The 101,909-nt window shown below is 71.8% G+C and carries 92 protein-coding genes, 1 pseudogene and 2 riboswitches; of the genes and pseudogenes, 39 read left to right on the top strand and 54 right to left on the bottom strand.

The genetic code is table 11. The features are described 5' to 3' along the window. Positions 1 to 233: 233 nt before the first annotated feature. The 3 genes from ACFWPQ_RS40240 to ACFWPQ_RS40250 form a co-directional block, all read right to left on the bottom strand. Positions 234 to 623, bottom strand: coding sequence for a DUF3040 domain-containing protein (locus tag ACFWPQ_RS40240; protein ID WP_361283556.1), 390 nt, complete (start codon positions 621 to 623; stop codon positions 234 to 236). 277 nt (positions 624 to 900) lie between these two features. Next, positions 901 to 1,671 carry a methyltransferase gene (locus ACFWPQ_RS40245; protein WP_361283553.1) on the bottom strand — a complete coding sequence of 257 codons (771 nt, stop codon included), beginning with the start codon at positions 1,669 to 1,671 and terminating at the stop codon, positions 901 to 903. A gap of 198 nt (positions 1,672 to 1,869) precedes the next feature. Next, positions 1,870 to 2,433, bottom strand: coding sequence for an SAV_6107 family HEPN domain-containing protein (locus ACFWPQ_RS40250; RefSeq protein WP_384046501.1), 564 nt, complete (start codon positions 2,431 to 2,433; stop codon positions 1,870 to 1,872). Positions 2,434 to 2,607: 174 nt separating this feature from the next. Here ACFWPQ_RS40250 and ACFWPQ_RS40255 point away from each other — a divergent pair, with 174 nt between their 5' ends. The 5 genes from ACFWPQ_RS40255 to ACFWPQ_RS40275 all read left to right on the top strand — a co-directional run bounded on the left by ACFWPQ_RS40255 (position 2,608) and on the right by ACFWPQ_RS40275 (position 8,824). After that, positions 2,608 to 3,441 carry an ATP-binding cassette domain-containing protein gene (locus ACFWPQ_RS40255; RefSeq protein WP_384046504.1) on the top strand — a complete coding sequence of 278 codons (834 nt, stop codon included), beginning with the start codon at positions 2,608 to 2,610 and terminating at the stop codon, positions 3,439 to 3,441. Continuing rightward, positions 3,413 to 5,497 (top strand): YhgE/Pip family protein, encoded by a 2,085-nt coding sequence (locus tag ACFWPQ_RS40260; protein ID WP_384046507.1) that lies wholly within the window; start codon positions 3,413 to 3,415, stop codon positions 5,495 to 5,497. The genes ACFWPQ_RS40255 and ACFWPQ_RS40260 overlap by 29 nt, the downstream gene beginning before the upstream one ends. Positions 5,498 to 5,570: 73 nt before the next feature. Further along, positions 5,571 to 6,197, top strand: a complete 627-nt coding sequence (locus ACFWPQ_RS40265; protein WP_361283541.1) for a TetR/AcrR family transcriptional regulator — start codon at positions 5,571 to 5,573, stop codon at positions 6,195 to 6,197. Between the two features lie 436 nt (positions 6,198 to 6,633). After that, entirely contained in the window at positions 6,634 to 7,248 is a 615-nt protein-coding gene (locus ACFWPQ_RS40270; protein ID WP_384046510.1) for a DUF4126 domain-containing protein, read from the top strand. Between the two features lie 61 nt (positions 7,249 to 7,309). Continuing rightward, positions 7,310 to 8,824, top strand: coding sequence for a phytoene desaturase family protein (locus ACFWPQ_RS40275; protein WP_384046514.1), 1,515 nt, complete (start codon positions 7,310 to 7,312; stop codon positions 8,822 to 8,824). A gap of 27 nt (positions 8,825 to 8,851) precedes the next feature. Here ACFWPQ_RS40275 and ACFWPQ_RS40280 read toward each other — a convergent pair whose 3' ends face one another. The 5 genes from ACFWPQ_RS40280 to ACFWPQ_RS40300 all read right to left on the bottom strand — a co-directional run bounded on the left by ACFWPQ_RS40280 (position 8,852) and on the right by ACFWPQ_RS40300 (position 13,390). Continuing rightward, positions 8,852 to 9,877, bottom strand: a complete 1,026-nt coding sequence (locus ACFWPQ_RS40280; protein ID WP_384046517.1) for a hypothetical protein — start codon at positions 9,875 to 9,877, stop codon at positions 8,852 to 8,854. A gap of 56 nt (positions 9,878 to 9,933) precedes the next feature. Further along, positions 9,934 to 10,857: a methylenetetrahydrofolate reductase [NAD(P)H] gene (gene metF, locus ACFWPQ_RS40285; RefSeq protein WP_384046520.1), complete on the bottom strand. Its 924-nt coding sequence runs from the start codon at positions 10,855 to 10,857 to the stop codon at positions 9,934 to 9,936. Between the two features lie 133 nt (positions 10,858 to 10,990). After that, a complete protein-coding gene (thiE, locus tag ACFWPQ_RS40290; protein ID WP_361283526.1) occupies positions 10,991 to 11,638 on the bottom strand; it encodes a thiamine phosphate synthase in 648 nt (215 codons plus the stop codon). Positions 11,639 to 11,670: 32 nt separating this feature from the next. Then, positions 11,671 to 12,036 (bottom strand): Rv2175c family DNA-binding protein, encoded by a 366-nt coding sequence (locus ACFWPQ_RS40295; protein WP_384046523.1) that lies wholly within the window; start codon positions 12,034 to 12,036, stop codon positions 11,671 to 11,673. Positions 12,037 to 12,157: 121 nt separating this feature from the next. After that, on the bottom strand, positions 12,158 to 13,390 hold the full coding sequence (locus ACFWPQ_RS40300) for an NAD(P)/FAD-dependent oxidoreductase (protein WP_384046526.1): 1,233 nt from the start codon (positions 13,388 to 13,390) through the stop codon (positions 12,158 to 12,160). 153 nt (positions 13,391 to 13,543) lie between these two features. After that, a riboswitch (TPP riboswitch) is annotated at positions 13,544 to 13,655 on the top strand. On the opposite strand from ACFWPQ_RS40300, the gene thiO reads away from it, so the two are divergent. From thiO to ACFWPQ_RS40325, 5 genes are all read left to right on the top strand, one after another. Beyond that, positions 13,653 to 14,822: a glycine oxidase ThiO gene (gene thiO, locus ACFWPQ_RS40305; protein ID WP_384046529.1), complete on the top strand. Its 1,170-nt coding sequence runs from the start codon at positions 13,653 to 13,655 to the stop codon at positions 14,820 to 14,822. (Overlaps the previous riboswitch by 3 nt.) After that, positions 14,819 to 15,031: a sulfur carrier protein ThiS gene (gene thiS, locus ACFWPQ_RS40310; RefSeq protein WP_384046532.1), complete on the top strand. Its 213-nt coding sequence runs from the start codon at positions 14,819 to 14,821 to the stop codon at positions 15,029 to 15,031. The genes thiO and thiS overlap by 4 nt, the downstream gene beginning before the upstream one ends. Positions 15,032 to 15,036: 5 nt before the next feature. Then, the gene (locus tag ACFWPQ_RS40315) at positions 15,037 to 15,831 is read left to right on the top strand and encodes a thiazole synthase (RefSeq protein ID WP_361283518.1); all 795 of its coding nucleotides are present in this window, start codon (positions 15,037 to 15,039) and stop codon (positions 15,829 to 15,831) included. A gap of 250 nt (positions 15,832 to 16,081) precedes the next feature. Beyond that, on the top strand, positions 16,082 to 18,013 hold the full coding sequence (gene pknB / locus ACFWPQ_RS40320; RefSeq protein ID WP_384046535.1) for a Stk1 family PASTA domain-containing Ser/Thr kinase: 1,932 nt from the start codon (positions 16,082 to 16,084) through the stop codon (positions 18,011 to 18,013). Positions 18,014 to 18,047: 34 nt separating this feature from the next. Then, positions 18,048 to 18,926, top strand: a complete 879-nt coding sequence (locus ACFWPQ_RS40325; protein WP_361283514.1) for a deoxyribonuclease IV — start codon at positions 18,048 to 18,050, stop codon at positions 18,924 to 18,926. Positions 18,927 to 18,952: 26 nt separating this feature from the next. Here the strand turns inward: ACFWPQ_RS40325 and ACFWPQ_RS40330 are convergent, their stop codons facing one another. From ACFWPQ_RS40330 to ACFWPQ_RS40350, 5 genes are all read right to left on the bottom strand, one after another. After that, positions 18,953 to 19,444 (bottom strand): Pycsar system effector family protein, encoded by a 492-nt coding sequence (locus tag ACFWPQ_RS40330; protein WP_361283512.1) that lies wholly within the window; start codon positions 19,442 to 19,444, stop codon positions 18,953 to 18,955. Then, a complete protein-coding gene (locus ACFWPQ_RS40335) occupies positions 19,441 to 20,529 on the bottom strand; it encodes a hypothetical protein (RefSeq protein ID WP_384046540.1) in 1,089 nt (362 codons plus the stop codon). Before ACFWPQ_RS40335 ends, ACFWPQ_RS40330 begins: the two co-directional genes overlap by 4 nt. Then, on the bottom strand, positions 20,526 to 22,733 hold the full coding sequence (locus ACFWPQ_RS40340; RefSeq protein WP_384046543.1) for a hypothetical protein: 2,208 nt from the start codon (positions 22,731 to 22,733) through the stop codon (positions 20,526 to 20,528). The genes ACFWPQ_RS40335 and ACFWPQ_RS40340 overlap by 4 nt, the downstream gene beginning before the upstream one ends. Continuing rightward, a complete protein-coding gene (locus ACFWPQ_RS40345; protein ID WP_384046546.1) occupies positions 22,730 to 23,530 on the bottom strand; it encodes a hypothetical protein in 801 nt (266 codons plus the stop codon). The genes ACFWPQ_RS40340 and ACFWPQ_RS40345 overlap by 4 nt, the downstream gene beginning before the upstream one ends. A 110-nt stretch (positions 23,531 to 23,640) precedes the next feature. Then, the gene (locus tag ACFWPQ_RS40350; RefSeq protein WP_384046549.1) at positions 23,641 to 24,309 is read right to left on the bottom strand and encodes a Crp/Fnr family transcriptional regulator; all 669 of its coding nucleotides are present in this window, start codon (positions 24,307 to 24,309) and stop codon (positions 23,641 to 23,643) included. Between the two features lie 264 nt (positions 24,310 to 24,573). On the opposite strand from ACFWPQ_RS40350, the gene ACFWPQ_RS40355 reads away from it, so the two are divergent. After that, entirely contained in the window at positions 24,574 to 25,101 is a 528-nt protein-coding gene (locus ACFWPQ_RS40355; RefSeq protein ID WP_384046552.1) for a DUF4396 domain-containing protein, read from the top strand. A gap of 33 nt (positions 25,102 to 25,134) precedes the next feature. Here the strand turns inward: ACFWPQ_RS40355 and ACFWPQ_RS40360 are convergent, their stop codons facing one another. Next, the gene (locus ACFWPQ_RS40360; protein ID WP_384046555.1) at positions 25,135 to 25,767 is read right to left on the bottom strand and encodes a sulfite oxidase-like oxidoreductase; all 633 of its coding nucleotides are present in this window, start codon (positions 25,765 to 25,767) and stop codon (positions 25,135 to 25,137) included. A 182-nt stretch (positions 25,768 to 25,949) separates the two neighbouring features. On the opposite strand from ACFWPQ_RS40360, the gene bfr reads away from it, so the two are divergent. After that, the gene (gene bfr, locus ACFWPQ_RS40365; RefSeq protein ID WP_384046558.1) at positions 25,950 to 26,429 is read left to right on the top strand and encodes a bacterioferritin; all 480 of its coding nucleotides are present in this window, start codon (positions 25,950 to 25,952) and stop codon (positions 26,427 to 26,429) included. Positions 26,430 to 26,444: 15 nt separating this feature from the next. Here bfr and ACFWPQ_RS40370 read toward each other — a convergent pair whose 3' ends face one another. Beyond that, positions 26,445 to 26,690, bottom strand: a complete 246-nt coding sequence (locus ACFWPQ_RS40370) for a bacterioferritin-associated ferredoxin (protein ID WP_384046561.1) — start codon at positions 26,688 to 26,690, stop codon at positions 26,445 to 26,447. Positions 26,691 to 26,812: 122 nt separating this feature from the next. After that, positions 26,813 to 28,165 carry a class II 3-deoxy-7-phosphoheptulonate synthase gene (locus ACFWPQ_RS40375; RefSeq protein WP_384046564.1) on the bottom strand — a complete coding sequence of 451 codons (1,353 nt, stop codon included), beginning with the start codon at positions 28,163 to 28,165 and terminating at the stop codon, positions 26,813 to 26,815. 106 nt (positions 28,166 to 28,271) lie between these two features. On the opposite strand from ACFWPQ_RS40375, the gene ACFWPQ_RS40380 reads away from it, so the two are divergent. Together ACFWPQ_RS40380 and ACFWPQ_RS40385 are read left to right on the top strand one after the other, a co-directional pair. Further along, positions 28,272 to 28,328 (top strand): trp operon leader peptide, encoded by a 57-nt coding sequence (locus ACFWPQ_RS40380; RefSeq protein ID WP_384046725.1) that lies wholly within the window; start codon positions 28,272 to 28,274, stop codon positions 28,326 to 28,328. A gap of 118 nt (positions 28,329 to 28,446) precedes the next feature. Continuing rightward, on the top strand, positions 28,447 to 30,312 hold the full coding sequence (locus ACFWPQ_RS40385) for an anthranilate synthase family protein (RefSeq protein WP_384046567.1): 1,866 nt from the start codon (positions 28,447 to 28,449) through the stop codon (positions 30,310 to 30,312). A gap of 104 nt (positions 30,313 to 30,416) precedes the next feature. Here ACFWPQ_RS40385 and ACFWPQ_RS40390 read toward each other — a convergent pair whose 3' ends face one another. From ACFWPQ_RS40390 to ACFWPQ_RS40405, 4 genes are all read right to left on the bottom strand, one after another. Then, positions 30,417 to 31,445, bottom strand: coding sequence for a 6-phosphofructokinase (locus ACFWPQ_RS40390; protein ID WP_384046570.1), 1,029 nt, complete (start codon positions 31,443 to 31,445; stop codon positions 30,417 to 30,419). Between the two features lie 171 nt (positions 31,446 to 31,616). Then, a complete protein-coding gene (locus tag ACFWPQ_RS40395; protein ID WP_383714583.1) occupies positions 31,617 to 32,279 on the bottom strand; it encodes a response regulator in 663 nt (220 codons plus the stop codon). Next, a complete protein-coding gene (gene macS / locus ACFWPQ_RS40400) occupies positions 32,276 to 33,490 on the bottom strand; it encodes a MacS family sensor histidine kinase (RefSeq protein WP_384046575.1) in 1,215 nt (404 codons plus the stop codon). The genes ACFWPQ_RS40395 and macS overlap by 4 nt, the downstream gene beginning before the upstream one ends. A gap of 52 nt (positions 33,491 to 33,542) precedes the next feature. After that, positions 33,543 to 34,280 (bottom strand): lysophospholipid acyltransferase family protein, encoded by a 738-nt coding sequence (locus tag ACFWPQ_RS40405; protein ID WP_384046578.1) that lies wholly within the window; start codon positions 34,278 to 34,280, stop codon positions 33,543 to 33,545. Positions 34,281 to 34,446: 166 nt separating this feature from the next. On the opposite strand from ACFWPQ_RS40405, the gene ACFWPQ_RS40410 reads away from it, so the two are divergent. Beyond that, positions 34,447 to 35,226, top strand: a complete 780-nt coding sequence (locus ACFWPQ_RS40410) for an alpha/beta fold hydrolase (protein ID WP_361283480.1) — start codon at positions 34,447 to 34,449, stop codon at positions 35,224 to 35,226. Further along, a complete protein-coding gene (locus ACFWPQ_RS40415; protein ID WP_384046581.1) occupies positions 35,219 to 35,812 on the top strand; it encodes a hypothetical protein in 594 nt (197 codons plus the stop codon). The genes ACFWPQ_RS40410 and ACFWPQ_RS40415 overlap by 8 nt, the downstream gene beginning before the upstream one ends. Positions 35,813 to 35,900: 88 nt before the next feature. Here the strand turns inward: ACFWPQ_RS40415 and ACFWPQ_RS40420 are convergent, their stop codons facing one another. From ACFWPQ_RS40420 to ACFWPQ_RS40445, 6 genes are all read right to left on the bottom strand, one after another. Further along, positions 35,901 to 36,647 carry an endonuclease/exonuclease/phosphatase family protein gene (locus tag ACFWPQ_RS40420; RefSeq protein ID WP_384046584.1) on the bottom strand — a complete coding sequence of 249 codons (747 nt, stop codon included), beginning with the start codon at positions 36,645 to 36,647 and terminating at the stop codon, positions 35,901 to 35,903. Positions 36,648 to 36,788: 141 nt separating this feature from the next. Then, positions 36,789 to 37,742 (bottom strand): ROK family glucokinase, encoded by a 954-nt coding sequence (locus ACFWPQ_RS40425; RefSeq protein WP_089101131.1) that lies wholly within the window; start codon positions 37,740 to 37,742, stop codon positions 36,789 to 36,791. 134 nt (positions 37,743 to 37,876) lie between these two features. Further along, positions 37,877 to 38,338, bottom strand: coding sequence for a DUF5304 domain-containing protein (locus tag ACFWPQ_RS40430; RefSeq protein WP_384046588.1), 462 nt, complete (start codon positions 38,336 to 38,338; stop codon positions 37,877 to 37,879). A gap of 63 nt (positions 38,339 to 38,401) precedes the next feature. Beyond that, complete coding sequence (locus ACFWPQ_RS40435) at positions 38,402 to 39,556, bottom strand: ArsA family ATPase (protein ID WP_384046591.1); 1,155 nt, start codon at positions 39,554 to 39,556, stop codon at positions 38,402 to 38,404. Between the two features lie 252 nt (positions 39,557 to 39,808). Then, positions 39,809 to 40,252 (bottom strand): SRPBCC family protein, encoded by a 444-nt coding sequence (locus tag ACFWPQ_RS40440; protein ID WP_384046594.1) that lies wholly within the window; start codon positions 40,250 to 40,252, stop codon positions 39,809 to 39,811. Positions 40,253 to 40,392: 140 nt separating this feature from the next. Continuing rightward, positions 40,393 to 41,190, bottom strand: coding sequence for a metallophosphoesterase (locus ACFWPQ_RS40445; protein ID WP_384046597.1), 798 nt, complete (start codon positions 41,188 to 41,190; stop codon positions 40,393 to 40,395). 316 nt (positions 41,191 to 41,506) lie between these two features. Between ACFWPQ_RS40445 and ACFWPQ_RS40450 the strand changes: the two genes are divergently transcribed. Beyond that, entirely contained in the window at positions 41,507 to 43,303 is a 1,797-nt protein-coding gene (locus ACFWPQ_RS40450; protein WP_384046600.1) for an AMP-dependent synthetase/ligase, read from the top strand. A gap of 19 nt (positions 43,304 to 43,322) precedes the next feature. Here the strand turns inward: ACFWPQ_RS40450 and ACFWPQ_RS40455 are convergent, their stop codons facing one another. Further along, positions 43,323 to 44,906: a GMC oxidoreductase gene (locus tag ACFWPQ_RS40455; protein ID WP_384046728.1), complete on the bottom strand. Its 1,584-nt coding sequence runs from the start codon at positions 44,904 to 44,906 to the stop codon at positions 43,323 to 43,325. 210 nt (positions 44,907 to 45,116) lie between these two features. Next, the gene (locus ACFWPQ_RS40460) at positions 45,117 to 46,259 is read right to left on the bottom strand and encodes a glycosyltransferase family 4 protein (protein ID WP_384046603.1); all 1,143 of its coding nucleotides are present in this window, start codon (positions 46,257 to 46,259) and stop codon (positions 45,117 to 45,119) included. A 114-nt stretch (positions 46,260 to 46,373) separates the two neighbouring features. Between ACFWPQ_RS40460 and ACFWPQ_RS40465 the strand changes: the two genes are divergently transcribed. Continuing rightward, positions 46,374 to 47,609 carry a glycosyltransferase 87 family protein gene (locus ACFWPQ_RS40465; protein ID WP_384046607.1) on the top strand — a complete coding sequence of 412 codons (1,236 nt, stop codon included), beginning with the start codon at positions 46,374 to 46,376 and terminating at the stop codon, positions 47,607 to 47,609. 17 nt (positions 47,610 to 47,626) lie between these two features. Here the strand turns inward: ACFWPQ_RS40465 and ACFWPQ_RS40470 are convergent, their stop codons facing one another. From ACFWPQ_RS40470 to ACFWPQ_RS40490, 5 genes are all read right to left on the bottom strand, one after another. Next, complete coding sequence (locus ACFWPQ_RS40470; protein ID WP_384046610.1) at positions 47,627 to 48,823, bottom strand: hypothetical protein; 1,197 nt, start codon at positions 48,821 to 48,823, stop codon at positions 47,627 to 47,629. A gap of 30 nt (positions 48,824 to 48,853) precedes the next feature. Further along, positions 48,854 to 49,873: an NlpC/P60 family protein gene (locus ACFWPQ_RS40475; protein WP_384046613.1), complete on the bottom strand. Its 1,020-nt coding sequence runs from the start codon at positions 49,871 to 49,873 to the stop codon at positions 48,854 to 48,856. Positions 49,874 to 50,140: 267 nt separating this feature from the next. Further along, a complete protein-coding gene (locus tag ACFWPQ_RS40480) occupies positions 50,141 to 51,175 on the bottom strand; it encodes an NlpC/P60 family protein (protein ID WP_384046616.1) in 1,035 nt (344 codons plus the stop codon). Between the two features lie 210 nt (positions 51,176 to 51,385). After that, positions 51,386 to 52,729: an NYN domain-containing protein gene (locus tag ACFWPQ_RS40485; RefSeq protein ID WP_384046619.1), complete on the bottom strand. Its 1,344-nt coding sequence runs from the start codon at positions 52,727 to 52,729 to the stop codon at positions 51,386 to 51,388. A gap of 39 nt (positions 52,730 to 52,768) precedes the next feature. After that, positions 52,769 to 53,008 (bottom strand): hypothetical protein, encoded by a 240-nt coding sequence (locus ACFWPQ_RS40490; protein ID WP_189947664.1) that lies wholly within the window; start codon positions 53,006 to 53,008, stop codon positions 52,769 to 52,771. Between the two features lie 153 nt (positions 53,009 to 53,161). Here ACFWPQ_RS40490 and ACFWPQ_RS40495 point away from each other — a divergent pair, with 153 nt between their 5' ends. The 3 genes from ACFWPQ_RS40495 to ACFWPQ_RS40505 are packed head-to-tail and all read left to right on the top strand — an operon-like array spanning position 53,162 to position 54,437. Then, positions 53,162 to 53,905 (top strand): rhomboid family intramembrane serine protease, encoded by a 744-nt coding sequence (locus ACFWPQ_RS40495; protein ID WP_384046731.1) that lies wholly within the window; start codon positions 53,162 to 53,164, stop codon positions 53,903 to 53,905. Beyond that, positions 53,902 to 54,183, top strand: coding sequence for an Lrp/AsnC family transcriptional regulator (locus ACFWPQ_RS40500; protein WP_089101146.1), 282 nt, complete (start codon positions 53,902 to 53,904; stop codon positions 54,181 to 54,183). The genes ACFWPQ_RS40495 and ACFWPQ_RS40500 overlap by 4 nt, the downstream gene beginning before the upstream one ends. 23 nt (positions 54,184 to 54,206) lie before the next feature. Further along, the gene (locus ACFWPQ_RS40505; RefSeq protein WP_384046622.1) at positions 54,207 to 54,437 is read left to right on the top strand and encodes a hypothetical protein; all 231 of its coding nucleotides are present in this window, start codon (positions 54,207 to 54,209) and stop codon (positions 54,435 to 54,437) included. Between the two features lie 126 nt (positions 54,438 to 54,563). Here ACFWPQ_RS40505 and ACFWPQ_RS40510 read toward each other — a convergent pair whose 3' ends face one another. The 6 genes from ACFWPQ_RS40510 to ACFWPQ_RS40535 form a co-directional block, all read right to left on the bottom strand. After that, complete coding sequence (locus tag ACFWPQ_RS40510; RefSeq protein ID WP_384046625.1) at positions 54,564 to 55,943, bottom strand: aminotransferase class V-fold PLP-dependent enzyme; 1,380 nt, start codon at positions 55,941 to 55,943, stop codon at positions 54,564 to 54,566. Between the two features lie 171 nt (positions 55,944 to 56,114). Continuing rightward, a riboswitch (SAM riboswitch) is annotated at positions 56,115 to 56,231 on the bottom strand. Between the two features lie 170 nt (positions 56,232 to 56,401). Then, the gene (trpD, locus tag ACFWPQ_RS40515; protein ID WP_384046627.1) at positions 56,402 to 57,466 is read right to left on the bottom strand and encodes an anthranilate phosphoribosyltransferase; all 1,065 of its coding nucleotides are present in this window, start codon (positions 57,464 to 57,466) and stop codon (positions 56,402 to 56,404) included. Between the two features lie 132 nt (positions 57,467 to 57,598). Beyond that, positions 57,599 to 59,236 (bottom strand): cytochrome bc complex cytochrome b subunit, encoded by a 1,638-nt coding sequence (locus ACFWPQ_RS40520; RefSeq protein ID WP_384046630.1) that lies wholly within the window; start codon positions 59,234 to 59,236, stop codon positions 57,599 to 57,601. Then, complete coding sequence (locus tag ACFWPQ_RS40525; protein WP_384046634.1) at positions 59,233 to 60,294, bottom strand: Rieske 2Fe-2S domain-containing protein; 1,062 nt, start codon at positions 60,292 to 60,294, stop codon at positions 59,233 to 59,235. Before ACFWPQ_RS40525 ends, ACFWPQ_RS40520 begins: the two co-directional genes overlap by 4 nt. Continuing rightward, positions 60,291 to 61,103 carry a c-type cytochrome gene (locus ACFWPQ_RS40530; protein ID WP_384046640.1) on the bottom strand — a complete coding sequence of 271 codons (813 nt, stop codon included), beginning with the start codon at positions 61,101 to 61,103 and terminating at the stop codon, positions 60,291 to 60,293. Before ACFWPQ_RS40530 ends, ACFWPQ_RS40525 begins: the two co-directional genes overlap by 4 nt. A 77-nt stretch (positions 61,104 to 61,180) precedes the next feature. Beyond that, complete coding sequence (locus tag ACFWPQ_RS40535; protein WP_361283442.1) at positions 61,181 to 61,801, bottom strand: heme-copper oxidase subunit III; 621 nt, start codon at positions 61,799 to 61,801, stop codon at positions 61,181 to 61,183. Positions 61,802 to 61,979: 178 nt separating this feature from the next. Between ACFWPQ_RS40535 and ACFWPQ_RS40540 the strand changes: the two genes are divergently transcribed. After that, positions 61,980 to 62,381, top strand: a complete 402-nt coding sequence (locus ACFWPQ_RS40540) for a hypothetical protein (protein WP_384046644.1) — start codon at positions 61,980 to 61,982, stop codon at positions 62,379 to 62,381. Between the two features lie 125 nt (positions 62,382 to 62,506). Here the strand turns inward: ACFWPQ_RS40540 and ACFWPQ_RS40545 are convergent, their stop codons facing one another. The 4 genes from ACFWPQ_RS40545 to coxB all read right to left on the bottom strand — a co-directional run bounded on the left by ACFWPQ_RS40545 (position 62,507) and on the right by coxB (position 67,020). Beyond that, positions 62,507 to 63,769 (bottom strand): Ig-like domain-containing protein, encoded by a 1,263-nt coding sequence (locus ACFWPQ_RS40545; protein ID WP_384046647.1) that lies wholly within the window; start codon positions 63,767 to 63,769, stop codon positions 62,507 to 62,509. Positions 63,770 to 63,932: 163 nt separating this feature from the next. Next, entirely contained in the window at positions 63,933 to 64,331 is a 399-nt protein-coding gene (locus ACFWPQ_RS40550) for a cytochrome c oxidase subunit 4 (protein WP_384046650.1), read from the bottom strand. Further along, complete coding sequence (gene ctaD, locus ACFWPQ_RS40555) at positions 64,328 to 66,061, bottom strand: cytochrome c oxidase subunit I (RefSeq protein ID WP_384046653.1); 1,734 nt, start codon at positions 66,059 to 66,061, stop codon at positions 64,328 to 64,330. The genes ACFWPQ_RS40550 and ctaD overlap by 4 nt, the downstream gene beginning before the upstream one ends. Further along, positions 66,058 to 67,020, bottom strand: coding sequence for a cytochrome c oxidase subunit II (gene coxB, locus ACFWPQ_RS40560; RefSeq protein ID WP_384046656.1), 963 nt, complete (start codon positions 67,018 to 67,020; stop codon positions 66,058 to 66,060). Before coxB ends, ctaD begins: the two co-directional genes overlap by 4 nt. 325 nt (positions 67,021 to 67,345) lie before the next feature. Between coxB and ACFWPQ_RS40565 the strand changes: the two genes are divergently transcribed. Further along, positions 67,346 to 68,722 (top strand): cysteine desulfurase/sulfurtransferase TusA family protein, encoded by a 1,377-nt coding sequence (locus tag ACFWPQ_RS40565; protein WP_384046659.1) that lies wholly within the window; start codon positions 67,346 to 67,348, stop codon positions 68,720 to 68,722. A 57-nt stretch (positions 68,723 to 68,779) separates the two neighbouring features. Here the strand turns inward: ACFWPQ_RS40565 and ACFWPQ_RS40570 are convergent, their stop codons facing one another. Then, a complete protein-coding gene (locus tag ACFWPQ_RS40570; RefSeq protein ID WP_384046662.1) occupies positions 68,780 to 69,754 on the bottom strand; it encodes a carbohydrate kinase family protein in 975 nt (324 codons plus the stop codon). A 133-nt stretch (positions 69,755 to 69,887) separates the two neighbouring features. Between ACFWPQ_RS40570 and ACFWPQ_RS40575 the strand changes: the two genes are divergently transcribed. Continuing rightward, positions 69,888 to 70,097, top strand: coding sequence for a hypothetical protein (locus tag ACFWPQ_RS40575; protein ID WP_361283426.1), 210 nt, complete (start codon positions 69,888 to 69,890; stop codon positions 70,095 to 70,097). 105 nt (positions 70,098 to 70,202) lie between these two features. After that, complete coding sequence (locus ACFWPQ_RS40580) at positions 70,203 to 72,086, top strand: hypothetical protein (protein WP_384046665.1); 1,884 nt, start codon at positions 70,203 to 70,205, stop codon at positions 72,084 to 72,086. A gap of 68 nt (positions 72,087 to 72,154) precedes the next feature. On the opposite strand, the gene ACFWPQ_RS40585 is transcribed toward ACFWPQ_RS40580, so the two are convergent. Continuing rightward, on the bottom strand, positions 72,155 to 72,511 hold the full coding sequence (locus ACFWPQ_RS40585; protein ID WP_030951236.1) for an iron-sulfur cluster assembly accessory protein: 357 nt from the start codon (positions 72,509 to 72,511) through the stop codon (positions 72,155 to 72,157). A 323-nt stretch (positions 72,512 to 72,834) separates the two neighbouring features. On the opposite strand from ACFWPQ_RS40585, the gene nadA reads away from it, so the two are divergent. Beyond that, the gene (nadA, locus tag ACFWPQ_RS40590; protein ID WP_384046668.1) at positions 72,835 to 74,031 is read left to right on the top strand and encodes a quinolinate synthase NadA; all 1,197 of its coding nucleotides are present in this window, start codon (positions 72,835 to 72,837) and stop codon (positions 74,029 to 74,031) included. A 16-nt stretch (positions 74,032 to 74,047) separates the two neighbouring features. Here the strand turns inward: nadA and ACFWPQ_RS40595 are convergent, their stop codons facing one another. From ACFWPQ_RS40595 to ACFWPQ_RS40615, 5 genes are all read right to left on the bottom strand, one after another. Beyond that, complete coding sequence (locus tag ACFWPQ_RS40595; RefSeq protein WP_384046671.1) at positions 74,048 to 76,297, bottom strand: PQQ-binding-like beta-propeller repeat protein; 2,250 nt, start codon at positions 76,295 to 76,297, stop codon at positions 74,048 to 74,050. Positions 76,298 to 76,462: 165 nt separating this feature from the next. Next, a complete protein-coding gene (locus ACFWPQ_RS40600; RefSeq protein ID WP_384046674.1) occupies positions 76,463 to 77,146 on the bottom strand; it encodes a response regulator in 684 nt (227 codons plus the stop codon). Further along, entirely contained in the window at positions 77,143 to 78,411 is a 1,269-nt protein-coding gene (locus tag ACFWPQ_RS40605; RefSeq protein ID WP_384046677.1) for a sensor histidine kinase, read from the bottom strand. The genes ACFWPQ_RS40600 and ACFWPQ_RS40605 overlap by 4 nt, the downstream gene beginning before the upstream one ends. Positions 78,412 to 78,553: 142 nt before the next feature. Next, entirely contained in the window at positions 78,554 to 78,832 is a 279-nt protein-coding gene (locus ACFWPQ_RS40610) for a hypothetical protein (protein WP_384046734.1), read from the bottom strand. Between the two features lie 28 nt (positions 78,833 to 78,860). Beyond that, positions 78,861 to 79,652: a PspA/IM30 family protein gene (locus tag ACFWPQ_RS40615; RefSeq protein ID WP_361283413.1), complete on the bottom strand. Its 792-nt coding sequence runs from the start codon at positions 79,650 to 79,652 to the stop codon at positions 78,861 to 78,863. Between the two features lie 200 nt (positions 79,653 to 79,852). Here ACFWPQ_RS40615 and ACFWPQ_RS40620 point away from each other — a divergent pair, with 200 nt between their 5' ends. The 3 genes from ACFWPQ_RS40620 (at position 79,853) to ACFWPQ_RS40630 (ending at position 82,467) form a co-directional block, all read left to right on the top strand. Then, positions 79,853 to 80,527 (top strand): DUF3043 domain-containing protein, encoded by a 675-nt coding sequence (locus tag ACFWPQ_RS40620; protein ID WP_384046680.1) that lies wholly within the window; start codon positions 79,853 to 79,855, stop codon positions 80,525 to 80,527. 83 nt (positions 80,528 to 80,610) lie between these two features. Further along, on the top strand, positions 80,611 to 81,312 hold the full coding sequence (locus tag ACFWPQ_RS40625; protein WP_384046683.1) for a class I SAM-dependent methyltransferase: 702 nt from the start codon (positions 80,611 to 80,613) through the stop codon (positions 81,310 to 81,312). Positions 81,313 to 81,387: 75 nt separating this feature from the next. Then, positions 81,388 to 82,467 carry a S1C family serine protease gene (locus ACFWPQ_RS40630; protein WP_384046686.1) on the top strand — a complete coding sequence of 360 codons (1,080 nt, stop codon included), beginning with the start codon at positions 81,388 to 81,390 and terminating at the stop codon, positions 82,465 to 82,467. Between the two features lie 46 nt (positions 82,468 to 82,513). Here the strand turns inward: ACFWPQ_RS40630 and ACFWPQ_RS40635 are convergent, their stop codons facing one another. Then, complete coding sequence (locus tag ACFWPQ_RS40635) at positions 82,514 to 82,726, bottom strand: hypothetical protein (protein ID WP_384046689.1); 213 nt, start codon at positions 82,724 to 82,726, stop codon at positions 82,514 to 82,516. Positions 82,727 to 82,930: 204 nt separating this feature from the next. Between ACFWPQ_RS40635 and ACFWPQ_RS40640 the strand changes: the two genes are divergently transcribed. After that, entirely contained in the window at positions 82,931 to 84,130 is a 1,200-nt protein-coding gene (locus ACFWPQ_RS40640; protein WP_384046692.1) for a bifunctional adenosylcobinamide kinase/adenosylcobinamide-phosphate guanylyltransferase, read from the top strand. A gap of 192 nt (positions 84,131 to 84,322) precedes the next feature. Here the strand turns inward: ACFWPQ_RS40640 and ACFWPQ_RS40645 are convergent, their stop codons facing one another. After that, a complete protein-coding gene (locus ACFWPQ_RS40645) occupies positions 84,323 to 85,300 on the bottom strand; it encodes a class I SAM-dependent methyltransferase (RefSeq protein ID WP_384046695.1) in 978 nt (325 codons plus the stop codon). 150 nt (positions 85,301 to 85,450) lie between these two features. Between ACFWPQ_RS40645 and cobT the strand changes: the two genes are divergently transcribed. The 3 genes and pseudogenes from cobT to ACFWPQ_RS40660 all read left to right on the top strand — a co-directional run. Then, the gene (gene cobT, locus ACFWPQ_RS40650; RefSeq protein WP_384046698.1) at positions 85,451 to 86,548 is read left to right on the top strand and encodes a nicotinate-nucleotide--dimethylbenzimidazole phosphoribosyltransferase; all 1,098 of its coding nucleotides are present in this window, start codon (positions 85,451 to 85,453) and stop codon (positions 86,546 to 86,548) included. A 428-nt stretch (positions 86,549 to 86,976) separates the two neighbouring features. Then, positions 86,977 to 88,803 (top strand): phosphatidylglycerol lysyltransferase domain-containing protein, encoded by a 1,827-nt coding sequence (locus tag ACFWPQ_RS40655; protein WP_384046701.1) that lies wholly within the window; start codon positions 86,977 to 86,979, stop codon positions 88,801 to 88,803. Positions 88,804 to 88,813: 10 nt separating this feature from the next. Beyond that, positions 88,814 to 89,509, top strand: a pseudogene (locus ACFWPQ_RS40660) (hypothetical protein); the annotation flags it as partial. Here the strand turns inward: ACFWPQ_RS40660 and ACFWPQ_RS40665 are convergent. Continuing rightward, positions 89,476 to 90,315, bottom strand: coding sequence for a hypothetical protein (locus ACFWPQ_RS40665; RefSeq protein ID WP_384046704.1), 840 nt, complete (start codon positions 90,313 to 90,315; stop codon positions 89,476 to 89,478). The pseudogene ACFWPQ_RS40660 and the gene ACFWPQ_RS40665 overlap by 34 nt on opposite strands. Before the next feature lie 132 nt (positions 90,316 to 90,447). Here ACFWPQ_RS40665 and ACFWPQ_RS40670 point away from each other — a divergent pair, with 132 nt between their 5' ends. Beyond that, complete coding sequence (locus ACFWPQ_RS40670; protein WP_384046707.1) at positions 90,448 to 91,242, top strand: adenosylcobinamide-GDP ribazoletransferase; 795 nt, start codon at positions 90,448 to 90,450, stop codon at positions 91,240 to 91,242. 111 nt (positions 91,243 to 91,353) lie between these two features. On the opposite strand, the gene ACFWPQ_RS40675 is transcribed toward ACFWPQ_RS40670, so the two are convergent. Continuing rightward, positions 91,354 to 92,127, bottom strand: a complete 774-nt coding sequence (locus tag ACFWPQ_RS40675; RefSeq protein WP_384046711.1) for an endo alpha-1,4 polygalactosaminidase — start codon at positions 92,125 to 92,127, stop codon at positions 91,354 to 91,356. Positions 92,128 to 92,567: 440 nt separating this feature from the next. Here ACFWPQ_RS40675 and ACFWPQ_RS40680 point away from each other — a divergent pair, with 440 nt between their 5' ends. The 5 genes from ACFWPQ_RS40680 (at position 92,568) to aceE (ending at position 101,860) form a co-directional block, all read left to right on the top strand. Further along, positions 92,568 to 94,118, top strand: a complete 1,551-nt coding sequence (locus tag ACFWPQ_RS40680; RefSeq protein ID WP_384046714.1) for a leucyl aminopeptidase — start codon at positions 92,568 to 92,570, stop codon at positions 94,116 to 94,118. Positions 94,119 to 94,575: 457 nt separating this feature from the next. Then, positions 94,576 to 95,964: a dihydrolipoyl dehydrogenase gene (lpdA, locus tag ACFWPQ_RS40685; RefSeq protein WP_350790338.1), complete on the top strand. Its 1,389-nt coding sequence runs from the start codon at positions 94,576 to 94,578 to the stop codon at positions 95,962 to 95,964. A 60-nt stretch (positions 95,965 to 96,024) separates the two neighbouring features. Continuing rightward, positions 96,025 to 97,821, top strand: a complete 1,797-nt coding sequence (gene sucB / locus ACFWPQ_RS40690) for a 2-oxoglutarate dehydrogenase, E2 component, dihydrolipoamide succinyltransferase (protein ID WP_384046717.1) — start codon at positions 96,025 to 96,027, stop codon at positions 97,819 to 97,821. Positions 97,822 to 97,993: 172 nt separating this feature from the next. Then, complete coding sequence (locus ACFWPQ_RS40695; protein ID WP_384046719.1) at positions 97,994 to 98,617, top strand: GntR family transcriptional regulator; 624 nt, start codon at positions 97,994 to 97,996, stop codon at positions 98,615 to 98,617. Positions 98,618 to 99,157: 540 nt separating this feature from the next. Further along, positions 99,158 to 101,860, top strand: coding sequence for a pyruvate dehydrogenase (acetyl-transferring), homodimeric type (gene aceE, locus ACFWPQ_RS40700; RefSeq protein WP_384046722.1), 2,703 nt, complete (start codon positions 99,158 to 99,160; stop codon positions 101,858 to 101,860). Positions 101,861 to 101,909 lie beyond the last annotated feature (49 nt).

Below are 101,909 nucleotides of genomic sequence, written 5' to 3' on the forward strand. Positions count from 1 at the left end.
GCTGGCGTTCCTGGCCAAGTAGTCGCGCGGCCCGGCTGCCGCCCGGGGCCCCGCCCCGGGTGGGGCGCGGGGCCGCGGCGGCCGGCGCCCACCCCACCCCGCGCCGGGCGCCCCCCCCCCCCCCCGCCCCGCTGGGGCACCGGCCCCGCTGCTTGGTTTCCCCCCGAGTGGGGGGGGCCCGCCGGGGGGCGGCCACCCCTCAGTCACGCTCTGTCGGCCAGCGAGGCGAAGCCTCAGTGGCCCTGTTCGTCTCGCCGGCGCTGCCAGCGCTCCTCGATGCGGTCCATCATCGAACGTTTCGGCCGACCCTGGCGGCGGGCCTGCGGCCCTGCCGCGGGCTGCTCGCCGGGCTTGGGGGCCTTGCGCCAGCCGGTGACGGCGAGGACCGCGCAGCCCAGCATGACGAGGAAGCCCACCACGCTGACCCAGATCTGCTGTGCGACCATTCCGGCCATGAGGAGAGCGATACCCACGAGGAAGCCTGCGACCGCCTGGTAGACCCGGCGCCGGGTGAACGTCCGCAGCCCGTTTCCCTCAAGCGCTGTCGCGAACTTGGGGTCTTCGGCGTACAGCGCTCGCTCCATCTGCTCAAGCATTCGCTGCTCGTGCTCCGAGAGCGGCACGGCGTCCTCCTCATCGTGCAGTCGCCGGGGCGACCCGGGGGGTCCCTTCAGGATAGGCAGGGAATCGCCCCCGTGAAACCCGCCCCTCTAGGCCAATTGGCCAACCGGAAACCGCCATGACGGTTCTGGCTCGCTGAGGCTTCCATTCCCCAGCGGCCGACCCGTCATGCCGGGCGATCTCCCTCGATCATACGGCGCAAACCCCTCGATCGGGGGGCCTGTGGCGTACTCCATCCGCTGCCGAGCCCCTGATCAGCGGGCTCGTCCCAGGAGAATCTCAGACCTCGGTGGCACCCGGTGTCTCGCCGAGCACATGCAACTGGGTCGCGACGGCGTGGAAGGCGGGGAGTTCCGCCGCGGCGGCCTCCAGCTTGAGCAGGGCGTCGAGGGCGCCGGGCTCGGTGTCCACCAGGACGCCGGGGACCAGGTCGGCGAAGACCCGCACGCCGTGCACGGCGGCGACGGCCAGGCCCGCGCCCTCGACCAGGGCGGTGAGCTGGTCGGCGGTGAACCGGCGGGGCATCGGGTCGCCGCTGCCCCAGCGGCCGTCGGGATCCTCCAGGGCCTGCTTGGCCTCCTTGAAGTGGCCGGCGAGGGCGCGGGCGACCACGGCCCCGCCGAGCCCGGCGGCGAGCAGGCTGAGGACGCCCTCGGAGCGCAGCGCGGCCACCGTGTTGCGCACGCCCTCGGCCGGGTCGTCGACGTACTCCAGGACACCGTGGCACAGCACCACGTCGTGGCCGCCGCGCTCGACCACGTCGAACAGGCCGAGGACGTCGCCCTGGACGCCCTTGACCCGGTCGGCCACGCCGGCCTCGGCGGCGCGGCGCTCCAACGCGAACAGCGCGTTGGGGCTGGGGTCGACGACGGTGACGCGGTGGCCGAGACGGGCCAGGGGGACGGCGAAGTTGCCGCTGCCGCCGCCGGTGTCCAGGACGTCCAGCGCGTCCCGGCCGGTGGCCTTGACCCGGCGGTCGAGGGCGTCCTGGAGGACCTCCCAGACCACGGCGGTACGGAGAGAGGCGCGGGGTCGAGTGGGGTCCGGCACGGCAGTTGACTCCTCGGCGCGGCACCGCCTGTTGCCCGGCGGCGCGAACTCGGTGCCTCCCCGGCCCGAGGTGCGGGAGGAAGGAAGGCTTCAGGCGCTCTCCACCCTATTGCCTCCGCCGCCTCGTCCCCTATTGCCTCCGCCGCCTCGCCCGGTCGTCCCGCGTCGGCGGCTCCCGTACCGGTCATCCCGTACCGGTCATCCCGCGTCGGGCAGTTCCCTCCCCCGAGCGCCGGCCGGCCGCTCCGCGTCCTCCCGTCGCGCCTGTGGCAGCACCGGCTGGAGGACGAGCATCCGCTCGACGATGCGGAGAAACATCGCCACGTCGCGTATGAGGTCGTCGGCGTCCCGGCGACTGGCCGCGCCCTGGATGCCGGCCTCGGCGCGGGCCCGGCGGCCGGCGCCGGAGGCGAAGAGGGCGCTCCACTCGGTGAGCTCGGGAGCGACCTCGGGGAGCACCTCCCAGGCGCTGCGGATCCGGGCCCGGCGCCGGGGCGAGGTCTCGGGGCGGGCGCGGGCGGCGAGCACGGCGGCCGCGGTGCGCAGGGCGGCCAGGTGGGCGGTCGCGTAGCGCTCGTTGGGGGTGTCGAGCAGTTCGGCCTCGTCGAGGGCGGCGCGGGCCTGGGTGAGCAGGTCGAGGGCGGCGGGCGGGGCCGTGGCCCGGCGGAGCACGGGGTGCACGTCGCTCGCCGGGCCGGTCAGTGAGGGGGCAGGGCCGGTGGCGCGGCGCCGGTGGGCGGCGGCCGCTGACGAGTTGGCCATGACGAACCTCCTGTCGTCTGAGTGACGGCGCCCTCACACGGGGTGCCGTATGTGCCCATCGTGAGGTACGGCACTGACAATCCGTTCTGACCTGGACTTTTGCTTCGATCGTAGGTTCGGAGTAGTTTTTGCACTGACCAGTCAGTTCAAAAACAACGCCACAGGGGGGAACCTGTGCACGGCGTACCTGTCACGGCCGAGGGCCTCGGGCTCAAGGGGCCGCGCGGCTGGGCGTTCCGGGGGATCTCCCTGGACGCCGGGCCCGGCGCGCTGATCGCGGTGGAGGGCCCGTCCGGCTCCGGCCGCACCTGTCTGCTGCTCGCGCTCACCGGCCGGATGAGGACCACCGAGGGCATCGCGACCGTCGGCGAGGCCCGGCTGCCCAGACAGCTCGCGGCGGCGCGGCGGATCAGCGCGGTGGCCAACGTGGCCGGGGTCACCGACCTCGAACCCGCCCTGACCGTCGGCGAGCACCTGCGCGAACGGGCCCTGCTGCAGCGCCGGTTCGGCGACTCCCTGCGCGCGCTGCTGCGCCCGCGCGCCATGGGGGTCCCCCCGCTCGAGCGAAGCCGAGAGTGGGGGAGCGGGGCGCGGGCACAGCAGCGCGTCGACGACGCCCTGGCCGCCGCCGGGCTCGACCTGGAGTCACTGCCGAAGGGCGCCCGGACCGCCGTACGGGACCTGGAGCGGATCGAGGCGCTGCGGCTGTCCGTGGCGCTGGCGCTGGTCGGAAGGCCGCGGCTGCTGGCCGTGGACGACGCGGACCTGAAGCTGTCGGAGTCCGAACGGGCCGAGGTGCGGGCGCTGTTGGCGTCGATCGCGGAGGCCGGGACGACGGTCGTGGCGGTGTGCGGCCAGGCGATGGCGGGGGCCGTCGTCGTGCGCACCGGGACCACGGAACCCGTCGAAGCCGGGACGGCCACGGAGGCCACCGAGAACGGGACGGCCGCGGAGGCCACGGAGAAGAAGGAGGCCAGCGATGCGCTCGCCGCGACTGGCCGCGCTTGAGCTCAGGCGCTTCGGGCGGGGCAGGCTGCCGCGCGCGGCCCTGGTGGCCCTGCTGGTGCTGCCGCTGCTGTACGGCGCGCTGTACCTGTGGTCGTTCTGGGATCCGTACGGCCGCCTCGACCGCGTTCCCGTGGCACTCGTGAACGACGACAAGGGGGCGACGGCGAGCGGCGAGCGGCTCACCGCGGGCGACGACATCGTCGCCGGGCTCAAGGACAGCAGGACCTTCGACTGGCACGAGGTGAGCGCCGCCGAGGCGCGCCGGGGCGTCGAGAACGGCACGTACTACCTGTCGCTGACCATGCCCGCCGACTTCAGCGCGCGCATCGCCTCCAGCGCGGGTGACACCCCGGAGACCGGCGCGCTCCAGGTGCGTACGAACGACGCGAACAACTACATCGTCGGGCAGATCTCGCGCACGGTCTTCAACGAGGTGCGCTCGGCCGCGTCCACCAAGGCGTCCCGGTCGTTCCTGGACCGGATCTTCATCTCGTTCGCCGACATCCACGGGCAGACAGTGAAGGCCGCCGAGGGCGCCGACACGCTCACCGGTGGCATCGGGAAGGCCGAGAAGGGGTCCAAGGACCTCGCGGACGGTCTGAAGGACGCCAAGACCGGCAGCGGCAAACTCGCCAAGGGGATCAAGAAGCTCGACACGGGCGCCGGGACGCTGGCGGAGGGCTCCCAGCAGGTCGCGGACGGCACCCAGACCCTGGCGGACCAGGTCGACGGGGTCTACGCCGAGGTCGGCCCGTACCTGGCGAAGAACGAGAAGACCATCGGTGACACGGCGCGGTTGGTCGCCGACTCGGCCCAGACGGTCCGGGACAACCTGGGCGTCCTGGTGAAGACCGCTCCGGCCGCCGCGAAGACCGCCCACGCCGCCGCCGGCACGCTGGACGAGGTCTATGCGGCGCGCTGCTCGGCGGAGCCGCTGACGGACCCGGTCTGCCCCGACCTGAAGAAGGCCGGGGACGCGGCCGACGACGTGGCCGCGGTCGCCGACGACCTGAACACGCTGATCGCCGACCAGAACGGCGACCTCAAGACGCTCGACGCGAACCTCGGGACGCTCCAGACCCAGGCGCAGGCCCTCGCCGACCGCGCCCCGCGCCTCTCCGAGGACGTCGCCGACGCCGTCGCGAAGATCGACAAGCTGAACGAGGGCGCGGCCCGGGTGGCTGCGGGCGCCGCGAAGCTGCACACCGGGCTCGGTACGGCCACCACCGGCGCCACGAGCCTCGACGCGGGCATCGGCAGGCTGAAGACCGGCGCCTACGACCTCAGCGGCGGGATGTACAAGCTCGCCGACGGCTCCAGCACGCTCGCCGGCGGCCTGCACGACGGCGCGGCGAAGATCCCCGACTACGACGAGCAGGACCGTGATCAGCGCACCGGGGTGATGTCCGACCCGGTCCAGCTCGCCTCGCAGGACCTGCACAAGGCGCCCAACTACGGCACCGGGTTCGCCCCGTACTTCATCCCGCTGTCCCTGTGGGTCGGCGCGATGGTGGCCTACATGCTGATCCAGCCGCTCAACCGGCGTGCCCTGGCGGCCGGTTCGGCGGCCTGGCGGATCGCGCTGGCGGGCTGGCTGCCGGTGGTCGCGGTCGGCGTGCTGCAGACGGCCGCCCTGATGGCCGTACTGCACTGGGCGATCGGGCTCCAGATGGTCCACGCGGCCGGGACGGTCGGGTTCCTGTTCCTGGTGGCGGCCTGCTTCGCGGCGATCGTGCAGTGGCTGAACGCGCGCTTCGGAGCGGCGGGGCGGATCCTGGTCCTCGCCCTGCTGATGCTCCAGCTGACGTCGGCGGGCGGCACGTATCCCGTGCAGACCAGCCCGGGCTTCTTCGACGCGATCCACCCGTTCCTGCCGATGAGCTATGTCGTGGCGGCGCTGCGCCGGCTGATCACGGGCGGCGGCCTCGGACCGGTGTGGCAGGCCTGCGCCGTCCTGGTGGCGTTCACGGCGGGTGCCCTGGCGCTCACCGCGGTGTCGGCCCGGCGCCGCCAGGTGTGGACGCTGGACCGCCTGCATCCCGAGCTGAGTCTGTGAGGCCACCATGACCTCCTCCATGACCTCCTCTTCCGTACCCGCGGAGCCCTCCGTTGCTGTGAGAATCGGGACCATGGAAAGCAGCAGCACCACGGGCGGCAGCACACGCCGTGAGGCCACCCGGCAGAAGCTCTACGAAGCCGCCGTCACGCTCATCGCCGAGCAGGGCTTCTCGGCCACCACGGTGGACGAGATCGCCGAGCGGGCCGGCGTCGCGAAGGGCACCGTCTACTACAACTTCGCGAGCAAGTCGGTCCTCTTCGAGGAGCTGCTGCGGCACGGCGTGGGCCTGCTCACGGCATCCCTGCGGGACGCCGCCGAGCAGACCGCGCGGGAGGGCGGCAGCAAGGTCGACGCCCTGGACGCGATGGTCCGCGCGGGTCTCGTCTTCATCGACCGCTATCCGGCCTTCACCCAGCTCTACGTGGCGGAGCTGTGGCGCACCAACCGGGCCTGGCAGTCGACGCTGATGGTGGTCAGGCAGCAGGCCGTCGCGGTCGTCGAGGGTGTGCTGCGCGAGGGCGTGGAGGGCGGCGAGTTCAGCGACGAGATCGATGTGCAGCTGACGGCGGCCGCGCTGGTCGGGATGGTGCTGGTGGCGGCGCTGGACTGGAAGTCCTTCCAGCCGGAGCGCTCCCTGGACGACGTCCACGCGGCGCTGTCCCGGCTGCTGCAGGGGCGGGTGAGCGGGAAGGGCTGAGCCCTTCCGGGACCGGAATCGGGACCGGCACGCGCGCGTGGCCGCGAGAAGGCCGCACGCGCGCGTGCACGGACGAAAGCGCCGGTCCGTGGCGGCCGCGTCCCCCGCGGGCCGCCGTCGGACCGGCGCCTTCCGTACTCCCCCGTGTTCCCCCGTGTTCCCCCGGTTTCCCGCTGTTCCCCCGGGTCCCCTCTCCCCCGTGTCTCGCTTCCGCCGACGCGAATCGGCGGAAGGAGCGGTCGAGGGCGCCGGCGCCGTTCCGCCGCCCCGTGTCGGCGGTACCGGACCTCGCGCCCCTTTCCGTGTCTCCACTCTCCCGTTCACGCAGGTCGCGGCCCATCCGCGCGCGTACTCAACTCGTCCCCTAGGTACACGTACTCAGGTGTGCGCACGCAGGCCCAGGACGTGCGGCCGCCGACTGGTTACGATCGCGTCCGTGTCGGTACTCCCCTTGGTCTTCACCAGCGGCTGGGCCAGCGGAATCAACGCCTATGCGGTGGTGCTGCTGCTCGGCCTCTTCGGCGCGACGGGCCTGAGCGACGACGTCCCCGAGACGCTGCAGCGCCCCGAGGTGCTGATCGTCGCGGGCGTGCTGTTCCTGTGCGAGGCTGTCGCCGACAAGATCCCGTACGTCGACTCGGTGTGGGACTCCGCGCACACGGTGATCCGGCCGGTGGCGGGCGCCTGGGTCGGGGCGCTGCTCGCCGGGCACAGCGGCTCGCTCTCGGACGTGGCGGCCGGGCTGGTCGGCGGTTCCACGGCCCTCGCCAGCCACACCGTGAAGGCCGGTACCCGGATGGCGATCAACACCTCGCCGGAGCCGTTCAGCAACATCGCGGTGAGCCTGGCGGAGGATCTCGGGGTCGCCGGGATCGTGACGTTCGCGATGTTCCATCCGCTCCCGGCGGCGATCATCGCGGGTGTGCTGCTGGCCACCGGTCTGATCGTGCTGGTGTTCCTGATCTCCCGGATCCGGCGGTTCTGGCGCCGCCGCGCCCAGCGCCGGGAGGAACGGCGGCTCGCGGCGCAGGTGGGACCGCCGCCCGGCTGACAGCCCGCCGGACCGGACTCGCCGGACCGGGCTGTCAGTGGCGGTCGATAAAGTCGCGGGCATGGGACGGATTGCGGTGATCGGCGCCGGGATGGGCGCCATGGCGGCGGCCGCCCGGCTGGCCGTGGCGGGCCACCGGGTGACGGTGTACGAGCGGACGGACACGTACGGCGGCGGGGTGGGCCGGTTCGAGCGGGACGGGTTCGCCTTCGACACCGGACCGGGGCTGCTGACGCTGCCCGCCGTGTACCGCGACCTGTTCGTCAAGACCGGCAAGGAGCCGCTGGAGGACTGCGTCGAGCTGGTCCAGGTGGACCCGTCGGCCCGGCACGTCTTCGCCGACGGCACCGAGGTGTCCCTGCCGAACGCGTCCCGCGCGGGCGTCGTGACCGCCCTGGACGAGGCGCTCGGGGCCGGCGCCGGGCAGCGCTGGGGCGACTTCCTGGTGCGGGCCCGGGAGGCCTGGGACCGCACCCGGCGCCCCCTCCTGGAGGAGCCGCTGTGGCCGAACTGGCAGGTGCTGGCCGAGCGCGAGCCGTATCCGTCGGTGCCGCACAAGAAGCTGCTGCGCACCCGCCGGGCGGCCACGCTCGCCGAGATCGGCGCCTGGGAGCTGCGCGACGAGCGGCTCGCCGCCCTCCTGAACAGCCACGCGCTCGCCCATGGCCTCAACCCCCGGGACACGCCGGCGAGCGCGGCCGTGCTGCCGTATCTGGAGCATGCCTTCGGGACCTGGTATGTGCGCGGTGGCACCAGGGAGTTGGCGCGTGCGGTGTACGAGCGGTGCGTGCGCCGGAGAGTGGAGTTCGTGTTCGGCGCCGAGGTCACGGCGGTGCTGGCGAAGGACGGCCGCGCGGCGGGGGTGGAGCTGGCCGACGGCGGTGTGATCGACGTGGACCAGGTGGTGGCCGGGGTGGATCCGGTGCGGCTAGACGCCCTCACCCGGCGCACGGGGTGCCCGCTGGACGCCGACGGCGATGTCCGGGCCGACCTGCGGTCTCCTCGTCCGGGCCGCTTCACCGTGCTGCTCGCGCTGCGTGGCGGGCCCGAGGCCGGTGCCGCGCACCGCACGGTCGTGCACGCCCCGGACGAGGAGACCGAGCTGGACCTGCTGGCCTCGCCCGGCGGCGACCTGCCGGTGCGCCCCACCGTGACGGTGCTGCGCCCCGACGACCCTGCGCTCAGACCGGACGACGGCCACGAGTCCGTGGTGCTGTCCGCGGTGCTGTCGGCCGAGGCCGGCTGGGAGCGGGAGAGCACCGCCCGGGCCTGCACGGACTTCCTCCTGGAAGCCGCCGAGGCCGCCGTCCCGGGGCTGCGGGAGCGCCTGCTCTGGCACGAGACACGGCAGCCGGAACCGGGCACGGAGACCGCCGGGTCCGGGGGGATCTCCGCTCCCGCCCTCGCCGCCGGCCGGGGCCGTTTCCTGCACCCGGCCAACTCCACCCGGCTGCCGGGCCTTTACCGGGTGGGCGGCTGGTCGCACCCCGGCGGCGGGCTGCCGCACGCGGGCATGTCGGGCGCGCTGGTGGCGGGACTGATCGTGGAGGGACCGGAGTTCCGCGGCTCGCAGTGAGCCGGGTGCTCCGGGAGCGGGAGCGCCTCAGAAACGGTACTGCTGCTCGTCGTACCCGTTGCCCTGCTGGCCCTGCTGCTGCCCCTGCCCGTCGCCCTGGCCCTGGCCCTGGCCCTGGCCCTGGTAGGGGTACTGCTGCTCCTGCGGGAGTTCGCCACCGTAGGTCTCGTCGCCGCGCTGCTGCGGGACCCAGACACCGCCCGCAGGGGTCTCGCCGTAGCCGCCGGTGCCGTTGTCGTACTGGCCCTGGGCGTAGCCCTGCTGGTCGTACTGCTGGGTGCCGTACGACGACTGGTCGTACCCGGCGCCGCCGTAGGTCTGGTTGTTGCCGATGTACGGGTCGGAGTAGTTCGCGTACTGCTGCTGGGCGCCCGTGTCGTAGCCGTACTGCTGCTGGCCGTAGCCGGAGTAGTCGTAGGCGTAGTTCTGGTCGGTGCCCTGGGCGGCGTAGGCCTGGTCCTGGCCGGCGGTCGCGTAGGCGGCCTGCTGGTCGCCGGTGGCGGCGTAGCCGGAGTCGCGGTAGACGCCGTAGGAGCCGGTGTCCTCGGGCATCGGCTGCGGCTCGTACACCGCGGTGGACTCGGCCGCGCCGGGCTCCATGGTGCGGGCCGCCGGGGTGAAGACGTCGTCACGCTCGTAGTCGTCACCGCCGTAGGACGGCATACTGCCCGTGGCGTAGGCGCCCTGCTGCTCGGCGTAGGCGGCGTCGGCCGCGTCCGGGTCGGTGGCCTCCAGGCCCGGGTCCTCGTCCGGCTCGCCGCGGCGGCGCTTGGTCAGGCCGCCGTCACCGTCCGTGCCGGGGCGCTTGACCGCCCAGCCGGCCTCGAAGCCGCGGCGGAACGACAGCGTGACGTACGTCTGGCCGACCGCGAACGCGATCGCACCCACACCGATCACGATGACCGACGGGATCAGGACGCCGAAGACGACCCCGAGGAAGCCGACGAAGGCGAGCAGCCGCCAGCGCAGCCGCGCCTTGTACTGCAGCAGTACCTCGCCGAGCAACCACAGCGCGACGATGCCGAACGCTACGTAGAGGACCGTCCAGCCCATGTACGCCCCTCCTCCTGTGACCGCTACGCAGTGTGTCGTACTCCGGTGCGGCCGGTCTAGGCCCGCGGGGGATGGTGCAGGCCCAGGTTCTCGTAGATTTCCAGCGTGGCCGTGGAGCTGTTGAGCGTGATGAAGTGCAGTCCTGGCACTCCCTCGGCCAGCAGCCGGGCGCAGAACTCCGTGGCGTATTCGATACCGATGGAGCGTACCGCCGCCGGATCGTCTTTGGCTGTGAGGATCCGCTCTTTCAGGGCGTCCGGGAACGCGGCGTTGCTGAGTTTGGGCAGCCGTTCCAGCATCTTCACACTGGTGACAGGCAGGATTTCCGGAATGACCGGGGTCTCGCAGCCGGCCGCGACGACCCGGTCACGAAGGCGAAGGTACGACTCGGCCTGGAAGAACATCTGCGTGATGGCGTAGTCGGCGCCCGCGCGGCACTTGTCGACGAAGTGCCGGACGTCGGTGTCCCAGTCACTGGAGCGCGGGTGCATCTCCGGGAAGGCGGCGACGCCCACGCAGAAGTCTCCCGACTCCTTGATGAGCCGGACGAGTTCGGCCGCGTAGGTCAGGCCCTGCGGGTGCGCCACCCAGTCGCCCATCGGGTCGCCGGGCGGGTCGCCGCGCACCGCGAGCATGTTGCGGATCCCGGCGTCCGCGTACTGGCCGATGATGTTGCGCAGTTCGGCCAGCGAGTGGTCGACCGCGGTGAGGTGGGCGACCGGGGTGAGCGTGGTGTCGGCGACGATCTGCTCGGTCTCCTTGACCGTGCCCGCGCGGGTGGAACCGCCGGCGCCGTAGGTGACGGAGACGAAGTCGGGGGCGACCGCCTCGACCCTCCGGAGCGCGCTCCACAGGTTCCGCTCACCCTTGGGGGTCTTCGGCGCCGAGAACTCGAACGAGTACGTGGTCTTGCCGGTGGCGAGCATGTCGCGCACGGTGCGCGCGCGGTCAGTCCTGGTCGATGCGGTTCCGAGGGCCATACCCGCAGGTTAGCCAGGGGCGGACGGTCACCCAACCGAACTCGGGATATTTGCCCGAATTGTCGAGCTCGCGTCCGGATACTGGACAAGTTTCCGGACAGCCGGACGAGCGGGGAGCCTGACAGGCAGACGGTTACGCCGACCGCAGCCGCTTGGCGAACTCGGCCGCCGCCGCGCCCGGGTCGTCGGCCGCGGTGAGCGCGCGGACCACGACCACGCGACGGGCCCCCGCGTCCAGCACCTGGTCGAGATTGCCGAGGTCGATGCCGCCGATGGCGAACCAGGGGCGGTCGGTGCCGAGCGCGGCGGTGTACCGCACCAGGCCGAGGCCGGGCGCGGGGCGGCCGGGCTTGGTGGGGGTGGGCCAACAGGGGCCGGTGCAGAAGTAGTCCACGCCGTCCTGGACGGCGGCCGCGGCGGCCTCGGACTCGGCGTGCGTGGAACGGCCGATCAGGACGTCCGGGCCGAGGATCGCGCGGGCCGCCGGGACCGGCAGGTCGCCCTGGCCGAGGTGGAGCACGTCGGCGCCGGCCGCGTGGGCCACGTCGGCGCGGTCGTTGACCGCGAGCAGCTTGCCGTGCCGGGCGCAGGCGTCGGCGAACACCGCGAGGTGCTCCAGCTCCTCGGCGGCCTCCATGCCCTTGTCGCGCAGTTGCACGACGTCGACACCGCCCGCCAGGACCGCGTCCAGGAACTCCGCGAGGTCGCCCTGCTCCTTACGGGCGTCCGTGCACAGGTAGAGCCGGGCGTCGGCCAGCTGGGCGCGGGCGGTGTCGGTCATCGGTGTCCCCCGTCGATTCGGTACTGGTTGCCTCAGACGGCGAGCGCCTGGGCGCGACGCTTCACCTCCGTGCCGCGATTCTCGCTGAGCGCCTGTGCGGGGGTGCCCGGCAGGGTCTCGTCGGGAGTGAAGAGCCACTCCAGCATCTCTTCGTCCGTGAAGCCGTCGTCCCGCAGGAGCGTCAGGGTACCGGTCAGGCCCTTGACGACCTTGTCACCGTCGATGAAGGCGGCGGGGACGTGCAGTGCCTTGTTCTCACCGCGGCGGACGGCGATGAGCTGGCCCTCCTTGACCAGTTGCCGCACGCGCGTCACCTCGACGTCCATCATCTCTGCGATGTCGGGGAGGGTGAGCCAGGCGGGGACGAGAGCATCGGTCTTGGTGTCAATCTCGGTCACGGAACAAGGGTAGGCGTTCTGGCGGGTGGGCCGCGATGGGTGGTTGTTCGGGTGCGGCGCCGTGGGGGCTGGTCGCGCAGTTCCCCGCGCCCCTTTGGGGCGCGTTTCCCTCAGGGCGCTTTCAACCAGTCGTGGCGTTCTTGAGCGGATTGCCCGGGTCGGACAGGGCCTCCGGGTCCATCTGGCGGCCCGCCTCGATCAGGCGGCGGCCCTGGGCCAGGTCGCGTGGGCGGCCTACCGCCAGGAGAGCGACCAGGCGGTCCTCGCGGAGCCAGCAGACGCTCCAGGACGGGCCCGACGGGTCGCCGCGCCACACCAGGCGGTCGGCGGCGGCGTGGTGGCCCGCGTACTGGACGAAGCGGCCGAACTGTTCCGACCAGAAGTACGGGACCGGATCGTAGACCGCGTCGGACTCGCCGAGGATGTTGGCGGCGACCGTGCGCGGGCCCTGGAGGGCGTTGTCCCAGTGGTGGACCAGCAGGCGCTCGCCGTAGCGGCCGGACGGGAAGGAGGCGCAGTCGCCGACCGCGTAGACGTCCGGGGCGCTGGTGCGCAGACGGTCGTCGGCCAGCACGTCGCCGCGGGTGCCCAGCTCGATGCCGGAGCCGGTCAGCCAGGCGGTGGCGGGACGGGCGCCGATGCCGACCACGACGGCGCCGGCGGGCAGCCGCGAGCCGTCGTCGAGCAGCACCGCGCCGGGCTCGACGCCGGCCACGCGCGCGTGGGTGCGCAGTTCGGTGCCGCTGTCCGCGTACCAGGCGGTCATCGGCGCGGCGACCTCGGCCGGGAGCGCTCCCGCGAGCGGGCGGTCGGCGGCCTCCACGACCGTCACCGCGCAGCCGGCCTCGCGGGCCGCGGTGGCGAACTCGGCGCCGATCCAGCCCGCGCCGACGACCACGATGTCGTGCTGCCGGGCGAGCACCGGACGCAGCCGCTCAGCGTCGTCCAGGGTGCGCAGCAGATGGACGCCGGGCACGCCCTCGGTGCCGGGCAGCGTGATCGGCTCGGCGCCGGTGGCGAGGACCAGGACGTCGTACGGCACCGGTCCGGCCTCGGTGTCCAGCTCGTGGTCGGCGGCGCGCACGCCCAGCGCGTCGCGCCCGAGCGCCAGCTCGATGCCGAGCGCCTCGAAGTCGACCTCGAAGGCGGAGCCCTCCGACTTGCCGAGCAGCACGGCCTTGGAGAGCGGCGGCCGGTCGTACGGCTGGTGCGGCTCGGCGCCGATCAGCGTGATGGTTCCGGTGAACCCCCGCTCGCGCAGGGCGACGGCGGTCTGCACCCCGGCCATCCCCGCGCCCACGACGACCACGCGCCGCGTCTGTGACGTGCCCCGTCGCTGCGTCTGCTCGCTCACGTGATCACCATAGACAAGAACGATAGACAACTGACAAAGAGTCAGTCAGCGGTCGTGGCGAGTGACCTGTTCCACAGCGCCGTCCGAGGCATCGTCCCCAGCGCCGGCCGAGGCCGTCTTACAAGGGCGGAGCTCCGCGGGCTAGGGTGGCGGGGAAGCACACGCGGGAGCCCGGACGCACCGGGCTGAGAGGGAGGCTGGCGGCCTCCGACCGTACGAACCTGATCCGGGTCATGCCGGCGAAGGGAGGGGCTGGACGCCCATGTCCTCACGTACGTCAGACGTCCTCGTCATCGGGGGCGGAATCATCGGCCTGGTCACGGCCTGGCGAGCGGCTCAGCGCGGGCTCGACGTCACCGTGGTCGACCCGGCGCCCGGTGGCGGGGCCGCGCAGGTCGCGGCCGGGATGCTGGCCGCGGTCACCGAGCTGCACTACGGCGAGCAGACCCTGCTGGGGCTCAACCTGGCCTCCGCGCGCCGCTATCCCGGCTTCGCCGCCGAGCTGACCGAGCTCACCGGCCACGACCTCGGGTACCGGCGCTGCGGCACGCTCGCGGTCGCGCTGGACGCCGACGACCGCGCCCATCTGCGCGAGCTGCACGCCCTCCAGCAGCAGTCGGGCCTGGAGTCCGAATGGCTGTCCGGGCGGGAGTGCCGGCGCCTGGAGCCGATGCTCGCGCCGGGTGTGCGCGGCGGGCTGCGGGTCGACGGCGACCACCAGATCGACCCGCGCCGGCTGGCGGCCGCGCTGGTGGCCGCGTGCGAGCGGGCCGGGGTGGCCTTCCACCGCGACTGGGCCGAGCGCCTGGAGGTGGTACGGGGGCGGGCCGCCGGAGTCGTCACCCGGACGGGTGCGGCCCTGGGCGCCGGGCAGGTGGTGCTCGCGGGCGGCAGCCTGAGCGGGCGGCTGGCGGGCGTGCCGGACGACGTGCTGCCGCCGGTGCGGCCGGTGAAGGGGCAGGTGCTGCGGCTGACCGTGCCCGCGCGGTACGCGCCGTTCCTCAGCCGGACCGTACGGGCCGTGGTGCGCGGCGGGAACGTCTACCTGGTGCCCCGGGAGAACGGCGAGCTGGTCGTCGGCGCGACCAGCGAGGAGCTCGGCTGGGACACGACGGTCACCGCGGGCGGCGTGTACGAGCTGCTGCGCGACGCGCACGAGCTGGTCCCGGGGATCACCGAGCTGCCCCTGACCGAGACCCGGGCCGGACTGCGCCCCTGCTCCCCCGACAACGCGCCGCTGCTCGGGCCGACCCTCCTCGACGGGCTGCTGCTGGCCACCGGGCACTACCGCAACGGGGTGCTCCTCACGCCGGTCACCGGAGACGTGATGGCGGAGCTGCTGGCCGGCGGCGAGCCGCCGGAGGAGGCCCGTCCGTTCACGCCGAGGCGATTCGGCACCGTTCCCGGCGTCCTTGTGGAGCAGACCGCATGACCATCTCCGTCACCATCTCCGTCAACGGGGAGCACCGGGAGATCGCCCCGGGCACCGCTCTCGACACGCTCGTGCGGTCCCTCACCGCCGCGCCCTCCGGGGTGGCCGCGGCCGTCAACGAGACCGTCGTACCGCGCGGGCAGTGGGCGACGACCGGGCTCGCCGACGGTGACCGCGTGGAAGTCCTGACCGCCGTGCAGGGAGGCTGAGCGCCGTGGCCGACGATCCCTTCGTCCTCGGGGGTACGACGTTCTCCTCCCGGTTGATCATGGGTACCGGGGGTGCGCCCAGCCTGGAGGTGCTGGAGCGGGCGCTCGTCGCGTCCGGGACCGAGCTGACCACGGTCGCGATGCGGCGGGTGGACCCGGGGGTACGGGGCTCCGTGCTGTCGGTCCTCGACCGGCTCGGGATCCGGGTGCTGCCGAACACGGCGGGGTGCTACACCGCCGGGGAGGCCGTGCTGACGGCCCGGCTGGCGCGGGAGGCGCTGGGCACCTCGCTGATCAAGCTGGAGGTCATCGCCGACGAGCGGACCTTGCTCCCCGATCCGGTCGAGCTCCTTGACGCGGCGGAGACGCTGGTGGACGACGGGTTCACGGTGCTGCCGTACACGAACGACGATCCCGTGCTGGCCCGGAAGCTGGAGGACGTGGGGTGCGCCGCGGTGATGCCGCTGGGGTCGCCGATCGGGTCCGGGCTCGGGATCCGCAACCCGCACAACTTCCAGCTGATCGTCGAGCACGCGCGCGTGCCGGTGATCCTGGACGCGGGAGCCGGTACGGCGTCGGACGTGGCGCTGGCGATGGAGCTGGGGTGTGCCGGGGTGATGCTGGCGTCGGCGGTGACGCGGGCGCAGGATCCCGAGCGGATGGCTCACGCCATGCGGGCCGGGGTGGAGGCGGGACGGCTGGCCCGGCTGGCGGGGCGGATTCCGCGTCGGTACCTCGCCGAGGCGTCCTCTCCTGCGGAGGGCCTGGCCGTGCTGGACCCCGAGCGCCCTGCGTTCTGACCGCCGGCCCGCTCCCGTCTGCTCTCCCACCCGCGCACCACCCGTGACTGTTTGCCGAGAAGCGGGACTCTCCCGTGGGGGCCGAGCGCCGTCGGCGTCCGCGGGTCGTGGGGGGATCGGCTCCGGCGGGGGTCGCGGGTGGGTAGGTGCATATTTCAGCCAGGTGCGAAGCGTCACAGGTGCGCTGCAGTCCGCCGGGGAAAGCGGTCTCACCTGTGGGGGTGTCAGCCGGTGCTCGTACACTCGGCGGGTGGATACGACCCTTCAGGACCCCCTCGTCGGGCAGGTGCTCGACGGCCGGTATCGCGTCGACGCGCGGATCGCCGTCGGCGGGATGGCCACGGTCTACCGGGCGCTGGACGTCCGGCTGGACCGCGTGCTCGCGCTGAAGGTGATGCACCCGGCGCTCGCCGCCGACGTGTCCTTCGTGGAGCGGTTCATCCGGGAGGCCAAGTCGGTCGCCCGATTGGCCCACCCGAACGTCGTCCAGGTCTACGACCAGGGGGCCGACCGGTCGTACGTGTATCTCGCCATGGAGTACATCGCCGGCTGCACCCTGCGTGACGTGCTGCGCGAGCGCGGCGCGCTGCAGCCGCGGGCCGCACTGGACATCCTGGAGCCGGTGCTGGCCGCGCTGGGCGCCGCGCACCGCGCCGGGTTCGTGCACCGGGACATGAAGCCCGAGAACGTGTTGATAGGGGACGACGGGCGGGTCAAGGTCGCGGACTTCGGGCTGGTGCGGTCCGTGGGCAGCTCCACCAACACGACGGGGGCCGTGCTCGGGACCGTGGCCTATCTCGCGCCCGAGCAGGTCGAGAGCGGGGCCGCCGATCCGCGCGTCGACGTGTACGCGTGCGGGGTCGTGCTCTACGAGATGCTCACCGGGGAGAAGCCGCACGACGGGGACTCGCCCGCGATCATCCTGTACAAGCATCTCCACGAGGACGTGCCGGCGCCCTCCGCCGTCGTGCCGGGGCTCGCCTACGAGCTGGACGAGCTGGTCGCCCGCGGGACCGCCCGGGATCCCGGGGTGCGGCCGTACGACGCCGTCGCGCTGCTCGCCCTGCTGCGGCAGGCGCGGAGCACGCTCGGCGCCGAGCAGCTGGACGCCGTGCCGCCGCAGGCGCTGGCGCAGGCGCACGACATCGGCGAGGACCGGACCAGTGTCATACCCCGGTCGTTGACGGTGCCCCGGCCGCTGCCCGTCAACGAGGAGGACGAGCGGGCCGAGGCAGTGCTGCGGACCAGCCGGTTCGAGGCGGCGCCGGTGCCGGACCGGCGGCGCGGGGGCCGTCGGTCCCGGCGCGGGCTGCTGACGCTGGTCGTCGCCGTACTGATCGTCCTCGGCGCGGGCGCCGGCGTCTGGTACATCAACTCCGGGCAGTTCACGAAGGTCCCGCCGCTGCTGTCGAAGACCGAGACCCAGGCCACCGCACGCCTGAAGGAGGCCGGGCTGGACGTCGGGTCGGTCGAGCACGCCTACAGCGACACGGTGAAGCGGGGCACGGTGATCAGCACCGACCCGGCGGCCGGCCACCGGATCCGCAGCAACGACTCGGTGAAGCTGACCATCTCGGACGGCCCCGAGACGGTGAACGTGCCGGACGTGCAGGGGCGGACGCTGGCCAGGGCCAGGTTGCTGCTCACGGCGGACGGGCTCGCACCGGGCATGGTGACCCGGGAGTTCAGCGAGGACGTGCCCAAGGGGTCGGTCATTTCGAGCGATCCGGGGGCGGGAAGCAAGCGGCACGCGGGGACCGCGATCGCGCTCGTCGTCAGCAAGGGCGCCCCGGTCGACGTCCCGGATGTCACCGGCGACGACCTGGACGACGCCCGGCAGGAGCTGCAGGAGGCCGGGCTGAAGGTGACGGTGTCCGCCACCGAGATCAACTCCGAGTACGACCAGGGGCAGGTCGCCCAGCAGACCCCGGCGGGCGACGCGCAGGCCGCCGAGGGCGACACCGTGACGCTGACGCTGTCCAAGGGCCCGGAGCTGGTCGAGGTGCCGGACGTGGTCGGGGCCACCGTGGAGGACGCGACCAAGCTGCTGGAGCAGTCCGGTTTCCAGGTCAAGGAGAACCGCGGACTGCTGGGGCTGTTCGGCGACACCGTGAAGAAGCAGTCGGTGGACGCCGGGGAGCAGGCGCCCAAGGGGTCGACGATCACGATCACCATCCGGTGACGGGGGCCGGGCCGCGGCGTGACACCCTGGACGGGTGAAGAGCGAGCAGTCAGGGCCCTCCCGCAACCCCGTCGGCGGCCATGTCCCGGTGGCCGGCGGTCTGCACTCCGTGGGGCTCTCGTACGCCCGTGAGCTGAAGGCCGAGACCGTGCAGGTCTTCGTCGCCAACCCGCGCGGCTGGGCCACCCCGGCGGGCAGCCCGAAGCAGGACGAGGCGTTCCGCGCGGCCTGCGCGGAGGGGTCGGTCCCGGCGTACGTGCACGCCCCGTACCTGATCAACTTCGGCTCGCACACCGAGGCGACCGTGGAGAAGTCGGTGGAGTCGCTGCGGCACTCGCTGCGGCGCGGCCGGGAGATCGGGGCGCTCGGGGTGGTCGTGCACACCGGGAGCGCGACCGGCGGGCGGGCCCGGGACGTGGCGCTGAAGCAGGTACGGACGCATCTGCTGCCGCTCCTCGACGAGCTGACCCACGACGACGACCCGTTCCTGCTCCTGGAGTCCACCGCCGGACAGGGCGCCTCGCTCTGCTCGCGGACCTGGGACTTCGGCCCGTACTTCGAGGCCCTGGACGCCCACCCGAAGCTGGGCGTCTGCCTGGACACCTGTCACATCTTCGCCGCCGGGCACGACCTGACCGGGCCGAGCGGGATGCACCGGACGCTGGACCTGCTGGTGGACACCGTCGGCGAGGGGCGGCTGAAGCTGATCCACGCCAACGACTCCAAGGACGTCGTCGGCGCGCACAAGGACCGGCACGAGAACATCGGCTCCGGTCACATCGGCGAGGACCCGTTCCGGGCGCTGATGACCCACCCCGCCACCGCGGGCGTACCGCTGATCATCGAGACGCCCGGCGGCAAGGAGGGGCACGCCGCCGACGTCGAGCGCCTCAAGCGGCTCCGGGACGGCTGACACCCCTCTCCGGACCTCCGGACGCGTCACCCCACCGCCAGCGGCACCGCCGCCAGCAGCAGCCCCGCGCCGAGCAGCGCCATCGACCGGCGCAGCCAGCGGTACTTCGCCGACAGGATCACGCTGACGTCCTGGAGCTGGGTGAGCAGCCAGCCCACCTGGTCCGCCCCGGCGTCGGCGGCGGCGCGGCGCAGCGCCTCCGGGTCGATGCCGTGCAGGGCGTCGGCGTAGAAGGTCGGGCCGGGTGCCGAGCGGACCGTACGGGTGCGGGGCACGATCACCGCGAGCAGCAGCAGGCTGCCGGCCGCCCAGAGTGCCCCGCCCACCGCCAGGAAGGCCAGGGCGACGCCCGACGTGCCGGACGGCGCCCCCCTGCCGAGCACCAGCGCCGGTACCGCGACGGCGCCCGAGAGCAGGACGGACGCCTTCACGTCCGCCCTGCCCAGGTCCTCGCGAACGGTCCCCAGCAGCCGTTCGGCGACGTAGTACGCGGCGGCGTCGGGGTCGCCCGGGGTCATCGGCGCGCCTCCGGGCTGGAGTCGTCCTCCACCCCCGTCCCCTGCCCGGGGATGGCGTCCGCGGGCGGGAGCGGCGGAACCGGCGGGGGCGCGTCGGCCGGGAGCAGCGGAGGTGCGGGCGGCATCGGGGGCATGGGCGGCACCGGCAGCGAGGTCGGGGCCTGCGGCAGCGCGCCGTTCGGGAAGACGCCGGTGGAGACCGTGCGGCTGTAGTCGATGAGCGCCTGCACCTGGTCGTCGATCTGGTGGCGCTGGACGACGCCCTGGCTGATCAGGTTGGTCAGGTAGTCCAGGGCGCCCTGGCGCTGGTCGCGGGCCTGCTGCTGGAGCACGCCGAGGATCTCGGCCGCCCGGCCCGGGTCCGAGGCGAGCAGGTGGGCGTACTGGACGGTCTCGCCGGCCGTGATCAGCTTCTGGGCGTCGTCCATGTTGGCCGCGATCCGCGCCTTGGTGACGTTGTCCATGGCCTCCTGGACCACGCCGCCCTTCTCCACCGCGACCATCTGGGCCTGGTGGTCGGCGGCGGCCTGTCCGAGGTCGATGCGGACGAACACCTGGGTGGCGAGGCCCAGTTCGGCACCGAAGTCGTTCCACCGGCCGCTGGCCAGCTCGTCCTGGATGGCCTCGTCGACCTGCTGGGCCGAGTCCAGGCTGTAGCGGCGGCTGAGTCCGCGTAACCGGGCTTCCAGGGACGGGCGCAGCATCCGCTCCACGTCGACGACGCGCTTCTCGGCGGCGGTGTAGAAGTCGCGGACCTCCCAGTTGACGTCCGCTCCCGCCCTGAACTGGGCCCGGTCGCCGAGGGTGGGCAGGGCCAGCTGGAAGGAGACCTGGTGCTGGCCGCGCGCGATCCAGCACACCGAGGTCGGCCTGCCCATCAGCGGCTTGTTGAAGTGCTCGGCGCCGCGGACGGTGATGATGCTGTGCCCGCCGTTCTTGTAGTAGAGCACCGACGCCACCTGGCTGTTGCGGTGCCGGTAGGCGGCCTGCGGGGCGAACTCGCGGACGAAGGGGCCTCTGAGGTCGTGCGGCAGGACGAACTCCTCGTCCTGGGGCGGCCACGGCTGCCACTGGTTGTGCGTCATGGTGTACTCGCTCCCTCTCCCTGGGCCGCGCCCCACAGGCGGCGGACCTGCTGTTCGTTCAGTGGTTGATCGGGGTCTTCGGTGAGTTCCGTGATGAGGGCCAGCAGCCGGTTGCGGTCGTCCTGGCTGTGCACGAGAAGCGGCAGGAACCGCTCCAGCCGGTCGGCCCAGGGCTGGTCGGCCGAGCCGCGCAGCCAGTCGGACAGGGTCTCGATCGCGGCCTCGTAGGACCGCGGGGTCTGCAGCGCGGTCCACAGGAGCCCGGCGAGTTCCGGCGCGAGGGCGGGCCGGACGGCGGCCAGGGCCAGCATCAGCGGCCAGTCGCCGTAGCCCTCCAGGTCCTCGTGCTGGTTCCAGAGGTCGGTGACGGGGACGGAGGCGAGGTAGACCGTGGACTGCAGGCCGAGGTCCTGCTGGGGCCGGCGAGCGTCGGAGAGCCAGGCGCGGATCCGGCGCAGGGTCTGGGCCTCGGGGCGGGCGCCGGCGAAGTGGGCGACCTGGACCGCCGCGCCGGATCGCAGCTTGCCCTCGTCCCAGACGCCGATCCCGCCGAGCAGGTCGAGGGTCTCGCGGACGGTGTCGGTGGCCCGGCCCCGGCCGAGCACTGCCCCCGCAGTCCAGCGCAGGTGCTCGTCGCCGTAGCGGGCCCAGGAGCCGATCAGGGCGCGGATCGCGGTGCCGACCTCCGGGGAGCGCAGCGCCACGTCGAGGACGGTCGCGGCGAACAGCCGGCGGCGGGCCCGCTCGGCCTGGGCCATCGACTGGACCAGTTCGTGCACGGTGTGCGAGAGGTCGAGGCGGCACAGCTGGCCGGCCGCCACCGCGGCCCGCACCCAGACCTGGGGCCGGTCGTCCTCGCAGAGTCCGGCCAGCCAGCGCAGCACGGGTCCGCGCGCGTTGTGCCGGTGCTGCCAGAGGTGGCCGAGGACGGCCGGGGCGAGGGCCTCGCCGCCGAACCGCACGGTGCGCACCGGGACCTCCTCGGTGCCGACCTCCTCGGTGCCGAGTTCGGCGACCGCGCGGGCGGAGACCAGCCGGGCGTCGACGCCGTCGCTGAACAGCGGGCGGCCGGGGGTGGCCTCGGGGTCGACGGTGACGGCCAGTTCCCAGGCGAGCACCTCGGCGGCCTCGGCGACGGCGCTGAGCGAGGCTCCGTCGAGGACGGCGACGGCGATCCGGTAGGCCGCGTCCCGCAGCCGCTCCGGGGTCTCGGAGCGGACCCCGCCGGCGAACCACTCGGCGGCCTGGTTCTCGGCGAACTTCCGGCATTCGGCGAGGAGTTCGTCGTGGGTGAGTTCGTCCCTGGTGTGCCGGGCGAGGAGCCGCGCGTAGTGGGCGGCCTCCGCGGGCCGCAGTTCGTCGAGTCCGCGTGCCTCCAGGACGTCGGGGTCCAGGGCGGTGGCCCGGGCCCGCTCGTACAGCTCGGGGGCCTTGTCGGCCAGTTCGACGGCGAGGTGGCCCTCGAGTACGGCGGTCTGGGGGGCCGGGGTGTGGGCGCGGTAGTAGCGGCCGCTGCGGGAGAGCACGTCTCCGGGTTCGGGGGCGGCCAGCAGGACCGCGTACGCGTCCTTCTCGCCGAGCAGTTGGCAGAGCCGGTCGAGGCCGGTCTCGTCCGGTAACCCGGTGGCGCTCGGCTCCAGGGCGTAGCCGTGGCCGTCGCTGATCTGGTCGTCGTCGAGTCGGTCCAGGTCGGTGCGCGGGTCGAGCCGCGAGACCCGGCCGCCGGTCAGGCCGTCCAGCAGGGACAGGGCGGTGTAGGCGCGGCCGGTGCCGGGCTGGCCGTAGAGCACCAGGAGGCGTCCGTCGCGCAGTTGCTCGCGGTGTTCGGCGTAGTCCGCCGGTTCCTGGAAGACCTGGCGCAGTCTGCGCAGCTGGTCCTCCGGGAGCGGGCCGGCGAGGACGCGTTCGGCCGCCTGCCGGCTGTAGAAGTTCATGGTGCCGACGGATCCGGAGCTGATGAGGGTGCCGGTGCCGTGCTGGCTCACGGTCGAGCGGTAGATCCGGGAGGCGGCGGCCGCCGCGCCGGGCAGCGCCTCCTCGCCGAGCGGGTCGGCGTTCGAGCCGCCGATGACGTCGGCCTTCTCCGGCTCGGGCGCGCCGCCGGGCTCGGCGCCCTGCGGCTTGTCCGGCTCGGCCTTCTGCTGCGGCTGCGGTTGCTGCGGCGGTTTCGGGCCGCCCGGGGGCGGTGGGTTCTGGGCGTTCACCGGCCACCGCCGCGGCGGTCGATGTTGAGGGTCTCGATGCGTTCGGCGGCGATGACCTCTCCGTCGCCGTGCTGGTGGATGTTCTGGACGAAGCGGCCCATGGTGTCGGTGGCGGCCGGCGGCCGCGGCGGGGTGCCCGCCTTCGTGTCTTCCGCACCGGCCGGCGCGGTCGCCTCGGCCGGCTCGGGCGCCGCCGCCTCTGCCGACTCTGGCGGCTCGGGTGGCGCGGGCCGGCCGGGGACCCTGAACCAGGCGGTGGTGCGGCCCTCCTTGAGGTCCACGTCGTGCCGGCGGTAGTGCTCGGGGTCCACCCAGCGCCCGCCGGGCAGCACGAAGTCCTCGTGCACGCGGTCGGAGACGGCCACCACCAGGGGCGCGTCGGCCGCGGCCGCGAGGATCGCCTTCGTGGTGCCGCAGTCGCACAGCCGGCAGGCCAGGTCGACGGCGCGCCCGGAGCGGCCGTAGGCGTCGGGCGTGACCCGGCCGATGTGCAGTCCCACCCGCAGCCGCAGCGGCTTCCTGAGGTCCCGGTTGCTCTCCCGGAGGTTCTGGTGGAGCTGCTCCACCCACTCCCCCACGATCCGGGCGGGCGGCACGTCGGGCGCCAGCACGCTGAGGATGCCGTCGCCGCGGTCCTCCTGGTAGAGGCGCGGCGGGCGGATGCCCGCCTGTTCGAAGGCGGTGCCCGTGACGTCGTAGAGTCTGCGCCGCATCTCGGGTTTCTCGGTGTCGGACAGCAGGCCCGAGCCCTGCGCGTCCACGTTGACGATGAAGCCGTACGCGGCTTCCCCCTCCATCGTTCTCTCCTCCCTGCCGTCCCGCCGGACCGTCGGCCCCTCGACTGCGATGGTCGCGGAGCCGGACGGTCGCCGCTGTAGCCGTTTACACAGCGCGGGACGCGTGCTTGTCAGGTCTCCGTGCCGTGTGGTTGTCCGGCGGCGAGCAGGCGGAGCGGGTCCAGGTCGGCCACGGCCAGGGTGCCGGGGCCGGTGCGGACCAGGCCCTGTTCCCGTAACAGGCGCAGGGCCTTGGCGACGGCCTCGCGGGTGGAGCCCACGGACGCGGCCAGTTCGTGCTGCGCGAGCGGCAGCCGTATGGTCACGGCCTCGTTCTCCGGCCGGCCGGTGCGGTCGGCCAGTTCGACCAGGCGCTCGGCGAGCCGTTGCAGCACGGTCATGGAGGCCAGGGCCCGGCGCTCGTGGTCCGCGCTGCGCAGCCGCTCGGTGAGCTGGTTCATCATCAGCGCGTTGGCGTGCGGCCGGGAGGCGAGGAACCGCCGGAACCGCTCGCCGGGCACGACCAGTCCGGTCACCTGGCCGAGGGTGCTCACCGAGGCGCTGCGCGGGCGGCCGTCGAGCGCCGCCATGTCGCCGACGACCTCGCCGGCCCGGCGCAGCGCCAGGATCAGCCGGCCACCGCGCTCGGTCGGCGTCCACACCGTGCACCAGCCGCTGAGCAGGACCACCGCGAACGTGGTGCGGTCGCCTTCCGCGACGACCGTCTCGTACGGCGGGTACTCGTGCCGGGTGCCGAGTCCCGCCAGTGCCTCCCGGTCCCCCGAACCGAGGCCACCCATGAAGGTATGCCGCTCTCCGAACAGCCCCACCGTCGTCCCCCGACCGCTCGCCCCCGAACCGGATCACAAGCGGAACCCCAAGGGCCCCTCGGATCCGTCTCCGCCCGGCGCGTCTCCCGCCAGGCAAGAATCTCAGCGTAGCGCTCTGGGCACGGAATGTGCGCGCCGTTACCGGAACGAGCCCGGACCCTTCCCCGGAATACCCCTGGGGGGTATATATGTTGGCGTCACAGAAGGATCCGCACCTGACACCGGGGGTCGGCCATGGACCACGAGCACACCGTCCACGAGCACACCGAACACGCGCACGCACCGCACACACCCCACGCACCCCACGAGGCACCCGGCGCCGCCGGCGCCTCCTGGGCCATGGCCGCCCAGGCCACCCTGCACTGCCTCACCGGCTGCGCGATCGGCGAGGTGCTCGGCATGGTCGTGGGCACGGCGTTCGGCTGGGGGAACCTGCCGACCACACTGCTGGCGATCGTGCTGGCGTTCTTCTTCGGCTACGCGCTCACCATGCGCGGGGTCCTGAAGGCGGGCGTCGACCTGCGCACCGCCCTGCGGGTGGCGCTGGCCGCGGACACCCTCTCCATCGCCGTGATGGAGCTGATCGACAACGGCACGATCCTGGTCTGGCCGGCCGCGATGGACGCCCAGCTGGGCGACGCGCTGTTCTGGGTCTCGCTGGCCGTCTCGCTCGTGCTCGCGTTCGTGGTGACCGCGCCGGTCAACAAGTGGACGATCGGGCGGGGCAAGGGGCACGCGGTGGTGCACCGCTACCACCACTGAACGGCGGGACCTCCACCACCGGGCGGCTGGACCTCAGAGCTCCGGACCGTCTCCCGGCCCCTCCTGGTAGGAGTAGCGCTGCTCCTTCCAGGGGTCGCCGATGTTGTGGTAGCCGCGCTCCTCCCAGAAGCCGCGGCGGTCGGCGGTCATGTACTCGATACCGCGGACCCACTTGGGACCCTTCCAGGCATACAGGTGCGGGACGACCAGGCGGACCGGGAAACCGTGCTCGGCGGTGAGGAGTTCGCCGTCCTTGTGGGTGGCGAAGAGGGTGCGCTCGGCGGCGAAGTCCGCGAGGCGCAGGTTGGAGCTGAAGCCGTACTCCGCCCAGACCATCACATGGGTGACCTCGGGGGCGGGCGGCGCCAGCTCCAGGACGGTCCGCGCCGGGATCCCGCCCCACTCCGCGCCGAGCATGCTGAACTTCGTCACGCAGTGCAGGTCGGCGACCACGGTGGCGTAGGGCAGGGCCGTGAACCGCTCGTGGTTCCAGACCTGCGCGCCCCCGTCGGCGGTGGCGCCGAAGACCCGGAACTCCCAGCGCTCGGGCCGGAACTTGGGCACCGGGCCGTAGTGCGTGACCGGCCAGCCGCGCTGCAGTCGCTGCCCCGGCGGAAGCTCGGCTCCCGCGGCTTCCCGAGACGCGTGCTCCACCGGATGACCCATGCCTTCCATCCTGACAGACCACGGGCGGTGCACCTGACCAGGCAGACCGCTCACCGATCATCAAATCGGTCAACTTCCACCAAGTGCGGACTTACTTACTAAGTCAGCACTTACTGGACGATCTTCTACGCCGGTGCAATCATGCGCCGCAGACACCCCAGTCCGTGGAAGGAGCCTCTGCGATGCAGGGCGACCCCGAGGTCATCGAATTCCTCAACGAGCAGCTCACCGGCGAGCTCACCGCGATCAACCAGTACTTCCTGCACGCGAAGATGCAGGAGAACTTCGGCTGGTACAAGCTCGCGAAGTACACCCGGCACGAGTCGTTCGACGAGATGAAGCACGCCGAGGTGCTCACCGACCGGATCCTGTTCCTGGAGGGGCTGCCCAACTACCAGCGGCTGTTCCACGTCCGTGTGGGGCAGACCGTGAAGGAGATGTTCGAGGCCGACCGGCAGATCGAGGTGGAGGCGATCGACCGGCTCAAGCGCGGGATCAAGGTGATGCGCGAGAAGGGCGACATCACGTCCGCGAACATCTTCGAGGACATCCTCAAGGACGAGGAGCACCACATCGACTACCTCGACACCCAGCTGGAGCTGGTGGAGAAGCTCGGTGAGGCGCTCTACCTCGCACAGTTGATCGAGCAGCCGGAGAGCTGACCCGGGCGGCTCGACCTAGGCGGCTTCGCCCAGCCCGTCGAGCCCGCCGTCGATCTCGGAGAGCACCGGGCGCCCCTGGTCGGCCAGCTCGCGGCGGGGGCAGGCGCCCCGGCCGAGGATCGCCTGGATGCGGCGGACGCACGAACCGCAGTCCGTGCCCGCCTTGCAGGCGGACGCTATCTGGCGAGGAGTGGCGGCGCCGTCCTCCGCGTGCCGCTTGACCTGCGCCTCGGTCACCCCGAAACAGCTGCAGACGTACACGCGGATTCACCTCCCGCCGGGGTCGATAAGGTCAACCTAACCTTACCCGGCGTCCCGGGCCCGCAAAAGTCCGAAGGGGCGCGGATCGCATGTGATCCGCGCCCCACGGCAGGTCCGGGTGGTTACTGGTCCCGGTACATCTCCGCGACGAGGAACGCCAGGTCCAGGGACTGGCTGCGGTTCAGGCGGGGGTCGCAGGCCGTCTCGTAGCGCTGGTGCAGGTCGTCGACGAAGATCTCGTCGCCGCCGCCCACGCACTCGGTGACGTCGTCACCGGTGAGCTCGACATGGATGCCACCCGGGTGGGTGCCAAGCCCCTTGTGGACCTCGAAGAAGCCCTTGACCTCGTCGAGCACGTCGTCGAAGCGGCGGGTCTTGTGGCCCGAGGCCGCCTCGAAGGTGTTGCCGTGCATCGGGTCGGTCACCCAGGCCACGGTGGCACCCGAGGCGGTGACCTTCTCGACCAGCTCCGGGAGCTTGTCCCGGACCTTGTCCGCGCCCATCCGGACGACGAAGGTCAGCCGGCCCGGCTCGCGGTCCGGGTCGAGGCGGTCGATGTACCGCAGCGCCTCCTCGGCCGTCGTCGTCGGGCCGAGCTTGAGGCCGATCGGGTTGCGGATCTTCGAGGCGAACTCGATGTGCGCCCCGTCCAGCTGCCGGGTGCGCTCACCGATCCACACCATGTGCGCCGAGACGTCGTAGAGCTTGCCGGTGCGCGAGTCGACCCTGGTCAGGGCGGACTCGTAGTCAAGGAGCAGCGCCTCGTGCGAGGAGAAGAACTCGACCGTCTTGAACTCCTCGGGCTCCGCGCCGCAGGCCCGCATGAAGTTCAGCGCGTTGTCGATCTCGCGGGCGAGCTGCTCGTAGCGCTGGCCCGACGGGGAGGACTTCACGAAGTCCTGGTTCCAGGCGTGCACCTGGCGCAGGTCCGCGTAACCGCCGGTGGTGAAGGCACGCACCAGGTTCAGCGTCGAGGCGGACGCGTTGTACATCCGCTTCAGCCGCTCGGGGTCCGGGATGCGCGCCTTCTCGTCGAAGTCGAAGCCGTTGACCGAGTCGCCGCGGTACGTCGGCAGGGTCACGCCGTCGCGGGTCTCGGTCCCCTTGGAGCGCGGCTTGCTGTACTGGCCGGCGATCCGCCCCACCTTCACCACGGGCACCGACGCGGCGTACGTCAGCACGGCACCCATCTGGAGGAGGGTCTTGAGCTTGTTGCGGATGTGGTCGGCGGACACCGCGTCGAAGGCCTCGGCGCAGTCGCCGCCCTGGAGGAGGAACGCCTCTCCCTTGGCGACGGACGCCATCCGGGCGCGCAGCTGGTCGCACTCGCCCGCGAAGACGAGCGGCGGATACGACTCCAGCTCCGCAACGACTGCGCGCAGAGCCTCGGGGTCGGGGTACTCGGGCTGCTGCGCCGCGGGCAGGTTTCGCCAGGTGTTGCCAGCGCTCAGGCTGGTCTTAGCGTTCACGGTCACCTCGTAAACATTACGGGGTCGTGTCGCCATGTTTTCCTCCGGCTCGACTGGTGAGACAGAGCGATTGTCCTGTGGACAGGGGGTGGGCTGCGGTAAGGTTTGCCGCATGTTCGTGCATTCGATCCAGAACTGGTGGTGGACCGCTTCTCCGGCGGCCCACTGACTGCGCGTACGCAAGACTTCGCGAAGGCCGCCCGGAGGGGCGGCCTTCGGCGTTCCCGGGGTCGTTCCTCTCCCAGCTGTCTCACCTGTCTCATCCGACAAAGGACCGCAGAGGAACCATGGACCTGAACCAGTTGCTCCACGACGACCGCCCCTTCGCCCTGCTCCGCCGCCGCACCCCCGGCCACGACGAGAGCACGGTGGAGCTCCTGGTCGGCCCGGTCACCGCCCACGACCGGCTCGCCGACCTGCCCGAGGAGGGGCTCGCCCTGGTTCCGTACCGGCAGATCCGGGAGCGGGGGTTCGACGTGCGGGACGACGGGACGCCGCTGCTGGTACTGACCCCGACAGTGGTATGTCACATTCCACTCGACGAGGCCCTCGCCGCCCTCCCCTCCCACGACGTCCAGGTCGAATCCGGCGCCTTCGACGTCGACGACGACACGTACGCGCAGATCGTCGGCCGCGTGCTGCGCGAGGAGATCGGCCGGGGCGAGGGCGCGAACTTCGTGATCCGGCGGACGTACCAGGGAGAGATCCCGGGCTTCGGGCGCGCCGACGCGCTGGCGCTGTTCCGGCGGCTCCTGGAGGGCGAGCGGGGCGCGTACTGGACGTTCGTCGTGCACACCGGGGACCGGACGCTGGTCGGCGCGAGCCCCGAGGTGCACGTGCGGATGTCCGGCGGCACGGTGGTCATGAACCCGATCAGCGGCACGTACCGCTACCCCGCCGAGGGCCCCACCCCCGAGCACCTGCTCGGCTTCCTCGCCGACGGCAAGGAGATCGAGGAGCTGTCGATGGTCGTCGACGAGGAGCTCAAGATGATGTGCACGGTGGGCGACATGGGCGGGGTGGTCGTCGGGCCGCGGCTGAAGGAGATGGCGCACCTCGCGCACACCGAGTACGAGCTGCGCGGCCGGTCCTCGCTGGACGTGCGGGAGGTCCTGAGGGAGACCATGTTCGCGGCGACCGTGACCGGGTCCCCGGTGCAGAACGCCTGCCGGGTGATCGAGCGGCACGAGGTCGGCGGGCGGGGTTACTACGCCGGGGCACTGGCCCTGCTCGGCCGGGACTCCGGCGGCGCCCAGACGCTCGACTCGCCCATCCTCATCCGTACCGCCGACATCGACGCGGACGGGAGGCTGCGGGTCCCCGTCGGCGCCACCCTGGTGCGCGGCTCGGACCCGGTGAGCGAGGTCGCGGAGACGCACGCGAAGGCAGCCGGAGTGCTGGCGGCCCTCGGGGTACGGCCGTCCCGCCCGCGTTCCGAGTCGGCACGCCCCCGGCTGGCCGACGACCCCCGGGTGCGGGCGGCGCTGGACGGGCGGCGGGCGTCACTGGCGCCGTTCTGGCTGCGGATGCAGGAGCGGTCCGGGGAACTGACCGGGCACGCTCTCGTGGTGGACGCCGAGGACACGTTCACGGCGATGCTGGCGCACGTCCTGCGGTCCGGCGGGCTGGACGTCACCGTCCGGCGGTACGACGAGCCCGGGCTGCGGGCGGCCGTGCTCGCGCACGAGGGGCCGGTCGTGCTCGGCCCGGGGCCCGGTGACCCGTCCGACCTGGACGATCCGAAGATGCGGTTCCTGCGGGAGCTGACCGCGACCGTGCTCCGGGAGCACCGGGACGGGGTGCTGGGCGTCTGCCTCGGGCACGAGCTGATCGCGGCGGAGCTGGGGCTGGACATCGTCCGCAAGGAGGTCCCCTACCAGGGGGCGCAGGCGACCGTGGACCTGTTCGGGCGCCCGGAGACGGTCGGTTTCTACAACAGCTTCGTGGCCCGCTGCGACGACGAGGCGGCGCGGGAGCTGGCCGCGCACGGCATCGAGGTGAGCCGGGCGGAGAACGGCGAGGTGCACGCCGTCCGGGGCCCCGGTTTTGCGGGGGCGCAGTTCCACCCGGAGTCGGTCCTCACGCTGAACGGGGCCGCCGTGGTGAGGGAGTTGGTAGGACAACTGCGCGGCACCGGCACCGTTCAGGCCTGAGTTTCGGGTGCGGGTCCGTGGGGGCTGGTCGCGCCCCTCAGGAACCTCCGCGCGCCGTCACGGTGACCGTGACGGCGCGTGGGCCGAGCGGGGGAAGCAGGCTGTCAGCCGAAGAACACCCCGACCTCCTCGTACAGCTTCAGGTCGACGGTCTTCAGCTTCGCGGTGGCCTCCGCGATCGGGACCCGGACGATGTCGGTGCCGCGCAGCGCGACCATCTTGCCGAAGTCCCCGTCGCGGACGGCGTCGACGGCGTGCAGGCCGAAGCGGGTGGCCAGCCAGCGGTCGAAGGCGCTGGGCGTGCCGCCGCGCTGGATGTGCCCGAGGACGGTGGTCCGGGCCTCCTTGCCGGTGCGCGTCTCGATCTCCTTGGCCAGCCACTCGCCGACCCCGGAGAGCCGGACGTGCCCGAAGGAGTCCAGGGATCCGTCCTTGAGGACGGCCTCGCCGTCCTTCGGCATGGCGCCCTCGGCGACGACCACGATCGGGGCGTACGACGCCTTGAAGCGGGAGGTGACCCAGGCGCACACCTGGTCCACGTCGAAGCGCTGCTCCGGGATGAGGATGACGTTGGCGCCGCCGGCGAGCCCGGAGTGGATGGCGATCCAGCCGGCGTGCCGGCCCATCACCTCGCAGACCAGGACCCGCATGTGGGACTCGGCGGTGGTGTGCAGCCGGTCGATTGCCTCGGTGGCGATGCCGACCGCGGTGTCGAAGCCGAAGGTGTAGTCGGTGGCGGACAGGTCGTTGTCGATGGTCTTCGGCACGCCGACGACGGGTACGCCGTACTCGTCGGTGAGCCGGGCGGCGACGCCGAGGGTGTCCTCGCCGCCGATCGCGATCAGCGCGTCGACCTCCAGCTTGGCGAGGTTGTCCTTGATCCGGCGGATGCCGTTCTCCTGCTTGAGCGGATTGGTCCGCGAGGAGCCGAGGATGGTGCCGCCGCGGGGCAGGATGCCGCGTACCGCGGGGATGTCGAGGCGGACGGTGTCGCCTTCGAGGGGTCCGCGCCAGCCGTCCCGGAAGCCGACGAAGTCGTAGCCGTACTCCTGCACGCCCTTGCGGACGATGCCCCGGATGACGGCGTTGAGCCCGGGGCAGTCGCCGCCTCCGGTCAGTACTCCGACCCGCATGGAAATGTCCCTTCGCCGCGGTTGCCTGGTGGGACTCACGCTAATGGTGATCCAGCTCACACAGGGATGGGCGCGGAAGGGCAATTCCGGTGAATTGTCGGGCGGTTGGTTTACGCGTCGCCCGAAGATCAGATCAGATCAGTCGTCGTCTCGATCGTCTCGGTCGCCGGCTCAGTCGTCGTCGAGGCCGGCCTCTATCGCGTAGCGCACCAGCTCCACCCGGTTGTGCAGCTGGAGCTTGCCGAGGGTGTTCTGCACATGGTTCTGGACCGTGCGGTGGGAGATGACCAGGCGTTCGGCGATCTGCTTGTAGCTCAGGCCCTTGGCGACCAGCCGCAGCACCTCGGTCTCGCGGTCGGTGAGCCGGGGCGCGTCGGGCCGGTCGGCGTCCGCGGCCGGGGCGGGCTCGGAGGCCAGCCGGCGGTACTCGCCGAGGACGAGACCGGCGAGGCCGGGGGTGAAGACCGGGTCGCCGACGGCGGTACGGCGGACCGCGTCGAGGAGTTCCTCGGTGGACGCCGACTTCAGCAGGTAGCCGGTCGCGCCGGACTTCACCGCCTCCAGGACGTCGGCGTGCTCCCCGCTCGCCGAGAGGACCAGGACCCGCAACGCCGGGTTGTGGCCGACGAGTTCCTTGCAGACCTGGACCCCCGGCTTGGCCGGCAGGTTGAGGTCCAGGACGAGGACGTCGGGCGCGGCGGCCTTGGCGCGGCGCACCGCCTGGTCGCCGTCCCCGGCGGTGGCGACCACCTCGAACCCGGACTCGGCCAGGTCCCGGGCGACCGCGTCGCGCCACATGGGGTGGTCGTCGACCACCATGACCTTGATACTCATCGCCGCTCCGCCTTCCCCGGGGAGACCTTCGGTACCTTCAGCTCGACTTCCGTGCCCTGCCCGGGAACCGAGACCAGCTCGGCACTGCCCCCGAGGTCGCGCAGCCGCCCCCGGATGGACTGGGCCACCCCGAGCCGCCCCTCCCCCTCGGCCTGGGCGAGCCTGCCCTCCGGGATGCCGGGGCCGTCGTCCCGTACGGTGACCACGACCTCGCCGGGCTCGTCCTCGACGAGGATCCAGGCCCGCGCCCCGTCCCCCGCGTGCCCGCGCACATTGTCCAGGGCGGCGCCGACGGCCGCGGCCAGCTCGCGTGCGGCGCCCGGCGGCAGCTCCACCGGCGCACCGGGCTCGGCAAGGCTGACCCGGGATCCGGCGTACCGCGCGAGCAGCGTGCGCAGGTCGACCGGGCCGCTGTCGTCCGGCTCCTCGACGAGGCGTACGACCGCGCCCTGGGCCTCGTCCTCCGAGACCCGGGAGAGCGGCACCAGGCCGCCGGAGACCAGCGTCCGCAGCGCCACCTCCTGCTCGCCCGCCAGCCGGCCCAGTTCGGCCGCGTCGCCGCCGAGGACGGTGCCGCGCCGCTGCACCATGGCGAGCACCTGGAGCACGCCGTCGTGGATGTCCCGGGCGAGCCGCTCCCGTTCCCGGGTCGCCGCCTCGATCTCCAGGGCGCGGGCGAGGGTGCGCTCGGAGGCGCGGGCGACCTCGACGACGTACCCGATGGCGATGGAGGCGACCCAGACCAGGACCACGCTGTGGACGGTGTCGCGGGCCGGGTGGCCGCGCTCGACCAGGTTGGCGACGGCGACCGGGGTGGAGGCGAACGCGGCCCACCGCCAGCCGCCCTTGAGTGCGTAGGCGAGGACCGAGCCGGCGGTCCAGATCGACGGCAGGGTCGGGCCGCCCCGGTCGATGTGGCCCTGGGTGACCACCCAGGGGGTCAGCAGGATGCCGGTGAGCGCGACGGCGAGGTCGACGGCGAGGAAGCGCTTGGTGCAGGCCGCCGCGTTCTGTACGCGGGGCAGGGTCGCGAGGGTCCAGACGGTCAGGACGGCGTAGTAGGCGATGGCGACGCCCGCGCGGTCGTAGTCGTCGTAGGCGGAGGCGAACAGGCCGATGGCGTAGAGCAGGGTCAGTACGCGGTAGCCGGTGAGGGCACGCCACAGGGGCTGCTCGACCGACATCCGTATGACGCGTTCCCGCTTGCTCATGTCCCCCCAGTCCCCTGCCAGTCCCCCGGCTGCCGGTCCCCCTGCCGCCGGTCTAGGACTCGGCGGCCTTCTTCTCGGCTCTCCGTGCCGCGTCCTTCCCGGCCTTCGCGGCCTCCGCGATCTGCCGCTTGGCGGCCGTCGCGTAGATGTCCACGTACTCCTGGCCGGAAAGCTTCATGATCTCGTACATGACCTCGTCGGTCACCGCGCGCAGCACGAACCGGTCGTGCTCCATGCCCTGGTAACGGCTGAAGTCCAGCGGCCTGCCGATCCGGATGCCCGGCCGCATCAGCTTGGGCATCACCTGCCCCGGCGGCTGGATCTTCTCCGTGTCGATCATGGCGACGGGGAGGACCGGGGCGCCGGTCGCGAGGGCCACGCGTGCGAGGCCGCCGGGCTTGCCCCGGTACAGGCGGCCGTCGGGCGAGCGGGTGCCCTCCGGGTAGATGCCGAACAGCTCGCCGCGCTCCAGCACGTCTATGCCGCTCTGCACCGCGGCCTCGCCTGCGCCGCGCGCCCCGGAGCGGTCCACCGGCAGCTGGCCGACGCCCTTGAAGAAGGCGGCCGTGAGGCGGCCCTTGACGCCGGGCGTGGTGAAGTACTCGGCCTTCGCGATGAAGGTGACCTTGCGGTCCAGCACCGCGGGCAGGAAGAACGAGTCCGAGAAGGACAGGTGGTTACTCGCCAGGATCGCCGGGCCCTCGGCCGGGACGTTCTCCAGGCCCTCCACCCAGGGCCTGAAGGTGACCTTCAGCGGTCCCCCGATGGCGACCTTCATCGCGCCGTACAACAACCCAGTGCCTCCTGTTTCCGTCGATCAGACCTTAACCCGGAGCGCCGGGAATGGGCCCGACGACCCTGGTCGGTGTCAGTGCCGTCGCGTACGGTGAAGCACAACTGGAGTCGTCGTTCGTACCCCTCGCAGTTCCGCCCTCTCTCAGAATTGGAGACCGAAGGTGCCGGTTCTCCCCGGAGCCGAGCCGTACCGCCATGACGGCGGGGAGGTCGGCGTCCTCCTCTGCCACGGTTTCACCGGCTCGCCCCAGTCGCTGCGCCCCTGGGCGGAACACCATGCGGCACACGGCCTGAGCGTGTCCGTGCCCCTGCTGCCGGGGCACGGCACGCGCTGGGAGGACATGCAGGTCACCGGCTGGCAGGACTGGTACGCGGAGGTGGACCGCGAGCTGCGGCTGCTGCGCGAGCGCTGCTCCCAGGTGTTCGTGGCGGGCCTGTCCATGGGCGGCACGCTGGCGCTCCGGCTGGCCGCCAGGAACGGTACGGGTGTGGACGGCGTGGTGATCGTCAACCCGGCGAACAAGGTGCACGGCCTGTCCGCGTACGCCCTTCCGGTGGCCCGGCATCTCGTCCGCACGACGAAGGGCATCGCCAGCGACATCGCCAAGCCGGGCGCCGCGGAGACGGGGTACGACCGGGTGCCGCTGCACTGCGCGCACTCGCTGCGGAACTTCTTCCGCCAGGTGGACAAGGAGCTGCCGCAGGTGACCCAGCCGCTGCTGCTCCTGCGCAGCACCCGGGACCATGTGGTTCCGGCGGTGGATTCCGCCCGGATCCTGAGCCGGGTGTCGTCCACGGACGTAACGGAGGTCGTGCTGGAACAGAGTTACCACGTGGCGACGTTGGACCATGACGCGGACCGGATCTTCGAGGAGAGCCTCGCCTTCATCGGCCGGCTCGCACCCAGTGTCGGCAAGGAAGGGACGGCCGCAGTTGGCTGAGCACGACTCCGACCGCGAGGACCGCGAGCCGGACGAGACGGGGGTGCCCTTCGACGAGGCGGCCGCCTGGGCGGCGATCGTCGCGGGGTACGGCGATGAACCGCCGGACCCGCCGGGCACGAAGCCCTACAAGCCGGTGCAGGATCTCGCGCTGCCTGCGACCGACGAGGACGAGACAGAGAAGGGCGCCGAGACCGCGGGGACCGCGGCCGGGGCGGCGGCCGAGGAGCCACGGCCCGTGCAGCCGCTGGGGGGTTCCGTCTCCTTCGCGCCCGGGGTGGGCCCGCGTGACTACACGGCGCCGGAGGCGTCCGAGGACGACTTCGACGATGACGACGACGGGCACTTCGTGCCGCCCGAGCCGCCGCCGCTGCCGGAGGCCGACGCGACGGCCAAGTTCGCCTGGCTGGGCGTGGTGGGCGGGCCGGTCCTGCTGCTGCTCGCCGTGCTGCTGGGCTGGGACATGACCTGGTGGCTGGCGACGCTGGGCATCGGCGGCTTCCTCGGCGGCTTCGTCACGCTGGTGACCCGTATGAAGACCGACGACGACGAGGACGGCGACCCCGGGCGGGGAGCCGTCGTCTGACCGGTCCACGCCCGCCCGAGGGCCCGTCCGGAGCTGCTCCGGACGGGCCCTCGTGTTTCCCGTCCGATTCCCGTCCGACGGCTCGGGTTCAGGCCGAGGGCACCCGGAGCGCGGCCAGCACGGGCAGGTGGTCGGTCGCCCGCGTGAGATCGGCTTCGGTCACGCCGGGCTGGTCCAGGGGGACGCCGCAGCCGAGCACCTCGATGCCCTTCGTCGCGAAGACGGCGTCGATGCGCTGGTGGGGGTCGGTGGACCAGGAGGTGAACTCGCCGCCCCAGGGGGCGGTGGTACGGCAGTCCTGGAAGGCGTCGGCCAGGCGGCGGAAGGTGCGGCCGTCGGGGCGGTCGTTGAGGTCGCCGCCGGCGACGGCGTGCTCCACGCCCATGCCGGCGACCCGGTCGAGGAGCAGGCCGCCCTGCTCGTAGCGCTCGTCCTGCTGGAGGCTGAGGTGGAAGCTGGTGACGCCGAGGCGGGCGCCGCCGAACCGGACGACGGCGGTCGCGAGGCCGCGGCGGTGCAGGCCGGGGGTGAGCGGGAGGAGGACGTCCTCGGTGCGCTCCACGGTGGCGCGGAGGTCGCAGAGGATCGCCGGGCCGGCCGCGGTGCCGCCCCCGGTGAGGATCACCAGGTCGGAGGCGGAGGCCAGGCGGGCGAGCTTCTTGCGCCAGCGGAAGAAGCGGGGGGCCTCCTGGATCAGGACCAGGTCGGGGGCGCAGGCCCTGATGACGCGGGCGAGGGCGTCGGTGTCGTCCCGCATGGAGCGGATGTTGTAGCTGAGGACGCGGATGACGGCGGAACCGTCGGGCTCTGTGTGGGAGTTGGGGAGCGGCGCCATGTGGATCAATGTACGCGGTGAGAGGGGGCCGTGCGCCTAGGGGGGTGGGGCGCGAGGTGGGTGTGCGACTGCCGGTTCGTTGTGGCTGGTCGCGCAGTTCCCCGCGCCCCCGAGAAAGCAGGTGGGACCCGTGGGCGGTGATTACATGATCGGGTCGGGCTCCCGGGCCAGGTCGGCCGCGCCCACCAGGCCGGCCTCGTTGCCGAGCTGGGCCGCGATGACCTCGGCCACCGGGCGCCAGTTGCCGCCCACCAGCCAGCGCTTGTAGGACTTGCGGATCGGGTCGAGGACCAGTTCGCCCTCGTCCGAGAGGCCGCCGCCGACGATGAACGCGGAGGGGTCGAAGAGGGAGGCGAGGTCGGCGAGGCCGGCGCCGGCCCAGCGGGCGAGCTCGCGGTAGGAGTCGACGGCGACCGGGTCGCCCTGCCGGGCGGCCATGGAGATGTGCTTGCCCTCGATGCCCTCGGGGGTGCCGTCACCGAGGCCGAGCAGGATCTCGGCGTGCTCGGGGGTGGCGTTGGCGCGCTGCTTGGCGTAGCGGACGAGGGCGCGGCCGGAGGCGTACTGCTCCCAGCAGCCCTGCGAGCCGCAGCCGCACAGCAGCCCGTCCGGGACCATCCGGATGTGCCCGAACTCGGCGGCGACGCCGAAGTGCCCGCGGCGCAGCTTGTTGCCGATGATGATGCCGCCGCCGAGGCCGGTGCCGAGGGTGATGCAGATGACGTTGCGGTGGCCCTTGCCGGCGCCGAACTTGTACTCGCCCCAGGCGGCGGCGTTGGCGTCGTTCTCCACGACCACGGGGAGGCCGACGCGGGCCTCGACTTCTTCCTTCAACGGCTCCTGGCGCCAGTCGATGTTGGGCGCGAAGTAGACCGTGGAGCGCTGCCGGTTCACGTAACCGGCGGCGCCGATGCCCACGCCGACGATCTCGTGCCCGGCACGCGCACCCTCTACGGCGGAAGCAATGGCGTCCACGATGCCCTCGGGCGTGCCCGGGGTCGGCACCTTGTGGGTCGAGAGGATGTTGCCTTCCTCATCGACCACGCCGGCCGCGATCTTCGTGCCGCCGATGTCGACGCCGATGGTGAGTCCCATGAATCCCTCAGTTTCGGTCGAGCCCCGCTACGGCCAACCGTACCCGAGGCCCTGCCGTCGGGTTCTCGTCGTCCGTCCGGTGAGCGGACCGGTCGGCGGGACGGGGCGCGGGACGGAGGGATTCGACGGGGGTGTCAGTCCAGGTCGATGCGTTCACCGGGGCCGGCGTCGTCGCCCGGGTCGTGCTTGCGGGAGGTCCAGCGGGTCTCCTGGGCCTGGACCGCGGAGCGGTAGGCGGCGAGGAGTTCACCGCCGGCCGCGGCCAGGTGGTCGAAGACGTCCGGGTTGCGCTCTATGACGGGCTCGACGGCGTTCTTCGCCTGCTGGACGACCTGCCGGACCACCTGCTGGGCGGCCGGTCCGGCGACCGCCCCGAGCAGCGGGGTCTGGAGGCCGGACAGCTTGTCGGCGACGGCGTCGACGAACTTGCGCAGTTCCTCGGCGGCCGACCCGGGCGGCGGGCCGTACTGGGCGCGACGGCGGGCCTTCTCCGCCTGCAGGTCCTCGGCGCAGGCGGTGGCCCAGGCGTCGTCGTCCGTCGCCCGTACCTCGTCCGCGGCCTCGGAGGCGTCGGCTGCGGGGCGCTCTTCGCTCATGACGGACTCCTGACTACGGTTCGTCTCTACGACGTTACCCGAACGGGCGTACCGGTTTCACCGTCAGCGCGGCCACAGCTCCGGGTCCGGTGCGAAGCGCAGCCGCAGCTCGCCGTCGCGCAGTCCGGCCCCGGCGACGGTGCAGCGGCGCAGGGCCGACGGCAGGGCGACGATCCGGCGGAAGCCGCCCACGGTGATCACGACCTCGTCGCCGCGCCGGACGAGGTCCAGGCCGTCCCGTATCGCGCCGGGCAGCGGGATGTGCCAGACGAGGACGCCGTCCTCCTCGATCCGGTCGGCGACGGGCCACTCGACCGGGGCGGGCGCCGTGTTGACACCGGGCACGGCGAGCGCGGCGAGGTCGTCGATGCCGCGCGGGTCGTGCCCCAGGTGGGCGACGGCCGCGACCTCGTACGCCTCCCCCCACTCCGCGAGGGTCTTGCGCTGCTGGGCGACGAGGGTGTGCAGGGGCGTGGCCTCGGGCAGCACCCGGTTGGCGATCAGGGTCGCGGCGGACAGGCCGCGCAGGGCGAGGCCGAGACGGGCGGTGCGGACGGCGTCGGCGCCGGCCGGGCCGGGTTCGGCGACCAGGCGTACGGCGGTGTCGCGGTCGGCGAGGACGGCCTCCACGGCGGCCAGCTCGACGTCCCAGCGGGCCGCCGTCTCGTACAGCCACTCCGCGGGCATGGGGACGCCGGCGAGGCGGCCGAGGACCGGGCGCAGGGCGCGGGCCGCCTGCCGCTCGGGCGGGAGCAGCCGGCGCAGGTACCGGCGGAGCTCCTCGGGGAGGGCGAGGAGGGCGAGTGCCTGGGGGGCGGGCGGGAGGTCCACGACGAGCAGCTCGTACCGCTCGGAGAGGGCGGCGTCGCGCAGGGCGCGCAGGAAGGACAGTTCCTCGGCGCCGGGCAGGGGGGTGAGCTCCTCGGCGTCCAGGCGGGAGGCGCCCAGGAGGTCGAGGACGTTCGCGGCGCGGCTCTGGAAGGCGGTGAGGTCCTCGCGGAAGCGGGCGGCGGCGTCGGGGCGCCAGGCGGTGAGGGTGGGGGTGACGCGGGTGGGCTCCGGTCCTGTCGCGGTGCCCAGGGCGGCGCCGAGGGTGTCCGTGCGGTCGGCGCTCAGGACGAGGGTGGGGGTGCCCTCGCCTGCGGCGCGCAGGGCGGTGGCCGCGGCGACGGTGGTACGGCCGCTGCCGCCCGGGCCGGTGATCAGGATGGTGCGCATGAGGGTGAACCGTAACTGAAGCGGGCCTTGCCTGTAGGTGCCCGGAACTGAGGGGAGGGGGTGTCACTTACCTGCGCTGGCAGGGTGCCGCTGCGCCCACCCGTGCCGCCCTGCGGCACGCCTGCCCGCAGCTGAGTAGCTGTGGAGCCGACGCGACTGCAGCGCCCCGCAAGGGGCGCGGGGAACTGCGCGAGCAACCCCCACCCACTCGCACCCGGCGCTCTACGCGTACCCCTACGGCGCGTCCCTACGTCACTTCTCCCCCGACTCCACCCTCTTCTTCAACCCCGCCAGCGCCCGGTCGATGATGACCTTCTCCGCCTTGCGCTTGATCATCCCGAGCATCGGGATCTTGACGTCCACCGTCAGCGAGTACGTGACCTCGGTCGAACCCGCGCCCGCCGGCTTGAGGAGGTACGAGCCGTCGAGGGACCGCAGCATCTGGGACTTCACCAGCGTCCAGGAGACCTCGTTGTCACCGGTCCACGTGTATCCGAGGACCTGGTCGTCCTTGATCGCACCGGCGTCCATGACCAGGCGGACCTGCTCGGCACGGCCCTGGGCGTCGGCCTTCAGGACCTCCGCCTCCTTCACCTCGCCGGTCCAGTCCGGGTAACGGGCGAAGTCGGCGATCACCGCCATGACGTCCGCCGGGGCCGCCTCGATCGTGATGTTCGAGCTGGTGTGTTCCGCCATCGCCGTGGCTCCTCCAGATGCGGGCCGGTGGGACCGGTGGGACCGGTAAAGGGGTCGGCGTGCGCGGGCGTGCGCACGCGTCTGCCGCGTGAAGGCTACCGCGCGTCCGACCAGCCGACTTCACCCCCTGTCCGGGGTCGTCACCATTCCAGCGCCCAGGGCCGTCCGGTGCCCGCGAAGTGCCCGACGTTCACGCACTCGGTGGCCCCGATCCGCATCCGCTTCACCAGCGGCTGGTGGACATGTCCGAAGAGCGCATACCGGGGGCGGGTGCGGCGGATGGCGTCCAGCAGCGCCCGGCTGCCCCGTTCGAAACGGCGCGCCACCGTGTCGTACACCAACTCCGGCACCTCCGGCGGGATGTGCGTGCAGAGCACGTCGACCTCGCCGAGCGCCTCGATCTTCGCCGCGTACTCCTCGTCGGAGATCTCGTAGGGGGTGCGCATGGGGGTGCGCAGCCCGCCGCCGACGAAGCCGAAGACCCACCCGCCGATCTCGACCCGCTCGCCGTCCAGAACGGTGGTGCCCGGGCCCGCGTACTCGCGCCACAGCTGCGGCATGTCGACATTGCCGTACGTCGCGTACGTCGGGGTCGGGAACGCCGCGAACATCTCGGCGTACTGCTTGCGCACCGCCTTCTCGATCGCCGTCGCCCGGTCCATGCCGATCCCGCCCCACAGCCGGGCGCCGAGTTCCCGTGCTTCCTCGAAGCGGCGGGCGGTGCGGAGTTCGACGAGGCGGTCGGCGTTCTCGACGCCGAACAGGTCGGGGAAGATGCCGCGGGAGTGGTCGGCGTAGTCGAGGAAGAGGACGAGGTCGCCGAGACAGATCAGGGCGTCGGCCCCGTCGCCGGCCCGGGCCAGGTCACGGGCGTTGCCGTGCACGTCGCTGACCACGTGGACGCGGGTCCTCGGGATGCCGGTGGGTGTGGCTGCCATGGTGATCAAGGGTAGGCCTGTGCGGCAAACGTGAACAGGCGATGGCCGCACCGGCGGTTACTGGTCAGTCACTAAGGCCGTGGACTACCGTACGCGAAGGAACACCAACCTGTGTGACGCACCGAACATCTCGCCGGACCCCCCTGTCGAAGAAGCCATACCGGCGGGTAACGTCCGGGCAGTCCAGTCGTGCTCAGGATTTCAACCAACGGATCTTCCAGCCCGTGGCGAAGCCCTGAGTACCTGCCCGAGCCTTGGACCGCACCGTCGCATCGCACAACGTCGTGGCGTCGGCGCCCTATGAGGAGCAGCAGTCTTGCGCGAGTTCAGCCTTCCGGCTTTGTACGAGGTCCCCGCGGACGGCAATCTGACCGACATCGTCCGCAGAAACGCCGCGCAGCATCCGAACGTCGCCGTCATGGCCCGCAAGGTCGGCGGTGTCTGGCAGGACGTGACCGCGACCGCCTTCCTGGCCGAGGTGCACGCGGCCGCGAAGGGCCTCATCGCCTCCGGCATCCAGCCGGGCGACCGGGTCGGCCTGATGTCCCGCACCCGGTACGAGTGGACGCTCCTCGACTTCGCGATCTGGAGCGCCGGCGCGGTCACCGTGCCGGTGTACGAGACCAGCTCGCCGGAGCAGGTCCAGTGGATCCTCAGCGACTCCGGCGCGACCGCCTGCATCGTCGAACTCGACAGCCACACGGCCGCCGTCGAGTCGGTGCGCGAGACGCTGCCCGCCCTCAAGCACGTCTGGCAGATCGAGGCCGGCGCGCTGGAGGAGCTGGGCCGGCTCGGCCAGGGGGTCACCGACGCCACCGTCGACGAGCGCAGCTCGCAGGCGAAGGCGGACGACCCGGCGACCATCGTCTACACGAGCGGCACCACCGGGCGCCCCAAGGGCTGCGTCCTCACCCACCGCGCCTTCTTCGCGGAGTGCGGCAACATCGTGGAGCGCCTGCGCCCCCTGTTCCGCACCGGTGAGTGTTCGGTCCTCCTCTTCCTCCCGCTCGCGCACGTCTTCGGCCGGCTGGTCCAGATCGCCCCGATGATGGCGCCGATCAAGCTGGGCTGCGTCCCGGACATCAAGAACCTCACCGACGAACTGGCCGCCTTCCGGCCGACGCTGATCCTCGGCGTCCCGCGCGTCTTCGAGAAGGTCTACAACTCGGCGCGCGCCAAGGCGCAGGCGGACGGCAAGGGCAAGATCTTCGACAAGGCCGCGGACACCGCGATCGCGTACAGCAAGGCACTGGACACCCCGTCGGGCCCGGCCCTCGGCCTGAAGATCAAGCACAAGACCTTCGACAAGCTCGTCTACAGCAAGCTGCGCGCGGTGCTCGGCGGCAAGGGCGAGTACGCGATTTCCGGCGGCGCCCCCCTCGGCGAGCGGCTGGGCCACTTCTTCCGCGGCATCGGCTTCACGGTCCTGGAGGGCTACGGCCTGACCGAGTCCTGCGCGGCGACCGCGTTCAACCCCTGGGACCGGCAGAAGATCGGCACGGTCGGGCAGCCGCTGCCCGGCTCGGTGATCCGCATCGCGGACGACGGGGAGGTGCTGCTGCACGGCGAGCACCTGTTCAAGGGGTACTGGAACAACCCGGCCGCGACCGCCGAGGCGCTGGCCGACGGCTGGTTCCACACCGGGGACATCGGCACCCTGGACGAGGACGGCTACCTCAGGATCACCGGCCGCAAGAAGGAGATCATCGTCACCGCGGGCGGCAAGAACGTCGCCCCGGCCGTGATCGAGGACCGGATCCGCGCGCACGCGCTGGTCGCGGAGTGCATGGTGGTGGGCGACGGGCGGCCGTTCGTGGGCGCGCTGGTCACCATCGACGACGAGTTCCTGGGCCGCTGGGCGGCCGACCACGGCAAACCGGCGGGCTCCACCGCGGCGTCGCTGCGTGACGACCCGGACCTGATCGCGGCGATCCAGGCCGCTGTCGACGACGGCAACGCCGCGGTGTCGAAGGCGGAATCGGTGCGGAAGTTCCGCATTCTGTCCTCCCAGTTCTCGGAGGAGTCGGGCCACCTGACGCCGTCCCTGAAGCTCAAGCGCAACGTGGTGGCGAAGGACTACGCGGACGAGATCGAGGCCATCTACCAGAAGTAGAGGGGTACTCGGGGTTTGCTCAGAAGTCCTGGGCGAGAACCCGTTCCATCGTCCGCTCGGCGAGCGCGGTGATGGTGACGAACGGGTTCACGCCGATGTTCCCCGGCACCAGCGAGCCGTCCGTGACGTACAGCTTGGAATACCCCTTGACCCTCCCGTAGTCGTCGGTCGCCTGCCCGAGTACGCAGCCGCCCAGCGGGTGGTAGCAGAAGTCGTCCGCGAACACCTTGCTGGACGACCCGAACAGGTCGTACCGGTAGATCGTGGCGTTGGCCGTGTTGATCCGGTCGAACAGTTTCTTGGCCATGGCGACCGAGACCGCGCTCTGGGCCGCGGTCCAGCCCAGCTTCACCCCGCCGCTCGCGGAGTCGTAGGTGAAGGACGCCCGTTGGGGGTTCTTGGTGATCGCCAGGTAGAGGCTCACCCAGGTCTCGAACCCGATGGGCAGCGGGGCGATCTCGGCGAAGACCGGGTTGTCGGTGTTGGCCCAGTCGTCGATGCCCATGACCGGCATGGTCGCCTGGTTGGCTCCGGTGGTGTCCCAGATGTGGTTGGCGCGCCCGAGCATGGTGTTGCCGTTGGTGCTCCACCCGGCGCCCACGCTGGAGTTGAGGGCAGGCAGCGCCCCGGTGTCCCGGGCCCGGACGAGCAGCTCGGTGGTCCCGAGGCTCCCGCCGCCGAGGAACAGGTAGGTGCAGCTGTACTGCTTGCTCTCGACGACGTTCCCGCTCGTGTCGATCCGGTCCACGCTCAGCACGTACGAGCCGTCGCTCGCCTTCGTGATGGTCTTGACCTTCTCCAGGGTGTGGATGGTGACGTTCCCGGTGCCGAGGGCGGCGGCGAGGTAGGTCTTGTCGAGGCTCTTCTTGCCGTAGTTGTTGCCGTAGATGACCTCCTGGGCGAGCGCGGACTTGGTGGCGGTGCCGGCGGCCTCCTGCTGCATGTAGCCGAAGTCGTAGACGTTCGGTACGAAGGTGGTCTTGAGCCCGGTGTTGGCGGCGGCCTTCCGGGACGTCCGGGTGAACTGGTACCACTCGGTCGACTCGAACCAGGTGGAGTCGATGGTGTTGACGCCCAGCATGGTGCGGGCGCGCGGGAAGTACGTGTTGTACATCGCGCTCGCGTCCACGGTCGGGAACTGCTCGGCGAAGTAGGACTGGAGCGGGGTGACCGCCATCCCCCCGTTGACCAGCGACCCGCCTCCGACACCGCGCCCCACGTACACGGACATGTTGTCGTAGTGGACCCGGTCGAGCACTCCCGCGTAGGAGGCGATGTCCTTGTTGACGACGTCCAGCCAGAGGAAGGTGGCGAGCGGCGCCTCGGTGCGGGTCTTGAACCACATGGAGCGCTTGTCCGGGGCGGCGGTGGAACAGAAGATCTTGCCGTCGGAGCCGGCCGTGTTCCACAGCTGGCCCATCTCGATCATGACGGTCCGGATCCCGGCCTGCCCGAGCCGGAGCGCGGCCACGGCCCCGCCGTACCCGGAACCGACCACGATGGCCGGGGCGTTGGTGACGTCGGCCGCTTCCTCGGCGGCCTGCGCCGACTGGAGTCCGACACGGGTGAGACCGGCCGCGGCGGCGGTCTGGAGGGCGATCATGCCCAGGATGTGACGTCTGGTCAGCTGACGCTGCATCAGTTTTGCTGTCATGCGCGCAGCATGTGCGGATTTTCCGGTTCCGCCTAGAGATAAAACAGAGTTGGTGACAAGTGCCCCGTAAGGGGCGCGGGGCTGTATTGGACATGCGGCTGCCGCCGCGTGGGCGCGAGAACCCCCCACCGACCGCCGGCCGACCGACGACCCAACCCTCTACAGCAGCGCCTTCAACCTCTCCGCAAGGAGATCCCACCGCCACCGCTCCTCGACCCACGAGCGCCCCCGCTCCCCCATCCGCCGCCGCAGCTCCGCATCCCCCAGCAGCACGACGATCCGCTCGGCGGCCTCCTCCGGGGACCCGCCCCGCACCACCCACCCGGTCTCCCCGTCGAGGACCGCGTCCGGCGCGCCCCCCGAATCGCCCGCCACCACCGGCATTCCGGTCGCCGACGCCTCCAGGTACACGATCCCGAGCCCCTCCACGTCCAGCCCGCCCCGCCGGGTCCGGCACGGCATGGCGAACACGTCACCCGCGCCGAAGTGCGCGGGCAGCTCGGACCACGGCACGGCCCCCGTGAACCGCACCGACGCCTCGACCCCGGTCTCCCGGACCAGGTGCCGCAGCTCCTTCTCGTACGGCCCGCCGCCCACGATCAGCAGCACCGCGTCCGGCTCGGCGGCCAGGATCAGCGGCATCGCGAGGATCAGCGTGTCCTGCCCCTTGCGCGGCACCAGCCGCGACACGCACACGACCACCGGCCGCTCGCTCAGCCCCAGCCGCGCCCGCACCTCGGCGCCCCCGGAACCGGGGTGGAAGGTCTTCTCGTCCACCCCCGGCGGCAACTGCACCATCCGACCGGCCGCCGCCGCGCTCAGCGCGGTCGCGATCCGGGACCGTGTGTACTCGCCGAGGTAGGTGATCGTGTCGGTCGCGTCCCCGATCCGCCCGAGCAGCTGCCGGGCCGCGGGCAGCTGCGCCCAGCCGGCCTCGTGCCCGTGGGTGGTGGCGACGAGCCGCTCCGCCCCGGCCTTGCGCAGCGCCGGCGCCATCAGCCCGAGCGGAGCCGCCGCCCCGAACCACACGGACGTGCACCCGTGCTCCCGCAGCAGCCCGACCGCCGTCCGGGTCGCCCCGGGCGTCGGCAGCAGCATCGTCGTACGGTCGCGTACGACGGTGAAGGGCTGCTCGGCGTCGAACGCGGCGGTGGCCTCGGCGCCCTCCCGGCCCCGCTTCCACGTGGACGCGTAGACGACGAGCCGCTCGGGGTCCAGCCGCAGGGCCATGTTGTGCAGGAAGGCCTGGATGCCGCCCGGCCGGGGCGGGAAGTCATTGGTCACGATGAGCGTCTTGTGCATCGCCGCAGACCATACCCGCACAGGGCGTTCGGCCGTGCTTCATGGCCCCCGCACAGGACGTCGGGAGATCATGTGGCCCACTCGACACGGCGATGCCGACGGACAGGGGCTCAGGTGGACAGGACGGGCGTGCGGCGGGCCCTGGCGTTGCTGCTGGTCACCTGGGGTGCGACCCGGCTGGTGCTGCTGCTGTTCGTCCTGAAGGTGTTCGTGTTCCCCGGCGCGGACGTCACCACCGACGTGTCCGTCATCTACCAGGGCTGGTACGAGGTCCTGCGGCACGGAACGTTTCCTCTGGACGACGTCACCTGGCAGTACCCGCCCGCGGCCGCCCTGGCGATCCTCTCCCCCGCGCTGCTGCCCTTCCTGGACTACCCGACCGCCTTCTTCGTGCTGGCCTGCCTGGCCGACCTGGTGGTCCTGTCCCTCCTGCTCTACGCCGGCCTGCGCCCCGGCCGGACCCTGCGCGGCGCCCTGGTCTGGGTGCTCGGCGTCCCGCTCCTCGGCCCGACCGTCTACTCCCGCTACGACCTGATGGTCACCGCCGTCGCCGTCGCCGCGCTGCTCGCCGGGGCCCGGCACCCCCGGGTCATGGGCGCGCTGGCCGGCTTCGGCGCGATGGTCAAGGTGTGGCCGGCGCTGCTGCTCGTGGGGGCCGTACGGCGGCGGGCCTGGGCGTCGGCGGCCGTCACGGCGGGCGCGGTCGGCACGCTGTTCGCGGTGGCCATGCCGGGCGCGTTCTCGTTCCTGACCTTCCAGCGGGACCGGGGCACCGAGGTGGAGTCCCTGGGCGCGCTGGTCTTCCACGTCGCCCGGCACTTCGGCTGGCACGGCGAGGTGCTGCTCAACTACGGCTCGATCGAGTTCCTCGGCCCGGACGTGAAGGCGGTGAGCACGGCGGCCCTGCTGCTCACCGTGCTCGCGTTCGGCTGGCTGCTGCTGTGGCGGCTGTCGGCCGTCCGCTTCCGGCCCCACACGCTCGCGGACGCGGCCTTCACCGCCGTCCTGATGTTCACGGTCACCAGCCGGGTGATCAGCCCGCAGTACATGGTGTGGCTGGTGGGCCTGGCCGCCGTCTGCCTCTGCTTCCGCGCCAGCCGCATGACCCTTCCGGCCGTCCTGCTCCTCCTGGCGACCTTCGTGACGGTCCTGGAGTTCCCGGTCGGCTTCTCGCACGTCGTGGTCAGCGACTGGTACGGCATCTTCCTGCTCGTCCTGCGCAACGGCCTGCTGCTCGCGGCGACGGTCACGGCGGCCCGCGTGCTGTGGCGCGCCACGGTGACCGAGACCGCCGTCGCCCCCTTCCCCGCTCAGGCCACCCGCACGAAGGAGACCCCGGTCTCCCCCTGAGCCCGGGTGCGGTCCGTTCAGTCGCCGAGCCGGGCCGTCAGGTAGTCGCGCCAGCGGGCGGTGAAGTCCGGGAGGGTCGTGCCGAGTTCGGTCTTCAGGGCGTCCTCGACCGCGCCCGCCCTCTCCTTGTGCGCGCCGACGGCCCGGTAGAAGGCGCCGAGCTTCTCCTCGCCCCAGTGGCCGGCGATCATCCGGCAGGCCAGCCAGCCGCCCTCGTAGGCCTCGGCCAGTTTGGTGGGGTCGTCGGTGAAGCCGAAGTCCTGGTCCGCCGGGAGGTCCTCGGGGACGTCCCCGCCCTCGACGGCGCGGGCGAGTTCCGGTGCGGCCTCGGTGGGCGTGCGGCCGGTGTCGCGGTAGCCGATCCAGTCGGCGTAGCCCTCGGAGAGCCAGAGCGGGGTGGCGGCCGTGGTGTGGGCGCGGGTCGCCACGTGGGTCGTCTCGTGGGTGAGGACGACCTGTCTGCCGACCGAGCCGAGGCCGGCGTAGGCCTCCGGGTTGAGGATGACCCGGTCCGCGGGCGTCTGGCCCGAGCCGCCCGCCTCGCCGGTGGTGACGGCGGCGATGCCCCGGTAGTTGGAGGCGGGGGCGCCCAGCAGACCGGCCATCCCGTTCAGCGACCCGGGTACGAGCAGGACCACCCGCCGGGTCCAGTCCGTGCCCCAGACCTTGGAGACCTCGGGAACGGCGGTGTCGGCGAGCCGGGCGTAGCCGCGCAGCGTGGCCCCGGACTGGCCGACGCCCAGGACGAGGGCGTGGGTGCTCTTGACGGCGGTGACCTTGCCCTGGTCCCAGAGTTGTTGCGCGGACTTCTTGGCGGGCTTGTCGTATGTGACATACCACTGTCCGTCGGCGGTGCGGCTGAGGGTCAGTGTCCGGTCCGCCGTGACCGGTGCCTTGTCGTAGCCCTGGATCCGGTAGCTGAGCTGTGCGTCGGCGGTGGCGCCGGCGCCGTCGGGGTGGAGGGCGGTCAGCCGGTAGCTCCAGTCGGCGAGCGGTACGGCCCGCAGGTTCGCGTACGAGCTCCTGGTGCCGGTCTCGGCGTACGCCTTCTCGTCGTGGCCGAGGACCGCGGCCGCGCGGCGGTCCAGGACCTGCTGCACGGCGGCCATCGCCGTGCCGGTCGACGACTGCCCGCCGCCGCATCCGGCCAGCGGCAGGAGCAGCAGACACAGCCCCGCCGCCCCTGAGCGCCACGCCCGTCCATGACCAGCCACTTTCCGATCGTACGGGTCGGGGCCCGGAAGTCAGGGCCTGGTGACGGAGGAGACGGGCATCATTCCGACCGGGTCGTAGCGGACCGGAGCGCCCGGATAGGGGGCGTGGATGACCTGGCCGTTGCCGACGTACATGCCCACATGGCTGGCGTCGGAGCGGTAGACGACCAGGTCACCGGGTTGTGCCTGGGAGAGCGGGACCTGGTGGCCGGCGTAGCGCTGCTCCTGCGAGGTGCGCGGGAGGTGGATCCCGGCATGGGCGTACGACCACTGCATCAGGCCCGAGCAGTCGAAGCCGGAGGGGCCGCTGGCGCCCCAGACGTAGGGCCTGCCCAGGGCGGAGCGGGCGGCGGCGATCGCGGCGGCGGCGCGGCCGTCGGGGGCGACGACGCCGGAGAGGTCGGGCAGGTCGGCCCGGCCGCCGCCGCGGGAGGCGTGCTCGAAGGCGGCGCGTTCGGCGGCGGGCATCGCGTTGAGGAGTCGCCGGGCCCTGGCGAGCTTGTTCTCCACGACGGCCTTGTGGGAGGCGACCGCGCGGCGGCTGTGCTCCAGTTCGGCGAGCTGCCCGGCGGCCTCGGTGCGCTCCTGGGCGAGTTCGCGCATCGCCGCTTGGAGCCGCCTGAGCTGTCCGGCCTGGCGGACGTCGATGCGGTCGATGAGGGAGGCCCGGTCGAGGTACTCCTGGGGGTCGTCGGAGAACAGCAGGGCCACGGTGGGGTCGATGCCGCCGGAGCGGTACTGGGCGCCGGCGAGCGAACCGAGCGCCTCCCGCATGGTGTTGATGCGCTGCTGCTGGCGGGCGATGCGGTCCTGGGAGTCGTGCACCTCGCGGCGCAGCGCGCCGGCCCGCTCGTCGGCCTTGTCGTAGGCCTCGGTCGCCTCCTCCGCCTGCCGGTACAGCCGGTCCACCTCGGCGCGGCTGTCGCCGTGCGGGGCGGCGCTCGCCGGTACGGCACCGAGCGCGGCGGCCGCGGCCGACAGCACGCAGAGAGCGGCACCGGCGCCCCGGTTGAACCCGGACGACGGTGCGAGACGGCGATGAGACCCCACGGCGGTCCTTCTGCTGGCGGACAGGTACCGCTTCCCCCGGCGCGGGGACGGGGGTGCCCCGGCGCCGGAGGAAACGCGCCCGACAGTAGCCGCGTCACCACACCCCGGCCAAAGACCTCGGCGGCCACGCAACGTGACGCCCCGCCGCTGACGCAGGTCACCGGCGGGGCGTGGAGTCAGTTCCGGTTGCCGCGATTCGCCCGTTCGGGCGCCACGGCAAGTTGATCTTCGGCCGTACGGGTGTCGGCGTAACCCGGTGGGGTCAGATCAGATCCGGACGCCGAACTCGAAGGTCATGTTGCTGATCGACTCGTAGCGGACGACGGCGCCGGTGTGCGGGGCGTGCAGCACCTGGCCGTTGCCGGCGTAGAGGCCGACGTGGTGGTAGTCGCCGTAGAAGATGACCAGGTCGCCGACCTTGAGGTCGCTCTGGCTGTAGATGCGGGTGCCGGCGTTGGCCTGCGCCTCGGAGGTGCGCGGGATGGTGACGCCGGCCTGGGCGTAGGCCCAGGAGGTCAGGCCCGAGCAGTCGAAGGAGGACGGGCCGGAGGCGCCGTAGACGTACGGCGAGCCGATCACGGACTGGGCGGCGGCGAAGGCGGCGGCGGCCCGGCTGGAGGCGGAGCCCGTGTTGCCGAGGTCCACGCGCGAGGAGGCGCGGCTGGCGGCCTGGGCCTGCTCGGCGTCGAGGGCCGCCTTCTCCTTGGCGGTCAGCGTGTTGAGCAGCTTCTGCGCGTCGGCGAGCTTGGACTGGACGGCCGACTTCTGCTTGGCGAGTTCGGTGCGGGTGGCAGAGAGGTCCTTGAGCTTGTCGGAGGCCTCTGCCCGCTCCTGGGCCAGTTCGCGCTGTTTGTCCTGAATCTTCTTCAGGGCCTCGACCTGCTGGCTGCTCAACTGGTCGAGCGTGGACGCCTTGTCGAGGTAGTCGTCCGGGTCGGACGAGAGGAAGAGCTGGACCGACGGGTCGATGCCGCCGGAGCGGTACTGCGCGGTGGCCAGCGAACCGAGGCTGTCCCGCAGCTTGTTGAGCTCCTCCTGACCACGGGCCACGTTGTCCTGGATCGTGGATATTTCCTTCTGGAGCTTCTCCTGCTTGTCCTTGGCCCCGTCGAGCTTCTCGGTGGCCTGCTCGGCCTCCTCGTAGAGCTTGTCGACCTTCGCCTTGACCTCGTCCTTGCCCAGCTTCTCGCTGGGCGCCGCGTTGGCGGCATTGGCGCTGAGGACTACGGCGGCGGCTGCTGCGGTGGTGAGCACGGTCACGCGCGCACGGCTCGGCTGCTTGGGTCGACGATGGGACGCCACGGAGACGGGCTCCTTCGTTTGAGTGATCACCCGTGTGGAGGTTCGAGCCCAGACCCTAGTGACCTACCTGTGATCAGTTCAAACCCAGCAGCCAAAAAAGTGGTCACGCAACGCACTCTTTGCACATAACTCACGAGCAGTAATGCGCGATTGACGCTACGTTGCGTGACGGTTCGGTCAATTCGGGCATTGCATATGCGGATTGCACGTTCAGGACAGTCGCTTCAGAAGCATCGCAGAAGCCACCGGACGGGCACCCGCCTTCGCGACCCCGTCGGCGACCTCGCGGTCGGTCGAGGCGACGATCACCGGACGGCCCGGCGGCTCGGCGCGCACCAGCTGGCGGATCAACTCGTCGGCCGTGACCCCGGGCTTGGAGAAGAGGACGCGGACGCCGCGCGGCGGGGCGAGGAGCACCGGCGCGGCCAGCTCGGCGCCGTCGAAGACACAGGTGACCTCGGCGCCGGTCTGGGCGGCGAGCTGGGAGAGCTGGCCGAGCAGCCGCAGCCGCTGCTTCTCCAGCGGCATCTGCGGATAGCCGGTCTTGGTCACGTTGTAGCCGTCGACGACCAGGTGCGCCTGGGGAAGGGCGAGCAACTGACTGAGGATGGCCGGGTCGTTCTCGGACAGCGCGCGCGCCGCGATGTCCTTCGGGGTCATCCGTCCCGGCTCGACCGCGTCCACGGTCTCGGCGGGCCGCACCGACACCGGCGGCAGGGCCAGCTCCCGGCGCAGCCCCTGGGCCGCGTCGAGGACGGTGTCGAGCAGCAGCCGCAGCCGCATGTCCTCGACGCTGCGCCCCTCGCGGGCGGCCCGGCGGCTGGCCTCCAGGGCCGCCTCGACCTCGCCGAGCCGGGCCTTGAGCCGCCGGGTCTCGCTCTCGGCGGCGGACACCTGGGCCTGCCCCTCGGTCCGCCCCGCTTCCATCCCCGCCTGCATCTTGCGCAGGGCGGCCTCACCGCGCTTGACGTCGCTCAGGGCGGCCCGCAGCTTGCGATGAAGCGATTCCGCTTCCTTCTTGGCCGAGTCCAGCTCCGTGCGCAGCCGCTCGGTCTCGGCGCGGCCCTGCTCCCGAGCCCGGTCCAGCTCCTCGCGCAGCCGCTCCAGTTCGGCACGGCTCTCCTCGTCGGCCCGCTCGGCGTCGGCCCGCTGGGCCTCCTCGCCGGCCGCCGCCACCAGCTTCACCCAGCCCGTGGGACGCAGTACATAGGCCGCGGCCGCCACATCGAGCGGGTCCGCGGCCGGGGGCGGGGAGCCGGAGTCCAGGGCGCCGGCCAGCTCCGGCTGGGCCTCTCTCAGCTTCTCCCCGATCCGCTGCCGGAAGAGGGTGTCCGTCTCCAGCGCGGCCGCCATCGCGTTCCCGGCGAACTTGGCCCGGCGATTCGGGGCGAACCGGGCGTACTGCCGCAGCTGTGCGGGCAGTTCGGCGATGGTCAGCCCGCCGAAACCGTCCGACACGATCTGTACGACCCGCCGTCGCACACCGTCGGGCAACGGACGGTCAAGCACCTCGGCGGTGCCGTCGCCCGGCCCCCCGCCTGTGGTCTCCACCATCCGTCACACCCCATCACCTGTGCGGGGCCGCTCCCGGTCTCAGGAGTCGGCGCCCGGCCTGTCCACGAGTTCCACCTGGTCCACCGCGTTGCACCAGCGGCAGCGCACCGATTCGATGGTCTCACTGACCACCTCGCGCTCCTCGACCCTGGGCTCACCGGCCAGGTCGAGGTGCACGTACTCGACCACCTTCGACGAGCGGGTCACGTCGAAGCGCGTGAGGTTGCCGCAGAGGGTGCAGCGCCACCGCGTCGTGGCGGTCGGCAGGGGAACCGTCATCGTGGCTTGTTCGCTTCCTTCTAGTGTCCGTGACGCGCCGTCCCGACGCGTGTGGCTCGTAACCCTACGGCCTGGCGGGTACTCGATGCCGCCCCGTCTGCGGCGGCGAGGCGATCTGCACCGGTGCATCCCGTTACGCCATGCTCTATGTCCATGATCGGCAACTGGAACACGACGGCCGCGCGGACCCTGCGGAGCCTGCGGGGCACGTCCGCGCCCATGACGTACACCCTGATCGCCGTGTGCTGCCTGATCTTCGTGCTCGGCCCCGCCTCCGGCCTCACCCCGTCCTACGGCACCGGAGAGGCCCTGGCGGGCGCGCAGCGGGCGTATTTCCGGCGCTGGGGGGTGGTCCCCGCCGACCTGTTCGACGGTCCGGCGCGGGAGGCGCTCACCCCGGCCACGGCGCTGTTCATCCACGGCAGCTGGGTGCACCTGCTCGGCAACATGCTCTTCCTCTTCGTCTTCGGGGCGATGACCGAGGAACGGATGGGCCGCGTGGAGTTCACCCTCTTCTACCTGGGCTGCGGCTACCTCGCGCTGCTCGGGTACGCGGCCGCCAACGCCACGTCCCCGCAGTCGCTGGTGGGGGCGTCCGGGGCGATCTCGGGAGTCCTCGGCGCGTTCCTGTACCTGTTCCCCAGCGCCCGCGTGACCAGTCTCCTGCCCTTCCTCTTCTTCCTCCCGCTCCGCTTCCCGGCCTGGGTGGTCCTCCCCTTCTGGGCGGCCCTGCAGTGGCTGGCCCTGAACGAGGCCCCCTCCGGCCCCGGCGTGGCCTACCTGGCCCACCTGATCGGCTTCGGGCTCGGGTTCGGTTACGCGTGGGTGCGGTACGGCCGTAGGACTAAAGTGAAGGTCGCCCCAGCTCCGGCACCCGAGGGAGAGAACCAGCCGTGATCACCGCGATCGTCCTCATCAAGACCAGCGTGGACCGGATCCCCGAGATCGCGGAACGGATCGCCGCGCTGGACAGCGTCAGCGAGGTCTTCTCCGTCACCGGTACCTACGACCTGATCGCCATGGTCCGCGTCAAGCAGCACGAGGACCTGGCCGAGGTCATCCCCGGCTCCATCAGCAAGATCCCCGGCGTGGAGGCCACGGACACGCACGTCGCGTTCCGCACGTACTCCCAGCACGACCTGGAGGCGGCGTTCGCGATCGGGCTGGACAGCTGACACAGGGGGCCCGGCAGGCCCCCTTGACCCGGCTCCTGATCGCCCGCACCCTCTCGACACTCGGGGTCGCCGCAGCCACGGTCGCGGCCACCGTGGCCCTCGCGCCCGGCGCCGCCGCCGCGACGTACAACGGCGGCTGCGGCTCCGGGTACGGCGTCGTGAACTCGGCACCCGTCGGCTCGGTGGGCACCGTCTCTGCGAGCACCTGCAGGCCGCCGGCAGCAGTGTCCACTCGAAGTGCGAGGACGACGTGACGACATGGGGAGGCCCCGTCTACGTCCCACGCCTCCGGTGAATGCGTCTCCTGGAGCGGCAGCATCGGAGCCGTGACCAGCGGCAGGAGCAACACGAACTGCGGGTGATCCCCCGCGCGGAGGCGGTCAGCCGGCCGCCGGGACGCAACGGCCGTCCTCCGTGCGGTACGACCACTTCGCGCCGTCGGCCACCAGTTCCCGTACCGCCGTCACGAAGCGCTCGACATGCTCGTCCGGCGTCCCAGCGCCGAAGCTCACGCGGATGGCGTTGAGGGACTTCTCGCCCGGTGCCGCCTCCGGTGCCCCGCACTCGCCCTGGGTCTGCGGGTCGGACCCCAGCAGCGTCCTGACCAGCGGGTGGGCGCAGAAGAGGCCGTCGCGGACGCCGATGCCGTGCTCGGCGGAGAGGGCGGCGGCGAAGTGGGAGCTGTTCCAGCCGTCCACCACGAAGCTGATCACGCCGACGCGGGGGGCGTCGTCGCCGAAGAGGGAGAGGACCCGGACCTCGGGGACCTCGGCCAGCCCCGCCCGCACCTTCTCGATCAGGTACCGCTCGCGGGCGACCAGCGTGTCGAAGCCGGCCTCGGTGAGCGCCTTGCAGGCGGAGGCGATGGAGTAGGCGCCGATGACGTTCGGGGAGCCCGCCTCGTGCCGCGCCGCGCTCTCGTGCCACTCCACGGCCACTCCGCCGTCCTCGCGCCGGGTGACCTTGCGGCTGGCGCCGCCGCCCGCGAGGTAGGGCTCGGCCGCCTGCAGCCAGTCGGCGCGGCCGGCGAGGACGCCGGAGCCGAAGGGGGCGTACAGCTTGTGGCCGGAGAAGGCGACCCAGTCGACGTCCAGGTCCCGGACGGACACGGGGTGGTGCGGGGCCAGCTGGGCGGCGTCCAGGACGATCCGGGCGCCGTGCGCGTGCGCGGCGGCCGCCAGCTCGCGGACCGGCCACAGCTCGCCGGTGACGTTGGAGGCACCGGTGACGCAGACCAGGGCCGGGCCGTGGCCCTCCTTGTCGGACACGGTGCGGTCGGCGAGGGCGCGCTCCAGGGTCTCGACGGCCTGCCGCGGGGTGCGGGGCGCGTCGAGGTAGGTGACCCGGGCGTCCTTCCAGGGGAGCAGGCTCGCGTGGTGCTCGGTCTCGAAGACGAAGACCTGGCAGCCGGCGGGGAGGGCGCGGGCCAGGAGGTTCAGGGAGTCCGTCGTCGAGCGGGTGAAGACCAGCTGGTCGTCGGGGCGGCAGTCGAGGAACTCGGCGACGGTCGTCCGGGCGTTCTCGAAGAGGTCGGTCGAGAGCTGGGAGAGGTAGCCGGCGCCGCGGTGGACGCTGCCGTAGTAGGGCGCGTACGCCGCCACGTCGTCCCAGACCCGCTGCAGGGCGGGGGCGCTCGCCGCGTAGTCGAGGGCGGCGTAGGCGACCTCGCCACCGGTGACCAGCGGGACGGTGACATCCCCGCCAAGAACGGGCAGAGGGGCACAAACGGACTGGGCGGAGGCAACGGTGGAGACGGACATGGCGGAACTCCCGTGAGAGGCAAGGCGGAATCGCCGTGCGAGCGCGCGGACGAGCGCGGCTCCAGCACGGAGAAAAAGGAAAAGGGGATGCGGAGGCGGGGCTCTGCGGCCCTATCGCATTCGCTTGCTCACGGGAGACTCCTCGACGACCAGGACCCCTGGTGTACGAGGGGTCCGCGCTTGCCGTGGACCTCGCTGCCCACGGCCTGGTCTTCACCCGGGGCACCCCGCCACGGACGGAGGGTTGCCGGACAGTCGGCCGGGGCCTCATGACTGTCACTCATGACCTGGAAAGAAACGTAGGTGAAGTGATCGCCGACGCGCAACTCCTGTCCGGATGACGGGACACCGCCAGGACCCGACGCCGGTCCGGCACCGCCGGGAAGGCCGTGTGTGGTTGCGCGACGGCGCGGTCCGGCGATGCCGAACCGCGCCTCGGCCACCTGACCGCGCCGCCCCTACCTGTTCGTCGCCGCCGCCCAGCGCTCCAGCGCCCGCTTGGCCGCGCCCGAGTCGATCGACTCCGCAGCCTTGTCCATGCCCGCCCGGAGTTGCTCGGCGAGCGTCCCGGCGCCCGGGTCCAGGGCCACCAGGGCGGCCGCCGAGTTCAGCAGCACCGCGTCCCGTACCGGCCCCTGCTCGCCGTCCAGCAGCCTGCGGGCGACCTCCGCGTTGTACGACGGGTCGCCGCCGCGCAGCGCCTCCACGGGGACCAGGTCGATGCCGACGTCACGGGGGTCGAAGGACTCCTCCGTGACCTTGCCGTCGCGGACGATCCAGACGTGGGACGTGGCGGTCGTCGTCAGCTCGTCGAGGCCGTCGTCGCCGCGGAAGACCAGGGCGGAGTTGCCGCGCTCCGCGAAGACCGCCGCGACCACGGGGGCCATGCGCGGGTCCGCGACGCCGACCGCCTGGGCCCGGACCTTCGCGGGGTTGGTCAGCGGGCCGAGGATGTTGAACACCGTGCGGATGCCCAGCTGGCCGCGGGCGGCGCCCGCGTGGCGCAGCGCCGGGTGGAACTTGATGGCGAAGCAGAAGGTGATGCCGGCCTCCTCGGCGACCTCGGCGACCCGCTGCGGGGTCAGGTCGAGGTTGACGCCCAGCTTCTCCAGGACGTCGGAGGCACCGGACGCGGAGGAGGCCGCGCGGTTGCCGTGCTTGACGACCTTCGCCCCGGTGCCGGCCACCACCAGCGCCGACATCGTGGAGATGTTCACCGTCTTCGCGCCGTCCCCGCCGGTCCCGACGATGTCGACGGTGCGGCCCGGCACCTCGATGACGTTGGCGTGCTCGTACATCGTGCGGACGAGGCCGTTGATCTCCTCGACCGTCTCGCCCTTGGCGCGCAGGGCGACGACGAAGCCCGCGATCTGGGCGTCGGTGGCCTGGCCGCGCATGATCTGGTCCATCGCCCAGGCCGTCGCCTCGGCGCTCTGGTCCTGCCCGTACAGCAGCGCGTTCAGTACGTCGGGCCAGGAACGGCCCGCCGCGGTGTCGCCTCCAGCGGGGGTCACAGCGCTCATAAGGCCGCTCCTGATCGTCGTACGCGAAATGAAGGTCTCACGGCCTACCCTATCCAGCTCCGGGCACCGCGAAGGGCCCCCGTCCGGGGTACGGACGGGGGCCCTTCGGCTGTGGCGTGGCGACGCGGTGGATCAGTGGTGGCCGTGGCCGCTCGTGATCTCCTTGTACTCCTCGACGGTCGGCTTCGGGATCTGGTTGTCCTCGCCGTAGTAGGCGCTGCTCAGCTTGGCGCGGAGCTTCTCGGACCCCTTGATCTTGCGTTCGACACCGTTCTCGTCGACCGCCGGGCCGACCTGGGCCGGCTCGTACTGGTGGTGCGCGGTGAGGGTGTGCAGCTGCTCCTGCGAGAGCGGCTCGTGGACCTCGATGAACTCACCGTGCGGCAGCCGCTTGATGATGCCGGTCTCGCGACCGTGCAGCACCTTCTCGCGGTCCCGGCGCTGCAGGCCGAGGCAGATCCGCTTGGTGACGATGAACGCGATCACCGGTCCGGCGAAGAAGAAGATCCGGACGAACCAGGTCACGTCGTTGATCGACAGGTGGAAGTGGGTGGCGATGAGGTCGTTGCCACCACCGATCAGGCCGATCATGTACACGGTCACCCAGGCGACGCCGAACCCGGTACGGGTCGGGGCGTTGCGCGGGCGGTCCAGGATGTGGTGCTCGCTCTTGTCCCCGGTGACCCAGGACTCGATGAACGGGTAGAGCGCGATCGCGCCCAGCACCAGACCGAACAGGACCAGCGGGATGAAGACGCCGAGGACCAGGGTGTGGCCCCAGAAGTTGATCTCCCAGCCGGGCATGTAGCGGATCAGACCCTCGGCGAAGCCCATGTACCAGTCGGGCTGGGCGCCGGTGGACACCTGGTCCGGACGGTAGGGGCCCATGGCCCAGATCGGGTTGATCTGGGTGGTCGCCGCGATGGCCGCGATGACACCGAAGACCAGGAAGAAGAAGCCTCCGGCCTTGGCCATGTAGACCGGCAGCAGCGGCATGCCGACGACGTTCTTCTCGGACTTTCCGGGACCCGCGAACTGCGTGTGCTTGTGGTAGAAGACCAGGATCAGGTGGCCCACCACCAGGCCGAGCATGATGCCCGGCAGCAGCAGGATGTGGATCGAGTAGAACCGCGCCACGAAGTCGTGGCCGGGGAACTCGCCGCCGAAGAGGAAGTACGAGATGTACGTGCCGACGATCGGCATCGACAGGATCGCGCCCTCGGTGAAGCGGACACCGGTGCCGGAGAGCAGGTCGTCCGGGAGCGAGTAACCGGTGAAGCCGGTGAACATGCCGAGGACGAACAGCAGGAAGCCGAACAGCCAGTTGATCTCACGCGGCTTGCGGAACGCGCCGGTGAAGAACACGCGCATCATGTGCACGAACATGCCGGCGAGGAAGATCAGCGCGGCCCAGTGGTGGATCTGCCGGATGAGCAGACCACCGCGCACGTCGAAGGAGATGTGCAGGGTCGAGTTGAACGCCTCGGACATCAGCTGTCCCTGGAGCGGGACGTAGCTGCCGTGGTACACCACCTCGTTCATCGACGGGTGGAAGAACAGCGTCAGGTACACACCCGTCAGGATGATGATGATGAAGCTGTACAGGCACACTTCGCCCAACATGAACGACCAGTGGTCGGGGAAGATCTTGCGCATGTTGGACTTGGCCAGGGAGTAGATCCCGAGCCGTCCGTCGGCCCAGTCGGCGACACGCTCGCCGGCCGGCGCCTTCCCGCGCTCGCGGGACTCTGTGGTCTCTGAAGTGCTCATCCGCGCTCCCAGAATGCAGGACCGACGGGCTCCTCGAAGTCGCCGAGCGCCTGGAGGTAGCCCTCCTCGCTCACACCGATGCGCAGCTGCGGAAGGGCGTGACCGGCCGGGCCGAAGATCACTCGGGCACCGTCGGAGAGGTCGAAGGTGGACTGGTGGCACGGGCAGAGCACGTGGTGGGTCTGCTGCTCGTACAGGGAGATCGGGCAACCGACGTGGGTGCAGATCTTCGAGTAGGCGACGATGCCCTCGTGCGACCACTCCAGCTCGCGCTTGTCCTTGATGTTGTCCGGCTGCAGCCGGATGATCATCAGGGCCGCCTTCGCCATCACGTTCTGGAAGTCCTCCTGGGACTCCTCGACGCCCTCGGGCTTGGCGAAGGTCAGCGAGCCGACGGCGACGTCGGAGGGACGCAGCGGCTCGTTGGTGTTCATGTTGACGAGCAGCTTGCCCTTCGACCACGCCGTGTGGCGCAGCGAGGTGCCGGGCAGCGGGCCGAGGTCGCGCAGCAGCACGACACCGGAGAGCGGGACCAGGGTCAGCGCGCCGAACATGGTGGTGCGGATCAGCTTGCGCCGGCCGATCGCCGACTCCTTGGCACCCTGCTTGAAGTCGGCCAGGACCTTGGCCTTGACCTCCGGCTCGGCCGAGATGGCGTGCCGCTCGTCGGCGACCTCCACGTCGGACATCAGGGTGCGGGCCCAGTGGACCGCGCCCGCGCCGATGCAGAACAGCGCCGCACCGAGGGTCAGGCCCAGCGCGAAGTTCAGCGCGCTGATGTGACCGATCGGGAAGACGAAGATCGACTTGTCTTTCGGGATCGTCACATAGGAGGCGATGAAGCCGACCGTGGCCAGCATCGACACCGTGAACAGCATGGCCACGACGCGCTCGGACCGCTTGGCGGCCCGCTCGTCGATGTCCTGGATCCGGTGCTCGTGGGGCGGCAGACCCGGGTCCGAGAAGGGGTCCTTCTCGTCCGCGACGCTCACCGCGCCGTGCGCGTGGTGGTCCTGCTCAGCGGGCAGGTTCTCTTCTGGAATGTCTTGGCTACTCATGACTTCTTGGCCTTTGCGGTCCGAGCGGCGACCCAGACGGCGACCGCGATCAGTGCACCGAGACCGAAGATCCACGCGAACAGACCCTCGCTGACCGGCCCGAGGCCGCCCAGGTCGAGACCGCCGGGGTTCTCCGTGTTGCTGCTGTTGACCGCGTTCAGGTACGCGATGATGTCCTTCTTGTTCTTCTCCGTCAGCGTGGTGTCGGGGAAGGACGGCATGTTCTGCGGGCCCGTCTGCATGGCCTCGTAGATGTGCTTCGGGTCGACGCCCTTGAGGTCCGGCGCGAACTTGCCCTTGGTCAGCGCACCGCCCGAGCCCACGAAGTTGTGGCACTGCGCGCAGTTGGTGCGGAAGAGCTCGCCACCCTTGGCGATGTCGGCACCGTCCGGGCCGTACTGCTCCGAGGTGGGGACCTCGGGACCGGCGCCCAGCGAGGCGATGTACGCCGCGAGCTGGTCGATCTGGGCCTGGGTGTAGATGTTCTTCTTCGCGACGACCTGCGGGCCCTGCGAGGTGGCGGCCGGCATACGGCCGGTGCCGACCTGGAAGTCGACGGCCGCGGCGCCCACGCCCACCAGGCTGGGTCCGTCGGACGAACCCTGACCGCCGGTGCCGTGGCAGCTGGCGCAACCGACCGAGTAGAGCTTCTTGCCCTCCTCGATGGTCAGGGACTGGGATGTTTCATCGGCCTGCGCCTTGCCCGCGGGTGCGAACGCGGCGTACAGCCCCCCTGTGCATGCCAGCGCGAGGAGTAGGACGACGACCGCCGCCAGCGGATGGCGTCGTCGTGCGGAGAGCTTTTTCACGGATTACCCCGGTGTCAGGATCTTCTGCGTCGATGCTTCTGGAAAGTGCGCTTCTACGGCGCGTGGTGCCGGCCCGGCTACTTGATCAGGTAGATCGTGGCGAAGAGGCCGATCCAGACGACGTCGACGAAGTGCCAGTAGTAGGACACGACGATGGCCGCGGTCGCCTGCTCGTGCGTGAACCTCTTCGCCGCGTAGGTGCGCCCCAGGACGAACAGGAAGGCGATGAGACCGCCCGTCACGTGCATGCCGTGGAAACCGGTGGTCAGGTAGAACACCGAACCGTACGGGTCGGAGGAGAGCGAGATGCCGTCCTCCTTGACCAGGCTCGTGTACTCGTAGATCTGACCGCCGATGAAGATCGCACCCATGATGAAGGTGACGATGAACCAGCCCCGGAGCTTCTTCACGTCCCCGCGCTCGGCGGCGAACACGCCGAGCTGGCAGGTGAGGGAGGAGAGCACCAGGATCGTCGTGTTGGTCGCGGAGAACGGAATGTTGAGATGGCTCGCCATCTCCTTCCAGTGATCCGGACCGGTCACCGATCGCAGGGTGAAGTACATCGCGAAGAGGGCCGCGAAGAACATCAGCTCGGAACTCAGCCAGATGATGGTTCCGACGCTGGTGAGGTTCGGCCTGTTGACCGACGGGTGCGCGTGCCCGGTTTCTACTGTCGTTGCTGTCGCCACGACCGACATTATGTCGGTCGCTTATCTCGCGCTCACTCCGGGGGGTGCCGTTCGGAGTGTCCGCAGCGTGTGTACTGCCCGGATGGCCCATCGAAGCGGTGTTCCAACAGGTGTTGACGAGGTGTTCAGGGGAGTAGCATCCGGCGCATCGGTCCTGTCCGTACGACGCTGACGTCTCGGAGGAACAATGCAGCCGACCGCCACGGTGCTGGTCTACAGCGACGACTCCAACACCCGCGAGCAGGTACGGCTCGCCGCCGGCCGGCGACCGGCCCCCGATGTGCCGTTCGTCGAGTTCGTGGAGTGCGCGACGCCCGCGGCGGTCGTCGCCGAGCTGGACAAGGGCGGCATCGACGTGTGCGTGCTGGACGGCGAGGCGGTGCCCCTGGGCGGCATGGGGGTGTGCCGGCAGATCAAGGACGAGGTGTTCAACTGCCCGCCGGTGCTGGTGCTGATCGGGCGGCCGCAGGATGCGTGGCTCGCCACGTGGAGCCGGGCGGACGGCGCTGTGACGCTGCCGGTGGAGCCGGTGGAGTTCGCCTCGGCTCTTGCTTCGCTGTTGCGGCAGAAGAGGCTGCTGAGCGCCTAGGAGGGGGTGGGGCGCGGTGCGTGCGCGGGTGCGGGCCGGTGGGGGCCGTTCGCGCCCACGCGGCGGCAGCCGCATATCGACTACCGCCCCGCGCCCCTGACGGGGCGCTTGCCGCTGGGGGCGTTTCACAGTGCCGCTGGCTGCACTCTCGCCGCGTCCTCCGGCTTGGGGGCGTCCGGGGTGCCGTCGGTGAGGGCGCTGCCCTTGCGCCAGTCCTTCCAGACGAGGTTCCAGTCGCCGAAGCCGTTGCCGAAGTCCTCCATCGTCTTGCCGTTGGAGTTGACGACCTTCACCAGGTCGCCCGGGTGGAAGGTGTCGAAGAACCACTCGGCGTTCGAGGTGTTCATGCCGGTGCAGCCGTGGCTGACGTTCTCGTACCCCTGGGACCCCACCGACCAGGGCGCGGCGTGCACGTACTCGCCCGACCAGGTGACCCGGGTGGCGTAGTAGACCGGCAGGTCGTAGGAGTCCGAGGTGCCCTCGGCGATGCCGACCGTGGTGCCGCGCATGCGTACGAAGTACTGCTTCTCCAGGACGACCTTGACGCCGTTGCGGGTCTCGAAGCCCGCCTTGCCGGTCGTGACGGGGATCTGGTTGATCTCCTTGTCGTTCCGGTAGATCGTCATCTGGTGGGCGGCGGCGTCCGTGACGGCGAGGAGCTTGTCGCCGATGGTGAGCTTGAGGGGTTTGGCCGCGCCGCCCCACAGGCGGTCGCTGATCCGGACGCCGTCCAGGTTGCTGTGCACCTGGAGGGTGGCGTGGGCGGGCCAGTAGTCCTTGGGCCGGTAGTGGAGTTCCTTGTCGCTCACCCAGTACCAGGAACCCTGCACGGCCGGCACGGAGTCGACCCTGAGGGCGCGCTCGACGATCGCGCGCTGGGCCTTGTCCTTGATCTCGTGGTCGAGTTGGGCGGTGACCGGCTGGCCCACGCCGTACTCGCCCGCCTTCGGGCCGAAGGTGACCTTCAGCCGCTGCCGGGTGGTGGGCACGGTGGTGTCGAAGGTGAGGACCTTGCGGCCGGGGGCGCCGTCCTGGTCCTCGGTGCTGATCTGGACCGTGTAGTGGGCGTTGGCGGCCAGCGGGGAGGTGCTGTGCCAGCGGTGGCCGTCGGCGTCGAGTTCGCCCGCCACGAAGCGACCGGTGGCGTCCTGGGCCGTGACGTCCGTGATGCGGTCCTCGTCGCTCTTGGCGACGACCTCCAGGGGCTTGTCGGGGTCGGCCCGCTTCCCCGCACCCGTGGGGGTGTTGAAGGAGATCTGGTCCGCCGCGTCGTACGGCTTGTCCGCGAGGGGGTTGCCGTCCGAACCGCAGGCGGTGACGCCCACCCCGAGGGCGATCACCAGCAGGGTGCAGCTGACGACGGTACGGGCGCACGGAGAGTGACTCATACTGTCACGCTATGAGATGTTTTGCGGACCGGCGCGGCGGGTGGTCCGGACGGGGGACGGACGCCGCACCGGAGGCGCGAACGGGCCGGAGAGGGGCCGGAGACGGCGGGAGCCCGGACCCCCCTGACGGAGGATCCGGGCTCCCGGTGCGTTCGGTGCGTGCCTACTGGGTGCGGTTCTCACCGTGGTAGTACTCGAACACCCAGCCGAAGAGACCGATCAGGATGATGGGCGCCGCGAAGTACAGCAGCCACCAGCCCACGGCGACACCGAGGAAGGCCAGCGCGCCACCGACACCGAGGGCGAGCGGCTGCCAGCTGTGCGGGCTGAAGAAGCCGATCTCACCGGCGTCGTCCGCCACGTCGGCTTCCTTGTTGTCCTGAGCACCGGCGTCCACGCGGGAGGCCGTGAAGGTCAGGTAGAAGCCGATCATGAGGCAGAGGCCGAAGGCCATGAAGAGCGCCGTGGTGCCGGCCGCCTCCTTCGACCACACGCCGTAGACACCGGCCATGGCGAGGACGAAGACGCTCAGCCACACGAACATCCAGCCCTGGATCTTCACTTGCCGGCCTCCTTGCTGCCCGCGACAGCGGCGGCCGCGTGGCCGTGCTCCAGCTGCTCCAGGGCGGCGATCTCAGGGTGGTGCAGGTCGAAGGCCGGGGATTCGCTGCGGATCCGCGGCAGGGTGACGAAGTTGTGCCGCGGGGGCGGGCAGGAGGTCGCCCACTCCAGCGAACGGCCGTAGCCCCACGGGTCGTCGACGCCGACCGGCTTGCCGTACTTGGCCGTCTTCCACACGTTGTAGAGGAACGGCAGGATCGACAGGCCGAGCAGGAAGGAGCTGATCGACGAGATCGTGTTCAGGGTGGTGAAGCCGTCGGCCGCCAGGTAGTCGGCGTAACGACGCGGCATGCCCTCGGCACCCAGCCAGTGCTGCACCAGGAAGGTGCCGTGGAAGCCGACGAACAGCGTCCAGAAGGTGATCTTGCCGAGCCGCTCGTCGAGCATCTTGCCCGTCATCTTCGGCCACCAGAAGTGGAAGCCGGAGAACATCGCGAAGACGACCGTACCGAAGACCACGTAGTGGAAGTGGGCCACCACGAAGTACGAGTCGGAGACGTGGAAGTCCATCGGGGGCGAGGCCAGGATGACACCGGTCAGACCACCGAAGGTGAAGGTGATCAGGAAGCCGGTGGCCCAGAGCATCGGTGTCTCGAAGGACAGCGAGCCCTTCCACATGGTGCCGATCCAGTTGAAGAACTTCACACCGGTCGGGACCGCGATCAGGAAGGTCATGAAGGAGAAGAACGGGAGGAGCACGCCGCCTGTGACGTACATGTGGTGGGCCCACACCGTCACGGAGAGACCGGCGATCGAGATGGTGGCCGCGATCAGACCCATGTAGCCGAACATCGGCTTGCGGGAGAAGACCGGGATGACCTCGGAGATGATGCCGAAGAACGGGAGCGCGATGATGTACACCTCTGGGTGTCCGAAGAACCAGAAGAGGTGTTGCCAGAGCAGCGCTCCGCCGTTCGCGGCGTCGAATACATGTGCCCCGAATTTTCGGTCCGCCTCCAGCGCGAACAGCGCGGCGGCGAGGACCGGGAAGGCGAGCAGGACCAGCACGGCGGTCAGCAGCACGTTCCACACGAAGATCGGCATCCGGAACATGGTCATGCCGGGCGCACGCATGCAGATGATCGTGGTGATGAAGTTGACCGCACCGAGGATGGTGCCGAAGCCGGAGAAGGCCAGACCCATGATCCACATGTCGGCGCCGATGCCCGGCGAGCGGACCGCGTCCGACAGCGGGGAGTAGGCGAACCAGCCGAAGTCGGCCGCACCCTGCGGGGTGAGGAAGCCGCCGACGGCGATGGTCGAGCCGAACAGGTAGAGCCAGTAGGCGAACATGTTCAGCCGCGGGAAGGCGACGTCGGGCGCGCCGATCTGGAGCGGCATGATCCAGTTCGTGAAGCCGGCGAACAGCGGCGTCGCGAACATCAGCAGCATGATCGTGCCGTGCATCGTGAACGCCTGGTTGAACTGCTCGTTCGACATGATCTGCAGACCGGGGCGAGCGAGCTCGGCGCGCATCAGCAGCGCCATCACACCGCCGATCAGGAAGAACGCGAACGACGTGACCAGATACAGCGTTCCGATGGTCTTGTGGTCGGTGGTGGTGAGCCACTTGACGACCACGTTGCCGGGCTGCTTGCGCCTGACCGGCAGCTCATCTGCGTAAGAGCCTTCAGCTGCCGCGGCACCCTGGGGTTCGTTGAGGATGCTCACAGGTTGTTCGTCTCCCGGTTCTTCTCGTGGCTCGTCTGCGCGATGCCGGCGGGAATGTAACCGGTCTGCCCCTTCTTGGCGAGGTCCTTGAGGTGCTGCTGGTAGCGCTCGGGCGAGACGACCTTCACGTTGAACAGCATCCGGGAGTGGTCGACGCCGCAGAGCTCGGCACACTTGCCGAGGAAGGTGCCCTCCTTGTTGGGAGTCACCTGGAACGCGTTGGTGTGGCCCGGGATGACGTCCATCTTCATCAGGAACGGCACCACCCAGAAGGAGTGGATGACGTCACGCGAGGTGAGGACGAAGCGGACGGTCTCACCCTTGGGGAGCCAGAGCGTCGGACCGGGGTTGCCGGTCTGCGGGTTCTTCGTGCCCGGCGTACCGACGTCGTAGACACCGCCGGCGGCGGCCGGGAACTCCTTCTTGAACCGGTCCGGAATGGCGGCCAGGTTCGCGTCGGTCTTCGCGTCGCCGGTCACGCCGTCGACGGGCGTGATGTAGTTGAAGCCCCAGCTCCACTGGAAGCCGACCACGTTGACCGTGACGTCCGGCTTCTTGTCGGTGAGGCTGAGCAGCTTCGTCTCGTCGCGGGCCGTGAAGTAGAACAGCACGGAGACGATGATGAGCGGCACGACCGTGTACAGCGCCTCGATCGGCATGTTGTACCGGGTCTGGGCCGGGACCTCGATCTTGGTACGGCTGCGCCGGTGGAAGATGGCGCTCCAGATGATCAGACCCCACACCAGCACGCCGACGGCGAGCGCGGCGGCCCAGGAGCCCTGCCACAGGGAGAGGATCCGCGGAGCCTCTTCCGTGGTCGGGGTGGGCATACCAAGGCGGGGGAAGTCCTTGTATGTGCATCCGGTAGCGGATACCAGGACCAGGCCCGCGGTCATTGCCTGCAGCAGCTTCCGCCGCATCGGGCGCCGCGGCGAGCGGTCGGAGCCGTTGGGACTCACGTAGCGCCTTCCCGAGAGTCTCGCCCGCGCGGTCGGCTGCGGCCTTCTCGCTGGTCGGTCGCCGCCCTGCGTCGGGCAGGGGTTTGGATGTTTATGCGGACCAAACCCTAGCCGACGCGATTCGGGGGGTCGCGGGGAGGGGGGCATACGCGCCGCGGGTCACTCTGTAGGGGTGGGAATGGGCGCCCAATAGCTCGGGTTGGTGGGGTTTCGTGCGCGTGTGCAGGTGGGTGGGGGCTGGTCGCGCCCACGCGGCGGAGCCGCAAATGGGTACAGCCCCGCGCCCCTGGGTTGGCTGTCCCCGAGGACGTTCTAACGTTGCTGCGTGTCCTACTTTGACGCTGCGTCCGCTGCTCCTCTCCACCCCGTGGCCCGTCAGGCCTTGTTGGCCGCCTTGGACGACGGGTGGGCGGACCCTTCTCGGTTGTATCGCGAGGGGCGCAAGGCGCGCATGCTGCTGGATGCCGCCCGGGAGGCGGCGGCCGACGCCGTCGGTTGCCGGCCGGACGAGCTCACCTTCACGCCGTCCGGGACGCGTGCCGTCCATGCGGGCGTGGCAGGCGCGTTGGCCGGTCGTCGCCGGATCGGACGTCACCTGATCGTGTCAGCCGTCGAACACTCCTCGGTACTCCATTCGGCCGAGGTGTTCGAGGCGGAGGGCGGCGAGGTGACCCGGGTGTCGGTGGCGCGGACAGGTGCCGTGGAGGCGGAGTCGTACGCCTCCGCGCTCCGCCCCGGCACCGCGCTCGCCTGCCTCCAGTCGGCCAACCACGAGGTGGGCACCGTGCAGCCGGTGGCGGCGGTGGCCGAGGTGTGCCGGGCGGCCGGGGTGCCGTTGCTGGTGGACGCGGCGCAGTCACTGGGGTGGGGGCGGGTCGAGGACGGCTGGTCGTTGCTGACGGCGAGTGCGCACAAATGGGGTGGGCCGAGCGGGGTCGGGCTGCTGGTCGTACGCAAGGGGGTGCGGTTCGCCGCCCAAGGGGCCTCGGACGAACGGGAGTCGGGCCGGGCGCCCGGCTTCGAGAACCAGCCGGCGATCGTCGCGGCCGCGGCCTCGCTGCGGGCCGTACGGGCGGAGGCGGAGCAGGAGGCCGTACGGCTGCGGGAGCTGACGGCACGGATCCGGGCGCGGGTGGCCGAGTTGGTGCCGGACGTGGAGGTGGTGGGCGACGCGGAACGGCGGCTGCCCGGGATCGTCACCTTCTCCTGTCTCTATGTCGACGGAGAGACACTGCTGCACGAGCTGGACCGGGAGGGCTTCTCCGTGTCGTCCGGATCGTCCTGCACGAGCAGCACGCTGACGCCGAGCCATGTGCTCAAGGCGATGGGTGTGCTGAGTGAGGGGAACGTGCGGGTGTCGCTGCCGACGGGGGCGGCCGAGGCGGACGTGGAGCGGTTCCTGGAGGTGCTGCCGGGGGTGGTGGCCGGGGTGCGGGAGAAGCTGGGGGTCACGATGCCGACGGCGGCCGTGCAGGAGGACGCACTCGTCGTGGACGCCCTCGGCAAACGATGCCCGATCCCCGTCATCGAACTGGCGAAGGTCATCGGCACCGTGCCGGTGGGCGGCAGGGTCCGGGTCCTGTCCGACGACGAGGCGGCACGCCTGGACATCCCGGCATGGTGCGAGATGCGGGGCCAGGAGTACGTGGGCGAGGAAAAGACAGAAAAAGGAACGGCGTACTTGGTACGCCGGATCAGCTGACTTACTTAGGGGCGCGGGGAACTGCGCGACCAGCCCCCACGCCGCCGCACCCGAAACTCAAACCAGGTAGCCCCGAACCTCTTCGGCGGCCTCGTCCCCGTACGCCTTGGTGAACCGCTCCATGAAGTGCCCCCGACGCAGCTGGTACTCCTGCGTACCCACGGTCTCGATGACGAGGGTCGCCAGCATGCAGCCCACCTGGGCCGCCCGCTCCAGCGGGACCCCCCACGCCAGCCCCGAGAGGAACCCGGCGCGGAACGCGTCGCCGACGCCCGTCGGGTCGGCCTTGCGCTCCTCGTCGGGGCAGCCGACCTCGATGGTCTCCTCGCCGACCCGCTCGATCCGCACCCCTCGCGCACCGAGGGTCGTCACCCGGTGGCCGACCTTCGCGAGGATCTCCTCGTCGCTCCAGCCGGTCTTGGACTCGATCAGGCCCTTCTCGTACTCGTTCGAGAAGAGGTACGTCGCGCCCTCCAGCAGTATCCGGATCTCGTCGCCGTTCATCCGGGCGATCTGCTGGGAGAAGTCGGCGGCGAAGGGGATGGACCGGGTCCGGCACTCCTCCGTGTGGCGGAGCATGCCCTCCGGGTCGTCCGCGCCGATCAGGACCAGGTCGAGGCCGCCGACCCGGTCGGCCACCGTCTTGAGCTCGATCAGCCGGGCCTCGCTCATCGCACCCGTGTAGAAGGAGCCGATCTGGTTGTGGTCGGCGTCGGTCGTGCACACGAAACGCGCGGTGTGCAGGGTCTCGGAGATGCGGACGGAGTCCGTGTCGACGCCGTGCCGGTCGAGCCAGGCCCGGTACTCGTCGAAGTCGAAGCCCGCCGCGCCGACCAGGATCGGCCGGGTGCCGAGCTGTCCCATGCCGAACGCGATGTTCGCGCCGACGCCGCCCCGTCGTACGTCCAGGTTGTCGACCAGGAAGGACAGCGAGACCGTGTGCAGCTGGTCCGCGACCAGCTGGTCGGCGAAGCGGCCGGGGAAGGTCATGAGGTGGTCGGTGGCGATGGAGCCGGTGACTGCGATGCGCACGGCTGGGACTCTCCTGAGGGGGAGGCGTAATTGACAGTTAACGCTACCGGGTCGGCGTGGGCACCCTGAAGGTGCCAAAACTACCCGATAGTAGATCTTTCTTCGCGACGCCCGACGTGCCTACGGTTCCGTCATGACGAACCTCAAGGTCCACTCCCCCGCTCCGGCCGACCTCGACGGCGACCTCGCGTCGCTGCGCGGGGACTGCGCCCGGATGGCTCCGCACTGGACGGTTCCCGATCACAGCGATGCCCGTCCCGTGCCGCCGTCACTCATCCACGGGGTGACCGTGCCGAAGAAGTCCGCCAGGCTGCTGGACGCGATGTCCGACTACGGCGACTGAGTCTCGCCCGGCGCGTTTCCCAGGGAACCGCGCGCTCCCCTCCCGCGTCCCATCGCCGTCCCCCGTGAAGGGGAGGCGGGATACGACACGGCAAGGAGCGATGCGGTGAAGAGCGAGCGACCCGAGAACGACGACGACGCGGCCGCGGGCGGCACCGGGGAGCCCCCCGAGGCCCGGCAGGCCACGGAGTCGCCGGAGGCCGCCGAGGCCGATGCCGACGCGCAGACCACCGCGGAGTCCGCCGAGAGCGCCGAGAGCGCCGTGGCAGAGGTTCCGGAGCCCGAGGAGGCCCCCGAGCCGGACGCGGCCCCAGCCGCCGAGGCCGCAGCCGAGGCCGCCGCTGAGGCCGCCGCTGAGGCCGCCGCTGAGGCCGCCGCTGAGACCGTGGAGCCCTCTGCCGAGCCGGAAGCGGTCGCGCTTTCCGATGCCTCCGACGCTCCTGAGGCCCCCGGGACACCCGAGGCCGAAGCCGAAGCCGATATCGAAGCCGATGCCAAGGCCGAAGCCGATACCAAGGCCGAAGCCGATACCGAGGCCGACGACCTCGCTCCCCGCCGTCGCTCCCCCGCCCTCGTCGTCGCCTCCGTGGCCGCCGCCGTCCTCCTGATCGGCGGTGGCGGTGCCTACCTCGCCGCGAGCACCGGTTCCGGCGCCGGTTCGGACTCCGGCGGCGGTACGACCACGGGCGCGTCCGGCGGTTCCACTCCCCCGCCCCTCGCCCTGGACGGCTACTCCTCCGGCGGCAACGGCATAGCCCCGGGCGAGCCCGATCCCTACGGCGTGACGTACAAGGCGAGCGGGACGCTCCCCGCCGGCCCCGGCTCGGCCACCGTGTACCAGCCCTCCGGCGAGGTCTCCAAGGACCGGGTCGCCGCGCTGGCGAAGGCGCTCGGGGTCGAGGGGGCCCCGGTGGCCGAGGGCCAGGTGTGGAAGGTCGGCACCGACAACGACGGCTCCGGCGGGAGTCTCCAGGTGAACCGGGCCGCCCCGGGGCTGTGGACGTACAGCCGCTATGCCCCGGGCACCGACAACTGCAAGAGGGGCCTGGTGTGCACGCAGGACCCGGCGGTGCCGGCCGGTGACCCGGTGAGCGTGAGCGACGCCGAGAAGGCGGCGGCGCCGGTGCTGAAGGCGCTCGGCCAGGACGACGCGAAGGTCGACACGAGCCAGGTGATCGGCGCCCAGCGGGTGGTGAACGCCGACCCGGTGGTCGGCGGGCTGCCGACGTACGGCTGGACGACCGGGCTGACCGTCGGCAAGCAGGGCGAGGTGGTCGGCGGCAACGGGATGCTGGCGACGCCGGCGAAGGGCGACACGTATCCGGTGCTGAGCGCCGCCAAGACGCTGGACCTGATGAACGCGGCGCCGCGCTCCGACCACCGGATGGGCATCGGCGGCTGCGCCAGTTCCGTACCGCTGAAGGACCGGCTGGAGCAGCCGTGCGGCGCGTCGACGCCGTCCGCGTCGGCCGCCTCGTCCGCGTCCCCGGCCGTGATCGAGAAGGCGGTGTTCGGGCTCGCCGCGCAGTCCGTCGCCGGGCGGCAGGCGCTGGTGCCGTCCTGGCTGTTCCAGGTGCGCGGGGCGGCGGACTCGTACACCGTGACCTATCCGGCGGTGGACCCGAAGTACCTGGTCTCCTCCTCGTCGCCGTCGCCGACGCCCTCGGCGAGTGCGAGTGCGAGCGCCTCGGCGGGGACCACGAAGGACGTGAAGGTGGACGGGTACACGACCGACGACCGCGAGCTGGTCGTCGCGTTCACCGGCGGGGTGTGCGCCGACTACAAGGTGACGGCGGACGAGGGCTCCGAGCAGGTGGTGGTGAAGGTGACCGCCACGCCCTGGCCGGACAAGATCTGTGTGCTGATCGCCAAGCAGTACCACCAGGCGGTGCACCTGGACGCGCCGCTGGACGGCCGGAAGGTGGTCGGCACGGACGGCAAGGCCGTCCCGAAGGAGAAGGCGACGACGCTGAACCCGCAGCTGGGCTGAGCGCACACAGGAAGGCGGCGGCCCCTCACCACGAGGGACCGCCGCCTTCCTGCCGTGTGCCCTTCGGCTCAGCTGAAGGAGTCGCCGCAGGCGCAGGAGCCGGTCGCGTTCGGGTTGTCGATCGTGAAGCCCTGCTTCTCGATGGTGTCGACGAAGTCGATCGACGCGCCGCCCAGGTACGGAGCGCTCATGCGGTCGGTGACGACCTTGACCCCGCCGAAGTCCTTGACGACGTCGCCGTCGAGGGAACGCTCGTCGAAGAAGAGCTGGTAGCGCAGGCCGGAGCAGCCGCCGGGCTGGACGGCGACGCGCAGGGCGAGGTCGTCACGGCCTTCCTGGTCGAGCAGGGCCTTGACCTTGGCCGCGGCGGCGTCGCTCAGGATGATGCCGTCGGTGGCGGTGCTGGTCTCGTCCGATACGGACATCTACATCTCTCCCGGGTTGTACGGAGACTGCTTGCCGACGAGTGCAACCGGCGGGTCCGCTGATTCATTCCGGGCCGGCATGCGCGTTCTCGCGTTTTTCCTACGTCTTCATGCTCGCACATGCCCGAAGTGACGCACAGCAGTCGCGGTGGCCACCCACGGCGACCTGCACACAAGGCGACCACCCCGCGTCCACCCGCCGGCCACCCTCCCGTTCGGCGCCGGGATTGATGTCACATCGACGCTATGGCCATCGTCAAAGTGACATGAAGCAGTTATGATAGATAGCGTCAGAACGACGAAAAGTAGAAAGGGTGCGTGTCGTGACCACCGCCCAGACCACGGAGCTCGACGTACAGCCGACTCCGCTCGCCCTGCTGCTGCTCGGCCGTGAGGCCGACCCGAAGAGCGAGCGGGGCGTCGAGTGTCCCGGCGACCTGCCCTCGCCGTCCGACCCGGACCTGGTCGCGCGCGCCCGCGCGGCCAAGGAGAAGCTCGGCGACAAGGTCTTCGTGCTCGGCCACCACTACCAGCGCGACGAGGTCATCCAGTTCGCCGATGTCACGGGCGACTCCTTCAAGCTGGCCCGGGACGCGGCCGCCCGCCCGGAGGCGGAGTACATCGTGTTCTGCGGTGTGCACTTCATGGCCGAGTCCGCCGACATCCTGACCTCGGACGACCAGAAGGTGGTCCTTCCCGACCTCGCGGCCGGCTGCTCCATGGCCGACATGGCGACGGCCGAGCAGGTCGCCGAGTGCTGGGACGTGCTGACCGAGGCCGGCATAGCCGAGCAGGTGGTCCCCGTCTCGTACATGAACTCGTCCGCGGACATCAAGGCGTTCACGGGCAAGCACGGCGGCACCATCTGCACCTCGTCGAACGCGCAGCGCGCCCTGGAATGGGCCTTCGAGCAGGGCGAGCCCTCGGCGACAAAGGTGCTGTTCCTGCCCGACCAGCACCTGGGGCGCAACACCGCCGTCCGGGACATGGGCATGTCCCTGGACGACTGCGTGGTCTACAACCCGCACAAGCCGAACGGCGGCCTGACCGCCGACCAGCTGCGGGCCGCGAAGATGATCCTGTGGCGCGGCCACTGCTCGGTGCACGGCCGTTTCTCGCTGGACTCGGTCAACGACGTGCGCGAGCGCATCCCGGGCGTGAACGTCCTCGTCCACCCGGAGTGCCGGCACGAGGTCGTCGCCGCCGCCGACCACGTCGGCTCGACGGAGTACATCATCAAGGCACTGGAGGCCGCGCCCGCCGGCTCCAAGTGGGCCATCGGCACCGAGCTGAACCTGGTCCGCCGCCTCGCGAACCGTTTCGCGCCGGAGGGCAAGGAGATCGTCTTCCTCGACAAGACCGTCTGCTTCTGCTCGACCATGAACCGCATCGACCTGCCGCACCTGGTCTGGACCCTGGAGTCGCTGGCCGAGGGCAACCTGGTCAACCGCATCGAGGTCGACAAGGAGACCGAGGCGTTCGCCAAGCTGGCCCTGGAGCGGATGCTGGCGCTGCCGTAGCCGTACGACGCCTGTGTCACCCCGGGTCGACGGGTTCGCGCTCGGGGTGCGCGGGGTCGAGGGTGAAGATCGTGCCGTCGGAGGTCGACAGGACCAGGGCGCCGCGGTTGAACCAGACGGTCGGCAGCAGGCCGCTGTTGCCGAGCACCTCGGCGCGGGCGGAGGACTCCCACAGGACGGTGCCCTTCGCCGCGTCGAGCGCGACCACCCGTCCGCTCATGCCCGCCATGTACACCGTGCGCCCCTTGGCGTCCACGGAGGCCTGGCCCGGTGACTCCAGGGTCGTGTGGCTCTCCCACAGCCGGGCCCCGGTCGTCGGCGAGAAGGCGGTGACCAGGCCGCTGGAGGTGGCGAGGTAGAGCGCGCCCCGGGCCAGGGTGGGCAGCCCGCCCCGGTACTTCTCGGGCAGCTGGACCAGGGTGCGCCTGCCGGTGTCGGGGTCGACGCGCACGATGCGGTGGTAGATCAGGTCGGGGCCGTTGTTGACGTCCTGGTCGTCCGACTCCAGGAAGAGCAGCTGTCCGGAGAGGGTGCCGACGAAACTGGCCGTCTGGGCGGGAGAATTCAGGGTGCGCACCGAGCCGTCGGCGGGATGGACGACGTAGAACCTCGTGGCGTGCGAGCCGTCCGACTGGTCGCCGCAGTCCACGTAGGGGAAGTCCCCCGCGGAGAGCATCGAGCAGAGCCAGCCCCGGGGCACGGGCACGTTCCGGCGCACGCTGCCGTCCCGTGCCGAGCGGACGGTGAACGTGGTGCCGTCGCCCTCCTGGGTCAGGGTGACCCCGTCGCCGTAGGCCGAGCCCAGGCTGTCGGTGCGGACCGCGTGGGACCACACCTCGGTGCCGTCCGAGGCCTTGAGCGCGAGGACGGACTGGGCCTTTCCCGCGCCGTTGTCGTCGGTGAGCTGGAGTTCGACGAGGACCACGCCGTCGTCCACACCGAGGACGGTCGTGATGTAGCGGTCGGCCGGTTCGCCCGCAGGCGCTATGCCGGAGCGCCAGAGGGTCCGGCCGGTGGTGGCGTCGACCCGGGTCGGGAGGAGGGCGGTGCCGCCGCAGTAGACGGAGGAACCGTCCGAGACGCAGGAGGGCGAGGTGTCGCCCTCGTAGCCCGGCGCCTTCCGCACGCCCTGCTCGGCGGTGGCGGACACCGTTGTCTGCCAGGGCTGCCAGCCGGCGGGGAGGGCGCCCCAGCGGGATCCGGGGGACTCCGAGGACGTCGAGGACGCCGAGGAGCCGGTGCGTGCCTCGCCGTCGCCGATCCCGGGGCCCAGCAGCAGGTAGTAGCCGGTCAGGGCGAGGGCGGTCACCGCGGCCGCGGCCAGCAGCAGGCGCGGGGTGCGGCGGCGGGGGCGGCGGCCGGTGACCGGCGGGGTGGTGGCGTCGGGGGCGAGGGCGTGGCCGGGACGGGTGGCGGGCAGGCGCAGGGTCATCGTCTGCGGTTCGGCGGACTCCGGCTCCGGCAGGGCCGCCGCGAACTCCCGGGCCAGGTCGTCGAGTCCGGGCCGGGCGGCGGGGTCCTTGGCCAGGCAGCGCTCCAGGACCGTGCGCAGCGGGCCGGTGACCCCGTCCAGGACGGGCTCGTTGTGGACCACCCGGTAGCCGGTCAGATAGGGGCTGTCGGCGTCGAAGGGGCCGCGTCCGGTGACGCAGTACACCAGCAGCGCGCCGAGCGAGAAGACGTCGGAGGCGGGGCCGACGGTACGGGCGTCGGTGAACTGCTCCGGGGACATGAACGGCGGGGTGCCGACCATCTGCCCGGTCTCGGTGAGGGTGTTGTGGTTCTCGGCGGCCCGGGAGATGCCGAAGTCGATGACGCGGGGGCCGTCCTCGGCGATCAGGACGTTGGCCGGTTTCAGGTCACGGTGCACCACCCCGGCCCGGTGGATGTCCCGCAGCGCCTCCACCAGGCCGAGGGCCAGCGGCCGTAACTCGGTGACGCGGAGCGCGCCCTGGGTCCGGATGCGGGCGGCGAGGGAGGGGCCGGGCACGTACTGGGTGGCCATCCAGGGCGCCGGCGCGTCCGGGTCGGCGTCCAGGACGGGGGCGGTGAAGGCACCGCTCACCCGGCGGGCGGCCTCGATCTCCTGCCGGAAGCGGGCCCGGAAGACGGGGTCCTCGGCGTACTGGGCGTGCACCACCTTGACGGCGACCTCGCGCCCGGAACGCGACCGGCCCCGGTAGACGATGCCCATCCCGCCGGCCCCCAGCCGGTCGGCCAGCCTGTAGCCGCCGAGGGACCGCGGGTCGTCCTTGTGCAGCGGCACGCCCAAACTCCCCTTCCCCGCCCTGCAGTTCGCGGCGCCAGCATACGGAACGGCCGGGCGCGGACGGCGCCCGGCGGCATCGGCGGCATCGGCGGCATCGGCGGCATCGGCGGCAGGGCGCGAACGGCGGCGAGGGGCGTCACCGGCGCGTCCGGGGCGGCGGGGTCAGTCCGTCCGGGGGCGTACCAGCCCCGACTCGTACGCGATCACCACGAGTTGGGCCCGGTCCCGGGCGCCGAGCTTGGCCATGGCCCGGTTCACGTGGGTCTTCACGGTCAGCGGGCTGACCTCCAGGCGTTCCGCGATCTCGTCGTTGGAGTGCCCGCCGGCGACCTGGACCAGGACCTCGCGCTCCCGTGAGGTGAGCGCGTCGAGCCGCTCGCCGCGGGCCGGGTCGCGGCCCTCGTCGCCGAGGTCGCCCTGGGCGAGGAAGCGGGCGATCAGGCCCTTGGTGGCCGTCGGGGAGAGCAGCGCCTCGCCGCCGGCGGCGATCCGGATGGCGCTCAGGAGTTCCTCGGGTTCGCTGCCCTTGCCGAGGAAGCCGGAGGCTCCCGCGCGCAGCGCCTGGACGACGTAGTCGTCGACCTCGAAGGTCGTCAGGATCACGACGCGGACATGCGCCAGGGCGGGGTCGGCGCTGATCAGCCGGGTGGCGGCCAGTCCGTCGGTGCCCGGCATCCGGATGTCCATCAGGACGACGTCGACCTCGCGCTCCTCGGTGAGCCGCACCGCCTCCGCGCCGTCGGAGGCCTCGCCGACCACCTCCATGTCGGGCTCGGAGTCGACGAGCACCCGGAACGCGCTGCGCAGCAGTGCCTGGTCGTCGGCGAGCAGGACACGGATCGTCATACGGAATCCCCCAGGGCGGCCGAACGGTCCTTCGCGCGACCGCTCGTACGGTCGCTCGTACGGTCGTTGGTGTCGGTCTTGACCGGCAGGATCGCATGGACGCGGAAGCCGCCGCCGTAGCGGGGGCCGGTGGTGAGGGTGCCGCGCAGGGCGGTGACGCGCTCGCGCATGCCCAGCAGGCCGTGGCCGCCGCCGGCCTCGGGGGCGGTGTCCTCGCCGGAGCCGTTGTCGAGGACGGTGACCTCGATGTGCGGTCCCACGCGTACGACGCTCACCTCGGCCTTGGCGTCGGGCCCGGCGTGCTTCTGCACGTTGGTCAGGGCCTCCTGGATGATCCGGTAGGCGGCCAGGTCGACGGCGGCGGGCGGGGTGGTGCCCTGGTCGGCGCGGGCGACCTCGACCTGGAGGCCGGCGTTGCGGAAGGTGTCGGCGAGCTCCTCCAGGAGGTGCAGGCCGGGGGCGGGCTCGGTCGGTGCCTCGGGGTCGCCGGACTGGCGGAGCAGGCCGACGGTGGCGCGCAGTTCGTTCAGCGCGGAGCGGCTGGCCTCGCGGACGTGGGCGAGGGCCTCCTTGGCCTGGTCGGGCCGCTTGTCCATGACGTGCGCGGCGACCCCGGCCTGCACGTTGACCAGGGCGATGTGGTGGGCGACGACGTCGTGCAGGTCGCGGGCGATCCGCAGCCGCTCCTCGGCGACCCGGCGGCGGGCCTCCTCCTCCCGGGTCCGCTCGGCGCGCTCGGCACGCTCGCGGATGGCCTGGACGACGGCCTTCCTGCTGCGCACGGCGTCCCCGGCGGTGGCGCCGATGCCGGTCCAGGCGAAGATCGCGAGGTTCTCCTGGGCGTACCACGGCAGGGGTCCCGCGACCATCGCGGCGGTGGTCAGCACGGTCATGGTGAGCAGGCCGGCCCATACGGTGGTGCGGCGGTCGGTGGTGACGGCGACGGTGAACAGGGCGATCACGGCCGCCATCGCGACGGGGGCGCGGGGGTCGCCGGTGACGCACTCCACGACGGAGGCGGCGCCGGTGACGGCCAGGACCGTCTTCGGGGCGTACCGGCGGAAGACCAGGGCCGCGGCGGCGAGCGTCATCAGGGCCAGGCTGAGCGGGGCCGGGGTGCGGATGCCCCAGGCGACGCCGTGCGTGCCGTGCGGGGCGGCGAAAGAGCTCACGACCATGCAGACGAGAGCGCCCGCGGCGATGACCGCGTCCACGGCGAGTGGATGGGCGCCGGCTCTGCAGCGGGCTCTTTCGAGGGTGCTCACCTTGTGAACAGTACGGCTGGTTCGTGCGGGCCGGAACTCTTGGTTCGGCCCGCTGCGGGCACCGCCCGGCTTCCCGCCCCCCACCCGACTCGGTCACCTGAAAGGTTCAGGTCCGGGCGCCGGGCGAGCCGGTGGGAGCAAGTCAGCCCGGAATCAGGCCGTCGTCCCGCAGCAGTGCCCTGACCTCCTCCAGGGTCGCGTCCGGGGACGGGAGGATCAGGTCGGAGGGTTCCAGGGCCTCGTCGGGGAGCGGGGCGCCCAGTTCCCGGACCTTGTCCAGGAGGGCGCCCAGGGTGCGGCGGAAGGCTGCCTCGTCGCCGGACTCGGTCTCCGCGAGGAGCTCGTCGTCCAGCTTGTTCAGTTCGGCGAGGTGGCTGTCGGCCAGCCTCACCTGGCCCTCCCCCATGATCCTCACGACCATGTCGGCCATGTCGCCCTCCAGGCGTCGGCTACTGCTTGTCGAAGCGCGGGGTGTCCTGCGGCTGCTGCGCCTGCTGGCCCTGGCCGGTGCCACCCTCGATCGCCTGCTGCGGCGAACCGCCGGCGAGCTCGGCCTTCATGCGCTGCAGTTCGAGCTCTACATCCGTACCACCGGAGAGGCGGTCCAGCTCGGCGGCGATGTCGTCCTTCGCGGTGCCGGTCGGGTCGTCGAGGGCGCCGGAGGCGAGCAGTTCGTCGATGGCGCCGGCGCGGGCCTGGAGCTGCTGCGTCTTGTCCTCGGCGCGCTGGATGGCGAGGCCGACGTCGCCCATCTCCTCGGAGATGCCGGTGAAGGCCTCGCCGATGCGGGTCTGCGCCTGGGCGGCGGTGTAGGTGGCCTTGATGGTCTCCTTCTTCGTACGGAAGGCGTCCACCTTGGCCTGCAGGCGCTGGGCCGCGAGGGTGAGCTTCTCCTCCTCGCCCTGGAGGGTGGCGTGCTGCGTCTCCAGGTCGGTCACCTGCTGCTGGAGGGCGGCGCGGCGGGAGAGCGCCTCGCGGGCGAGGTCCTCACGGCCGAGGGCGAGCGCCTTGCGGCCCTGGTCCTCCAGCTTGCCGGACTGCTGCTGGAGCTGGTTCAGCTGGAGTTCGAGCCGCTTGCGGCTGGTCGCCACGTCGGCGACGCCGCGGCGGACCTTCTGCAGCAGCTCGAGCTGCTTCTGGTACGAGTAGTCGAGGGTCTCGCGCGGGTCCTCGGCCCTGTCCAGGGCCTTGTTCGCCTTCGCGCGGAAGATCATCCCCATACGCTTCATGACACCGCTCATGGGCTTCGCGCGCCCCCTTCTGACGGACTCCAGCTCACCGATCCTGCGACAGGACCCACAGTACGGGCCCTGCCTCCATTACCGCACTGTTCGGGGACCGATGCGCTCATCCCCAAGGACGACTACGGACAGCTCCGCTCCCGCACAGGTAGGAGAGGGTCCCCCTGAGCGAAGCGCCTGCAACGTCCCCTCTGTCCCCCATGGAGACGACTGGCGTTGCGGGATCGTTCCCCGCCGGACTAGGGCCCACACCCTTCCACCCCGTACCCTTGGGTTTTGTGTTCCGTAGCCGTGCCAAGGATGAGAAGGCCCCCGCCGACAAGGCGGTCGTGACCGACTCCAAGCAGACCCGTGACCCGCAGGCCCCCAAGGGCAGGCCCACGCCCAAGCGCAGTGAGGCCCAGACCCAGCGGCGCAGCGTGGCCAACACGCCGACCACGCGCAAGGACGCCGCCAAGCGTCAGCGCGACGAGCGGCGCACCGCCATGGAGCGGCAGCGCCAGGCGCTGGCCACCGGCGACGAGCGGTACCTGCCGGCCCGTGACAAGGGCCCGGTCCGCAGATTCGCCCGTGACTGGATCGACTCGCGCTTCAACGTGGCGGAGTTCTTCCTGCCGCTGGCCGTGGTCATCCTGGTCATGAGTGTGGTCAACAACGCGGCGATCAAGAACATCGCGCTGCTGCTGTGGCTGGTCGTGATCGTGCTGATCGTGCTCGACGCGGCCGTCAGCGGGTTCCGGCTGCGCAAGCGCCTCGCCGAGCGGTTCCCGGACCAGAACCGCAAGGGCGCCGTCACCTACGGCCTGTTCCGCTCCCTCCAGATGCGCCGGCTCCGGCTGCCCAAGCCGCAGGTCAAGCGCGGAGAGCGGCCCTGAGCACAGAGCCGTTCTCCGGGGGCGCGGCGAAGGCCTGGCTGACCAGGCTGGGCGGGCTGCGTGATGTCGTACGACAGGAGCTGGTGGCCCGCCAGCTCGACGAGCAGATAGCCGGGCGGTTCGCGGTCGGGCAGCGGCTGCGGGTGCTGGACGTGGGCATGGGCCAGGGCACGCAGGCGCTGCGGCTGGCCCGGGCCGGTCATCAGGTGACCGGTGTCGAGCGGGAACCGGCGATGGTCGCGGCCGCGCGGGAGGCGCTGGCCGCCGAGCCGGTGGGCATCCGCGAGCGGGTGCGGATCGTCGAGGGGGACGGGCGGGACACGGGCGTCCACTTCCTGCCGGGCAGCTTCGACGTGGTCCTCTGCCACGGGGTGCTGATGTACGTCGAGGAACCGGACGCGCTGCTCGCCGGGCTGGCCCGGATGCTGGCCCCGGGCGGGCTGCTGTCGCTGCTGGTGCGCAACGCCGACGCGCTGGCCATGCGGCCGGGGCTGAGCGGCGACTGGGCGGGGGCCCTCGGTGCCTTCGACACCGTCTCCTACCGCAACCGGCTGGGCCTGGACGTCCGGGCCGACCGGCTGGCGACCCTCACCGGCGCCCTCGCCGGGATCGGCGCCCCGCTGCAGTCCTGGTACGGCGTACGGGTGTTCACGGACACGGCCGCGGACGACGCCGGGACTCCGGCCGACCTGGGGACGCTGCTCGCGGCGGAGGAGCAGGCCGGGCGGACGGATCCGTACCGGTCGGTCGCGGCGCTGCTGCACCTGTGCGGGGTGCGCGGCTGAGCTTCGCCCGGTGCCGCTCCTCGTTCGGGCCAGCAGCACGAGCCGGAGCGTCACCGCCACGGCGAGACTCGGTGCATGGACGCTTCCCCTGCCCGCCGGACCCGCCGTACGGCCGCCGTGCTCGGCTGCTGCTGCCTCGCCCTCGCCGCCGGGTGTTCCGCCTTCGGCAGCGACGCGGCCGGGGACACCTCGGCCGACCGGGCCGCCCGGGTGACGGGGGTCCCCATGGCGGCGACCGATCTGCAGGACCGCTACCAGAAGGTGATCAAGGACGTCCTGCCGTCGGTCGTGCAGATCCAGGCCAGCAGCGACCTGGGCTCCGGTGTCGTCTACGACGGCAACGGACACATCGTCACCAACGCGCACGTCGTGGGCAACGAGAAGAAGTTCAAGGTGACGACCGCCAACACGGAGGAACCGCTCACCGCGACGCTGGTGTACTCCTACCCCCAGCAGGACCTGGCGGTCATCCGGCTCGACAAGATCCCGGACGGGCTGAAGGCGGCCGCCTTCGGGGACACCGACAAGGTCCAGGTCGGGCAGATCACGCTGGCCATGGGATCGCCGCTCGGGCTGTCGTCCAGCGTGACCGAGGGGATCGTGTCGGCGACCGGGCGGACCGTCAGCGAGAACACCGAGGGCGGCGGTACGGGCGCCACCATCCCCAACATGGTGCAGACCTCGGCGGCCATCAACCCCGGCAACAGCGGGGGCGCGCTGGTCAACCTGGACGGCCAGGTCGTCGGCATCCCGACGCTCGCCGCGAGCGACCCCAACCTGGGCGGCAGCGCGGCACCGGGGATCGGGTTCGCCATCCCGGCGTCGATGGTGACGACGGTCGCCGACCAGATCATCAAGCAGGGCAAGGTCACCGACTCGGGGCGGGCCGCGCTCGGCATCACCGGGCGCACGGTGGTCGACGTGAACTACCAGCCGGCCGGGGTGGCCGTGGTGACCGTGAAGCCGGGCGACTCGGCCGACAAGGCGGGCATCCGGCCCGGGGACATCATCACCAGGGTGGGGGACGACGACATCACCACCATCACCTCACTGGCCGAGTCGCTCGCCGCGGACCGGCCCGGGCAGAAGACGACGGTGACGTACAGCCGGGACGGCATCGACCGGACGGTGGACGTGACGCTGGGCGAGCAGTGACGGCGGTCCGGGGTGACCGCATTGAGCCGCCCCGGACCGGCGCGTCTCAGGATTCGTCGGCGTGCAGGCTCATCGGGCCGTAGATCTCGGTGGTGTCCTCGTAGAGCCGCACCTGGTCGGCGCCGCCGGCCAGCAGCGCCTTCCACTGCTCGCCGATCCAGGACTCGGCGTCGCCCTGGGTGGTGAACTCCTCGGGTTCCACCGCGGGCTGGACCTCCGTCCCGTCGGCCTTCTCGAACCGCCACGTCCATGCCGTCATGTGGGCCTCCTTTGATCCAACTGGTGCATCGTATAAGGGCGCCGACAAAAACTCCGCTGGTTGTGGGCTTGTGTGCGGGCCCGGTGGGGGCTGAGCGCGCCCACGCGGCGGTGCCGCATATCGATACAGCCCCGCGCCCCTTCGGGCGCGCTGTGCGGGGCGCCGGCTGAAGCGAGAACCGTCAGAACGGGTGAGAATCGGTCCGTGGAAGTGACTCTGCTCGGTACCGGTGCTCCCGCGGGGCTGCCCAGCCCCGGATGTCCCTGTGCGGCCTGTTCGGGTGCCGTCGGGGAGGATGCGCGGGCGGCCACCGCGGTACTCGTCGACGGGACGCTGCTGCTCGATCTGACGCCGGGTGCGGCGTTCGCGGCGGCCCGGGCCGGGCGGTCCCTCGGGGGCGTGCGGCAGGTGCTGCTGTCACATCCCCATGACGGGCCCGCCGTCGAGGTGCCGGCCGCGCTGCCGCAGCCGGCGCGGGTGCCGGACGGGCGGGAGCTGGCGCTGCTGACGGGGCATCGGGTGCGGGCGGTGGCGATGGACGCGGGCGGCACCGGGTACGCGGTGACCGGCCCCGACGGGCAACAGCTGCTGTATCTCCCGCCGGGCGGGGCGCCGGCCGGTCTGGAGAACGGGACCGCGGACTCGTACGACCTGGTGCTCCTCGACGTCGTCGGCCGCCCGGACGCGCTGGCTCGGCTGCGGGCGGTCGGCTCGGTGGGGCCGACCACGGATGTCGTCGCCGTCCATCTCGGCCATGACGTGCCGCCCGGCGCGGAGTTGCGACGCCGGCTCGCGGCGGCCGGGGCGCGGGCGGTGCCGGACGGCACGACGCTGACGGTGGGGGTGTACGAGGACGTACCCGACGTGCCGCGGCGGACGCTGGTGCTGGGCGGGGCGCGGTCCGGGAAGTCCGTGGAGGCCGAACGGCGGCTGGAGGCCTTCCCCGACGTGCTGTACGTCGCCACGGGCGGTACCCGAGGCGGGGACACCGAGTGGACGGCGCGGGTGGCCCTCCACCGGGAGCGGCGGCCGGGGTCGTGGCGTACGACGGAGACGTGCGACCTGGTGCCGTTGCTGGCGGCGGACGGGCCGCCGTTGCTGATCGACTGTCTGTCGCTGTGGCTGACGGACGCGATGGACTCCGTCGGGGCGTGGGACGACACGGAGTGGGCGGCGGGCGGGGAGAAGGCGCTGCGGGAGCGGGTGCGGGAGCTGACGGAGGCGGTGCGGGCGACGCGGCGGACGGTGGTGGCCGTGTCGAACGAGGTGGGGTCGGGGATCGTGCCGGCGACGGCGTCGGGGCGGCGGTACCGGGATGAACTGGGCCGCCTGAACGCGGCGTTCGCGGGCGAGTGCGAGCAGGTGGTGCTGGTGGTGGCGGGGCAGGTGGTGGTGCTGAGGTAGTGGGGGGGCGGGGGGTCGGGGGGTGGGACGCTTACCGGCGCTGGCAGGGTGCCTCCCCCAGCCTTCGGCCGGGGGACCCCCAGCGCCCACCCGTGCCGCCCTGCGGCACGCCTGCCCGCAGCTACGTTTTTTTTGGGGGGCGCGGGGAACTGCGCGACCAGCCCCCACTCGCCCGCAGTCGGACCACAGCCGTCACCGCCCCTTTCTCGCGACGATCCGGTACGAGTTCGAGAAGGGTGTCCGGCGCAGCAGCGGAGCCAGCGCGCGGTCGGCGACGCTCGCCACGGCGGTCAGCGGCGCAGCCACCCGCAGCCACCGCTTCGGCAGGACCTGCCCCAGGACCAACCCGACCGCCGCCGAGATGTCGTACGGCAGGTGGGGCGATTTCCGGTCCGTTCCGACGATCTCGCAGCCCTGCGCCTCCAGCTCCGCCCGGAGGTTGTCCAGCGGCATGAGGTGCAGGTGGCGGGGCTGGCCGTAGGGGATCCACCACCTGCCGAGGAGCCTGGCGAAGGCGCTGCGCGGGTTCGGGACGTCGATGAGGACGTGGCCGCCGGGGCGCAGTGCGGTAAGGGCGGCGCGGAGTTCTGCGCGTGGGTCGGGGGTGTGTTCCAGGTGGTGGAACATGCTGACGACGTCGTAGCGGGCGCGCAGCCTGGCCTGGACCTCCGGGGCGGCCAGGTAGCCGCAGTGGGCCTCTTCGACGCGGCCCTCGGCCTGGGCCCGCGCCACCCGGAGGGTCGGGTCCAGGCCGTCGAAGGCGGTGTAGGTGAAGAACTCCTTCGCCGTGCGCGGGAAGTGGGCGTGGCCCGTGCCGACGTCCAGCCAGCTCTCCGGCTCCGGCAGCGCCAGCATCACGCGGGCCGCGGCGCGGTGCCGGCGGCGGCCGGCGCGGGTGGTGTGGAGGCGGTCGGTGTAGTCCTCCAGGCGGCCCTCGTAGAAGTCCCGGTGGTAGAGGGCGAGGCCCTCCGGGGACAGCCGGGGGTTCTGGAAGACGTGGGCGCAGTCCCGGCACTCGTCGACGGTGAACGTGCCGGGCCGGTGGTGCAGGAGGTCGGACGTGCGCAGGCGGGTGCGCAGGCGCCTGGAGCCGCACCAGGGGCAGTCCTGGCGGCACGGTTCGTGGAACCGGTCCGGCCCCGGGGCGAGTTCGGGCGTGGGCGGCGGCATGGGCGGCTCCCTGTACTCCCTGTGCTCCCTGAACGCAATCCACTGCAAACCGGAACGTATGGGATACCGATCTTGCGTGCCAAGACGCCGTGCGGGTGTGGTGGCGATCTGGCACCGAACCGTTCGTTCCGTGCCGGTACTGTTCGGCGAATGAGCTCGCTTAATCTCGACGACTTCACCGATCTGATCGAGCGCCCCGACGGCGGCGTGCGCCGTGACGCCGAGGCGCGCCGGGAGCGGCTGATCGTGCCGCCCGGGTCGCTGGGCCGCCTCGACGACCTGGGTGAGTGGCTGGCCGCCGCGCAGGGTTCGGTACCGGTACGACCGGTCGAACGCCCGCGGGTCCTGCTCTTCGCGGGTGACCACGGCGTCGCCGAACTCGGCGTCTCCGCACGGCCCGCGGGCAGCGCGGAGCTGCTGGTCCGGGCGATCCTGGAGGGCGGCAGCCCCGTGGCGGTGCTTGCCCGGCGGCTCGGGGTGCCGGTGCGGATCGTGGACATGGCGCTGGACTGCGACCCGGGGACGTTGCCCGAGGAGGTGGTACGGCACCGGGTGCGGCGGGGCAGCGGCCGTATCGACATCGAGGACGCGCTGACCCTGGAGGAGGCCGAGGAGGCCTTCCGGGCGGGCGTCGCGCTGGCCGACGAGGAGGCCGACTCGGGGACCGATCTGGTGGTGCTCGGTGACGTCAGCGTCGGCGGCACCACGGCGGCCTCGGTGCTGGTCGCGGCGCTGTGCGGGACGGACGCGTCCGTGGTGACCGGTCGGGGCGGGCTCGCCATCGACGACCTCGCGTGGATGCGGAAGTGTGCGGCGATCCGGGATGCGCTGCGGCGGGCGCGGCCGGTGCTCGGGGACCAGTTGCAGTTGCTGGCGACGGTCGGCGGCGCCGATCTCGCGGCGATGACCGGGTTCCTGCTGCAGGCTGCGGTGCGGAAGCTGCCGGTGGTGCTGGACGGGGTGGTGGTGGCCGCGTGTGCGCTGGTCGCCCAGCGGATCGCGTTCCGGGCGCCGGACTGGTGGCTGGCCGGGCACGACAGCGGGGAGCCGGGGCAGGCGAAGGCGCTGGACCGGATGGCCCTGGAGCCGCTGCTGGAGCAGGGCGTGACGGTGGGCGAGGGGGCGGGCGCGCTGCTGGCGCTGCCACTGGTCCAGGCCGCGGCGGCACTGGCAGCGGAGCTGCCGGAGAAGGCGGAGAAGGCGGAAGCCGAGGAGAAGGCGGAAGCCGAGGAGAAGCCGCAGGAGTAGCGGGCCGGGGGCAAGGCCGGGACGGCACCGCCGAGATGCGCCGTCCCGGTTGATCGCCGTTGCGGCGGACAGAAGAGACCGGCAGAAGCGCGAAGCCGCCGACCAGGAGAGCCCGACACACAGGAGAACCGGCGAGAAGGGGAGTCGGCGAGGGGGCGGTGACTGTTGCGCCCCGTCAGGGGCGCTGGGGGCACCCCCGGCCGAAGGCTGGGGGAGGAACTGCGCGAGCAACCACCGGGGCGCGGCACTCGGCGTGCGGCCGGCACCCGCGGCGGCGGCACCCGGCTGGCGACCGGCACCCGCGGCGGCGAGACCCGGCGGGTGACCGGTATCCGCGGTGGCGAGACCCGCGGTTCGCGCGTGCGCGTACCGGAAAAAGGGTGCGTGTGGCGGGGTTTGGGGCGAGGGCGCCCATATGATCGCTCTCCATGGGAGATGTCCGAATTGCCGTGGAGCGGAGCGAGGGACGTGGATCGGGGCGGCGGGGCGCCGGGGTTTCCGGGCGAGCCGCCGCCTTTGCCGTCTGGTACCTGCGGGCCGTCGCCTTCGTCAACTTCCTCAGCGCGGTCTGGCTTTCGCTGGGGCAGGACGTGCGGCGGCACAACCAGGAGAACTTCTTCACCCCGTACCTGCTGACGGCCGGCTTCGCCTCCGGCGTGTTCACCGCGTTCCTCGCGATCACGATGCGGCGCCGGAAGCGGGCCGCGTGGATTCTCAACCTCGTGCTGAGCGGGCTCTTCCTGGCGCTGTTCGCGTTCGCCATGGCCTTTCCGGAGATCCGGCGGTACGCGCAGAACTGGATCTCGATCGTGCTGACCGCCGCCTTCGTGGGAGCGCTGCTCGTCGGACGGCGGGAGTTCTACGCCAAGGGCGACCGGTCCAACCCCCGCCTCGCCGCCACCGTCGCCGTGGGCGGCGGGCTCGTCGCCTCGCTGCTCGCCGCCCTCCTGGTCACCGTCACCAACCAGGCCCCGCAGGCCGGGCGTTCGACGTTCCCGGAGCGCTGGCACTACGGCACCCTCCGCCTGGTGTCGGTCGCCGCCGACCCCACCCGGTTCCCGTACATCGCGCCGCCCAACTGGGTGAACGTCGTCGTCAACGTGCTCAGCACGCTGCTCGTCCTCGCCGTCTTCTACGCCGCCTTCCGTTCCCGCCGCGCCGTCGACCCGATCACCGAGGACGACGAGAAGCGGCTGCGGGTGCTGCTGGAGCGGCACGGCGAGCGGGACTCGCTCGGGTACTTCGCGCTCCGGCGGGAGAAGAGCGTGGTGTGGTCGCCGACCGGGAAGGCGGCGGTGGCCTATCGGGTGGTGGGCGGGGTGAGCCTGGCCTCCGGGGATCCGATCGGGGATCCGGAGGCGTGGCCCGGGGCCATCGTGCCGTGGCTCGCCGAGGCGCGGGCGCACGGGTGGATCCCCGCGGTGATGGGGGCCGGCGAAGAGGCCGGGACCGTGTACGGGCGGCACGGGCTTGACGCGCTGGAACTGGGTGACGAGGCGATCGTCGAGGTCGCCGAGTTCACGCTGGAGGGCCGGGCGATGCGGACCGTCCGGCAGGCGTACAACCGGGTCGGGCGGGCGGGGTACGCGGTGCGGATCCGCCGCCACGAGGACATCCCGGCGAACGAGATGTCGTACCTGATCCGGCGCGCCGACGACTGGCGGGACGGGGCCGCCGAGCGCGGGTTCAGCATGGCTCTGGGGCGGCTCGGGGACGCCCGGGACGGACAGTGCGTGATGCTGGAGTGCACGGACGGGGAGGGGGAACTGCGGGCCCTGCTCTCCTTCGTGCCGTGGGGGCCGGGCGGGCTCTCCCTCGATCTCATGCGGCGGGACCGGAACTCCGACAACGGGCTGATGGAGTTCATGGTCATCGAACTGCTGCGGCGCGCCGGAGAGATCCGGATCACGCAGGTTTCGCTCAACTTCGCGATGTTCCGTTCGGTCTTCGAACGTGGTGCGCGTCTCGGCGCCGGGCCGGTGCTGCGGCTGTGGAGATCCTTGTTGAGCTTCTTCTCCCGGTGGTGGCAGATCGAGTCCCTGTACCGGGCCAACGCCAAGTACCGGCCCATCTGGGAACCCCGGTTCCTGCTCTTCGAGAAGAGCGCGGACCTGCCGCGCATCGGCCTGGCGTCGGCGCGCGCGGAGGGGTTCCTGGGGGCGGTGTCGTCGGGGCTGCCGAAGTGGCTGCACCGGCGGCACCTGGACACCGAACGGGACGCGCACCGGGACACCCGACGAGACACGCACGGATGAGGACCACCGCATGAAGCCGCTCGCCCGCTGGGCCCGCGCCGAATGGGGGCTGTTGTACGCCACCGTGCGCGGCCCGCTGGCGAAGCGCCGGCTGGGGGCGGTGCCCATGACGGCCGGGGCGGTGTGCCTGACCGCGCTGCTGCAGTTCGCGCAGAACCAGTCGTGGGGTTACCGCTTCGTGCAGGACGCGGGGGCGGTGCGCGCCGCGGACCCGCTGTGGGCGGCCCTGCTGCGCACCCCGCTGTCGCTGTTCGTGCCGGCGCTGGACCTTCCGGTGTGGGGCGCGCTGGTGCAGGTCCTGGTGGTGTTCGGCATCGCCGAGGTGTGCCTGGGCTGGTGGCGGACCCTGGCTGTCGCGTACGTGGCGACCCTCGCCGGCACGCTGTACGCCCGGCTCGGCATCGCGCTGGGGCCGCACGCTCCGCCGGGTCTGCCGGCCTCCGACGCCCGGGTCGTGGACACCGGGCCGTCGGCCGCCGTCGTCGGGCTCGCGGTCTACCTGGGCTGGCGGTACGGCGCCTATGTCACCGCCGGTGCGGTGGCGGCCGCGATGGCGGTCGAGGTGGCGCTGAAGGACAACCTCGCCGGCAAGGAGCACCTGGCGGCCATCGCGGGCGCGGCGGTGCTGTGCGCGGTGGTGCCGGTGGGGATGCGGCTGTGGCACCGGCGGCGTCAGCGGCGGCCGGGGTCGGGACCGGGGCCGGGGCCGGGGTCGGGACCGGGGCCGGGGGCGGGACCGGGGCCGGGGGCGGGGCCGGGCAGCCGTAGCGGTTCGGGGCTGTCGGGTTTGCCGCCGATCCAGTCCTGAAGGGGCCGGGTGAGCCGGGACCAGCGGCGGTCGTGGTGGTAGGCGCGCAGTCCGGCCCTGGCCCTGGCGCGCGGCCGGTTGCCGTAGAAGCGGCGGGCCCAGGCCGAGCCGGGGCGGGCCAGCCGGGCCGCGCCGACGAGGCCGACCAGCGGGACGATCACCCCGAAGATCGCGATGCGGGCCTTGCCCTTGCTCAGGGCGACGAGGGAGAAGGCGAAGTTGGCCACGACGTTCGCGATGACGGCGCCCCGGTCCTGGAGTTCGTCCGCCGAGAGGTCGTTGACGCCGAACGGCGAGAACCCGGCGAGCAACAACCCCACCAGAGCGGCCGTGATGACGACGACCTCGACGCTCTTGCGGCCCTCCTCGGTCCAGTAGACGTCGCCCAGGTGCAGGATCAGCGCGAACTCGTCGAGGACCAGTCCGGCGCCGATCCCGAAGACGATCGCGGCGAGGGCCGCGCCGAGGCCGTTGCGGGAACTGGCGACCGCGCCGAAGCCGCCGATGACGACGAGGACGACCCCGGGGACCACGTGGTGGATGTGCAGCCCGCCCGCCCGCACGTTGCCGAACGGGCCCTTTCCGGCGCGGATCAGCCGGGTGATGACCCGTGTGATCACGAAGGTCAGGACGAAGGCGGTCAGGGCCAGCAACAGCGGGAGCTTGCCCGGCTCGACGATGTTCCGCTCCAGCCAATGTCCCATGTGCGCACTTTATCCCCGGCTCGGGGTCCGGCCGCCGGTCCGGCCGGGAGCCCGACCGGGGGCGCGGCCAGGAGCGCGGCCAGGAGCGCGGCCGGGGCGCGGCCCTTCCTGATCACCCGATAACCTGCGCCGATGGCTGCGACCTCTGCGACTCCCTGGCCGGACGGCCTCCGCTTCGCCTTCGGCACGCTCACCGTGTTCCCCGTGAAGGTCACCCGCTGGGACCGCGAGGCGGCCCGCGGCGGCATGCTGTCCGCTCCGCTGGCCGGCCTCGCGGTCGGGGTCTGCGCGGGGGCGGTCGGTGCGCTGCTGGTGGCGCTCGGCGCGAGCGCGCTGGTGGCCGCGGTCGCCGCCGTCGCCGTACCGGCCGTGCTCACCCGGGGGTTGCACCTGGACGGCCTCGCCGACACCGCCGACGGCCTGGGCAGCGGCAAGCCCGCCGAGGACGCCCTGCGGATCATGAAGCAGTCGGACATCGGGCCGTTCGGGGTGATCACGCTCGTCTTCGTCCTGCTCGGGCAGGTGGCCGCGCTGGCCCAGGCGTACGGCGACGGGTGGGCGCGGGGCGCCCTGGCGGCGGTCGTCGCGGCGACGGTGGCCCGGCTGGCGCTGACGCTGGCCGCGGTGGAGGGCGTGCCCGCCGCCCGGCCGGAGGGGCTGGGGGCGGCGGTGGCCGGCGTGGTGCCCAAGGTCGGGGCGACCGTGGTCACGTTCGCGGTGATGCTGCTGGCGGCGGGCGCCGGGGCGCTGGTCGGGCCGGGCGACAGCCTGCGGGCGCTGCTCGCGGTGGTGGTGGCCGAGGCCGCGACGGACGGGCTGCTGCGGCACTGCAGGCGGCGGTTCGGCGGGGTGACCGGGGACGTGTTCGGGGCACTTGCGGAGACGGCGGCCACTGCGGCGCTTGTGGTGTTTACATTCGGGGGCTGACGGATCGAGTTGTTCTGCGGGTGCGTGGGGGCTGATCGCGCAGTTCCTCCCCCGGCCTTCGGCCGGGGGTACCCCCGGCGCCCCTGAGGGGCGCGTTGCCCTCAAGCCTCCTCAACAGGTTCTCCGCCATACCCCCAGCTCGTACTTCTTCGCCAGCGAGCTCAGTCGGAGCTTGCGGGACTGGGCGCAGAACCTGCTCGTCGGCAGCTCGTACTCCACGTGGAAGACCGCCTTGTCCGCCTCGACGAACGGCTTCAGGTCGGCGCACTCGCCGTACTGGGCGCACTGCTCGTTCACCGCGAAGTCGAAGTCCCCCACCAGCTGCGGGATCTGGTCCAGGTCGTTCTTCAGACCGACCGACATGCCCCGGTCGTGCGCGAGCCGGGCGATGAGCCGGTTGTAGCGGAGCTGGTCGGCCGCCGTGAGGGGGAAGCCCGTGCGGTTCCGGTAGCCGTCCATGTTGTCGGGCTCCACCGCGTCGAAGCCCTTGTCCCGGCACATGTCGAAGCGGGCCGCCATCAACGGCTTCAGCACGTCCGTACGGCGGATGTCCAGCCAGCGCTCGCCCTCCCAGCCGTTGCCGCGGCCGAGCACCGACGCGGGGAACTTCTTCGCGTCGGGGCGCCAGTCCTCGTAGGCGCCGGTCGATATGTAGCAGATGACCTTGCGGCCCTTGCCGTGCAGCGTGGCGACCGTCGCCCGGGACTGGTCGAAGCCGTCGATGTCGTAGACGGACGCCTTGACGGAGGTGTCGACACGGCCGCTCAGCTGCCACTGCCAGCTGATGCCCGGTCTCGGCTGCCAGCGTCCGGCGTCGTCCGGGGCCCGGGTGCAGCCGGCGAGCAGGGCCAGGAGGGCGAGCAGAGGGACGGTGCGGAGGTTCACCGGGCGGGCTCCAGAGGGTGCGGCGAGGTACCCGACGGATGATCTCCCATCCCGGGCACGGCGCGGTGCACCGGGGCCCCGTGCGCGGGCGAGCGGCGGGAATCCGGCGGGAACCGTGCGAACGGACGCCTGCCGCGGGTCCGTTGTGGCCGCTCGCGCCCACGCGGCGGAGCCGCACACGGATACAGCCCCGCGCCCCTGAACGGGCGCGCCGCCTCCGGCGCGACGGAAAGTGGCTACGACGCCACCCGCAGGTGAACACCCGCAGGAATGAGCGAACGCATACACACGCGTAGGCTCGTCCCGGGTGTTCGCCGACGGGGGTGAAGGCCCCGGTCGCAACGCGCCCCGAGGGCACTCCTCGGGGTCGCCTCCCCGGGCCCGGTCGACCCACCCGCTCGGCCACTGCAACTCAACATCGGAAGCGAGATTCCACCACCGTGACTGCTCTCACTCTCAGCACCTCAGCGGCGCCCGGCCTCCGGGCCGACGCGATCGTGATCGGTGTCGCCAAGGGCGCCAAGGGCCCGGTCGTCGCCCCGGGCGCCGAAGCCGTGGACACGGCCTACGACGGCAGGCTCGCCGCCGTCCTGGAGACCCTCGGTGCCTCGGGTGCCGAGGGCGAACTGACGAAGCTGCCCGCCCCGGCCGGCTTCAAGGCCCCGCTCGTCATCGCGGTGGGCCTGGGCGGCGAGCCCGGCCGGGACGCGGACTACGAGGCCGAGGCGCTGCGCCGGGCGGCCGGTGTCGCCGCCCGCGCGCTGGCCGGGGCCAAGAAGGCGGCCTTCGCGCTGCCGGTCGAGGACGCGGCCGCCGTGGGCGCGATCGGCGAGGGTGTGCTGCTCGGCGCCTACTCCTTCAACACGTACAAGGACAACGGTGCCGGCACCGGCACCGGCACCGGCAAGAACGCGAAGGCGAAGAACGGCCGGGTGCCGCTCGCCGAGGGTGTGCTGCTCGGCGGCAAGCCGCGGGACGCGGCCCACAAGGCGGCCCTGGCCCGCGCCACGGCCGTCTCCGAGGAGCTCAACCGGGCCCGCGATCTGGTCAACACCCCGCCGAACGACCTCACGCCGGCCGCGTTCGCCGCGATCGCGCAGGGCGCGGCCAAGGAGCACGGCCTCAAGATCCAGGTGCTCGACGACAAGGCGCTCGCCAAGGACGGGTACGGCGGCATCCTCGGCGTCGGCGGCGGCTCGGCCGCGACCCCGCGGCTGGTGAAGCTGTCGTACACGCACGCCGACGCGGACAAGCACCTCGCCTTCGTCGGCAAGGGCATCACCTACGACTCGGGCGGCATCTCGCTCAAGCCGGCCGGCCACAACGAGACGATGAAGTGCGACATGAGCGGTGCGGCGGCGGTGTTCGCGGCCGTCGTCACGGCGGCGCGGCTCGGCCTTCCGGTCAACGTGACCGGGTGGCTGGCGCTGGCCGAGAACATGCCGTCCGGCACCGCCGTGCGCCCCGGTGACGTGCTGCGCATGTACAGCGGCAAGACCGTCGAGGTGCTCAACACGGACGCGGAGGGCCGGCTGGTGCTCGCCGACGCGCTGTGGGCGGCGTCGGCGGAGCAGCCGGACGCGATCGTGGACGTGGCGACGCTGACCGGCGCGATGATGCTGGCGCTGGGCAGCCGGACGTTCGGGATCATGGCCAACGACGACGCGTTCCGCTCCGCGGTGCACGAGGCCGCGGAGGAGGTGGGCGAGCCGGCGTGGCCGATGCCGCTGCCGGAGCACCTGCGCAAGGGGATGGACTCCCCGACGGCGGACATCGCCAACATGGGCGAGCGGATGGGTGGCGGCCTGGTCGCCGGGCTCTTCCTGCGCGAGTTCGTGGGCGAGGGGATCACCTGGGCGCACCTGGACATCGCGGGGCCGGCCTTCAACGAGGGGGGCGCCTTCGGCTACACGCCCAAGGGGGGCACGGGGTCGGCGGTGCGGACGCTGGTGCGGCTGGCGGAGCTGACCGCTGAGGGCGACCTGGGCTGACGTCGGTTTTCGTGGACGGGACCTCGCACGCGGGTAGGGCGAGGTCCCGTCGCCCATCGACTCGGTCCGGTCCGTCGCAGGGCAGCTGCGGACCGTGGGGGTTCTCGCGCAGTTCCTCCCCCCCAGCCTTCGGCCGGGGGTACCCCCAGCGCCCCTTCGGGCATGCTGCCGCCGACCAGCGTTGCAGGTGAGCGTCGGGGCTGCTCGCGCCCACGCGGCGGAGCCGTATATCGATACAGCCCCGCGCCCCTCAGGGGGCGCTGTCCCAGGGGCGTTATCAAGTGAGCGTGTGGTGTCTCACACCCCGGCCCCGCGTCTCGTTCACCTCCGACAAGTGCGAAGATGGGGCTCGGCAGGACAGGGCCCCACCCACAGGGCCGAAGAAGAGCGGCCGGACACCAGCCGCCTGCCGGTCACCGTTGACCGGCGTACGGCGCACATGCATGGAGGACGTGACGTGGCGAACGACGCCAGCACCGTTTTCGACCTAGTGATCCTCGGCGGTGGTAGCGGTGGTTACGCCGCGGCCCTGCGCGGGGCGCAGCTGGGCCTGGACGTCGCCCTGATCGAGAAGGACAAGGTCGGCGGTACCTGCCTGCACCGGGGTTGCATCCCCACCAAGGCCCTGCTGCACGCGGGCGAGATCGCCGACCAGGCCCGCGAGAGCGAGCAGTTCGGTGTCAAGGCCACCTTCGAGGGCATCGACGTCCCCGCCGTGCACAAGTACAAGGACGGCGTCATCGCCGGTCTGTACAAGGGCCTGCAGGGTCTGATCGCCTCGCGCAAGGTGACGTACATCGAGGGCACGGGGCGGCTGTCCTCCCCGACCTCCGTGGACGTGAACGGCCAGCGCATCCAGGGCCGCCACGTGCTCCTCGCGACCGGCTCCGTGCCGAAGTCGCTGCCGGGCCTGGAGATCGACGGCAACCGGATCATCTCCTCCGACCACGCCCTCGTCCTGGACCGCGTGCCCAAGTCCGCGATCATCCTGGGCGGCGGGGTCATCGGCGTCGAGTTCGCCTCCGCCTGGAAGTCCTTCGGTGCCGACGTCACCGTCATCGAGGGCCTCAAGCACCTCGTCCCGGTCGAGGACGAGAACTCCTCCAAGCTTCTTGAGCGCGCGTTCCGCAAGCGCGGCATCAAGTTCAACCTGGGCACCTTCTTCTCGAAGGCCGAGTACACCGCCGACGGCGTCAAGGTCACCCTCGCCGACGGCAAGGAGTTCGAGGCCGAGGTCCTGCTGGTCGCGGTGGGCCGCGGGCCCGTCTCCGCCGGTCTCGGCTACGAGGAGCAGGGTGTCGCCATGGACCGCGGCTACGTCCTGGTCGACGAGTACATGCGGACCAACGTCCCGACCATCTCCGCCGTCGGCGACCTGGTCCCGACCCTCCAGCTCGCGCACGTCGGCTTCGCCGAGGGCATCCTGGTGGCGGAGCGCCTGGCGGGTCTGAAGACCGTCCCGATCGACTACGACGGTGTCCCCCGGGTGACGTACTGCCACCCCGAGGTCGCCTCCGTGGGTATCACCGAGGCCAAGGCCAAGGAGATCTACGGCGCGGACAAGGTCGTCGCTCTCAAGTACAACCTGGCGGGCAACGGCAAGAGCAAGATCCTGAACACCGCGGGCGAGATCAAGCTCGTCCAGGTGAAGGACGGTGCCGTGGTCGGCGTCCACATGGTCGGCGACCGCATGGGCGAGCAGGTCGGCGAGGCCCAGCTGATCTACAACTGGGAGGCGCTGCCCGCCGAGGTCGCCCAGCTCATCCACGCCCACCCGACGCAGAACGAGGCGATGGGCGAGGCCCACCTGGCCCTGGCCGGCAAGCCCCTGCACTCGCACGACTGACCCTCGGTCGACGCAAGCGACGACTCAGACTTCCGCAATTCGTAAGGAGCAACCGAAACCATGGCGGTTTCCGTAACCCTTCCGGCGCTCGGCGAGAGCGTCACCGAGGGCACCGTCACCCGCTGGCTGAAGGCCGAGGGTGAACGCGTCGAGGCCGACGAGCCGCTGCTCGAGGTCTCGACCGACAAGGTCGACACCGAGATCCCGGCCCCCGCCTCGGGCATCCTGGCCTCGATCAAGGTCGCCGAGGACGAGACGGTCGAGGTCGGCGCCGAGCTGGCCATCATCGACGACGGCACCGGCGCCCCGGCCGCCGCTCCGGCCCCGGCCGCCGAGCCCGTCGCCGCTCCGGCTCCGGCCGCCCCGGCCCCCGCGCCGGTCGCCGAGGCCCCTGCGGCCCCCGCCCCGGCTCCCGTTGCCGCCGCCCCCGCCGCTCCGGCCGGTGGCGCGTCCGGCACGGACGTGGTCCTGCCCGCGCTCGGTGAGTCCGTCACCGAGGGCACCGTCACCCGCTGGCTGAAGTCGGTCGGCGACTCCGTCGAGGCCGACGAGCCGCTGCTCGAGGTCTCGACCGACAAGGTCGACACCGAGATCCCGGCGCCCACCTCGGGCGTGCTGCTGGAGATCACTGTCGGCGAGGACGAGACCGCCGAGGTCGGCGCCAAGCTCGCCGTCATCGGCGCCCCGGGTGCCGCTCCGGCGGCCGCCCCCGCCCCGGCTGCCCCGGCCCCGGCGCCCGTCGCCGCCCCGGCTCCGGCGCCCGCTGCTCCGGCCCCCGCGCCTGCTCCGGTCGCCCGGGCCCCCGCGCCGGTCGCCGCTGCTCCGGCTCCGGTCGCCCCGGCCCCGGCTCCGGCCCCCGCGCCGGTGGCCGCCGCCCCCGTCACCCCGGCTCCGTCCCCGGCCGCTCCGGTCGACGAGGGTGCCTACGTCACCCCGCTGGTCCGCAAGCTCGCCGCCGAGAACGGCGTCGACCTGGGCTCCGTCAAGGGCACCGGCGTCGGCGGCCGGATCCGCAAGCAGGACGTGCTCGCCGCCGCCGAGGCCGCGAAGGCCGCCGCCGCCGCTCCGGCCCCCGTGGCCGCCGCCGCTCCGGCTGCCGCCGCCGCGAAGAAGGCCCCGGCGCTGGAGGTCTCCCCCCTCCGTGGCCAGACCGTCAAGATGACCCGCATCCGCAAGGTCATCGGCGACAACATGGTCAAGGCGCTGCACGAGCAGGCCCAGCTGTCCTCGGTCGTCGAGGTCGACGTGACCCGCCTGATGCGCCTGCGCGCCCAGGCCAAGGACTCGTTCGCGGCCCGCGAGGGCGTCAAGCTCTCCCCGATGCCGTTCTTCGTCAAGGCCGCCGCCCAGGCGCTGAAGGCCCACCCGGTCATCAACTCCCGGATCAACGAGGCCGACGGCACCATCACCTACTTCGACACCGAGAACGTCGGTATCGCGGTGGACTCGGAGAAGGGCCTGATGACCCCGGTCATCAAGGGCGCCGGCGACCTCAACATCGCCGGTATCGCCAAGGCCACGGCCGACCTGGCCGGCAAGGTCCGCGCCAACAAGATCACCCCGGACGAGCTGTCCGGCGCGACCTTCACCATCTCCAACACCGGCTCGCGCGGCGCGCTGTTCGACACGATCATCGTGCCGCCGAACCAGGTCGCGATCCTCGGCATCGGTGCCACGGTCAAGCGTCCGGCCGTCATCGAGACGGAGGAGGGCACGGTCATCGGCGTCCGCGACATGACGTACCTGACCCTGTCCTACGACCACCGCCTGGTGGACGGCGCCGACGCGGCCCGTTACCTGACGGCCGTCAAGGCGATCCTGGAGGCGGGCGAGTTCGAGGTCGAGCTCGGTCTCTGATCCCCAGCGGGTTCCACGGTGCCCCGTCCGGATTTCTTCCGGGCGGGGCACCGTCGTCTCACCAGGCAGCGTGTAAGTCTCGTCTCACCTGCGCGAAAGCGCCCCCGCACGCCTCTCCCGAAAGGCGGTCCGGCCTTATTGTCTAAACGTCAAACGCCCTTAAGGAGCTCCCATGACCGCGCCCGTCGTCCACTCGCTGCGCGAACAGATCCGCGAGCACATCGTGGAGGGAATCGTCAGCGGGCGCTGGAAGCCGGGCGAGCGCATCGTGGAGCGTCGGATCGCGACGGAGCTGGAGGTCAGCCAGACGCCGGTCAGGGAGGCGCTGCGCGAGCTGGAGTCCCTCCGTCTCATCGAGTCGGCGCCGAACAAGGGCGTGCGGGTGCGGAACCTGACGGCGGCCGACCTGGAGGAGAGCTATCCGGTGCGGGCCGGCCTGGAGGCGATCGCTGCGGAGCTGGCGGCGGAGAAGCTGGCCGAGGACTGCTCGGCCCTCGAGCCGCACGTGACCGCCCTCTACGACGCCGACCGGAACGCCGACGGCACGGCCCAGGTCCGGCACACGGTCGGCTTCCACCGCGAGCTGGTCCGGGCGGCCGGGAACTCGGTGCTGCTGCACACCTGGGAGGGCCTGGGCATCGAGGTCTTCACAGCGCTGTCGATCCGCTGGCTGGGCACGGTCCAGCAGTCGTACGCGGAGGAGCACGAGGAACTGGTGGCGGCCTTCAAGCGCCGCGACCCCCGCATCGCGGACATCGTGAAGTCCCACGTCCTGGGCTGCGCCCCGAGGCCGTGAGCCTTCGGGGTGCCGGTGGGCCCGGCACCGCCGAAGACCGCCGCCGCGGCGGAATGGAAGGGCGAGCCGAACAGCGCCCCATAGGGGCGCTGGGGGTACCCCCGGCCGAAGGCTGGGGGAGGAACTGCGCGACCAGCCACGACGGCGCCGCACCCAACCGACCACCACCCCCAATGGCGGGCGGCAACGCCCGGCTCGGCACCGCCGAAAAGCGCCGTCGCGGCTGATCGCCGTCGCGGCGGAGAAAACCTGGCGGGAAGCCCCTCCCACACAAGAGCGCTCCCCCGCTCAAACACCGCCTCACCTGCATAAACGTCAGCTGGATCACGTCACCCGGTGCCATCGCCGAAGGCACCCCGTGCCGACTTTCTCGGAATCGAGAGGTTTTGCCCTTCACCCCTTTGATCGATCATCGATCAGGGAGTTAGAGTCACCGACGGGCTCGCACCCGGGCCCTCTGCCCTGTCCTGCCAAAGACCAAGGGCAACCCCGAACCCCTTACCGATGAGGGAACCCCCTTCGACTGAGGAAGGCGGCGACATGACCGACCCCCAGGCCATCCAGCCGAGCGCGCTCGACCAGCTCCCGGACCGGGACCCGGAGGAGACCGCCGAATGGCAGGCCTCCCTGGACGCCGTGGCCAGGGAGGCCGGGCCGCACCGCGCCGCATACCTGATGCGCCGCACGCTGGAGCGCGCCGAGGCGGACGGCGTCGCGCTGCCGAAGCTGCTGGAGACGGACTACCTCAACACCATCCCCACCGCCGCCGAGCCGGCCGCCCCCGGCGACGAGGAGATGGAGCGGAAGATCACCGCGTGGAACCGCTGGAACGCGGCCGCGATGGTGACCCGGGGCAGCAAGTACGGCGTCGGCGGCCACATCGCCACCTTCGCCTCCGCCGCCTGGCTCTACGAGACCGGCTTCAACCACTTCTTCAAGGGCAAGGAGGGCGACGGGAGCGGCGACCAGCTCTACATCCAGGGCCACGCCTCCCCCGGCATCTACGCCCGCGCCTTCCTCGACGGCCGCCTGACCGAGGCGCACCTCGACCACTTCCGCCAGGAGGCCGGCGGCAACGGCCTCCCGTCGTACCCGCACCCGCGCCGCCTCCCCTGGCTGTGGGAGTTCCCGACGGTGAGCATGGGCCTCGGCCCGCTCTCGGCCATCTACCAGGCCCGCTTCAACCGGTACCTCACCAACCGCGCCATCAAGGACGTCTCCGCGTCCCACGTCTGGGCCTTCCTCGGCGACGGCGAGATGGACGAGCCGGAGTCGACCGCGGCCCTCGCGCTCGCCGCCCGTGAGGAGCTGGACAACCTCACCTTCGTCATCAACTGCAACCTGCAGCGCCTCGACGGCCCGGTGCGCGCCAACTTCAAGATCGTGCAGGAGCTGGAGGCCCAGTTCCGCGGCGCCGGCTGGAACGTCGTCAAGACGCTGTGGGGCACGGCGTGGGACGAGCTGTTCGCGCTCGACACGACCGGGGCGCTGGTACGCCGGCTGCGCCAGGTACCGGACGCGCAGGTGCAGACGTACCAGACCCGCGACGCCGCCTACATCCGCCAGGACTTCTTCGGCGCCGACCCGGCGCTCGCCGAGATGGCGAAGCTGCTGAGCGACGACAAGATCCTGGAGTGCTTCCACCTCTCCCGCGGTGGTCACGAGGCCCGCAAGGTGTACGCCGCGTACAAGGCGGCCGTCGAGCACAAGGGCGCGCCGACCGTCATCCTCGCCCAGACCGTCAAGGGCCACACCCTCGGCGACGGCTTCGCGTCGAAGAACGCCAACCACCAGATGAAGAAGCTGTCGGTGGACGAGTTCAAGACGATGCGGGAGCTGCTGGAGCTGCCGATCCCGGACAGCGCCTTCGCCGACGGTGTGGTGCCCTACGGCCACCCCGGCGCCGACTCCCCCGAGGTCCGTTACCTCCAGGAGCGCCGCGCGGCCCTCGGCGGCCCGGCCCCGGCCCGCCGCACGCACGCCCTGGCCCCGCTGCCCGCCCCCGCCGACAAGGCCTTCGCCTCCTTCGACAAGGGCTCGGGCACCCAGAACGTGGCCACCACCATGGCCTTCGTCCGCCTCGTCAAGGACCTGGTCCGGGACAAGGAGACCGGGAAGCGCTGGGTGCCGATCGTCCCCGACGAGGCGCGCACCTTCGGCATGGAGAGCCTGTTCCCGTCGCTGGGCATCTACTCGCCCAAGGGGCAGACGTACGAGCCGGTCGACCGCGACCAGCTGATGTACTACAAGGAGGCCAAGAACGGCCAGATCCTCAACGAGGGGATCACCGAGGCCGGTTCGATGGCCGACTTCATCGCCGCGTCCACCGCGTACGCGACGCACGGCGAGGCGATGATCCCGTTCTACATCTTCTACTCGATGTTCGGCTGGCAGCGGACCGCCGACCAGATGTGGCAGCTCGGCGACCAGCTCGGCCGCGGCTTCCTCGTCGGCGCGACGGCCGGCCGTACCACCCTGACCGGCGAGGGCCTCCAGCACGCCGACGGCCACTCCCCGGTGATCGCCGCGACCAACCCGGCCGCGCTGACGTACGACCCCGCCTTCGCCTACGAGATCGCGGCCGTCGTCAAGGACGGTCTGCGCCGTATGTACGGCGAGCCGGCGCCGGGCGAGGACCCGAACGTCTTCTACTACCTGACCGTCTACAACGAGCCGCTCCCGCAGCCCGCCAAGCCGGCCGGGCTCGGCATCGACGAGGGCATCGTCAAGGGCCTCTACCGCTTCAACACGGCGGAGTCGGCCGGGCTGACCGCGCCGGCGAACGCCCCGCGCATCCAACTGCTCGGCTCCGGTACGGCGATCCACTGGGCGCTCAAGGCACAGCGGCTGCTCGCCGAGGAGTGGGGCGTGGCCGCCGACGTCTGGTCCGCGACCTCCTGGTCGGAGCTGCGCCGGGACGCCATGGAGGCGGACGCGGCCCTGCTGCGCGGCGAGGAGCGGGTGCCGTACGTCCGCCAGGTCCTGCACGGCGCCGAGGGCCCGGTCCTGGCCGTGTCCGACTACATGCGCCAGGTCCCCGACCAGATCGCGCAGTGGGTCGAGCAGGACTGGTCCTCGCTGGGCGCGGACGGCTTCGGCCTCTCCGACACCCGTGACGCGGCCCGCCGCCACTTCGGCGTCGACGCCGAGTCGGTCGTCGTGGCGGCCCTGGCCCAGCTGGCCAGGCGCGGCGAGGTCAAGGCGACCGCGGTGAAGGAAGCACGGGAGCGCTACGGGCTCTGAGCGACCCGGGGTGACCGCCGACGGCGCGGTCCGGCAGCCAGTGCCGGAC

This window comes from Streptomyces sp. NPDC058464 (assembly GCF_042721035.1).
GTDB lineage: Bacteria > Actinomycetota > Actinomycetes > Streptomycetales > Streptomycetaceae > Streptomyces.

Excerpts from the sequence above, each read along its gene's own strand:
- ACFWPQ_RS40350 (WP_384046549.1), bottom strand. The coding sequence starts at position 24,309 with ATGGGTGGCCTCGGTTCGGGGGACCGGGAGGCACTGGCGGGACTCGGC.
- ACFWPQ_RS40600 (WP_384046674.1), bottom strand. The coding sequence starts at position 77,146 with ATGACGATCCGTGTCCTGCTCGCCGACGACCAGGCACTGCTGCGCAGC.
- ACFWPQ_RS40360 (WP_384046555.1), bottom strand. The coding sequence starts at position 25,767 with ATGGGTCATCCGGTGGAGCACGCGTCTCGGGAAGCCGCGGGAGCCGAG.
- ACFWPQ_RS40620 (WP_384046680.1), top strand. The coding sequence starts at position 79,853 with ATGGAGACGACTGGCGTTGCGGGATCGTTCCCCGCCGGACTAGGGCCC.
- ACFWPQ_RS40430 (WP_384046588.1), bottom strand. The coding sequence starts at position 38,338 with ATGAGCGAAGAGCGCCCCGCAGCCGACGCCTCCGAGGCCGCGGACGAG.
- ACFWPQ_RS40385 (WP_384046567.1), top strand. The coding sequence starts at position 28,447 with ATGGACCTGAACCAGTTGCTCCACGACGACCGCCCCTTCGCCCTGCTC.
- ACFWPQ_RS40330 (WP_361283512.1), bottom strand. The coding sequence starts at position 19,444 with ATGACCCCGGGCGACCCCGACGCCGCCGCGTACTACGTCGCCGAACGG.
- ACFWPQ_RS40395 (WP_383714583.1), bottom strand. The coding sequence starts at position 32,279 with ATGAGTATCAAGGTCATGGTGGTCGACGACCACCCCATGTGGCGCGAC.
- ACFWPQ_RS40280 (WP_384046517.1), bottom strand. The coding sequence starts at position 9,877 with ATGGGCTGGACGGTCCTCTACGTAGCGTTCGGCATCGTCGCGCTGTGG.
- ACFWPQ_RS40260 (WP_384046507.1), top strand. The coding sequence starts at position 3,413 with ATGCGCTCGCCGCGACTGGCCGCGCTTGAGCTCAGGCGCTTCGGGCGG.
- ACFWPQ_RS40525 (WP_384046634.1), bottom strand. The coding sequence starts at position 60,294 with ATGAGTAGCCAAGACATTCCAGAAGAGAACCTGCCCGCTGAGCAGGAC.
- ACFWPQ_RS40655 (WP_384046701.1), top strand. The coding sequence starts at position 86,977 with ATGGGAGATGTCCGAATTGCCGTGGAGCGGAGCGAGGGACGTGGATCG.
- ACFWPQ_RS40670 (WP_384046707.1), top strand. The coding sequence starts at position 90,448 with ATGGCTGCGACCTCTGCGACTCCCTGGCCGGACGGCCTCCGCTTCGCC.
- ACFWPQ_RS40435 (WP_384046591.1), bottom strand. The coding sequence starts at position 39,556 with ATGCGCACCATCCTGATCACCGGCCCGGGCGGCAGCGGCCGTACCACC.
- ACFWPQ_RS40545 (WP_384046647.1), bottom strand. The coding sequence starts at position 63,769 with ATGAGTCACTCTCCGTGCGCCCGTACCGTCGTCAGCTGCACCCTGCTG.
- ACFWPQ_RS40665 (WP_384046704.1), bottom strand. The coding sequence starts at position 90,315 with ATGGGACATTGGCTGGAGCGGAACATCGTCGAGCCGGGCAAGCTCCCG.
- ACFWPQ_RS40455 (WP_384046728.1), bottom strand. The coding sequence starts at position 44,906 with ATGATCGCCCTCCAGACCGCCGCCGCGGCCGGTCTCACCCGTGTCGGA.
- metF (WP_384046520.1), bottom strand. The coding sequence starts at position 10,857 with ATGGCCCTCGGAACCGCATCGACCAGGACTGACCGCGCGCGCACCGTG.
- ACFWPQ_RS40485 (WP_384046619.1), bottom strand. The coding sequence starts at position 52,729 with ATGGTGGAGACCACAGGCGGGGGGCCGGGCGACGGCACCGCCGAGGTG.
- bfr (WP_384046558.1), top strand. The coding sequence starts at position 25,950 with ATGCAGGGCGACCCCGAGGTCATCGAATTCCTCAACGAGCAGCTCACC.
- ACFWPQ_RS40250 (WP_384046501.1), bottom strand. The coding sequence starts at position 2,433 with ATGGCCAACTCGTCAGCGGCCGCCGCCCACCGGCGCCGCGCCACCGGC.
- thiS (WP_384046532.1), top strand. The coding sequence starts at position 14,819 with ATGACCATCTCCGTCACCATCTCCGTCAACGGGGAGCACCGGGAGATC.
- ACFWPQ_RS40490 (WP_189947664.1), bottom strand. The coding sequence starts at position 53,008 with ATGACGGTTCCCCTGCCGACCGCCACGACGCGGTGGCGCTGCACCCTC.
- macS (WP_384046575.1), bottom strand. The coding sequence starts at position 33,490 with ATGAGCAAGCGGGAACGCGTCATACGGATGTCGGTCGAGCAGCCCCTG.
- ACFWPQ_RS40630 (WP_384046686.1), top strand. The coding sequence starts at position 81,388 with ATGGACGCTTCCCCTGCCCGCCGGACCCGCCGTACGGCCGCCGTGCTC.
- ACFWPQ_RS40265 (WP_361283541.1), top strand. The coding sequence starts at position 5,571 with ATGGAAAGCAGCAGCACCACGGGCGGCAGCACACGCCGTGAGGCCACC.
- ACFWPQ_RS40635 (WP_384046689.1), bottom strand. The coding sequence starts at position 82,726 with ATGACGGCATGGACGTGGCGGTTCGAGAAGGCCGACGGGACGGAGGTC.
- ACFWPQ_RS40535 (WP_361283442.1), bottom strand. The coding sequence starts at position 61,801 with ATGTCGGTCGTGGCGACAGCAACGACAGTAGAAACCGGGCACGCGCAC.
- ACFWPQ_RS40460 (WP_384046603.1), bottom strand. The coding sequence starts at position 46,259 with ATGCACAAGACGCTCATCGTGACCAATGACTTCCCGCCCCGGCCGGGC.
- ACFWPQ_RS40275 (WP_384046514.1), top strand. The coding sequence starts at position 7,310 with ATGGGACGGATTGCGGTGATCGGCGCCGGGATGGGCGCCATGGCGGCG.
- ACFWPQ_RS40585 (WP_030951236.1), bottom strand. The coding sequence starts at position 72,511 with ATGTCCGTATCGGACGAGACCAGCACCGCCACCGACGGCATCATCCTG.
- trpD (WP_384046627.1), bottom strand. The coding sequence starts at position 57,466 with ATGAGCGCTGTGACCCCCGCTGGAGGCGACACCGCGGCGGGCCGTTCC.
- cobT (WP_384046698.1), top strand. The coding sequence starts at position 85,451 with ATGAGCTCGCTTAATCTCGACGACTTCACCGATCTGATCGAGCGCCCC.
- ACFWPQ_RS40495 (WP_384046731.1), top strand. The coding sequence starts at position 53,162 with ATGATCGGCAACTGGAACACGACGGCCGCGCGGACCCTGCGGAGCCTG.
- ACFWPQ_RS40695 (WP_384046719.1), top strand. The coding sequence starts at position 97,994 with ATGACCGCGCCCGTCGTCCACTCGCTGCGCGAACAGATCCGCGAGCAC.
- ACFWPQ_RS40355 (WP_384046552.1), top strand. The coding sequence starts at position 24,574 with ATGGACCACGAGCACACCGTCCACGAGCACACCGAACACGCGCACGCA.
- ACFWPQ_RS40610 (WP_384046734.1), bottom strand. The coding sequence starts at position 78,832 with ATGGTCGTGAGGATCATGGGGGAGGGCCAGGTGAGGCTGGCCGACAGC.
- ACFWPQ_RS40540 (WP_384046644.1), top strand. The coding sequence starts at position 61,980 with ATGCAGCCGACCGCCACGGTGCTGGTCTACAGCGACGACTCCAACACC.
- ACFWPQ_RS40440 (WP_384046594.1), bottom strand. The coding sequence starts at position 40,252 with ATGGCGGAACACACCAGCTCGAACATCACGATCGAGGCGGCCCCGGCG.
- ACFWPQ_RS40335 (WP_384046540.1), bottom strand. The coding sequence starts at position 20,529 with ATGACGCACAACCAGTGGCAGCCGTGGCCGCCCCAGGACGAGGAGTTC.
- ACFWPQ_RS40425 (WP_089101131.1), bottom strand. The coding sequence starts at position 37,742 with ATGGGACTCACCATCGGCGTCGACATCGGCGGCACGAAGATCGCGGCC.
- ACFWPQ_RS40510 (WP_384046625.1), bottom strand. The coding sequence starts at position 55,943 with ATGTCCGTCTCCACCGTTGCCTCCGCCCAGTCCGTTTGTGCCCCTCTG.
- ACFWPQ_RS40420 (WP_384046584.1), bottom strand. The coding sequence starts at position 36,647 with ATGGCGCCGCTCCCCAACTCCCACACAGAGCCCGACGGTTCCGCCGTC.
- ACFWPQ_RS40575 (WP_361283426.1), top strand. The coding sequence starts at position 69,888 with ATGACGAACCTCAAGGTCCACTCCCCCGCTCCGGCCGACCTCGACGGC.
- ACFWPQ_RS40445 (WP_384046597.1), bottom strand. The coding sequence starts at position 41,190 with ATGGCAGCCACACCCACCGGCATCCCGAGGACCCGCGTCCACGTGGTC.
- ACFWPQ_RS40345 (WP_384046546.1), bottom strand. The coding sequence starts at position 23,530 with ATGGAGGGGGAAGCCGCGTACGGCTTCATCGTCAACGTGGACGCGCAG.
- thiO (WP_384046529.1), top strand. The coding sequence starts at position 13,653 with ATGTCCTCACGTACGTCAGACGTCCTCGTCATCGGGGGCGGAATCATC.
- thiE (WP_361283526.1), bottom strand. The coding sequence starts at position 11,638 with ATGACCGACACCGCCCGCGCCCAGCTGGCCGACGCCCGGCTCTACCTG.
- aceE (WP_384046722.1), top strand. The coding sequence starts at position 99,158 with ATGACCGACCCCCAGGCCATCCAGCCGAGCGCGCTCGACCAGCTCCCG.
- ACFWPQ_RS40520 (WP_384046630.1), bottom strand. The coding sequence starts at position 59,236 with ATGAGCACTTCAGAGACCACAGAGTCCCGCGAGCGCGGGAAGGCGCCG.
- ACFWPQ_RS40645 (WP_384046695.1), bottom strand. The coding sequence starts at position 85,300 with ATGCCGCCGCCCACGCCCGAACTCGCCCCGGGGCCGGACCGGTTCCAC.
- sucB (WP_384046717.1), top strand. The coding sequence starts at position 96,025 with ATGGCGGTTTCCGTAACCCTTCCGGCGCTCGGCGAGAGCGTCACCGAG.
- ACFWPQ_RS40615 (WP_361283413.1), bottom strand. The coding sequence starts at position 79,652 with ATGAGCGGTGTCATGAAGCGTATGGGGATGATCTTCCGCGCGAAGGCG.
- ACFWPQ_RS40390 (WP_384046570.1), bottom strand. The coding sequence starts at position 31,445 with ATGCGGGTCGGAGTACTGACCGGAGGCGGCGACTGCCCCGGGCTCAAC.